Source organism: Pseudomonas sp. GB2N2, assembly GCF_054897705.1.
Genome location: NZ_CM142701.1, coordinates 3,383,508 through 3,497,347, shown reverse-complemented (window position 1 = coordinate 3,497,347; position 113,840 = coordinate 3,383,508). Strand labels below are relative to the sequence as shown.

Below are 113,840 nucleotides of genomic sequence, written 5' to 3'. Positions count from 1 at the left end.
CGCCGACCAGTTCGGTGATGCGCTCCTCGGCGTTGCTTCAGGACATCCCGCAGACCATCAACGTGATCCCGGCGCAGGCCATTCGCGACCAGGCGCCGCGCAACCTCGACGATGCGCTGGCCAACGTCAGCGGCATCACCCAGGGCAACACCCTCGGCAGCACCCAGGATTCGGTGATGACCCGCGGCTTCGGCGACAACCGCAACGGTTCGATCATGCGCGACGGCATGCCGATCGTGCAGGGCCGTGGCCTCAACGCCACCGTCGACCGCATCGAAGTGCTCAAGGGCCCGGCCTCGTTGCTCTATGGCATTCAGGACCCGGGCGGCGTGGTCAACCTGGTCAGCAAGAAACCCGAACTTGAGCAGTACAACGCGTTGACCCTGCGTGGCTCGACCTACGGCGATGGCAAAAACGGCAGCGGCGGCGGCCTCGACAGCACCGGTGCCCTCGGTGATTCCGGGCTGGCGTATCGCATGGTGCTGGACCACGAAGACGAAGATTACTGGCGCAACTTCGGCACCCACCGCGAGACCCTGGTGGCGCCGTCCCTGGCCTGGTACGGCGAACGCACCACGTTGTTGTTCGCCTATGAGCACCGAGAATTCCTGACCCCGTTCGACCGTGGCACGCTGATCGACCCGCGCGACAACCATCCGCTGGACATATCCCGCGAGCGCCGTCTCGACGAGCCGTTCAACAACATGGAAGGGCGCTCGGACCTGTATCACTTCGAGGCCGACCACGAACTCAACGACAACTGGAAAGCGCATTTCGGCTACAGCTGGAACCGTGAAACCTACGACGCCAGCCAGGTTCGCGTTACCGCCATCAACACCAGCAATGGCACGCTGACCCGCAGCATGGACGGCACCCAAAACGCGATCAGCACCGACCGCTTCGCCACCGCCAGCCTCGAAGGCAAGGTCAATGTGCTGGGCATGCAGCATGACCTGGTGTTCGGTGTCGATGACGAGTACCGCAAGATCTACCGCGAAGACCTGATCCGCCAGAAAAGCCTGACCACCTTCAGTTACCTCAACCCGGTCTATGGCCGTGAAGTTGTCGGTAGCACGGTCAGCCCGGCGGACAGTGCGCAGACCGATCTGCTGCGCAGCGATTCGTTGTTTCTGCAGGACTCGGTCCACCTCACCGACCAGTGGATTCTGGTGGCGGGCGGACGTTTCCAGGCGTACGACCAGTACGCCGGCAAAGGCGTGCCGTTCCAGGCCAACACCGACAGCAACGGCCAGAAGTGGGTGCCGCGCGCCGGCCTGGTTTACAAGTACACCGATGCGTTGTCGTTCTACGGCAGCTACACCGAATCGTTCAAACCCAACTCGACCATCGCCCCGTTGAGCGGAAGCAGCACGGTGCTCGACGGCAGCATTGCGCCGGAAGAAGCCAAGTCCTGGGAAGTCGGGGCCAAGCTGGATATTCCGGGCCGTTTGACAGGGAACGTTGCGCTGTTCGACATCAAGAAACGCAACGTGCTGGTGGCCAATGCCGAAGGTCCGGTGACCCTGTACAGCGCGGCCGGCGAAGTCCGTTCCCGTGGTCTGGAAGTGGATTTGACCGGACAGCTCAGCGACCGCTGGAGCATGATCGGCAGCTATGCCTACACCGACGCCGAAGTGACCGAGGACCCGACCTACAAAGGTAAAAAACTGCAAAACGTGGCGAAGAACAGTGGCTCGCTGTCAGCGGTCTACGACTTCGGCACCATCGTTGGTGGCGATCAGTTCAGGGTGGGCGCGGGTGCGCGCTATGTCGGTGAGCGGGCGGGGAATGCGGTGAATGATTTCGACCTGCCGAGCTACACCGTGGCCGATGCTTTCGCGACCTACGACACCAAGGTTGAAGGGCAGAAGGTTAAGTTTCAGTTGAACGTGAAGAACCTGTTCGATCGCACCTACTACACCTCGGCGGCGAGCCGGTTCTTTGTGTCGATGGGGGATTCGCGGCAGGTTTCGCTGTCCAGCACTCTGGAGTTCTGACCACAGACCGCGTTATCGTTCATCGCTGGCAAGCCAGCTCCCACAGGGTTTGCGTCGACACAAAAACCTGTGGGAGCTGGCTTGCCAGCGATGGCGTCCTTTGGGTCAGCGCAAAAATGCCTGCCGATACTCGCCAGGCGTACCGCCCAGAACCTGCCGAAACCGATTGGTAAAGTGACTGGCACTGGCAAACCCGCACGCCAGCGCTATCTCGCCCAACGGCTGCGAGGTCGAACGCAACAAATCCCGCGCCCGGCTCATCCGTCGCGCCAACACATATTGATGCGGCGGCAACCCGAAGCTCTCGCGGAACATCCGCGCAAAGTGATACTCCGACAACGCGCACATACCCGACAATTGCCCCAAGCTGATCGCCTCGGCCAACCGACTGTCGATGAACTCTACCAACTGCCGGCGCTGATGAGCCGCCAATCCGCCCCTGAGCCGCAAGCCCTCGCGCATGCCGACCTGGCTGAGTAACGCGTGGCTGAGCATTTCATGGGCCAGACTGCTGGTCAGCAGCCGTTCGCCGGGTTCTTCCCAATTGAGGCTGAGCATTTGGTGAAAACGCCGGGCTTGCTGCGGGTCGTCGAGAAAAGTCCCTTCGCGCAATTGCAGTTCACGGGGTTCGCGGTCCAGCAGCGTGACGCAGCCGAGGGCAAATTGTTCGGGGCTGAAATACAGATGGGCCAGGCGAATGTCGCCGTTGATCACCCAGCCGGACTGATGGTCGGCGGGCAATACGCACAGTTTATCCGGGCCGCCCTTGGTGCCCGGCTGGTCGCGGCGAAAGGTCCCGGTGCCGCCGGCGATGTAGCACGACAGCGTGTGGTGGCTCGGCGCTTCGTAATCCTGGGCGTCGTGATGGTTGCTCCACAAGGCTGCAGCCATGCCGTCACCGAGCTCGGCGCTGTGCTCGAGGCGAGCATTGGGCGAGCGGTTGAGGGCTTGAAAGACTTGCAGGGTTTCCAGTGCGGGCATGATCGGTTCTCTCCAACGAATGCAATCCTACTCCGTAGACATCGGCGTGCCAGCCCATGAGCCGACAAAAGCGCAAGTTTATGCAAGTGATCGAGAGGACTTCGCAGGACACTGATGACCTATCGAGGAGTCTTTGCCATGAACCTGTCGTTGTACTTGCTGACCGTGCTGATCTGGGGCACCACCTGGATTGCCTTGAAATGGCAACTGGGCGTGGTCGCTATTGCGGTGTCGATCGTCTATCGCTTCGGCCTTGCGGCGCTGGTGCTGTTCGCCATGCTGTTGCTCAGCCGCAAGCTGCAAGTGATGAACCGTCGTGGGCATCTGATCTGCCTGGCGCAGGGCTTGTGCCTGTTTTGCATCAACTTCATGTGCTTCCTGACGGCCAGCCAGTGGATTCCCAGCGGTCTGGTGGCGGTGGTGTTTTCCACCGCGACCTTGTGGAACGCCCTGAATGCGCGGGTGTTCTTCGGTCAGAAAATCGCCCGCAACGTGCTGATGGGCGGCGCGCTTGGCCTGCTTGGGTTGGGCCTGCTGTTCTGGCCTGAACTGGCCGGCCACACTGCCAGCCCGGAAACCTTGCTGGGCCTGGGCCTGGCGCTGCTCGGCACGCTATGTTTCTCGGCGGGCAACATGCTGTCGAGCCTGCAGCAGAAAGCCGGTCTGAGGCCGCTTACCACCAACGCCTGGGGCATGGCCTATGGCGCGGCGATGCTGTCGGTGTGGTGCCTGGTCAAAGGGATTCCGTTCGATATCGAGTGGAATGCGCGCTACATCGGCTCGCTGTTGTACCTGGTGATTCCGGGTTCGGTGATCGGCTTCACCGCCTACCTGACGCTGGTCGGGCGCATGGGGCCCGAACGCGCAGCGTATTGCACGGTGTTGTTCCCGGTGGTGGCGCTGAATGTGTCGGCGTTTGCCGAAGGCTACCAGTGGACTGCACCAGCGCTCGGCGGGCTGGTGCTGGTGATGCTGGGCAACGTGCTGGTGTTCCGTAAACCCAAGGCGCCAATGGTGCAGGGCAACGGCAAACTGGCCTGACGCTGTTGGGTTGATGGGGCGCAACGGGCGGACGTTATAAGCGTCCGCCCGTTTTCGTCAGCCTTTCCAGACGTGCGGGTTCACCAGATCCTGCGGCCGCTCACCCAGCAAGGCGCTGCGCAGGTTGGCCAAGGCACGGTTGGCCATCGCTTCACGGGTTTCGTGGGTGGCCGAGCCGATGTGCGGCAAGGTCACTGCGTTTTTGAGCTGGAACAGCGGCGATTCGGCCAGCGGTTCTTTCTCGTAGACGTCGAGTCCGGCGCCACGGATCTGGTTGTTTTGTAGCGCCTCGATCAGCGCCGGTTCGTCCACCACCGGGCCGCGGGCGATGTTGATCAGAATCGCGCCCGGTTTCATCAGCGCCAATTCCCGGCGGCTGATCAAGTGTTTGGTTTTTTCACTGAGCGGCACCACCAGGCAGACGAAATCGGCTTCGGCCAGCAGCTCATCGAGGCTGCGGAACTGTGCGCCGAGTTCTTGTTCCAGCGCAGTTTTGCGGCTGTTGCCACTGTAGAGAATCGGCATGTTGAAACCGAGCCGACCGCGACGGGCGATGGCCGCGCCGATATTGCCCATGCCGACGATGCCCAGGGTCTTGCCGTAGACATCAGTGCCGAACAACTGAGGGCCCACGGTGGCTTGCCATTGGCCGGCCTTGGTCCAGGCGTCCAGTTCGGCGACGCGGCGGGCGCTGCTCATGATCAGGGAAAAGGCCAGGTCGGCGGTGCTTTCAGTCAGCACGTCGGGGGTGTTGGTCAGCATGATTCCGCGTTCGTTGAAGTAGGCGACGTCGTAGTTGTCATAGCCAACAGACACGCTGGACACCACTTCCAGCTTGCTGGCGTTCTCCAGTTGCGCGCGCCCGAGTTTGCGGCCTACGCCGATCAGACCGTGGGCGTGGGGCAGGGCTTCGTTGAACTGGGCGTTGATGTCGCCATGTTTCGGATCAGGCACGATGACATCGAAGTCCTGCTTGAGGCGTTCGATCATTTCGGGAGTGACGCGACTGAAAGCGAGGACGGTCTTTTTCATGGGAGGAGGGCTCGTCGGGCGTGGAGAATGCCAAGCACGCTAACATTCTTCTCCTCGGTTGTGCGAGTGCCCGGATCAACCGACTGTGTCAGTTGGCCAACCGTGCGCCGCCCAGGCTGCCGCTCAGTTCATACGCCGCCAGTTCCGCCTGATGCGCCGCGAGGATCTCCGGCAACGACCCACGCAGGTACTCAACCCAGGTCTTGATCTTTGCATCCAGGTATTGCCGCGACGGATAGATCGCATACAGGTTCAGTTCCTGCGACCGGTAGTTCGGCATAACTCGCACCAGCGAGCCGTTGCGCAACCCTTCGATCGCTGCATACACCGGCAACACGCCAACCCCCATGCCGCTGGTGATCGCGGTTTTCATCGCGTCGGCGGAGTTCACCAGGAACGGCGAGCTGTTAATGGTGACCATCTCCTGACCTTCCGGACCGTCGAAGGTCCATTTTTCCAGCGGGATCACCGGGCTCACCAGGCGCAGGCAGGCGTGGTTCAACAAATCGCTGGGCTTGTGCGCGCAACCGTTGGCTTTCACATAGGCCGGCGAGGCACAGACAATGCTGTAGGTGATGCCCAGGCGCTGAGACACGAAGCCTGAATCCGGGAGTTCACTGGCGAGGACGATGGACACGTCGTAACCCTCGTCGAGCAGGTCCGGTACGCGGTTGGCCATGGTCAGGTCGAAGGTGACGTCGGGATGGGTCTTGCGATACCGGGCGATCGCATCGATCACGAAGTGCTGGCCGATACCGGTCATGGTGTGCACTTTCAGCTGCCCGGCCGGACGGGCGTGGGCGTCGCTGGCTTCGGCCTCGGCTTCTTCGACGTAGGCGAGGATCTGTTCGCAGCGCAACAGGTAGCGCTTGCCGGCCTCGGTCAGGGCGATGCGACGGGTGGTGCGGTTGAGCAGGCGGGTTTGCAGGTGGGCTTCCAGGTTGGAGACCGCGCGCGAGACGTTGGCCGTGGTGGTGTCCAGTTGCACGGCGGCGGCGGTGAAGCTGCCGGCCTCGGCCACGTAACTGAAGGCGCGCATGTTTTGCAAAGTGTCCATGGGGTGCTCTCTTGTCGAATGACAAATTGTGACACGAAGTTGCCGATTTTTTACAGGCGACTAAAGATGGACCAAGGGATTATCGCGCTAACGGTAACAAAGATTCACAGGATTCCCGGCTTATCGCCATCCAGACCGCCCCCTAGAATTACGCCGATCGTACAACCCCGTCCTCTCAGGAAATCACCGCAGTGCCGCGTCGCATCAACAGAGCGCTTCAGACGCTCAGTGTTTTGGCTTTAACCCTGGCAATCAGCGGCTGCATTGGTACCGCCGGCATTGCCCCGCAGGACAAAGCACTGCAGGCCGATTCACTGGCCACCGACGCCACCATCCAAAGCGCCGCGCAAGACGCTCACTGGCCCACCGCGCAATGGTGGCAGGCTTATGGCGACCCGCAACTGAACCGCTGGATCGACCTTGCGCTGAAAGGCAGCCCGAGCATGGCCATGGCCGCCGCGCGCGTGCGTCAGGCCAGATCGATGGCCGGCATTGCCGAGTCCGCCGAATCGCTGCAGATTAATGGCGAGTCCACCCTGAAGCGCCACAACTGGCCCACCGATCAGTTCTACGGGCCGGGCAAATTGGCCAACACGACGACCTGGGACAACAACGCCGCGCTGGGTTTCAGCTACGCCCTCGACCTCTGGGGCCGCGAAAGCAATGCCAGCGAACGCGCCGTGGACCTGGCGCACATGAGCGCTGCCGAAGCCCGCCAGGCCCAACTCGAATTGCAGAACAACATCGTGCGCGCCTACATCGAACTGTCGCTGCACTACGCGCAGCGTGACATCGTCGTCGCGACGCAAAAACAGCAACAACAGATTCTCGACCTCGCGCAGAAACGTTTGAACGGCGGCCTCGGCACGCATTTCGAAGTCAGCCAGGCCGAAACTCCGCTGCCGGAAACCCACCGCCAGCTCGATGCGCTCGACGAAGAAATCGCCCTGAGCCGCAATCAACTCGCGGCCCTGGCCGGCAAAGGACCGGGCGACGGGGCGCAGTTGCAACGACCGACACTCGCGTTGGGCGCGGCGTTGAAACTGCCCTCGTCGTTGCCGGCGCAGTTGCTCGGCCAGCGCCCGGATGTGGTTGCCAGCCGCTGGCAAGTGGCGGCGCAGGCGCGGGGAATCGATGTCGCGCATGCCGGTTTCTATCCCAACGTCGATCTGGTCGGCAGCCTCGGCTACATGGCCACCGGCGGCGGGGCGCTGGAATTCCTTACTGGCAAGAAGCTCAACTACAGCGTCGGCCCGGCGATCTCGTTGCCGATCTTCGACGGCGGCCGCCTGCGTTCCGAGTTGGGTGAAGCCTCCGCCGGCTATGACATCGCCGTGGGCCGGTACAACCAGACGCTGGTCAATGCGCTGAAGAATATCTCCGACCAGTTGATCCGCCGCGAGTCCATGGACAAGCAGCAAACCTTCGCCGCCGAGTCGGTCGCCACGGCGCAGAAGACCTACGACATCGCGATGATCGCCTGGCAGCGCGGGCTGACCGATTACCTCAACGTGCTCAATGCCCAGACCTTGTTGTTCAAGCAGCAGCAAATCCAGCAGCAGGTTCAGGCCGCGCGCCTGCGCGCCCACGCCGAACTGGTGACGGCGCTTGGTGGCGGGCTGGGTGCCGGCAATGATGTGCCGGACGCCGCCAAGACCGCCGCACCCAAAGCCCCGGCCACTTTGACGAGCCTCCTGAATTGAACACCCATCCTGTGGGAGTGAGCCTGCTCGCGATAGCGGTGGGTCATTCAGCATCTTTATTGCCTGACCCACCGCTATCGCGAGCAGGCTCACTCCTACAGGGGCGGCGGCCGGATTTAATTGTATGAGCACGAATCCATGACGCCATCGCTGCGCTGGCTCTACTCCCTCGAATGGCGCCGAGGCTTCTCCGACTGGGCACGCAGTGATGGCGTGACCTGGGTCTACATCTTCAAGGTGTTGCTCGCCGCGTTCCTGACCCTGTGGCTGGCCATGCGCCTGGAGTTGCCGCAACCGCGCACGGCGATGATCACCGTGTTCATCGTCATGCAGCCGCAAAGCGGCCAGGTGTTCGCCAAAAGCTTCTACCGCTTTCTCGGCACCTTGACCGGCTCGGCAGTGATGGTGGCGCTGATTGCCTTGTTCGCGCAAAACACCGAACTGTTCCTCGGCGCGCTGGCGATCTGGGTCGGCCTCTGTACGGCGGGTGCGGCGCGTTATCGCAACTTCCGCGCCTACGGTTTTGTGCTGGCCGGTTACACCGCGGCGATGGTCGGCCTGCCGGCCCTGGCGCATCCGGACGGCGCGTTCATGGCCGCCGTATGGCGGGTGCTGGAAATCTCCCTGGGGATTATTTGCTCGACGTTGGTCAGCGCCGCGATCCTGCCGCAAACCGCCAGCGCCGCCATGCGCAACGCCTTGTATCAGCGCTTCGGCGTGTTTGCGCTGTTCGTCACCGACGGCTTGCGCGGCCGCAGCAAACGCCTGGCTTTCGAAGCGAGCAACGTGCGCTTCATCGCCGAAGCCGTTGGCCTGGAAGGATTGCGCAGCGTCACCGTGTTTGAAGACCCGCACATGCGTCGGCGCAACGGCCGGTTGAGCCGTCTGAACAGCGAATTCATGGGCGTCACCACCCGCTTCAACGCCTTGCATCAGTTGCTCGAACGCTTGCACAGCAGCGGCGCCGATCAGGTGGTTGCGGCGATCAAACCGGGCTTGCAGGACCTCGCCGAAATGCTCGACGGGTTCAGTGGTCGCGCGATGACCAGCCCTGATGCGGCACGTCTGGTGACCGCGCTCAATATCTATAAGGAAAGGCTGCCGGCGAGGGTTCGCAGCTTGCGGGCAACGTTCCAGGAGAGCGACCCAAGCGACGCCGAGCAGCTGGATTTTCACACCGCCTACGAGCTGCTCTACCGCTTCGTCGACGACCTTCACAGTTATGCGCAGACCCACGCGTCCCTCGCCGATCACCGTCATGAACGCGAGCAATGGAACGAGCCCTTCACCTCGCAAACCAACTGGATGGCATCCGCCGCTTCGGGGATTCGCGCGGCGTTCATTCTCGTCGTATTGGGCAGTTACTGGGTCGCCACCGCGTGGCCGAGCGGCGCGACCATGACGTTGATTGCCGCCGCCACCGTGGGCCTTTCTGCGGCGACACCGAACCCGAAACGCATGGCCTTTCAAATGGCCTGCGGCACGTTCCTCGGTGCACTGATCGGCTTCGTCGAGATGTTTTTCATCTTCCCGTGGATCGACGGTTTCCCGTTGCTATGCGTGATGCTCGCGCCGGTGATCGTGCTCGGCTCGTTCCTGACCTCGCGCCCGCAATACGCCGGGGTCGGCCTTGGTTTGCTGATCTTCTTCAGCACCGGTTCGGTGCCGGACAACCTCACCCTGTACAACCCTTACACCTTCATCAACGACTACATCGCCATGGTCCTCGGCATGCTGGTGTGCGCCGCTGCGGGGGCGATCATTCTGCCGCCCAACAGTCGCTGGTTATGGCGGCGGCTGGAGCAGGATCTGCGCGGGCAAGTGGTGTATGCGATCAGCGGCAAGCTCAAGGGCCTGGCGTCGAGTTTTGAAAGCCGCACGCGGGACTTGCTGCATCAGGCTTACGGGCTGGCCGCCGGTTCGCCGCAGGTGCAACGGGACTTGTTGCGCTGGATGTTGGTGGTGCTGGAAGTCGGTCACGCGATCATCGAATTGCGCAAGGAGCAGGCGATCCTGCCGGTGCACCCGGCGTATGCCGAGTCGCAACCGTGGCGCCAGTCGATCCGCGTGATGGGCCGCTCGCTGGTGCGCCTGTTTCTGCAGCCGAGCCAGAGCAATCTGGAGCGCGGATTGATTGCGGTCGACCATGCGATCAGCCGCGTGCAAGCCACTGACGAACCCTTCGCCCCGCACTTCGACACCTCCGCGTTACGCCGGGTGAAAAGCTACCTGCACTTTATCCGCACCTCGTTGCTCGACCCGCAATCACCGCTCGCCGCTTACGTGAAAGCCCCGTCTGAAGGACTTGAACATGCCTCGTGAAATCGCCTTCCACGGCGTGTACATGCCGACCATGACGCTGATGTTTTTCATCGCCGCGGCGCTGGCCTGGGTGCTGGACCGGTTTCTGTCCGGTTTCGATCTGTACCGCTTCTTCTGGCACCCGGCGCTGCTGCGCCTGAGTCTGTTTACCTGTCTGTTCGGCGCCCTGGCGCTGACTGTCTACCGTTGACTCTCCATCACTAAAGAAGGTTTTGATGAAAAAGCTCTTCAGCCTGCTCGCGACCCTGCTGGTGCTGGCCCTCGCGATCTGGATTGGCCGGACCCTGTGGGTGCATTACATGGACACGCCGTGGACCCGCGACGGTCGGGTGCGTGCCGACATCATCAACGTTGCCGCCGACGTCACCGGGGAAGTGGTGGACGTGCCGGTGCGCGATAACCAGCAGGTGAAGAAGGGCGATCTGCTGATGCGCATCGACCCCGAGCATTACCGAATCGCGGTCAAACAAGCGCAAGCGCTGGTGGCCTCACGCAAGTCGACGTGGGAGATGCGCAAGGTCAACGCCCACCGCCGCGCCGACATGGACGCCTTGGTCATCTCCAGGGAAAACCGCGACGACGCGAGCAACATCGCCGACTCGGCCCTGGCCGATTACCAGCACGCCCAGGCGCAACTGGAAGCCGCCGAACTGAACCTGAAACGCACCGAAGTGCGCGCGGCCGTGGACGGCTACGTGACCAACCTTAACGTCCATCGCGGCGACTATGCACGCATCGGCGAAGCGAAAATGGCCGTGGTCGACATGAATTCGTTCTGGGTGTATGGCTTTTTCGAAGAAACCAAGTTGCCCCACGTGCGGGTGGGCGACAAGGCCGACATGCAGCTGATGAGTGGGGAAGTGTTGAAGGGGCACGTGGAAAGCATTTCGCGCGGGATCTACGACCGCGACAATCCGGAGAGCCGTGAACTGATCGCCGATGTGAACCCGACCTTCAACTGGGTGCGGCTGGCGCAGCGAGTGCCGGTACGGATTCACATTGATGAGGTGCCGGACGGGGTGTTGCTGGCGGCGGGGATCACCTGCACCGTTGTGGTTTATTAGCTTTTAGACCGGGTCGACGCCATCGCGAGCAGGCTCACTCCTACATTTGGAATGCATTTTCCCTGTAGGAGTGAGCCTGCTCGCGATGGCGTCACCTCGGTTTCAGAGCTGCCCACTCAACCCAAACCGCTTCATCAACTCCGACTCCAGCAACCCCTTCGGCAACAACCCCGCCAACAACGGCAACGCCCGGCTGCCGTTGCCCAGGCGAATCAACCGCGGTGGTTTGCCCTGCTGTGCAGCCTTGAGCAAACCAGCGGCAAATTCACTGGCCGGCGTCGGGTTGTCCTGAGACGCCTTGGCTCTGGCCCGAATCCCTTCACGCAACGGAAACCACGGCGACTGCTCGCCGATCAACTGTTCCGCCTGCGCCCCGGCATTCTTGGCAAAACTGGAAGCAATCGCCCCCGGCTGAACTTCCATCACCCGCACACCAAACGGCGCCAGTTCCATGCGCAAGGCGTCGCTCAAGGCATGCACGGCGGCTTTGGATGCGCAGTAAGCACCGGCGAACGGCGTGACCAACACCCCTGACACGCTGCCGATGTTCACCACCAGCCCCTTGGCACGGCGCAGCATCGGGAACAGCGCGCGTGTGACGCCAACGATGGCAAACACATTGGTTTCAAACTGACGCTGCATGGCCGGCACGCCGCCGTCCAGCAGCGGCCCCATCGCGCCATATCCGGCATTATTGATCAGGACATCGAGGCCGCCATGCTGTTGATTGATCTGCTCGCTCAACTGCTCGAGTGCGGCACCATCGTTGACGTCCAGTTGCACGGCGGTGAACCCCGCCGCTTGTAAAACCGCCACGTCTTCAACCTTGCGGGCACTGGCCCAGACCTGATAACCCGCTGCTTTGAAGGCGTCGGCGAGGGCGCGGCCAATGCCGCTGGAACAACCGGTAATCAATGCAACGGGCATGGCGCGGTCCTTGTGCAAAAGAGAGAAGGGAATCAGTCAGAGAAACTACCCTGCAATCGCTCGGCGCGAAACTCCAGGGTTTGCGGGCGGTAACCGGGGCGCAGGGGCGGCAGTGGCAAACAGTCTTCCCAATTCGCACCGGCCTGCAATTCGCCGGGGCCGCGGTAACGTGGTGCGGCATATTGATTGTCGGCGAGGTTGACGGTGTCGCCGGGGGCGTAAGCGGCGATGAGCCAACGCAGTTCGGTCAGCGGCACGTCGTTGCCGTTGTTCATTTTCAGCTGCAACGGACGATCCGCCGGGCATTGTTCCGGGGCGTAGGTAATGCGCAGTTCCAGGCGCGCCAGTTGCTTGACCTCGCGATTGTCCAGCCAGATCACCCAGGTGGCGACCAGGCCCAAGCCGATGGCGGCCGCGACCGAGACGGGCAGGGCCTTGGACGGGTAACGCAGCAGCAGGATCAGCCAGGTGATGACCAGCAGGACGCCGATGAACATGACGCGAAACCTCGGGAGGGGAGACGGTCATCCTACCTAAGCGTGGGTGCGGTTGGCGATGGGCTTGAGGCTTGCTCGCGAAGGGGCCAGAGCAAACAAAAAAGAACCCGGACAAAAAAGCCCCCGCCCAACCCGCTGCGGATGGGGAATCGCAGCGGGTTGGAAGGGGGCTTCTTGTGTTGCCGAACGCTTACTGCGCGATAGTTTTCACCGACACGCCACGCTCGATCGGTGTCGACCGACCATAGATATCTTCAAATCGCTCGATATCGTCTTCACCCAGATAGCTGCCCGATTGCACTTCGATGATCTCGAGTGGAATCTTGCCCGGGTTGCGCAAACGGTGCACCGAAGCGATCGGAATGTAGGTCGACTGGTTTTCACACAGCAGGAACACGTTCTCGTCGCAGGTCACTTCAGCCGTGCCGCTGACCACGATCCAGTGTTCGGCGCGGTGGTGGTGCATTTGCAGCGACAGGCACGCGCCCGGTTTGACCGAGATGTGCTTGACCTGGAAGCGACCGCCCATGTCCACCGAGTCGTAGGAACCCCACGGACGATAGACTTCGCAGTGGTTCTGGGTTTCGCTGCGGCCCTGTTCGTTGAGGGTGTTGACCATCTGTTTCACGCCTTGGACCGAGTCCTTGTGGGCGATCATCATGGCGTCCTTGGTTTCGACGACCACGATGTTTTCCAGGCCGATCACCGACACCAGTTTGCCGTTGCCGTGGATCATGCAGTTCTTGCTGTCCTGAATGACCACGTCGCCCTTGGTGACGTTACCGTTGGCGTCTTTTTCGTTGACTTCCCACAGCGACGACCAGCAACCGACATCGCTCCAGCCGGCGGTCAGCGGTACGACGCAGGCGCGCTGGGTTTTTTCCATGACGGAATAGTCGATGGAATTGTCCGGGCAGCAGGCGAAAGTGGCTTCGTCGATGGTGACGGTGTCGGCGTCCTGCTCGCTGCGCTCAAGGGTCAGCAGGCAGGTGTCGTAGATGTCCGGATCGTGTTTTTTCAGCTCTTCGAGGAAGCGGCTGGCGCGGAACAGGAACATGCCGCTGTTCCAGAAATAGCCGCCGGACTGGACGAACTCGGTGGCGCGTTTCACGTCCGGTTTTTCGACAAAGTGCGAGACGCGGCTGACGCCTTCCGGCAGCAGCGAGTCGTTGGTCGACTTGATGTAGCCGTAGCCGGTCTCCGGTTTGGTCGCCGGGACGCCAAACAGCACCATTTCGCCGTTTTCGGCAGCGACGGTGGCCAGGGCCAGGGCGCGTTGCAGGGCTTTCTGATCTTCCAGCACGTGGTCGGCCGGCAGCACCAACATCAATTCGTCGCGCCCCTCATTGATCAGCATCATCGCAGTCAGGGCCACGGCCGGCGCAGTGTTGCGGCCGAACGGTTCCATCAGGATGCGCTGGGTTTGCAGTTTGCGGGTGCTCAGTTGATCGTTGACGATAAAGCGGTGGTCTTTGTTGCAGACCACGATCGGAGTGTCCATGCCTTCGAACACCAGGCGTTCCAACGTTTGCTGGAACAACGTGTGCTCGCCGGTCAAAGCGAGGAACTGTTTAGGGAATTGCTTACGCGAAAGCGGCCAAAGACGTGAGCCACTACCACCTGACAAGATCACCGGAATCATGTTGTTACTCCTAAAAATGCAGTTGAAAGCTGCAAGCTTCAAGCGGCAAGTTAGATGCGCTTCTCTTGAAGCTTGTGGCTTGTGGCTTGTAGTTAATAGCTCGCGCTTAGCGTGTCGAAACCGGGCGTTTTACCCAGACTGGTGACAGGCTGCTGCCGTTACCGGTGACGTACAGCACCGCGGCCTCACCGCGTTCCAGGGCAACCGGTTTCACGTCGCCGACTTTCGTTGCGCCATCGTATAGCGCCAGGCTGACTTTTACCGGGTTGATTTCACGCTCGCCACGGCCCTTGGCGGCCACGGCCGGCACGACTTCGGTCTTGCCGTCAGCGGTTTTCAGGGTCAGGGCCTTGTCGCTCAGGTTCTGTACGCGAACCAGGGATTTCTGCTTGTTCTTGAACGGCGGCTCTTCGATCAGTTGCGGCGCGCCGCTGGCGTTGTTGACCAGGGTGTAATAGTGATCGCCGGCCAGTTTCACCGGCAGGGACTGGCTGCCGACCTTGGCGCTGTAGTCGCCGCCCGGCATGAAGCTGAAGTCGGTGCTGGACAGCGGCGCGACATCGGCCAGGTTGGTGGTGCCGACGGTGGCGCTGACTTCAGCGTTACCGGCGTTATACACACGCACGAAGCTCGAACCTTTTGGTGCGGTCGGGCCGTAGAGCGCGGCGTCGCCAGCGAAGGCGGACATCGACAACACGCTCATGCCTGCAACGAGTGCAAAGGTCTTGGCGAGACGGCGAGGAGTAGTAGTGAAAGTCATGGTAATACCTCTCTCTTTCAGTTTTGCGCCCGGTCGGGCGTCTCGGATTTAGTGTTTGCGGCTACGTTTTGTTGGCGGGCGCCGGCTTCTTTGAGCGCTGCGACCCACTGCGGGTCGGCGTCGCCGATTTCGTTGTTCACAGGCAGATAACGTTCAGGAAACTCCCAGATCAGCACTTGTGGCGGGCTGTTCTTGAAGGCATCGCTTTTCAGGTAGCTGAGCATTGGCAGAATCGGGCCGTGGCCGTCTTCGGCGTAATTGACCACGTCGCTGTGCAGCGCTTCTTTCAGCGCACCGACGAAGTTCCAGTTCGGATTGGCGCTGTAGCTGGTGCCGATCAGGGCCACCGGCACTTCGGTGTTGGCGAACAAGGCGTCATCACCACCGGCCTGATCGCCCGCCGCCACGGTGTTGCGCTTCTGCAACGGCTCGGCGGGCGGCATCAGGTTTTCGAACAGCGGGTCCAGTGGCAAGAACAGGCGCAAGTCACCCTTGTGAGTCACTTTCTCTGCCGGCTCGGTGACGAAGCGCTGAGGCTCGCCGCTGAGCGGAGTTTTCTCGGCAATGGTCTTGGCCAAGGTTTCGGCGGCGATTTGCGCACCTTCCGGGGTCCAGTGGGTGTCGGTGCGCAGGAACACTTGCTGACCGTTCAACTTGCCCTTTTGCAGCGGGATAAGCAGGTCAGGCGCGATGATCTTGTCGGCCGCCACACGCGCGTGGAAGTCCTCATACAGGTTGGCGTGAATGCTCGAAGGCTTCACGTCGCCCAGGTGTTCCGGGTACAGGCGGGTCTTGGCTGGCACGATCGCCATGACCAGTTTCACGCCTTTGTTTTTCAGTTCCTGGCGTACGCCTTCGACCAGCGCGTAGTTGCCTTGCAGGTTCAATTCTTCGTTGACGATCGGGTTGAATTCTTCATCGCTGTACAACCACTGGTCGCGACCGAGCACGACGCCCGGACGACCTTCGTTGAACAGTTTGAAATCCAGCGCGGCCCAGAGGTTGGTGCCCAGGCGCTTGATCGGGAACTCGTCGTCGTAGTGGGTTTCGACAGCCTTGGTCCAGCGACCGTTGAGCACGGTCGCGTCGGCGTTGGTGCTGAAGCCGAGGAAGCTTCGCGTCGACCACAGCCCCAGGACCAGCAAGGTCACCATAAACAGGCTGATGTAGAAGATGCGTAATGAGCGGGTCATGGTCAGATCCCTCAGAACTGGAAGTAAAGAAACGGCGAGAAGCTTTGCGCCGAGAGTTTGAAAATCGAAGCGATGAACAGCAGCAGTACCAGCGTGCGCATCACGTAGCGCGACCAGTCAGCGGTCCAGTAGGCCGGTTGCACGGTGGCTTCAACGCCCACGGTGTAACCCGGTTGGTGGATGCTGGCCGGGTTGTCACCCGGTACGGCTTTGATCATTCCAGGCGTCGCAGCGGCAGGGCCATCGGCCTCGACGTTAGCGTCTACGTTGATAGCAGGCTTGGTCTTTTCCGGTGGCAGGTTGCTGTAGAAATCACGGATGCCGAAGAACGCCAGGGTTGCGTACGCCACCACCAGGGTTGCCACTTGCAGGCCGGTGAGGCTGGCCTGGTTGAGTTCCGACAGCGACCATTCGCCAAAGCTGAACATCGCGCCGTACATGCGGCCGGCGACGTGCAGGTTTTCCGAACGGAAGATCACCCAGCCCATCACTACCAGCAGGAAGGTCAGCGCCCAGCGGATCGGGTTGATGCTGCGCGGCGAGGTGTTGAGGCCGAGGGCTTTTTCAATCGCCAGCCACATGCCGTGCCACGCACCCCAGACGATGTAGGTGATGTTCGCGCCGTGCCACAGACCACCGAGCAACATGGTCAGGAACAGGTTGCGATAGGTCATCAGCGTGCCTTTGCGGTTACCGCCCAGCGTGATGTACAGGTAGTCACGCAGCCAGGTGGACAGGCTGATGTGCCAGCGCCGCCAGAACTCGGTGATCGACTGGCTGATGTACGGCTGCTTGAAGTTTTCCATGAAGCGGAAACCCATCATCAAGCCCAGGCCGATGGCCATGTCGCTGTAACCGGAGAAGTCGAAATACAGTTGCGCGGTGTACGCCAGCGCACCGAGCCAGGCGTCGCCGGTGGTCGGGTTGTGCAAGGCGAAGCAATGGTCGGCGACCACCGCGAGGGTGTCGGCGATAAAGACCTTCTTGATGAAACCCTGCATGAACCGCGTGGCACCTTCGGAGAACTTGTCGAGGGTGTGGGTGCGGTTGTTGAACTGGTCGGCGAGATCGCGGAAACGCAATACCGGGCCGGCGATCAAGTGCGGGAAAATCGCCACGAACGCCGCGAAGTCGATCAGGTTGCGGGTTGCCGGGGTGTCGCCGCGGTAGACGTCGATGATGTAGCTGATGGACTCGAAGATGTAGAACGAGATTCCGATCGGCAACAGCACGTGGGTCAGGATGAACGGCGACAGGCCAACCGACGTCATCATTGCGTTGATGCTGTCGACGCCAAAGTTGGCGTACTTGAAGTAGCCGAGGATGCACAGGTCGACGCCCACGCCAAGCAGCAGCCAGCGCTGGGCAGGTTTGGTGCGCACACCAGCGGCGCCGACTTTGAGGCCGATCCAGTAGTTCCACAGCGTGACCGCTGCGAACAACGCGAGAAAGTCCACGCGCCACCAGGCATAAAACACATAGCTGGCGATCAGCAGCAGCAAGTTGCGATAGCGTATTCCGCTCAAGTAGTACATGCCGAGAAAGATCGGCAGGAACAAAAACAGGAACACGTTGGATGAAAATACCATCCCGGTCTCTCCATGTTTAACCAACAGTCAAGGGCCGCAGCCCCCCCAAACCCCCCAACCGAAAACCCGGGGGAATATCACTCAACTCAAATCTTGCACTGCCTCTTGTAGGCGTGAGCCTGCTCGCGATGAGGGTGTGTCAGTCGACATCAATGTTCAATGTCAGACCGCAATCGCGAGCAGGCTCACTCCTACAGAGGTTTGTGTTTGGCGCTAAGAACCCTTGTTGCCTTTTTCGTTGGCCGGGTCGTAGACCTTGGTCAGGTCACCCCCGAGGCGGAAGGTCTTGAACGGCTGCATCCCGTGCTTTTTCTCCAGCACATCCGGGGCGCAGGTGTAGAGCGTGCAGAACGGTTCGAGCCAGGCGAATTTCGAGTCGACCTTAAGGTCGGTCATGTCCTGATCCTTGCCGTTTTTCTTCTCGAAGATGTCCGGGTCTTTGACCCCGGCCAACACGCGATCACCCAGGCGTTTCAGCGCACCGTTGTTTTCCTGGCGCAGATCCACACCATTCACCTGAGCAAAACTGGCGATCATCGCCAAGGGCGGCAAGGCGTAGTTGTGATAGGCGAGGGCGCGTTGCTGGCGCTTCAATTCGTTCGGCAGGAAACCGTCGGCGTCGACCTGATTGGCGCCCACCTTGTATTCCTTCACGGCCCAGTCAAACAGGTCGCGGCGGTTGGTCGCGATCGACGTTGCCATCACCGACCAGGCCGCCCAGTACGAATGGTTGTTGGTTTTTTCCAGCGGCAGGTTGTCCCAGTCGCTGACCACCTGATCGGCCATTTTGCTGAACCAGGCTTCAATCAACTGCGACTCTTGCTGATGGTTGGCCAGCGGATGCGAGTCGGAGAACTTCAGGCGAATGTACGAGGACGCCATGCTGCCCAGCGCCCATTTGCGCATGGACTTGCCGGTGTGGTTGAAGTCCTTGGACATCAACGCATCGGCCTTGGCCCACGCGGTCAACCAGCTCAGGGTGCATTCGAGCTGTTCCGGGCGGCCGTCACGCATGAACTGCATCACGCGCTTGCTGGTGCCGCGCTCAATCTTGGTGATGTCAGCCGTGGTGTCGCGGAAGGCTTTTTCCGAGACCTCGTTCAGGGTCGAACGAGCCTTGTCGGAACCTTCGTACTTGCTGCGAAATTGCAGCGAGCCGGTGTAAGGCGTCGGCATCGCATCACAGCCTTCGCTGCTGTCGCCGGTTTTGACTTTTTCGATCGGCGCGAAGTAACCCTGTGGCGGGCGCAGTGGCGCGGCGGCCTGGGTGGCGCCGGCGAACATCGCCAGGGCCAGCAGGGAAGGTGCGAGCAACTTTTTCAAAGTTCGGGTTTGCATGCATGTCATAAGAGATTGCCTCACTGCCCGGCTTGAGCGGTACGTTGCCCAGCGCCAGGGAATACATTGCGTTTGCAGATTTTCGCTTCGACCTTCTGTGGCGCGGCACCTGCTTCAGGGCCCTGGACTTCGACGGCCAGCAGATTCTGCGAGGCCCAGTCTTCGTCCGTGCGCAACTCGAAAGCGAAACGCCCGTCGGTGTCGGAGGTTTCCGGTTTTTCGATTTTGATGTCCTCGTGGCGACCGTTCATGTACCAGAGGGTGGCTTGCAGGATTTTCACCGACGGATCGGCGAAGCGGATGTCGACCTGATGGCTGCTGTTTTGCAGATTCAGGTTGTTGCTGTTGACCATCAATTCGTTCTTGCCCGGCTTCAATGTCTTGCTGCCGGTCATCTGTGCATCTTTGCCTTCGCAACCGTTGTCCAGCAGCGCCATCATCTGGCGGTAGATGGTTTCCTGGTCGAGGCGGTAGAGCGGCGAGAATTCCCAGATCAAAATCTTCGGCGGCTTGGTCTGGAACTCTTCGCTGCCCAGGTACTGCAGCATCGAACCTTCCAGGCCACCGCCGGGGAACGCCACGTTGAGGATGTCGGCGCCGATCGCCTCTTCGAGGAAACCGGCGAAGTTGTAGTTCTTGCCACTGTGGCTGGTGCCGACCAGCGTGATCTCCGGGTTGCCGGAGTCGCTGAACAGATCGCCATCCGCCGCTTCGCCCTTCGGCTCGGTGGTGAATTGATCCATGTACTGGATCGCGTAGCTGGTGCCACAGAGTTGACCGGCCATGTTGTGCAATGTTCCGGTCTTGCCCATGCGACCCGACCTGTGGCTCTCGAATTCGCGTTTTGGAATGTCAGCAAATTCAGGCATTTGCTTGATTTTCTCGCCGACGATTTTTGCGGTGCGCTGGGCGCCATACGGCGTCCAGTGCTGGTCGCCGCGAAAGTAGAAGTCGTGGGCGGGCAGGGTGTCGGGCAGCGACTCGTTGGTCAGTGGCGACAGGTCCGGCACTACATAACCCATGGCGGCAAAACGCCCGAGCATGGTCTTGTAGTTCTTCAGCGCCTTGTCGAAATCGTACTTGGCCTTGTCGTCCGGGTTGAGCTTGTTGCGGTTCACCAGGCCACGGGTGGGCTGGTAAACAACGACGAGTTCCACGCCTTTGCTCTTGAACGCTTCGTGCAGTTCTTTCATGCGTTTGTAGCCGGCGGGCGAAGTGTCGAATTCGGTGCGCAAGTCTTCCTGCGTACGGAACAGCCAGTCGCCCTGGGCCTGCACCAACGTGGTGAAGTTCTGCTGATAACGCGTGGTGTAGTTCTTCGCGTCGTGGGCTTCGGGGCAGAGGTTGCAGCACGGCTCGGCGCTGAACTCGGGAGCCTTGGCTTCATCGGCGCGAACACCGCCGCTGGCCGCGAGAATGCCGGCGGTCAGGGCCGACAGGCTGAGTAATTTGATCAAGTGTGAGTGCATAAAATTATCCTCAGTCCCGCATTTCGGTCTGGCGTTCGACAGGGTCGATCAGCACGGCTTTCTGCTGGCGCACCAGCAGGTCGAGAATTTCATCCTGACGCTCACCTAGAATCCCGTTGAAGCTGATGCCGCTGGATTTGGTCGGGGCGAGCATGGACACGCGATACAGTTCGACGCTCAGCGGCGAGTCGATGGACAGCGGGCCGCTGCCGTTGCCGGCCAGTTCGCCGCCGACAATGATCAACGACACTTCGGCATCGAACGGATCGAGCTTGATGTCGCGGTCGGTGTCGCTCAGGTCCTTGATGTGGCCGTAGACGCCGGTCAGGCCGTTGGCCATCGACAGGTTTTCGTAGAGGCGGATGTTCACGCTGTTACGAATCCGAATGCCATGGCGACGGTTGCTGATCACCTTGTTGCCGTAGATCAGGTTGTCGGCACTCTCGTAAATCGTGATGCCATCGGTGTGGTTCTTGTAGATCTCGTTGTAGGCGACGAGGTTGTTCACGCTGTTTCGGTCGATCACCAGGCCGGACAATTTGTTGTCGAAACTGCGGTTGTTGAAGATGAAGCTGTCGTTGACCTCACGGGAAATAATGATCCCGTGCTTCTTCTTGGTCCCGTAAACCGTGTTGTCGGCGATGATCAGACCGTGGGAACGGTCATGCGGGTCGATGCCGTAAACGATGTTGTCTTTGTAGGTGTTGCCCTTGACCACGAAGTCGCGGGTCTCGTAGCAGTAGAAGCCGTACCACATGTCCGAAAACTCGGAACCGACGATCCAGCCGCTCGGCTCGGGACGCTTGAGCACCTTGGCCATGTTCGGCGTGTATTGGGAAATACTCACGCCGTAGGACTTACTGTTGGCGTAACCGAAACTGGCGATCTTGCTGTTGGCGATGTACGTCTGAGTGCCGCCCCAGGACAGCAGGAACGGACGGAATTCCTTGGGCGACTTGAAGGTCGCCGGGCCGTTGTCCTTCTCGCGCCAGCCAGTGATTTTGGTATCACGCACAAACAGCTGGCCGTCATTGACCAGGAACGAACCGGCCTCTTGGGACAGGCGCAATTCCTGGGTCTGCTTGTCGATTTCGAGGATGCCTTTTTCACCAACGACAATCGGCAACTTCGCCAGGAACACGCCCGGCGAGGTTTCGCTGAAGTACTGCTTGGGCAGCTTCTTCGCCAGGTCCTTGAGGTTCATGTAGCCGTCGTCGATGAAGATCGCCTGCGGGATGCCGTGCTGACGCACCACCCATTCGGCCATCTTGTTGTCACCGCCGATGAAATCCTTCAGCGCGTTTTCCTGCATCATCCGGCGCACGCTGATTTTGCCGGCCTTGGTGCGCACGATTTTCGCAGCGATGGCTTCGGCGGTGTAGCCGGAAGTGTCCGGCACTTTCGGTTTCGCCAGTTCCAGCGGCGCAGTGGGCGCGCTACTGACGGTATAGGTCTTGGCCTGTTGCAGCTCCTTGACCACGGTCACCGGCTTCGGCGCCGGCTCCGCATTGGCGAAGGCGGCGCCGCTTACCAGCAGCATCGCGCCGGCCAGCAAGGTGATCGAACCTCGCTTCGGATTGTTCATGTCGGGCACTCCCTTCGCGGTTCGCATCAGAAGCGCCAGATCACGTCGATGAACGCGCGGTGCATGTACGAATCGACTTCTTTGCCGTAGGCATCGCCCGGCTTGAACACACCGCCACGCAAGCGCACCAGGGCCGACGGTTCGTCGATCGACTGGCTCAGCGCGGCAGGCAACAGGCCTTGCTTGAAGTACTTGGTGACGACGAGGTCCATTTCCTGACCAAGGTCTTTGTTGCCATCTTCCAGCGGCAAGGACGTGCTGGAGAGCACCGCGCCGGTCGGGTCGGTGTCGTTTTCGACCGCGTTGATGCCGTTGCTGCCGACCGGCTTGTTGCCGTCGACGCGCCAGAATTTGTGGTAGATCACACTGGCGTCGTATTCGTCGTTGAGCATCCACGAACCGAACAACGTTGCGGTCTGCATGTTGTTCATTTCGCCACGGAAGGCTTCACCGAAACGGTGCACGCGCGAACGTGTGCCGGTGTAGTTCGAGCGGTTGCTTTCCAGGCCGTTCTGTTCGTAATCGGCGCTGGCGCGGGCATAGGCTGCACCGACTTGCCACTGCGGATCGAGGCGCAGGCGCACACCGACATCGGTGGCCCAGCCGTTGAGGTCTTCACCGCGCTTGGCTTCGGTCGGACGCGTGCCGTCGGCATTAAGCTGATTCACCGTGTCGGTGTCACCGCTCATGCCGGTGAGGCTGCCCCAGTAATTGACGGTGTTGGTGTTGCGGTAGTTGTAGGCGTCGCTGTCGGCGGTGAGGCCAAGCCAGCTGATGTCGCCGTTCTGTTTCTTGTCCAGCGAGTCGCCGGCCACACCCGGTTCCGGGTAGTCGAGCTTGCCGTCATCGTGGGTGTGATGCCCGCGAATGCCCACCCAGTTTCCCGGTGTCCACTGATACGCCGCATCGGCGTAGACGTGCAGGCGATCCTTGTCTTTCGGTGCGAGTTCTTTCAGGTCGGTGCGGTATTCGCTGAAGCGTTCGGCGACGCCGACGTTGGCACGTAACAGCGTGGTGTCGAAGGTCCAGTTCAGGGCTTCGATGTTGGTGTCGCGCCATTGGCCGTCGTCGTTGCGCAGGCGTTGGCGACCGAGCTTCAACTGCTCGCCCGGATACGGCGTGAGGCCGCTGTAGCCGACCCAGAATTCACGCATGCCCAGGTAGTTTTTCTTGGTCTTGCGATCACCGTTGTCGGTGGTCTGGGTGCCGTCGTTGTCGGCCTGCTGCAAGGTGTCGGTTTCGATGATGTCGGTGGACGTCACCGCCTGACCCATGGCGTAGGCGCTCCACGCGCCGCTTTCGCCATAGATCCATGGACGCAGGTCGAGGCCGACACCGTTGACGTCGCCGCCACTGGCGGTGCCGAGGTCACGGTCGTCTTCGGACTGGCCGGTGACTTTCACTTCGAGGCCGAAATTCTTGGCGTCGGTCAATGCCGCCAGGGTCGGGCACGACCACAGCAAGGCGCAGGTCAGGCCAATGCCTGCCTTCACGAATGGATTCAACTTCATAGGGATTCCTCGCCGTCTTCTTCTTGCAGGGCATGCAAATCCAGCGTGTTTGGGCTCAAGGCGCCACGAACGGCTTGTTCTTGTTTCAACAGGCGTTGGGCCTCGGCGAGCTGGGCAGGCGGCAGTTGGGCTTCGAGTGTTTGTGCAAGCTCGGTGGCTTGCGGAGTGTCCTGGGCCTTGGCCAATTGACTGAAGACATAGGCGTTCAGCGGATTGGGTTTGGTGCCCTTGCCTTGGGAAAACAGCTGGGCGATAGCGAAGTCGGCACTGTTCTGGCCGGCGCGCGCGGCGGTCAGCAGGTGATCCAGGGCTTTCTGCGAATAGACTTTGCCCAGGTAGCCACGGCGGTAAATCTGGCCGAGGTAATAATCGGCGGCGACTTCTCGGCCGACGGCTTTCTGGAAATGTTCTTCGGCGACTTTCGCGTCGGCCGGTACCCACTTGCCTTCGTAGTAGAGCTTGCCGAGCAGCAGTTCAGCGCGCGGCTGGTCAGCGGCGCGACCGTTGTCCAGGTACTTCATCATCGTGTCGACGTCACCGAGTTCCGGGAAGTCGTAGAGCAGCTGCGCCAGGCTGACCCAGGAAGCGGGGTAGCCGGGGGCGATGTCTTCGAGCAGCGACTGCGCGGTTTTCTCGTCGGTCTTGCCCAGGGTCGCATCGCCCAATACGCGAGCGACGCTGTCCACGCGCTGAGCGGAAACAGTGCCGCGGGTATGCGCCGCTTGCATCTGCTTGATCAGTTCGGCTTGCAGCTCCGGCTTGGCTTGCTTCTGGTACACCGTGGCCAGCTCGACGTAGCAGATGTCGGTGGTGTTCAACGCGGCTTTGCAGATGGTCGCAACTTCGTCCAGGTGCTGGTCGTAAGTGCCCTGGGTGCGATAGAGCAGCACCTGGGCCAAGCCCGCTTCAGGTTTCCCTTCGGCACGCCATTGGCTGATTTGCTGTTGCGCGTTGACGTTAGGGAAACTGTGCGGGTATTGCAGGTAAAGCATGGCCAACGGGATCAGGGTGTTGCCCTCACCATTGACCGAGGCTTTTTTCAACAGGCCTTCGGCTTCGTGCTGTTCGGCTTCGGTGGAACCGGGTTTGGCCACCAACAAACGCCCGAGGCGCGCCTGAGCCCGCGGCGAAACGTCGGCCGCGGCGCGGTAAGTCGCCTCGGCCTGCTTGATCTGCGCCGGGTCGCGGCTGTCGACCTGAATATCGGCGAGGCCGACTTGCGCTTCGCTGTAGCCGAGGTCGGCCAGTTGCTTGTAGTTCTGCTGCGCCAGCGCGGTGTCGCCGCGCTTCAGGGCTTCATTGGCCAGGCGCTGGTCGGGCAGGCCCGCGCAGCCGGCGAGGCTGACTGCAAGGGCCAGCGCGCAGAACGCATATCCCTTGTAGGAGTGAGCCTGCTCGCGATGCTGGCGGCTCGGTACATCAGACAAACAGCGCCGATCCCATCGCGAGCAGGCTCGCTCCCACAGGGATTGCGGTGTGTTGAAGATAGGAGTCGTCACGGGCATGTCCTCTGCTTAAAGACCGGAAGCCATGGCTTTGTCGATCAGCCAGTTCAGGTTCGGGCCACGGTCGCTGTTCACTTCAACCGGGCGACCGGCGAACTTGCTGTCCAGCGGCTCGTCCGGCTGGATCAGCACGCGGATGTCGGAGGACAGGTCGGCACTTTTCAGGCTGGTGCTGCTGACGATCTTGCCGGTGCGGGAATGGTCATCGCCTGCGATCTGGAAGCGAACCGGGCTGCCGGGCAGCACATCGCCGAACTGGCGATAGGAGAAACGCGCTTCGACATTGGCTTCGCTGTTGCGCGGCACCAGTTGGAAGATCACGTCGCCCTTGCTGGCGTACTGACCGTCGGCCACCAGTTGCTGCGCCACGGTGCAATCGCATGGAGAAGTCAGGGTGCCGGTCATTTGCTTGCCGAACAGTTCTTCAACCTTGGCCGGTTGCAGCTGGTCTTCGTCGAGATGGCCCTTGAGCACGTCGAGCATGCTGGTGCTGAAGGTGGCGAGCGGGGCGCCTTTGGCGGCAACGCCGTCCGCCTTGATCAGGCTTTGTACGGTGCCGTCACGCGGCATGGTGATGTTCATGCCCGGCACGCTGACCAGACCGGCCTGCGCGTGGCTGACAAAGTACATGCCGTACACCGATTTGAAAATGAAGCCGAACGCCGCCAGACCGACGAGGAAAATCGCCAGGCTGAAGGTCACCGCACGCAGTCGACCGAATGCGGTCATGCCGTGGCCGCCATCCTTGACTTTGCGCGCCTTGGTGAAGTTGTCGCGCTGCAGGGTCGCCAGCACTTCGCCCATGCTGACAATGTCGCCGGCCAGGTGCGAGGTGATCAGGTGGCGCAGGGTCGAGATGTCTTGCGGTTCCAGGTTCTGGAACTGGCAGCCGGCACGCCCGGTCTGGCGGTCGAAGGAGCGCACTTGCAGCTCCACGTCCATCGCAAGGCCGAGGTTATCGATGACGAATTGCAGGCGAGCCTTGTGCACATCACCGATCTTCAGCGGCAGCTGACCGGCGTTGAACGCCAGGCCGCCAGCGGAAAGGTCGAGTACCCGGGCTTCAACCGGGGTCCGGTCGGGACCGAAGAAGCGCAGCTTGGCCGGGATTTTCACTCGGGCGTGTTGGCGCTGGGCTTCGGATTCATGCACTACGTTGGCGTTGACGGCGGTGTTCATAGGGGCGATTTCCTGGTTAATTCAATAAGGGGGCGGTCAGACCATCATCAGCAGCACGGCGACAAAAATGCTGCCGGCGGAGAAGGTCATGGTCCGAGACGACCAGGTGTTGAACCAACGTTGAAAGCTGGCGAGATCACGGGTCAATTTGGTGTCCTGGCGAGTCCAGGATTGTTGGTCGAGGCGGAAGAACACGTAGATCTTCACCAGCGCGCCGACGATCTGGTTGTAATAGAGAATCATCGGGTAGGCCGGGCCGATCTTGTGACCGGAGCACGACAGCAGCAGCGTCAGGATCAGGCGGGTGATGCCGATCCACAGCAGGTACACCAGGATGAACGGGGTGCCGTACTTGAAGGATGCGATGATTGCGACGGTCAGGCCCAGCAGCGACGTCCACATCGACACGCGCTGATCGAACAGCACCACGGACGTGAACAGACCGAGGCGTTTGACCCCAAGGCCCAGGGCCCGAGCGTTCTGGCGCAGGTTGTTGCCGTACCAGCGGAACATCAGTTTGCGGCTGGCCTTGATGAAGCTTTTTTCCGGCGGGTGTTCCACGGTGTGGATCGCCGCGTCCGGCACGTAGAACGTGTCGTAGCCGAGGCGCATCAGGCTGAACCAGCTCGATTTGTCATCACCGGTCAAAAACTTGAAGCGACCGAGGCGCCAGTGTTGCAGCGAGTCGCTTTCGACGTCGGCGATGAAGTCCGGGTCGGTGACCACGGTGGCGCGGAATACCGACATGCGCCCGGTCATGGTCAGCACGCGCTTGGACAACGCCATCGAGCACATGTTGATGTGGCGCTGGGCGAAGCGCAGTTTGTGCCACTCGCTCATGATGTAGCCGCCGCGCACTTCGCAGAACTCGTTGGTGGTCAGGCCGCCGACGTTGCTGAACAGCTGGAACCACGGCACGGTCTTGAGCACGACGCCTTCGGCGAGCACGGTGTCGCCATCGACCACGGCGACAACGGCGCGGTCGTCCGGCATGTGCCGGGAGATCGCACGGAAACCGTAAGCCAGGCCGTCTCGCTTGCCGGTGCCGGGAATGCGCACGAAGTCGAGCTTGACCCGCTCCGGTGGATTCATCCGCAACCAGAGGTTTTTCACCAGCAGCTCATCGGACATTTCCACGATCGAGCAGACCACGGTGGTCGGCAGGCCGCAGTCGATCGCTTCGCGAATCACCGAGCTGTAAACCTGCGCGGTGGTCAGCGCATCAATACGGAAACTGGTGACCATCAAAAACACATGTGACGGGTCTGCCGCTTTGCCCAGCTTGCGCACTTTGCGCCGCAGGTGCGGGTAGACCACGTACAGAAACAGCATGCCGCGCAGGAAGTGCGTGGCACCCATCGAGTAGCGCCAGATCCCGATAAAGCCGATCAGGAAGATGAAATCCTTCGACTCGGAATCGAACGTAGTCGCAGGCAACGCCATGGCGATGCCCATCAGAATACTTAAGTAAAACAGCCAACCGGCGGCCTGAAGCAGGCCGTGCTTTAGCCTGTGCATATTTAACATCCTAAAGTCAGTTGCAAGCCCCAAGCTCCAAGCGGCAAGCCAGGAGCGAGGCGCGTTTGAACTTGCGGCTTGGAGCTTGGAGCTTGCGGCTGCTTTACCAGCAAATGCCTTCGGTACGGCCACTGACGCTGGTGGCTTGGGACATGAAGCCGACCAGGTCGATCACTTGCTTGCCGTGCGGAGCGTTCTGCGCCAGGGCGCGGAATTTCTCGTCACGGTTGCCGAGGATGATCACGTCGGAGTTGTTGATCACTTCGTCGAAGTCGGCGTTGAGCAAGGACGAGACGTGAGGAATCTTCGACTCGATGTAATCCTTGTTCGCCCCGTGAACGCGGGCGTATTCGACGTTGGCGTCGTAGATGCTCAGGTCGTAGCCTTTGCCGATCAGCATTTCTGCCAGATCCACCAGCGGGCTTTCGCGCAGGTCATCGGTGCCGGCCTTGAAGCTCAGGCCCAGCAGGGCGACTTTGCGTTTGTCGTGGCTTGAAACGATGTCGAAGGCGTTCTGCACTTGGGATTCGTTGCTGCGCATCAGCGAGTTCAGCAACGGCGATTCCACGTCCAGGGCGCCGGCGCGGTAGGTCAGAGCGCGCACGTCTTTGGGCAGGCACGAGCCGCCGAACGCGAAGCCTGGGCGCATGTAGTACTGGGACAGGTTCAACGTCTTGTCCTGGCAGACCACTTCCATCACTTCGCGACCATCGACGCCGCACGCTTTGGCGATGTTGCCGATCTCGTTGGCGAAGGTCACCTTGGTGGCGTGCCACACGTTGCAGGTGTACTTGATCATTTCGGCAACGGCGATGTCCTTGCGGATAATCGGCGCGTCGAGTTCTTCGTACAGCGATTGCAGAACGTCGCCGGACGCCTTGTCGAATTCGCCGATGACGGTCATCGGTGGCAAGTCGTAGTCGGCGATCGCGGTGCTTTCACGCAGGAACTCAGGGTTGACCGCGACGCCGAAATCAACACCCGCTTTCTTGCCGGAGCAGTCTTCGAGAATCGGGATGACAACGTTTGCGACGGTGCCCGGCAAAACGGTGCTGCGAACCACGATGGTGTGGCGGGTGGTCTTGTCGCGCAGGACAAAACCGATTTCGCGACATACCGCTTCGATGTAGTTCAGTTCGAGGTCGCCGTTCTTCTTGCTCGGCGTGCCGACGCAGATCATCGACAGGTCGGTGTCACGAATCGCTTCGGCGAAGTCGGTCGTTCCACGCAGTTTGCCAGTCTCGATGCCCTTGGCCAGCAGTTCGCCCAGACCCGGCTCAACGATTGGCGATTTGCCGGAATTGATCATGTCGATCTTGTCCTTGGCAACATCGACGCCAACGACGTCATGGCCCCGTGCAGACAGGCAACCGGCGCATACTGCACCGACGTAACCCAAACCAAATATGCTGATGCGCATCGCATTTACCTCTCGTTAATCAAAACTGTATTCAAGCCATTACATGGCCAGAGTTAAGGGTGTTCAGCAGTCATAGTGCATTCGGAAGTGCAGCTGACAGGCGCCACAATGCCGCGTGCAGGCATACTAAGTTCCGAGTGTCTAAATAAGTGCACTCAAGGTGTGCGTAACCAGGCCTTATTATTATGGGGTGCCCTGTTATGCAGCCGAGTCCTCGTGGAAGAGGTTGTTCGTGCAAAGTCTTGCGCGCTCAACTCCAGGCAATAGCCCGTAAATCAAACGGTTGGGTGCTATGGAGAGCACGTTTATAGGGGCGCAGCCTTGGCCATTTAGAGAATAGTATTGAAGCGCTATCTCCTGTCCTTCATCGTGGGTCCACATCAGTGTTCATTAAGAGTGTCCATTAAGCGGAAGTTATTATGACAACTTCGCTACGTGAGTCACTTCTCTGTGTAAGTTATCTCGTACATGTTCAGAGATAATCGGTACCGGTTGTAGGAGCTACGCATTTGGACATAGTTCCGACCCGCCCATCGCGAATTCTGAAATTTCTTGAAATATTGAGAAAGATGGCACTGCTCTCAAATTGATGGCACTTGCTGTTTCACCCTTGTTACACGGGGTGATTAACAACCGGGATAGTTTTATGCCACTACCGAGAAAAATTTTCAGTGCCACTACTGAAAAAAGTGACCGAAGTCGAGTGAAACAAAAGTTAGTCTTTTGACTGGCGGGGTTTTGGCGCCAAAACACTGGCGATTGGGCTGGGAATTGTTCGACGATCAGGCGATGGCACACGACGGGGATTTTGCTGTCGTGCGCCGATCCGGTGCGTTACTCGGGCGCGTGATCGCGAAGAAACACCAGATTGTCCGGTTTGGACTGCTCGGCGCTGTAACGATAACCCTGCACGTCGAACTGCTTGAGGGCTGCCGGGTCGTTGATGCGCTCTTCAATAACGAAACGGCTCATCATGCCCCGGGCTTTTTTTGCGTAGAAGCTGATGATTTTGTACTGGCCGTTTTTCAGGTCCTTGAAATCGGTATTGATGATGCGGGCGTTCAGGGCGTTGCGCTTGACCGCCGAGAAGTACTCGTTGGACGCCAGGTTCAGCAGCACGTCATCGCCTTGATCGGCCAGTGCTTCGTTCAACCATTCGCTGATACGTGTGCCCCAGAACGCGTACAGGTCCTTGCCTCGGGCGTTGGGCCATTTGGTGCCCATTTCCAGACGATACGGTTGCATCAGGTCCAGTGGGCGCAACAGGCCATACAGGCCGGACAACATGCGCAGGTGCTGTTGCGCGTAATCAAAATCGGCTTCGCTGAAGGTCTGAGCGTTGAGTCCGGTGTATACGTCGCCCTTGAACGCCAGCAGCGCTTGCTTGGCATTTTCCGGGGTGAATGCCGGGGTCCAGCTGCCGAAACGCGCGGCGTTGAGCCCGCCGATCTTGTCGGAGACGTGCATCAACTCGCTGATCTGCGCTGGCGTCAGGTCGCGCAACTGCATGATCAACTCCTGGGAATGATCGAGGTACTGCGGCTGGGTAAAACGCTGGGTCGCGGGCGGTGTTTCGTAATCGAGGGTCTTGGCGGGGGAAATCACCATCAGCATGAAGTCGTCTCCTTTAATCGTGGGCGCGATTCTAGGGGGTTGTCGGTGTTGACTCCAGCTATGGACGCGATAGGCGCCAGACGGTGATCGTTACCACGCAGAGCGTGGGAACGATCAAGTGCACTGGATCAGCTATAGTGCCGCGCGGGTTTTGTTATGGAGACATCCCATTGCGTATTGTTCTTTTACTATCAGTCTGGCTATTCAGTGCCGGTGCCATGGCGGCACCGGGCGATGTGGCCACGCTCGATCGCAGCACGTGGCCTGAACAGGTCAGCAACCCGACGCTGTTCGATGTCGCGTCGCGGGCCGAGATCCTGATGTTCGCGCGCGTGCTGATGGCGAGCGAGTCGCTGGATGAGGCGGGCCTGGCCCAGCGCCTGGGCCTGCGCACAATCAATCTCGATTCGGTCAACCGCCTGCGGCAACGTATGTGGCAGCACCTGCTGGCCAACTACAACTTCGCCCAGCAGAGTTGCGACCAGGATGCGTCGTTCTGCTTCCTGGTCGAAGACATGGCGACCTTGCGCGGGCAAGCCGCCAAGTTCCAGGTCAGCGACGACAGCTACTACACCAAGTGGGCCGAACCGAGCCGACTGTTCCACGCGCAGTACCTCGACGAGCTGTTGCGCAAGGCTGCCCTGTTTCCGCAAACCAGCAGCGAAGTCGATCGTTTTGGCGACTACGAGCGCAACGGCGAGCAGATGCATGACCGGCTGTTTCTTCTGACCTTCGACAGTGCCGCCAACACCGCGCCGGACAACACGGCGTGGGTCGCCGAGTACCTGCGCAAGGCCAACCTGACCGGTACGTTCTTTGTGCTGGGTAAAGACATTCAGGCGCGTCTTGGCGAGCGCTCGGTGGCCGGCCTGCAGGCAACTTTCTCAGCGCAGTGCATCGGCGTGCAAGGCTGGGAGTTCCGCTCCCACAGCCACTGGCAGGACTGGCAGGACTCGGTGCGGCGCAGCGCCGAGCTGGTCAAAAGCAAATTGCCGGAGAACTACGTGCCGCTATTCCGCCCCCCCGATGGCCAGCGCCGTTCGGACGCGCAAAGCTTCTTCAGGGCCCAGGGCTTGCAGGTCGCGCTGTGGGACATTGACGCCCAGGACGGCGCCGGCAAGCTCAAGGGCAATCAGAGCGCCCAGCGCGTGCTGACCCTGATGCTGTTATGGCGGCATGGGGTGATCAACTTCAATGTGAAGCAGGACGCAGTGAAAGCGGCGCTGCCCTGGCTCGTGACGCAAACGGCGCCGAGCGGGATCGGTTGGGAAGACTGTCAGGACGCCTTTCGCTGAAAAAGGCAAAAGCCCGAAAACATTGGGGTTGGGGCAAATCTGGACGGAGTTTCAGTGCAGGCGGACTTCCGACTTTAACGGGGTGATGGCAGTCCGCCAAGTGTTATTGGTCACTCTGAAAAATAAACTTCAAAAAAGCGTCAAAGTGCTTTTTTCTGTCACATGTTTTGGAGTATTACGAAGACAGACCGCCGAACCCTGCAACACAGGTGGCGTCTCCCAAGACCCACTTTGTGTGCAGTTCACTTGCTCCCCCAAACAAGAGCTACGCAGGTGAATTCGGTAGTCACTTCGAGGCGCAGCACCGCCGAGGTATTGCGTCTAATGGCTCCCACAAAGGTGACCGAGTATGGATGATCACGGACGTAGTTCTTCCTCCAACCAGCCTATCCTTTATGTACTCGATACCAACGTACTGATTCACGATCCAAACGCACTGCTCAACTTCGAAGAACACCACGTCGCGATCCCGATGACCGTGCTTGAGGAGCTGGACAAGCTCAAGAGCGGGCATCACAGCGTGGCTGCGGAATGCCGCCAGGCCATTCGTCTGATCGACAAGACCCTGGGCGAAGCCAGCCCTGAAGACGTCGAACTGGGCGTGCCGATCCGGCGTGGCAAAAGTGGGCCGAAGGGTTTGCTGTCAATTCTGATGAGCAAGCGTGCCGAGCCGAACATCATTCTTCCCGAACACCTGAACGACAACATCATCATCAACCAGTTAATCGACCTGCATGCGCGCGAGCCCAAGCTGCCTGTCGTACTGGTCACCAAAGACATCAACATGCGCCTCAAGGCCCGGGCGTGCGGGATCGCGGCCGAGGACTACAGCACCGACCAACTGGTCGATGACGTTTCATTGCTGCCTAACGGTTATCACAACATGACCGGGTCTTTCTGGGACCTCGTCAGGAATGTCGAAACCCGTCAGGATCATGGCCGCACCTGGCATCAGGTGAAGATGATCGACAACCTGCCAGCAGTGCACATCAACGAGTTCATCATCGATGAACAGGGTTTCGTCGGCTGGATCAAGGAAATCGACGAAGACAAACTGCTGATTCTCGACCTGCATCAGGAACCCCTGTTGCACCAGGAAGCCTGGGGCCTGAAACCGCGTGACATCTACCAGAGCCTGGCGCTGTACGCCTTGCTCGATCCGGACATTCACCTGGTCAACCTGTCGGGTGCGGCGGGTTCCGGTAAAACCATTCTGGCGCTGGCGGCGGCGATCGAGCAGACCATGGTCAGCAAGCGCTATCGCCGGATCATCGCAACCCGCAGCGTGCAGGGCCTGGACCAGGAGATCGGTTTCCTGCCCGGCACCGAAGCGGAAAAAATGGAGCCTTGGCTGGGCGCCATTACTGACAACCTCGAAGCCTTGCACATGGATGATGAAAACACCCATGGCAGCGTCGATTACATCCTCAGCAAAGTGCCTTTGCAGTTCAAATCCCTCAACTACATCCGGGGTCGCAGCTTCCAGCAGAGCCTGATTCTGATCGACGAATGCCAGAACCTCACGCCGCACCAGATGAAAACCATCATCACCCGTGCCGGCGCCGGTTCCAAAGTGGTGTGCCTGGGCAACCTGGCGCAGATCGACACCCCTTACCTCTCCGCGACCAGCTCCGGGCTGACCTACCTGACCGAACGCTTCAAGGACTTCCCGAACGGTGTACACATCACCCTGCAAGGGGTGCCACGTTCGATCCTGGCCGAATACGCCGAAACGCATCTCTGAGAAAGCTGCAAGCTGCAAGCTGCAAGTTTCAAGCGAATTGAGTGAACTTCACTTACCGCTTGAAGCTTGCGGCTTTCGGCTGCTTAAATACTTCTCATAAATCTACAGCCGGACTGGCTTTTAACTTGCCGCTTGTAGCTTGTCGCTTATAGCTGCCTCAAGGAGGCCCCCGTGCTGACTCATCTCGATTCCCAAGGTCGCGCCAACATGGTCGACGTCACCGAAAAAGCCGTGACGTTCCGTGAGGCGACGGCCCAGGCGCTGGTGCGCATGCAGCCCGAAACCCTGCACATGATCGTCAGCGGCGGCCACCCCAAGGGTGATGTGTTCGCCGTGGCGCGCATTGCCGGCATTCAGGCAGCGAAGAAAACCAGCGATCTGATTCCCCTGTGCCATCCGTTGATGCTCACCGGCGTCAAGGTCGAACTCAGTGCTGAAGGCGACGACTCCGTGCGCATCGTCGCGCGCTGCAAGCTGTCCGGGCAAACCGGCGTCGAGATGGAAGCGCTGACCGCCGCCAGCGTCGCGGCGCTGACTATCTATGACATGTGCAAGGCCGTGGATCGCGGCATGGCCATCGAAAGCGTGCGCCTGCTGGAGAAGGTCGGCGGCAAGAGCGGCCATTTCCAGGCGGATCAACCATGAATCTTACCGTGAAGTTTTTCGCTCGTTATAGAGAAGCACTGGGCGTGGACTCGGTGGAGGTCAAAGGCGACTTCGCCACGGTCGATGACGTTCGCGCGCTGCTGGCCGAGCGGGATGGCGCCGATGTGTTGAGCGAGCAGAACCTGATGTGCGCCCGCAACGAAGACCTTTGCCAGCTGGACGAGCCGGTGACTGACGGTGATGAAGTGGCGTTCTTCCCGACCGTGACCGGGGGCTGAGCCATGGCGATTCGTGTGCAGGCCACGGCGTTCGATCCGGGCGCTGAAGTCAACGCCATGCATGCCGCCGATGTCGGTGTCGGTGCAGTGGTAAGTTTTGTCGGCTACGTGCGCGACTTCAATGAGGGACGCGACGTCGCGGGAATGTTCCTTGAGCATTATCCGGGCATGACCGAAAAAGCCCTCGGCAAGATCGCCGAAGAAGCCGGGCAGCGCTGGCCACTGCTCAAGCTTGAAGTGTTGCATCGCATTGGCGCGCTTGAACCGGGCGAGCCAATCGTGTTCGTCGGCGCCGCCAGCGCGCACCGCCAGGCAGCATTCGACGCTTGCGCCTTTGTCATGGACTACCTGAAAACCCGCGCGCCGTTCTGGAAGAAAGAAAACACCAGCGAGGGTGCTCGTTGGGTGGAAGGGCGGGTCAGTGATCATGCGGCGGCGGATCGCTGGAAGCAGTAGTTCTGCGTTGCCTTCAAAAATGTCATCGCCGGCAAGCCGGTCTCACTCCCACATTGGATCTGGTTGTGCACTTAATTTGTGTGCCACGAAGCTCCACTGTAGGAGTGAGCCTGCTCGCGATAAGGACATCCACAACACCGCAAACCTCCCTGACCCACCGCCCGGCCTATCTTCATGTTCGCCCGATTGACGGCCAATACATAAAAGTCCAGTATGGAATTATAAGTACAAAAGCCCCAGTTTCTGCTCTTCTTCTGTCTTGCCAAACCAACAACAACCCGCGAGAGAACGAACATGAAGAAATTTCCCCTCATCACCGGTCTGGCCCTGAGCCTGTTGGCGTGCAGCACTGTGTTTGCCGCCGAGAAAACCCTGCGCATCGGTATTGAAGCGGCGTATCCGCCGTTCGCCTCCAAAACCGACACAGGCGAAATCGTCGGTTTCGACTACGACATCGGCAATGCCCTGTGTGCGCAGATGCAGGTCAAGTGCGTGTGGGTCGAAGGTGAGTTCGACGGTCTGATTCCTTCCCTCAAGGTGAAGAAAATCGACATGGCGCTGTCGTCCATGACCATCAACGAAGACCGCAAAAAGTCAGTGGATTTCACCCACAAGTACTACTTCACTTCTTCGCGCCTGGTCATGAAGGACGGCGCCACCGTGGATGACCAGTACGCCAGCCTCAAGGGCAAGACCGTTGGTGTGCAGCGTGCCACCACCACCGACCGTTACGCCACCGAGGTGTTTGAGCCAAAAGGCATCAACGTCAAGCGTTATGGCAACAACGAAGAGATCTACATGGACCTGGCGGCCGGCCGCCTCGATGCGATTTTTGCCGACACCATCCCGTTGAATGACTTCCTGTCGATGCCGCGCGGCAAGGGTTATGCCTTCGTCGGGCCTGAGCTCAAGGACCCGAAATACGTGGGCGAGGGCGCCGGTATTGCGGTGCGCAAGGGCAATACCGAGTTGGTCAGCCAGTTAAATACGGCAATCGATGGCATTCGGGCGAATGGCGAGTACCAGAAGATTTCCGATAAGTACTTCAAGTCTGATATCTACGGCGACTGATCCATCGCATTCGCGAGCAGGCTCGCTCCTACATTGGGTCGGCATGGAGCGTTACCCTTTAATCCCTTCTTAACCGCTCTATCGTTTATTCCCCGACATCTATTCAGCACCTCTCGGGCTCTCCAAGCCCCGGGCCAGCGTGTAGACTTCCGGTCAATCGATATCTAGAAGGGAAACGCAATGAGCGAGGAAACGATGCGGTTGGGCCGTGAGCGGCGCTACCTGGTGTTGCTGGGCATCATCTGCCTGGCGCTGATCGGTGGCGCGCTGTACATGCAGATTGTGTTGGAAGAGGCGCCGTGCCCGCTGTGCATCCTGCAACGTTATGCCTTGCTGCTGATCGCGATCTTTGCGTTCATCGGCGCCGCGATGAGCACCCGCCGCAGTATCACAGTGTTTGAAACCCTGGTGGTGATCAGCGCCGTGGCGGGTGTTGCAGTGGCCGGGCATCATGTCTTTACCCAGTTCTATCCAGCCGTAAGCTGCGGCATCGATGTGCTGCAACCGATTGTCGACGGTTTGCCGCTGGCGAAGATCTTCCCGCTGGGTTTCCAGGTCGATGGTTTCTGCTCCACGCCGTATCCGCCGATCCTCGGTCTGTCCCTGGCGCAATGGGCGTTGATCGCGTTTGTGCTGGTGGTGGTGCTGGTGCCGTTGCTCATTTCGCGTAACCGCAAAGCGCTGCGCTGAGGGCGATCGCCGCCTCTTTGCGTAACGCATGAAAACGCCCCGGTCCTCGTTGAGAGGGCCGGGGCGTTTTGCGTTTCAGGGGCCGGGAATAAAAGTTCGTGATGTGCGGCAACCAGGGGGTGGCGCATGTGCGACATGTTGTCACAGCGCGAGTGTCGCAAGGAATTTCAGAGCGTCCAATTGGCGTATGACCGAACATGCAAATTGGCCTTCGAAAACCTCGTCCGCGTTCGAGGCGCAAACCCTGGAACAGGCAGTTTTAACAGGCTGTCGCGAATTGCCAGAGCCCTTGTCACATGGGGGCTTGGGCGCGGTGGCGGGCGAGGGCAGGGGCCTTGACACTGTCTGAACTGCGCGTGGTAGCCCCACGATTTTTGGTGTTTTTGTTGAGACTCAATCTCGCTAACATGGCGCGCTTTTGCATAAAACGTGATGGATTGTTGCTGGAATGGATAAAAATTATTTCGGGATGAGACATGGTTTATGAATCGCTACATATCTACAATCGCCCGCACTGAATACCCGACACGGCTCACCCTGACACAGGTGCATGAGCAGCAACACGGTGTCTAGAAGCATGATGGCTTCACGTGACGTCCAGGTGTCGGTGCCTTCCATCTATCCGCACCAAATGGAATTGGTCTGTAAAAAGGCCTTTGACCACGAATTCGAATAAGAACTCACCGCTGGCCCAGGATTTGTCGAACAGCGTCTGACGCGCGACGGGCAGCCCTTATTCAATCCAAGAAAATGCCAACCCTTGGCAGGGTGAAGTGTTGGCGATCAAAACCCAACTGCATTGCGCAAGCTGCTTTAGAGGTCGTGAGATGAGTAAAAACAGGTACCCCAGACTACTAGGCTTATTGCCGCTGATCGGCACGTTGTTGCTGTCAGGCTGCAACATGACCTTGCTCGATCCCAAGGGCCAGGTTGGCCTGGACGAGAGAAACCTGATCATCACCGCAACGCTGCTGATGCTGTTGGTCGTGGTTCCGGTCATTGTCATGACCTTCCTGTTCGCCTGGAAATACCGCGCGTCCAACACCGACGCCGTCTACACGCCGAAGTGGTCGCATTCCACCAAGATCGAAATCGCGGTGTGGGCTGTTCCCGTGCTGATCATCGCTGCCCTGGGTTACGTCACCTACAAATCGACCCACGCCCTGGACCCGTACAAGCCGCTGGAATCCGACGTCAAGCCGATCACCATTGAAGTGGTCGCCCTGGACTGGAAGTGGCTGTTCATCTACCCGGAACAAGGCATTGCCACGGTCAACAAGATCGTGTTCCCGGCGCACACGCCGATCAACTTCAAGATCACTTCCGACTCGGTGATGAACTCGTTCTTCATCCCTGCGCTGGGCGGTCAGATCTACGCGATGGCGGGCATGCAGACCAAGCTGCACCTGATCGCCAACCAGAATGCTGAAATGGACGGTATCTCCGCCAACTACAGCGGCGCAGGTTTCACCGGCATGAAGTTCAAAGCTATCGCGACCTCTCAGGAAGATTTCGACGCCTGGGTCAGCGAAGTCAAAAAGGCACCTAAACAGCTTGAAAAAGCTGAATACGAAGCCCTTGCCAAGCCAAGCCAGAACAACCCAGTCGCGCTTTACAACTCGTACACGCCAAACCTGTTCCAGACCATCCTCGACAAGTACGAAGGGATGAATCCGGGCAAGCCAATGCACCACGAGAAGAAAGAGCACGAAGTGGCTGCCATGGAAGGGATGGACATGAGTTCGCATTCAGCTGCCGGGGCAGAGGAGTAAACGATGTTTGGTAAATTAAGTTGGGAAGCGGTCCCGTTCCACGAACCGATCGTGATGATTACCATCGCCATGATCGCACTCGGTGGCCTGGCGCTGTTCGCTGCAATCACCTACTTCAAGAAGTGGACCTACCTGTGGTCCGAATGGCTGACGTCGGTCGACCACAAGAAAATCGGCGTGATGTACATCATCGTTGCCATGGTCATGCTGCTGCGTGGTTTTGCCGACGCCATCATGATGCGTACCCAGTTGGCCATGGCCACCGAGGGTTCGCCTGGCTACCTGCCGCCTGAACACTATGACCAGATCTTCACCGCCCACGGTGTGATCATGATCATCTTCATGGCGATGCCATTCTTCACCGGCCTGATGAACCTTGCAGTGCCGCTGCAGATCGGCGCGCGTGACGTTGCCTACCCGTTCCTGAACTCCCTGAGCTTCTGGTTGCTGGTGTCTGGCGTGGTGCTGATCAACCTGTCCCTGGGCGTCGGCGAATTCGCCAAGACCGGCTGGGTTGCCTATCCACCGCTGTCGGGTCTGCAATACAGCCCTGGCGTAGGGATGGACTACTACATCTGGGCGCTACAGCTATCGGGGTTAGGTACGACGCTGACGGGGGTCAACTTCCTCGCCACCGTGCTGAAAATGCGTACCCCTGGCATGAAACTGATGGACATGCCGATCTTCACCTGGACCTGCACCTGGGCCAACGTCCTGATCGTGGCTTCGTTCCCGATCCTGACCGCTACCCTGGCACTGCTGACGCTTGACCGTTACATGGATTTCCACATTTTCACCAATGAACTTGGTGGCAATCCAATGATGTACGTCAACCTGTTCTGGGCCTGGGGTCACCCCGAGGTTTACATCCTGATTCTGCCGGCGTTCGGGATTTTCTCCGAAGTCATCTCGACCTTCTCCGGCAAGCGTCTGTTCGGCCACCACTCGATGATCTATGCCTCGGGCGCGATCTCGATCCTGGGCTTCATGGTCTGGCTGCACCACTTCTTCACCATGGGTTCGGGTGCCAGCGTCAACGCCTTCTTCGGTCTGGCGACGATGCTGATTTCGATCCCGACGGGGGTGAAGCTATTCAACTGGCTGTTCACCATCTATCAAGGTCGTTTGCGTTTCACCAGCCAGGTTCTCTGGACCCTGGGCTTCATGGTGACCTTCGCCATCGGCGGCATGACCGGCGTACTGCTGGCCATTCCGGGTGCTGACTTCGTTCTGCACAACAGCCTGTTCGTGATCGCGCACTTCCACAACGTGATCATCGGCGGCGCGGTATTCGGCTACATCGCAGGCTTCGGCTTCTACTTCCCGAAAGCGTTCGGCTTCAAGCTGCACGAAGGTTGGGGCAAGGCCGCATTCTGGTTCTGGATCACTGGCTTCTTCGTCGCGTTCATGCCGCTTTATGTACTGGGCTTCATGGGCATGACCCGTCGTCTGAACGCCACCACCAACCCTGAGTGGGTGCCATACCTGTACGTGGCCCTGTTCGGCGCGGTGATGATTGCAGTCGGTATCGCCTGCCAGTTGATTCAGCTGTACGTCAGCGTGCGTGATCGCAACCTGCCAGAAAACATGTGCGAACACGGCGACCCGTGGAATGCCCATACCCTGGAATGGTCGACCTCGTCGCCACCACCGTTCTACAACTTTGCCGTCCTGCCAAAAGCAGAAAGCATCGACCCGTTCACCGAAGCCAAGGAAAACGGCACCGCGTACCAGGCTCCGGCCAAGTACGAGCCGATCCACATGCCCAACAACACCGCGACCGGTCTGGTCATGGGTGCTCTGTTGACCGTGTTCGGTTTCGCGATGATCTGGCACATCTGGTGGCTGGCTGCCTTCGGCCTGATCGGCACCGTGGTGTACTTCGTGATCCACGCTGCACGCGATGACCAGGGCTATATGGTGCCGGTCGACGTGATCGAGCGCATCGAAGCCGAGCAGCACAAGCGTCTGGTCGCGGCCGGGAAAGTCCCAGCCTCCGCCACCCGTGTTGAAACCTCGTTGGAACAGGCTTAAACCATGTCGAACTTAGTGACCAATGCTGGACACACCCATGTCGATGAACATGGGCACGATGACCATCACCACGACTCGGGCGAGATGACCGTATTCGGTTTCTGGCTCTACCTGATGACCGACTGCATTCTGTTTGCATCGATCTTCGCGGCGTACGCGGTACTGGTTAACAACGTAGCGGGTGGCCCGTCGGGCCACGACATCTTCGAACTGCCGTACGTACTGGGCGAAACCGCTCTGCTGCTGTTCAGTTCGATCACCTACGGCTTCGCCATGCTGGCGTTCTTCCGGGGTAACAAGAAGCAGGTCCTGGGCTGGCTGGCCATGACCTTCATGTTCGGCGCCGGCTTCATCGGCATGGAAATCAACGAGTTCCACATGTTGATCTCCGAGGGCTTCGGCCCTAGCCGCAGCGGCTTCCTGTCCGGGTTCTTCACCCTCGTCGGCACCCACGGTCTGCACGTGACCAGCGGTCTGATCTGGATGGCAATCATGATGTACCAGGTGCAGAAAAACGGCCTGACGGCGACCAACAAGACCCGTCTGAGCTGCCTTAGCCTGTTCTGGCACTTCCTGGACGTGGTGTGGATCTGCGTATTCACCGTTGTTTATCTGATGGGGACTATGTAAATGGCTAACACTCACTCCCACGGCAGCCACGGCAGCCACGATAGCCACGGCGGCCACGATGCCAGCCACGGCAGCGTCAAGTCCTACGTCATTGGCTTCGTTCTGTCGGTGATCCTGACCCTGATCCCGTTCGGTCTGGTCATGTACCCGTCGCTGCCGAAAGCCCTGACCCTGTGGATCGTACTGGCCTTCGCCGTGATCCAGGTGCTGGTGCACCTGGTGTACTTCCTTCACCTGGACCGTTCGGCCGCGCAACGTAACAACGTGATCGCGTTTGTATTCGCCGCGATCGTGATTGTCCTGCTGGTTGGCCTGTCGCTGTGGATCATGTTCAGCATCCACAACAACATGATGGCGCACTGAGGTAAATCCGGATGTCCTTGAAGCACTTTATCCAAATCACCAAACCGGGGATCATTTTCGGTAACGTGCTTTCAGTGGCAGGCGGATTTTTCCTGGCCTCGAAAGGGCATGTCGATCTGGCCATTTTCCTGGCCGCGATGATCGGCACGTCCCTGGTGGTGGCTTCCGGTTGCGTGTTCAACAACTGCATCGACCGCGACATCGACATCAAGATGGAACGCACCAAGAATCGGGCGCTGGTGCAGGGCTTTGTCTCCCTGAAACTGGCCCTGATCTTCGCGACCGTCCTTGGTGTCGCCGGCGTTGCGCTGTTGTACAAGGTGGCTAACCCGTTGGCCGCGCTGTTTGCGGTGATCGGGTTTGTCATCTACGTCGGCTTCTACAGCCTGTACCTCAAGCGCAAATCGGTGCACGGCACGCTGGTGGGCAGCCTGTCGGGGGCGATGCCGCCGGTGATCGGTTATGTCGCCGTCAGCAACAGCTTCGACATGGCTGCACTGACGCTGCTGGTGATGTTCAGCCTGTGGCAGATGCCGCATTCCTACGCCATCGCAATCTTCCGCTTCAACGATTACCTGGCCGCATCGATTCCGGTGCTGCCGGTGAAGCGCGGGATTCAAGTGGCCAAGAAGCACATCCTGATCTACATCCTGGCCTTCCTCGTGGCGACCTTGATGCTGACCTTCAGCGGCTACGCCGGCATGAGCTACCTCGCCGTCGCCGCGGCCATGGGCATGTACTGGTTGTACATGGCGTGGACCGGCTACAAGGCAGTGGATGACACGGTCTGGGCACGCAAGCTGTTCGTGTTCTCGATCTTCACCATTACCGCGTTGAGCGTGATGATGTCCCTGGACTTCAAAGTGCCGACCGAGCTGCTGCTGACGTACGCGCCTTAAGCGTCGGATGTTGTAAGAAAAAACCCCGCCTTCGAAAGAAGCGCGGGGTTTTTTGTTGGGTGATTTGGTGGACCGGGGTGCCGATTTCGCGAACAAGCTCGCTCCTACAATGAATTGAGGTGTCCTCCATTTTTTGCATCCTGCGCCGTCCCTTTGTAGGAGCGAGCTTGCTCGCGATGACGGTCTGACAGACGACGGTAATCGATCGGCAAATCCGTAGAAACCTCCCACAAAGCTTTCAGGTTGTTGGTCAGACGTCGCCTCTCTAACCTCAGGACGTGAGCGATTCAGCCTCACAACCCAGAGTAAAGACCAGCAAGGCGATGGGGCAGGCGTTGATTGCTATGTTTAGATCTGTCGAAGCGGAGTTAGTGCTTGAGAACGCAGAACCAGGTGCGGTCAAAATTATCGTGTTTGGTGGCTGTGCAGTTCATCTCTATACGAATCACCGTGTTTCCACCGACGTCGATGCTGAGATTTATCAGGCAAATGTCCCTCAAGCGCTTCACCTGCAGACCATGCTTGCGGAGATACCAGAGCAATTTGTCGACGAGCGATCGGGTCGACTGATGGAGCTGAACTATGACCTTCAATACAACACAAGCTTCGGCCCTATCCACGAAGACTACTGGGAGCGGAGCGTTCCTCTGACGGAATTTTCGATTGAATCTCCTCTGCATGTTCACATCGCAGCACCAATCGACATTGCTATCTCTAAATTGGGCAGAGCAACCGAACAGGACATCGGCGATATCATGGCGCTTCTCAGGTGCGGCTTCGTACTCAGCACGGAGTTTCATCGACTGGCGTTGCAAGCAATTGATGTATATGTTGGCAACAAAGAGCTGCCAACCTCGGTTCTAACCCATATTTTGCAAGACTACCTGGAGAGTGCTGATGGCGAAGTCTGTTAATGGCAACGTCCTTTCATCAGCTTTGGACACACTGGTCAGAAGTCCGTTAAATCAAGCCGATAACGCCGCGCTTGTGAGTGCTGCCAAGGCTGTTTGGTACTCTGATTCAAACCTTGAGAGCGAAGTTACCGTTTTTTTGAATTGCCATACTGACGCAGTGGAGGTTCGGCGGGCAGGCTATTTGCTCGAACGCTTCACTCGCTTTGCGTGTGTATCCGATATGCGCGTATCGGAAACCCTCAATGTTCTTGAGCTGTTTGCACATTCCACCTCCCATCAAGAGGCTACGCCACAAGAGGTCACCCCACTTCGTCAACGTCGAGATGAGCTAGCCGCCTCGTGGGGGTTAAGTGAAGGGCTTGGGTTGAAGGCTCAAGCGCTCATGCCTTTTCAGACTCGACACTATGAGGCTGAGCAGCGTGCGACTGCGAGTTGACCCATGAGCGCGCGTGACTTGTTTGCAGAGTTGATGCAGGGATGGGGGCTCAACGGGAGGGCGCGACCATGTTGCACAGTGCGTCCTTCGACGATATCCCCGCACCTGAGTTGGGGGAGCAAGAATTGGCAGATAGTGAGATTGAGCAAGTCAGTGAAGAAAAACACGGAATTGTCTTGGGTTCTCAGGCCCGGACGCTGAAGTGACAGCGACGGTTTGAAATTGGCGTGTGGATACTGCGTCGCACAATTGTAGCGATATGCTGGCCGTGGAGGTCAGTGGTAGGCGTTTAGTACTCGCAATCCCTGTGGGAGCGGGCTTGCTCGCGAAAGCAGCGGGTCAGGCGATAATGATGCTGGATGTGACGGCCCCTTCGCGGGCAAGCCGCTCCCACAGGGTCGGTGGTGGTCAGTTATTTGCTCGGCGTATCGAGCAACCGGAAGAACCGTTCCCGCACCTGGCTGTTATCGCTGTGCCCCACATTGAAACGCAGGAACTGGCTGGCATCCGCTGCCTTGCTGAGCAACGTGCCAGGTGCCAGCACCAGATCAATTTCCAGGCCTTGTCTTGCCAGCGTTTCGGCATGAAATCCTTCGGGCAACCGCGTCCAGAGGAACAACCCTTCATGCGGCAGCGATGACAGCGAGCAACCGGCCTCGATCAGCCAATGGGTCACCCGACTGCTCGACTCGTACAGCCGATCAACCGTGCGCCGGGTGTGTTTGGCGTAGCTGCCGTCGCTGAGCATGGTGCAGATGATCTGCTCCGCCAGCTCCGACGTCATGCCGCCGCAGGCCATTTTCAGCGCGACCATGCGTGCCGCCAGTTGCGCAGAAAGCACCGCGTAGCTGACCCGACTGTTCGCGGTCAGGGTCTTGGAGAATCCGGAGACATAACTGACGTTGTCCAGCCCGCCAGCGGCCAGGCGCGGCGTGCTGCGCTGTTGCAGGTCGCAATACAAATCGTCTTCGAGGATGTGGAAACCGTAGCGGTGACTCAACTCCAGCAGCCGGTAAACCTGCGCCGGAGAGAAGGAGTGCCCGGTAGGGTTGTGCAGGGTGTTGTTGGTCATGTAGAGCACGGGACGGTGGGCGATCAGCAATCGCTCGAACGCCTCCAGGTCCATGCCTTCGGCGCCACGGGGAATGGTGATGACCTTGGCGCCATGCAGGGCCAGGTTAGTGTGCATGGTGAAGTAACACGGATCGTCGAGCAGCACCGTGTCACCGGGTTTGACCAGCAGACGCATCAGCATGTCGATGGCCTGCACCGTGTTGGCGGTGGTGACGATCTGGTCCACCGGCACTTCGATGCCGATGGCCGACAGCTTGACCCGCAGCGCCTCGCGCAGCGGCGGGTAACCGGCGGCGACACCGTATTCACCCATGCGCAGGGAGCTGGCCCGCAGTGTGCCACGCAAGGCTTTGAGCAGCTCTTCAGCCGGCAGCCACGAGGACGGCAGGAATCCGGCACCCGGACGCAGCGCGCCGCTGTCCTGCAGTACTGCGCGGCGAACAACACTCAAGGTGTCCTGAGGTTGCAAATCCGGACCGGCATCGACTTTTAGTGTCGTGCTGGAACGATGTACGTAATGCCCCGAACCCTGGCGTGAAACCACCAGACCCTTGGCCCGCAGCCGGTCCAGCGCATCCACCACCGTGGATTTGCCCACGCTCATCAACTCGGACAGTTCGCGGATCGGCGGCAGCCGTGAGCCGTGAGGCAGCCCGCCTTGGGTGATTGCCACCGACAATTGATCGACGATCTGCTGGACCAGCGGCACACCTGGCTGGAACTCGAAAGCAGCGATCACTGCGCGCTGAACCTGCATTTTACTGGTCTCTCTGGCAGTAAACTTCGTTTGATTGCGGACGAACTTGCTCTGATGAAAACAAGCCGCCCTCTCTACCATCACCTTACAGACTTTCCTGATTGTTGGCGCTGCACGCCTGAACAATCGCAGGTTTCAGAGGTGTTGCATGAGTGTTCAAACAACGGTCGCGGTGGCCAAACCGGTGATCAACATTCGCCTGTTCACGATCCGGATCATCACCGCTGTGTCGCTGTTCGCGGTACTGGGCAAGGCTAACGTCTGGCTCGACACCGCCACCAACAGCATCCTCGCTCTCGGCTATCGGGCCTTGCTCTTGCTGCTGCCACTGACGTTGCTGGTGTTGGGTCGGCGGTCACTGAGCGTAACGCTGATGTGCGCCGCCCTCGGGCTAATGCTGCTGGCGGTCACCAGCAACGAAGGCATGGTGATGTTCGCTGCGGCGCTGTTCGCTTATGGCATTGCGATTGCCGGTTACCTGATCAAAAGCGAAGCCGCCCAGACCAAGGAAGGGGCGGCCTATAACCGCGTCGCCATGAACATGGGCAGTCTGGTGGCGGGGCTGATCCTGCTTTCGCCGCTGCTGACCCCAACCCTGTTTTTCCTAGGCGCCGCAGGTTTTGTCCTGCTGTGCCTGCCCATTGCCATGGGCGCGAACTTCACCACCTTACCGGTGGTGGCCAGCCCGGTCACGCACGATGGCAGCGGCTGGCGCAACAAACTGCCGTGGGTGATCGCCGGCCTGATCATGGGCATCAAGCTGTTCGGGGTGTTCTCGATTCTGCCGCAGGCGATTCTGCTCAAGACCGGTGAGTTGCCCGCCTGGTATGGCCTGATGCTGATCCTCAACAGCGCCGTGGTGGTGTTCGCCCAGGTGCCGATGATGAAGCTGATCGAACGCACCGGGCGCTTCAAGGTGGTCGCGGTCATCGCCATCATCATCGGCGGTTTCGCGGTGCTCTCGTCACCGGCCGCGTTCCATGTCGAAACCCTCGCCGGCGCGCTGGTCTGGGTGGCGCTGCTGTCCCTGGCCGAGTGTGCGTTCAGCTACCTCGACTACTTCTCGGTCAAGCAGAACAACATGTTCGTCAAGGAAGTGTCCTTGGGCGTCGGCGCCGGGCTGACGGTATTGATCATGCGGGTGATGCCACCGCCCTACAACGCACTGGTGCTGGCCGCGATCGGCGCCGGCGGCATCCTGGCCTGGTACTGGCTCAATCGTAAATCCAACGCGTCACTGCACGACTGAGTCACCGCGTTTGCGTTTTTTACTCCACTATTCGGAGGCTTCATGCACACCACGTCATGCGTAGTAGTGGTCGGGTACAACGGCAACCGGGTTCACGATATCCGTAAGCTGCGCGACCTCTGCAGGACACTCTATAACGCCCGGCTGATCCTCGTGGTCGAGCAGATTCAAGCCGATGACGACCAAGTGGCGGACCACGTCTGCACTGCTTCGATGGCACAGCAGGACATCGCCGACTCCGTCGAACTGGTGGCGGGTTGTCTCAGTGTCGATCAGTGGAAACTGATCGGCGTCCTGCCTTTCTCGGACCGTGGCGTCTTACTCGGCGCGGCGCTGGCCACGCATTTCGGTTTGCCCGGCATTACGCCTGGCGAGGCGCGGGCGGGCCTGGACAAACAGATTTTTCGCAAGCTCGAAGTCGCCGCCGATACCGCCCCCGAAGATTACCGTCCGGTGTTTTCCGCACGCGTCGAAAGCCTCGGCGAGCTGCGTCAGCGCGTGGTCGAACTGGGGGGCAAAGCCTTTATCAAACCGGCCTGCGAAGGCGCGAGCAGGGGTTGCCGGGTCATCCATCATCCGTCCGAATGCGACGAGGCCTGGCAGGCGCTCAAGCCGTATCGCGAAGGTGGCATCGTCCTCGAAGAACTGATCCAGAACGCCCGGGAATACAGCTGGGATTACGTCGCGGGCAGCACTTGGGTCACCGAGAAAACCACCACCGAAGGCGCCTATCGCGCGGAAATCCAACAAGTGGTTCCGGCCCCATTGGCGGCTGATGTGCAGGCTCGCCTGTCCGCTGCCGGTCGGCATATGTCCGGGTTGGCATCGCTGGATAACGGTGCCTACCACAACGAGATTTTCCTGCGCCAGGAGGGTTTGACGTCAGCCGTGGAAACCAACATGCGCCCCGGTGGCATGCACATCTGGGACCTGGCTCGCCTGGCGTTCGTCAATTTCAATCCGTGGGAGCGTTGGGTACGGTGGGCAGTGGAAGGCAAGGTCGACCATCACGATCCCGTTGCCAGGGGCTACTGCGGCATCCGTTTGTTGCGGGCGCCAGCCGGTGGACTGTTACGCCACGTGCCGGACATCGCATTACTGGCCCGGGAGCTGAACATTGAGCTGGTTGAAGCGGTTTACGCCAAGCGCCTCAGTGATTCGGTCACCGCACTGGTGAAAGACAACACGTCGTTTATCGGCCACATCGTGTTGTTCAGCGAGGACTACGCGCAGCTCAGCGAAAACCTGCTGCGTCTGGCGGAAGCCATCGAGTCGCGCGTCGAAGTGACCTGTCTGGCGGCACCGGTGAGAGCCGCGGGCTGAGCCTTCAGGGTTTCAAGCATTATTGATTAAGAGGGTGGGTTAAATGATTGAGCAAAAAACGTCGTGTGATGAACGCTTTATCGCCCTGGCGCGAGAGCTGGGTTACGACATCTACGGCGAGAACACCGTGGGCGGGCATTACGCGCCGCTGGTGCGGCATCACGATGAACTTTACGTCAGCGGTCTGGTGCCGCGCATGAGCGGTAAAATCCAGTACCCCGGCCGAGTGGGGCGCGAGCTCAACCTGACGGATGCGCAAGCCGCCGCCAGTATCAGCGCCATGCGCGGACTGGCGTTGATCGTCGATGCGATTGGCTCGCTGGATAAGATCAAATCGCTGATTCGGGTCACGGTCTATGTGAAGTGCACGGAAGACTTCGTTGACCTCAGTGATGTCGCCAACGGTGCGTCGGATGTTTTCAGTCATGTGCTGGGGGACGCTGGGAAACATACTCGAACGACTGTAGGTGTTTATCAGTTGCCAAAAAATGCCGCCGTGGAAGTTGATATGATTGTGGCGTTGCGTCCTTCAGTGTTGTGAGTGTTAGTGGGTTGGGTTTGCAGATGAATAATATTCAAGGCGGGTTTTTTTCATATAAAGACTTTCGCCAGAGTTTGAATCAGCCGTCGCTCAGTGCGCGGGTATGGAGGGGCGGCGAACTGACGGATATGCGTAAAAACCTCGAAGCCAGCGAGATCGACATTGTCGCGCTGGCTCACGACAACACCACCGACGGTTGCAAATTGACGCCAGGGATGGCGGTGTCCATGCAATGGTTGAAACCGGGAACGACTCTCGTTGGCCATGCCCATGCGTGGTGGCACCTGTTCATCATTCAATCCGGCGGCGGGGCGTTGACGCTGGGCGATGCCGATGAAGTGAGCGTTAACCCAGGTGACGTGCTGCTGGTGCCGGCCTGGACCCGACACGGGTTCGTCAATACCAGCGCCACTGAACCGCTGGCCATGCTGAACATGAGCAACATGCCGCAGATGGCGCAGCTCTCCAATGCTGCTGACGTCATGGTCTGACACTTCCCAATTCACCTTCTGCTGCACGCCAGGGAGTCCGCATTCGCCGACTCCCTTTTTCTTTTGTGCAATAAGCACCGCGTATTTTTAAATGTCTGTATCCGTACAAACCCATAATTTCTGTATCTGTTCAGCACTTCTTGAACTAACTACGATCGTCTCCAATGCAACGGATTATTGTGATTAGTGCAAGGGAGCGTTCTATGGAAAGTACGAGGCTGAAACTGTATGTGGGCGCGGATTTTGTCAGTGCTTTTGCAATGTCGGCATTTGTTGCACTCAAAGAAAAGCAACTTTCATTTGAGCTGGTAACGCTGGATTTGAAGGCGCGTGAAAATTATCAGGCCAGTTACCGCGATGTTTCGCTGACCTGCAAAATTCCCACGCTGATTCACGATGGATTCGCCCTGTCGGAGTCATCGGCGATTGCCGAGTACCTGGATGAAACAGCGCCGGGGCATAACAAGCTTTTCCCGCTCGACGTCAGACAACGTGCCCGCGCCCGTCAGCTACAGGCCTGGTTGCGCAGCGATCTGCTGGTGATTCGCAAAGAACGCCCCGCAGATCTCATTTATTTCGGCAGGAAAGACACCCCGCTGTCTGACGACGCGTTGGCCGCCGTCGGCCGGCTTTTCTTCGTGGCTGATCGGCTGCTGGAGGAGGGCTCCGATCACCTGTTCGGTGACTGGAGCATTGCCGACACCGACCTGGCAATCATGCTCAATCGACTGGTGGCCAATGGTGATCAGGTGCCTGCGCGACTGGCGGCGTACGTGCGTCGTCAATGGGATCGCGACAGCGTCCGGGCCTGGATGGACATAGAGCGCGCAGCGCCGGCCATCCAGTAACCGATGCCAGGAAATCACCAGGAGCGCTGCCATGCAGGGACTGTCGGAGCAGGAAAGATACAAACCCTACAATTCACGGACCATTCGCGACACGCCGTACTGGCAAAAACTCACGCCAGCGTTGCAGGAAGCCATGACCGTCGTGGCGCGGGTCATGCCGTTTCGCACAAATGATTATGTGCTGGGCACGTTGATCGACTGGAACAATATTCCGGACGATCCAATGTTTCGTATGACTTTTCCCCACAAGGACATGCTGCTGCCGGACGAGTACGCGTCGCTCAAGCAACTGATCGAGCAGGATGACGCCGCCGCCATCAAGCGGCGGATCGAGGCCATCTGGCTGCGCATGAACCCGCACCCGGCCGGGCAACTGACGCACAACGGCGCGACTCTCGACGGAAAAGTCCTGCCAGGCATTCAGCACAAGTACCGCGAGACCGTGCTGTTTTTCCCCGGCGCCGGTCAGACGTGTCATGCGTACTGCACGTTCTGTTTCCGCTGGGCGCAGTTCATCGGCGAAGAAGAACTCAAGTTCAACGCCCGTGAATCCCAGGAACTGGTGAGTTACCTGCGGGTGCACACCGAAGTGACGGATGTGCTGATCACCGGTGGCGATCCGATGATCATGAACACCCGTTCGCTGGCCGGGTACATCGAGCCGCTGCTGGCACTGCCGCACCTGAAAAGCATCCGCATCGGCACCAAGGCCGTGGCGTATTGGCCGCAGCGATTTGTCAGCGACAAGGATGCGCCGGAGTTGCTGGCGTTGTTTAAACGGATCGTCGCCGCTGGCAAACACCTGTCGATCATGGGCCACTACAACCACCCGGTGGAGCTGCGTCAGGACATCGCCCGCCAGGCCGTCGAGCGCATTCGTTCCAGCGGAGCGACCTTGCGCATGCAGGCGCCGGTGATCCGCCACATCAACGAAAACCCGGCGGATTGGGCTGCGCTCTGGACCGAGGGTGTGCGGTTGGGGGCGGTGCCGTATTACATGTTTGTCGAGCGCGATACCGGCCCGAGCCACTACTTCGCGATGCCGTTGGCGCGGGCCTTCGAGATTTTTCAGGCGGCTTACCGCACGGTGTCCGGGCTTGCGCGCACGGTGCGCGGGCCGTCTATGAGCACCTTTTACGGCAAGGTGTTGATCAACGGCATCGAGACGGTCGCCGGGGAAAAAGTCTTCGTGTTGCAGTTCCTTCAGGCGCGCGATCCGCAGTGGGTGTTGCGCACGTTCTATGCGCGATTCGATCCCCAGGCGACCTGGTTCGATCAACTGCGGCCGGCGTTTGGCGAGCGTGCGTTTTTCTTTCAACCGGAGCCGGTTGCCGTGCCCGAATTGATACCGGTCCTGCTCGAAACGGCGTAGGAACATTCTTCAGGAGATAGGGATATGAGCAGCATTCCGTTTGATCAGCGAGAAGGTTTTATCTGGCTCGATGGCGAGTTCGTCGAGTGGTCAAAGGCGCAACTGCATGTGCTGACCCACGGCCTGCATTATGCAAGCACCGTGTATGAAGGCGAGCGTGTGTACAACGGCAGGATATTCAAACTGCGCGAACACAGCGAACGTCTGTATCGCTCGGCGCAGTTGATGGATTTTGCGATTCCCTATGCGTTGGCCGAACTGGAAGCCGCCAGCCATGAACTGCTGCAACGCAATAACGTGATTGACGGTTACCTGCGGCCGGTGGCGTGGCGCGGCAGTGAAATGATCTCGACGTCGGCCCGCTTCAACCGCGTGCACGTGGCGATTGCCTGCTGGCAATGGCCGAGTTACTTCGACCCGGCGGGGCACATGGGTGGTATCCGCTTGAAGACCGCCGAATGGCGGCGTCCGCCGCCGAGCAGCAGCCCGTTTGAAGCCAAGGCATCCGGGCATTACCAGATTGCCACCCTGAGCAAACACGATGCGGAAAACCACGGCTTTCACGATGCGCTGATGCTCGACTGGCGCGGCCATGTCGCCGAAGCCACCAGCGCCAATGTGTTCTTCGTCAAGGACCGGACGCTGCACACGCCACTGCCCGATTGCTTCCTCAACGGCATCACCCGCCAGACCGTGATCGAACTGGCCGGGGCGCTGGATTACCAGGTGGTCGAGCGCACGGTTCTGCCTACGGAGCTGGGCGACTTCGAGGAGTGTTTTCTGACCGGCACCGCCGCCGAAATCACCCCCGTGCAGAGCATCGATGAACAGCGCTATCGACCGGGCAGCGCCTGCCGCGACTTCATTGCCGCTTACACCTCAACCGTTAACGCCGGATAAACCGCCAGGAACACCACCATGTCAGATCAAGGGATTGTTGCGTCTAAACCCTACGTTTCGCTGGGCCACCGCCATGACGAATTGACGTCCCGTGGCTGGACCGTGCTGACGCCCGCCGAATTTGCCTACGATGTCGTCGGCACACTTCAGGCGTTCGGTCCGATTATTCCGCAGTTCAACGGGCAGACTGCGTTCGCCATCACCCGCAAACCGGGGTACGAAGATTTACCTTATTCCCAGAGCATGAACGGCATCGGCCCGCACACCGAGGCGCCCGTCTATGGGCCGCCGCCGCGTTACCTGGCGCTGCATTGTCATCAGCAAGCTAGGTGCGGCGGCGGGCATACCGGGCTGGTCGACGGTTATGAGTTTTTGGCGTCTCTTGAACGCACCGAGCCCGAATTGCGCGAATGGCTCGACGACACCCCCGTGGAGTTTGTTGCCACCGCCAAACCCGGTGAAGCGGCACAACGCCGGGTCATGGAATACATCCTGACGCCTACAGAGGACGGGGATATTTTCCGCTTCAGCTACAACCAGTTTCACTACGGCGATGTGAATCCTTCAAAGGAAGACCTGCAGCAATCGAACGTGACGAACAACGCGTCGCCGCTGGCCCGGTTCGCGGTGCTCGGTGAGGACTATTTCATCCAGCACAACACGCCAGTGCTGATTCCCGAGGGCTGCCTGCTGATTTGGGACAACTGGCGAATGATCCATGCCCGCAGTCGTTACACTGACCCGGCGCGACACCTGACCCGCTACTGGCTGGCCTGATTCATCCGTCGTCTCTTATTGAATAGGCGTACCCCTCAGAGGTGCGCGTCCTACAGGTATCGCGTCATGCAAACTGCAATCGAGATCGCCAAGGTCGATCATCAACTGGTCATTCGGCTCAATCAGGCCTGGGCCAAACGGGCCACGGTGTGTGCGCCGGACAAGTTCGCGGTCAGCGAAGCGTTCGATCCGGCGCGCCCGGATTACCCGGAGTGTATGGTTCCGTTTTTCCATCACCCGAAATTCCAGGCCTTGAGCGACGAGCTCAAAAGCACCGTGGTGACCTGGGGCTGGATCGGCTACAACCTGCGCACGGTCACGGCCGAAGAGCACGTGGTGAACCCGGCGCTGAGCGTCATCGCCAATCAATACCTGGGCAAGAATGACTGGCATTTTCGCGAGGCCATGCAGCAGACCCTGATCGACGAGCATTACCACACGCTCATGCATCTACGCGCGATTCAACGGACCAAAGAGGACCGCGCGCTTGATCAGGATCTGGACTTGCCGCCGTCGGTGACGTACCTGCGTCTTGCCGCGTTGCGTGAAGAGCTGCCCGAGCAGTGGCAACGGGATTTGGCAGCAATCACCTTCGCGGTGGTGGCCGAGATCAGCGTCAACGCCTATCTGGATTTACTGGCGGACGACCAGAGCATCCAGCCGCAAAACCGCCGCGTGGCCGAACTGCACAACCGTGACGAGTATGCCCACAGCAAGATTCTTGCTGAAGCGGCGAAGGTCATGTACGCCAACATGCAACCGATCCAGCGGGCCTTTTTCGCACGGACGCTGTCGGTGGCGCTGAGTGCTTTTGTCGCTCAGGACTACTCGATGTGGGAGGCGATTCTGACGCAGCTTGGCGTCGAGGATGCGGTGCTGATCATCGCCGATACCCGGGAGAGCAACAAGAACGCCACGATCATGCGTGACTACAGCGGCTTGCATCGTCTGGCGCTGGATCTGGACATCAGCGACCAGATCGATTTCGACTTCCATCCGACCCTCAAATCCGTGGCTGTTGCCTGAGTCAGGAGCTGAAAATGTCCGTTCCTGTGTACGAAGTCTTCGCCATCCGTGTCGGCGCCAATGCCCAACGCACCGCCCGCGAGAATTTTCTCTACGATGCCTGCTGCGGCGATCCGGATGCACCAATGCCGCTGGATTACTACTTCTGGGTCATTCGCAACGGGCACCAGGTGATCGTGGTCGACACGTGTTTCCAACCGGCCACAGCGGATCGGCGCAACCGTCAGATGTATCGCCTGCCGGAAGAATCCCTACGCCAACTGGACATTGATCCGGCGCAGGTCGAGAACCTGATCCTGACCCATTTGCACTGGGATCACGCCGGTAATCTGGGGTTGTTTCCGAAAGCCACGGTGCATTTGCAGGAAGCGGAGTTGCGCTTCTGCACCGGTCCAAAAATGGCCCATCGTACGGTGAATAAAACCTACGAAGTCGAGGACGTGATGTCGGCGCTGCCACCGCTGTTCGAAGGGCGGATGCGCTTGCACAACGGCACGGTCGAGGTAGTTCCCGGTGTGACGCTGCATGCGGTGGGTGGGCATACGCCGGGCAGTCAGGTGGTGCGGGTCAACACCGGGCGCGGGTGGATTGTGCTGGCGTCGGACGCGGCGCATTTGTGGGCGAATATTCGCCAGCGCAGCCCGTTTCCGATTCTGGACGACATGGCGCAGACGCTGGAGGCGTTTATTGAAATCGATCGATTAGCGGATAGCGAAGATCACGTAATCCCTGGCCACGATCCACTAATCGCCGAGCGATTCCCGCACTGGAATGACGACCCGCACATCATCTGCCTGCACCAGCATCCGGTCTGAAGGTTACCGTTAACTTGTGGGAGCGTGGTTTGCCCGCGATGGCGCTGGCACTTCCAACATCACCGTGCCTGACACACCGCCATCGCGGGCAAGCCACGCTCCCACAGGTATGAGTTAACCCTGATTTTTCAGCAGTCGGCCGAGGGTAGCCAGGGCTTCATCGATTTTTGGTGAAAACGGCATCCCACATCCCATCCGCACACAGTGATTGAAGCGCTGGGTATTGGAAAAGATATCCCCAGGTGAAATCTGGATGCCCACTTTCAACGCCTCCCTAAAAAGTGCCATGGACGAATACTGTCGAGGCAACTCCACCCACAACAGCGTCCCGCCCCGAGGCTCCGTCACGCGGGTGCCCGGTGGGAAGTAGCGGACAATCGCCGCACTCATCTGCTGCCGTTGTTGCGTCAGAATTTTCCTCAACCGTCGCAGGTATCGTTCGTAGGACGGCGTTCTCATGAACGCACCCACCGCCAGCTGCGACAACGCTTCACACCCCCGGGACTGGGTGTATTTGAGCATTTCCACGCGATCGTGCCATTTGCCAGCGCTGATCCAGCCCAGGCGTACGCCCGGTGCCAGGGTTTTGTTCAGCGATGCGCAATAAATCACGTTGTCGCTACGGTCCCAGTGTTTGAGCGAGGACAGCGGCTGCTCGGTGTCCACCAGATCACCGTAGGTGTCGTCTTCGATCAGCACGGTGCCGTGCTCGGCGCACAGTTGCACCAGGCGCGCCTTGTTGGCGTCGGGCATGATGCTGCCCAGCGGATTTTGCAGATTGGGCATGACAATCAACGCCTGAACCCGCTCGGGGCCGCGCAACAGTTGTTCCAGTGCAAAAAGATTGATCCCCGCGTGGGCCGTCGCCGGGACTTCCAGCACCCGCAGGTTCAGGCTTTCGAGAATTTGCAGCAGGCCGTAGAAGGTCGGTGACTCCACGGCCACGGTGTCGCCGGGTTGTGTGACTGCGCGCAAAGCGAGGTTGAGCGCTTCGGTGGCGCCGTGAGTGATGACCGTTTTTTCTGCCGTCAGATGAGCGCCGAACGTCAGCGCCCGACGGGCCAGAATGCTGCGCAACGCGAAGTCGCCGCCGGTCGAACCTTGCACGCCGAGCACATTCTGGTCCTGACGAAGTGCTTTGATCATATGGTCCTGCAGGATTTTCAGCGGATAGAGTTGCGGCGCACAGCAGGCGCTGGCGAAATTGACCTTGATCGCCGCGCGCTGGCTGGCCTTTAGCACCGTCGACACCTGCTCGTGAATCCCCTGGTAGACGCTGGTGTCCGGGGGAGGCGAAGGCGCGATCATCGCCAGTTTGGTCACGCTGTCCGGCTGGCGAATGTAATTGCCGGAGCGCGGTCGCGCTTCCAGCACGCCGTAGTCTTCGAGTTCCCGGCAGACCTGCACGGCGGTCGACAGGCTGACGGCGTGTTTTTCCATCATCAGCCGAATGGAGGGGAAGCGTTCACCGGTTTTCAGGGTGCCGCTGCGGATGGCGTCAAGGTAGTGATGGGCTAACTGACGGTATAGGGGCGTCGTGTGCATGATGACCTCAGCAATTGCACCACTGAAGTCTTGGCTGGAAAGTGAGTTGACGTTCCCCGCAGGCGGACCCGTGGTGCTCAAGGGTTAAGGGAAGTGTTTTCTGGCGTCGATACAGAGAGAGTAATCGGGCTTTTGCAGGAATCGCGGGCAATAAAAAGCCCCGCTCTAGGGCGGGGCTTTCAGTGCAGTGGCGCTGGGGGTGTGACTGATCGGGGCAGGGTTACTGGGCGGCGATGGTGTAGCCATCGAACGCGGTTTGCGTTTGAAGCGCGGTGATGATGTTTTTGCGGTTGACCGCCTGTTCCGTCCCGGCGCTGTCGAGGAAGGTCTCGCTTTCCAGCTCGGCCTCATCGCCTTCGCCGACGAAGTTGAAACCGAGGAATTCCAGCGCTTCACGGTCAACGCTCAGGCGCGAACGCGGTGTGCGCAACGGCAGGGTGACGTTCACGCCGTCCTTGCTAATGGTGAACACTTCGGCTTCTTTCTTGGCGCGGACGGTCTTGCTCTTGCCACTGCTTGGGTTGCTAATGGCCTGATGCGTCTGGTTCAGCACTTTCAGGGCCAAGCCGTAGACGATCTCCTGAAACGCCGGGTCGTTCTTGAAGCTGGACAGGATGCGGCCGATCGAAAATTTGCTGCTCAGGTCTTCAAGGGCCGCGATATCGGACGCTTCGGCGTCCTTGAGTTGCTTGAGTTCGCCCATCAGTTCATAGGCCTGGTCGTCGTCGAAGCGGTCATGGGCCTGGCGAATCGCGTTGCGCAGCTCGCGGATCTGGTCGCTTTCACGAGAGGACTGGAAAGCATCCAGGACCATCTCGCTGATGGTCTTGGCCTGCGGCACATGCTGTGAAAGATTGATGGAGTTTTCGTATTCCGCTTTGGACGACAAGGTGACTACGGATTCAGCGGTATTGGAATCGGACATTGAAATTTCACTACTTCTTTGAACTTGGATTGAGGCGAGAACGCACAGGGCCTTTTCAGGCCGCCTAATCTATTGGACCGGGACGACGTTGTCACGGATGTCGGACGAAAGACCTGAACAACCAGGATCTCTGAGCGTTGAAGATTCATTGTAGGAGTCAGCCTGCTCGCGATAGCCGCACCACGGTCTATCAGGCGTGCCCCAACGTATTCAGGTTCATCGAACGCTCCGCCAGAGAGGTCGCTGTCTCTTCATCCACCGGCAACGAAAAGCTGAACGTCGCCCCTTGCCCCGGCACATCCACCAAACGAATCCCCCGGCCATGCAGTTGCAAAATCCGGTGCACGATTCGCAGCCCCAGCCCGCCGTCCCGTCTGGCACCACCGATGTTGAACGGGCGCAGGAACAGGCCTTCGCGCAGTTCGGCAGCAATCCCCGGCCCGCTGTCGCTGATAGTGATCTCGACGAATTTGCCCTGCGGCACCAGACTGATATCGATGGCCCCGCCCTGGGGCGTATGACGCAGAGCGTTGTCAAACAGGTTGGTCAGCACACGCTCGATCAGGCCCAGGTCGGCGTACACCGCATAAACCGACGGCGCGAAGTTGGCCTTGAGTTGCACTTGCTGCGCTTCAGCCGTCAACTCGAATTTCTGGAAGATGTCCTGCACCAGATCGGTCAGCGGGAAGCGCTCCAGCACCGGTTGCACGAAGCCGTGCTCAAGGCGCACCAGTTCCAGCAGCGATTGCGCCAGACCACCGACCTTGCGGCTTTGATCGAGAGCGATGCCCAGATACCGGCGGCGGTCGGCCGGGGACAACGTGGCGTCCTTGAGGGACAGGGTTTCCAGATAACCGTGCAGGGACGCCAGCGGCGTGCGCAGGTCGTGGGAAATATTCGCCACCAGTTCGCGGCGTTCCTGATCCTGGCGGGTCAGTGAGCGCCATTGCTCGCTGAGGCGCGACTGCATCTGCCGGAAGGTGGCGTCGAGGATGGCGATTTCGTCGTGACTGGCGGTCTTTTCGTCTGTGACCGGTGCGGGAGGCGCCACCGGGATGCCATCAATGTCGAAGTGGCTGACAGTGTCGGTCAAACGTCGCAAGGGGCGGGTAATCAGGGCAAACGCGGTGAGACCGGCAATCAGGCAGAGCAGCGCGACCAACCCGATGGACAGCAGGGCGGTATTGAGCGCGGCGCTGGTGGCGCCACGTTCCGCGAGGCGATCATGATCTTCGCCGAGCAACACCACGTAGAGATAACCGGCGGGCTTGCCGTCGACCTTGAGCGGCGCGGCGCTGAATACCTTGCGCGCTTCGAGGCTACGCGGGTCGTCGCCGAGCACGGGCAGGGCATCGCCCCTGAGCAATCGCTGGATCGGCGCGAGGTCGATCTTTTCTCGGCGAATCCGGCCTTCGGGCGCCGCGCTGCCGACAATCTTGCCTTCGGTATCGAGCAGGTAAACCTCGACGCTCGGATTGACCTGCATAAGCTTGCTGAACAGGTCACGCACGGCATTGGGCATCAGGCCCTGGTTGTCCATCAGCACCGTGTCCCGGGCGATGTGCTGAGCCAGGTCCCGCGACAGGCCTTGCACCACTTCCTGCTCATGCATCTGGTTGGAGCGCACCTGCATCCAGGCCGAGGTGCCGCAGCACACCAGCAGCAACACGGCGAACACCAGGGACAATCGTTGCGTCAGGGTCAACCGCATGGCTATTCCTCCCTGGCTGCGAATTTGTAGCCACGGCCCCATACCGTGAGGATGCGCACCGGTTGCGCCGGATCGGCTTCGATCTTGGCGCGCAGGCGGTTGATGTGCGTATTGACCGTGTGCTCATAGCCTTCATGGCTGTAACCCCACACGGCATTGAGCAGGTCCATGCGCGAGAACACTTTGCCGGGCTGGCGGGCGAAGAAATACAACAGGTCGAACTCCCTTGGTGTCAGGTCGAGGCGCTTGCCGTCAAGGGACACCTCGCGAGTGATCGGGTCGATGGAAAGGCCGTCGACGGTCAGGCTGCCGGCGTCCATCTTCAGGTTACGGGCCATTGCGTCGACCCGGCGCAATAGCGCTTTGACCCGGGCCACCAGTTCGAGCATCGAGAAGGGTTTGGCCAGGTAGTCGTCGGCACCCAGTTCGAGCCCCAGAATCCGGTGGACCTCGCTGGAGCGCGCACTGGTAATGATGATCGGTGTGTAGCGGGCCATGGCGCGGGCGCGGCGGCAGATTTCAAGGCCGTCGACACCCGGCAGCATCAGGTCGAGGATCAGCGCATCCCACGTGCCTTGCTGGAGCAAGCGCATGCCTTCATCGCCATCGGCGCAGTGCACCACCTCGAACTGCTCATCACGCAGATGCAGGCAGATAAGGTCGGCGATATGCAGGTCGTCCTCGACCACGAGGACGCGTTTGTTCTGTTCCATCCAGTTCAATCCTTCGACGCAATGAGCGCATTGTGCGGGTTTCCAAGGGCCAGAGTTATCACGAATTGTTTAACTTACCGTGAGGATTTGGCGATCAACCCAAGCCTAGGCTGTGTTCCATGAAAGGCACTTTTGATTTTGGGAGACGGCCATGTTTTCACGGCGACAATTTCTGTTAACAAGCGGCGGGCTGGGGGCTGCAGCCCTGGTGATGGGTGTATTGCCAAAATTTTCCGGCAGTTCTGCGCTGGTCAGCGAGGCCGATGCGGCGGAGGTGTTCGAAGTGACCCACAGCGACAGCGAATGGCATGCCCTGCTCAGTGACGAACAGTACGACATCCTCCGCGAGGAAGGCACCGAACGGGCCTACAGCAGTGCGCTGAACAACGAGCATCGCGACGGCACCTTTGCCTGTGCCGGCTGCGATCTGCCGCTGTTTTCATCTGCCACCAAGTTCGACAGCCGCACCGGTTGGCCGAGTTTCTGGACGCCGCTGGACAAGGCCGTGGCGACCCGCCAGGACCGATCCTTCGGTGTCGTGCGCGAAGAGGTGCACTGCCGGCGTTGCGGCGGACATCTGGGGCATGTCTTCGATGACGGGCCCAAACCCACCGGTTTGCGCTACTGCATGAACGGTCTGGCGATGACCTTCAAGCCCAAGGCGGCTTAACCCACCGTTCTACTTCATGCAGGTCGACACTATGTGGCTTCTGGTCCTCGCTTATCTTGGTGGTGTGCTGACGATTGTCAGCCCGTGCATCCTGCCGGTATTGCCCTTCGTCTTCGCCCGCACCGGGCAGCCGTTCATGAAGAGCGGCTTGCCGCTGTTGGCGGGGATGGCGCTGACGTTCGCGCTGGTCGCCTCGCTCGCGGCGGTGGGCGGTGGTTGGGTGGTGCAGCTCAATCAGTACGGGCGCTGGCTCGCGCTGCTGTTTGTCGCACTGTTCGGGTTGACGTTGTTGCTGCCGCAGTTGGCTGAGCGCCTGACGCGTCCCCTGGTAGCGGCGGGCAGTCGATTGTCGGAAGCGGCGGGTGCCGATTCGCAGCCACGTCCCGGCGCGTCATTTCTGATCGGCGTCGCGACCGGCCTGCTGTGGGCACCGTGTGCCGGGCCGATTCTGGGTTTGGTACTGACTGGCGCCGCACTGCAAGGAGCCAGCGTTGCGACCACTTTGCTGCTGTTGGCTTATGCCGCCGGCGCTGCCACTTCTCTTGCAGTCGCTTTACTGTTGGGCGGCAAGGTGTTCGCCGCAATGAAACGCTCCATCGGTGCCGGCGAGTGGGTCCGCCGAGGCCTGGGCGCGGCAATGCTGGCGGGTGTGGCGGCAATTGCCCTGGGAATGGATACCGGGATTCTGGCGCGGTTTTCGACGGCCTCAACGGGCGGTATCGAACAGGCACTGGTGGGGAAACTCGCCGGCAAGTCGCCGAGCGGAAGCGGGGCGATGATGGCGCAGAATCCGGCCGCCGACGGCGCGATGAAAGTGGCTGACAAAACATCGGGCACGTTGCCAGTAGAAGGCAACCTCCCTCCATTGGATGGCGCCGTGCAATGGCTCAACTCCCCACCACTCGATGCCAAGGCGTTGAAAGGCAAAGTCGTGCTGGTGGATTTTTGGACCTACTCCTGCATCAACTGCCTGCGCACCTTGCCGTACGTGAAAGCCTGGGCTGAAAAATACCGCGATCAAGGCTTGGTGGTGATCGGCGTGCATGCGCCGGAATTCGCCTTCGAACGGGACGTGGGCAATGTCACCAAAGCCATGAAGGATTTGGGCATCAACTACCCCGTCGCTATCGATAACGACTTCAAGATCTGGCGTGCTTTCAACAACGAATACTGGCCCGCTCACTACTTCGCCGACGCACAAGGGCGCATTCGTTATCACCACTTTGGCGAAGGCGATTACGCCGAGTCAGAGCGGGTTATCCAGCAACTGCTGCGTGAGGCGGGTGCCGCCGAAGTCGCCGGTGGCCTGATCAACGCCAGCGCCGAGGGTGTGCAGCTCGCGCCGGACAGAAACGAAGTGCAGTCGCCGGAAACCTATGTCGGCTATCAGCGTTCGGAGCACTTTGTCCCGGAAACCAGCCTGCTTCCCGACAAGTTGAAGGCCTACAACCCACCGTCGCAACTGGCGCTGAACGACTGGAGCCTAAGCGGTCAGTGGACGGTCGGTTCGGATCGGGCGATCTCAAGCGCTCCGGCCAGCCGCATCGTCTACCGCTTCCACGCTCGTGATTTGCATCTGGTGCTGGGGCCTGGCAGCGACGGAAAACCGGTGCGCTTCAAAGTACTGATCGACGGAAAAGTCCCCGGTGATGCGCACGGTACAGACGTCGGACCCGATGGTAGCGGCAGCGTCACCGAACAACGGTTGTATCAGATGGTGCGCCAGTCCGGCGGTGTCACGGATCAGACCTTCAGCATCGAGTTCCTCGATCCGGGTGTGTCCGCGTATGCCTTTACGTTTGGTTGATCACGATCTCAATTTCTCAGGAGTTACCTCATGAAAACCCCATTCACCTGGCGCCGTACCCTGTTGGGCCTTGCCGCTGCCGGCATCATCGGCCAATGTTCGGCGTTCTCGTTCGGCGCCGAGGACGCGGTGGTCATCGCCCCGCCAGCCCTCGACGAAACGTCCCAGGCCCACAGCGAAACCGCAGTCTTTGCCGGTGGTTGTTTCTGGGGCGTGCAGGGCGTTTTCCAGCATGTGAAAGGCGTGACGAAGGCGGTTTCCGGTTATGCCGGTGGTGCGGCCAACACGGCTCGATATGAGACAGTCAGCGGTGGCAATACCGGCCATGCGGAGTCGGTGGAAGTGACCTTTGATCCTGCTCAAGTCAGCTACGGAGCCTTGCTGCAAATCTACTTTTCCGTGGCCCATAACCCGACCGAGCTCAATCGCCAGGGGCCTGACAGCGGGACTCAGTACCGGTCGGCACTCTTCCCTGAAAACAGCGAACAGCAGCGTGTCGCCAAGGCCTACATCGCCCAGCTCGACGCGGCGAAATCGTTCAACAAACCGATCGTCACCCAGCTGGAAACCTATAACGGTTTTTACCCGGCGGAAGAGGAACATCAGGACTTCCTGACCAACCACCCGACGTATCCGTACATCGTGATGAACGACCTGCCGAAAGTGGCGCAGTTGAAGCAGCTGTACCCGCAGCGCTATCAGGAAAAACCAGTGCTGGTGAAGGCGGGGATTTGAGATGAAGGGGTTCACCTGTTGTGGCTCAATGTTTTTGGACCATGATGTAGGAGCATCGATCTAAGGAAGCATCATGGGATATCGCATTGTAAATATCGGGGAAAAAGCGGAGGCCATTCGCTTGGTTGTGGAGATGAATTGCTCCATACCTGAAGCCTGCAAGCTAACGGGAGTTGGACCTACAGCTCTACGCCGATGGGTTCTGCTCTGGCGTCGGGAGCATGCGGGGATTTCACAACCCTCTCGGCCACAGGACCAGGAACTGATCGAGTCGCTACAGGCAAAATTGGCGCTGGTCGAAGCCGAGAACCAAGTATTAAAAAAGCAATTGCCCTCTCATCTGAAGGTTCTGTTCAGTCGAACCAAGTGATTGACGGCGCTAGAGGGGAAGTGTCGATTAGACGCATGTGTCTGGTCTTAGGCTTGGCCCGCAGTAGCTATTACGCGAAACGTAAACCCAAGCCGCCTCGTGTTATCGAGAGTGGCTTGGAGATGAAGATTCGTGCGCTGCATATAGAGCATCGCGAAGCTTTAGGGGCCCGCGGCTTATCCAAGGAGTTGAGAGCGGAAGGCATTTTTATCGGACGCCACCGAATGCGCTCCTTGATCAAGACCCTTGATTTAGCTAGGCGCCGGCCACGTTACGCTCACTATCGTCGCGCCACCAAACCAAGTATCACGGCGCCGAACATACTTGATCGTCGCTTTAATCCGGTCCAGCCAGACACGCTCTGGGCAGGCGATATCACCTACATCAAAGTGAGGGATAGCTGGTTATATCTGGCCGTAGTGATGGATTTATTTTCCCGCCGAATTGTGGGGTGGGCCTGTTCAAGAACTGCTGACACAGACTTGTCGATCAAAGCGCTGAAATTGGCGGTAGCGCTGCGCAGCCCAATGCCTGAGCTGTTATTTCATTCAGATCAGGGCTGCCAGTACACCGCTGAGAGGTTTTCAGCGTGTCTGGCCGAAAGCCGAATCGTCCACAGCGTGAGTCGTCGTGGCAACTGTTGGGACAACGCGGTAGTAGAGCGTTACTTCAGAACGCTGAAGCACGACTGGATGCCAGAAAATGGTTACCAAAGTCACTTTGAGGCGGAAAAGGATGTGATCGACTTTGTGTCGCACTACAACCATCGCCGTTGCCACACCGCATCGAATAACCTGCCGCCTGCGCTCTTTGAGCAGCAGGCGGTCTAAAACTCCTACGGAGTGGTCCAAAAAAACTGGACCCCAACAACCCCGTAATCATGTTCTTGCCCGCTACTTTCGAGCGGTACAGCGCCTGATCGGCCCGGGCCAACAGACCGGTTTGCTGTTCTTCGTCGAAACGCTGGACTACGCCAAAGCTGAGGGTCAGTTGAAAGTCGCCCACCGTAGGCAACTCTGCGAGGCGATGGCGGATGGTATCAGCGAGGTTTCTGGCGTCGGCCAGCGCGGTGTTGGGCAGGATCATGATGAACTCGTCCCCGCCCCAACGCGCCAGCAGATCGCCTTCGCGGACGCAGCGCTTGACGCTTTCCACCACCTGGACCAGCGCGGCATCACCGAGTGCATGACCATAGAGATCGTTGATGTTCTTGAAGTCGTCGATGTCCATGGCAATCAGCGAAAGCGGCTGTCGAAAGCGTTGCGCACGCTCGCATTCCTGAGGCAGGGTTTTACTCAAGCGATGCCGATTGGCGATGGCGGTCAGCGCGTCAGTTTCCGCAAGTTTCTGGTTTTCTTCGAGCTGGATCTGCAACTGTCGATTGACCCGGGAAAGCTCTCGAGTGCGTTCTTCGACGATAACTTCGAGGGATTGATTTCGGCGTTCGAGCGCTTCGACCAGGCGCTTCTTGTCTTCGATACTGCGGTGCGCACCGACCATTCGTGCGACCGAACCGTCGGCATTGCGTGCCAGCACGTAGCCCCGGTCTTCGATCCAGATGTAACTGCCGTCCTGAGTGCGGCAGCGATACTCGGCTTTATAGCCGGGAGCCCGCTGGCTCAGGTAGTCGTCGAACACGGCCATGACCCGCGGGTAGTCTTCGGGATGCATCACGGTTTCCCAGGTCAACACAGTGTTGTCGAGGGAGTGCGGTGGATAGCCGAGCATTTCGTACCAACCGGGGTTGCGGTAGACGAATCCGGTATTGGCATTCCAGTCCCAGATGCCGTCGCTCACCAGTTCCATGATGGTGTGCAGCATGTCTTCGTTCAAATCCGACAGATTGAACTTCACCGCTTCAATATCCGAGGCTCCGCCCATCACCGTTCTCCCTGATCAAAGTGATCCGCCAATCGGGGGAGATTAGTCGATGGCGTGTCCGGCCGGCTAGTGTTTGCCCCACTTCCCCATGGCGAAGTCGACGAAGCGGCGCAGTTTCGGCAAACGGTAGCGATCTTGCGCGTACATCAGGTTCATCGGCCGGCTCGACGGCAGGTAATCGGGCATCACGGCCACCAGTGTGCCGTCCTGGAGGTCTTGTTCTACCAAAGCGTCCGGCAACATTACGATGCCCATGCCCGTGCGTGCTGCCTGGTGCATACCTGCGGAACTGTTGATCAGCAGGGGGCCGCTGACCGCCACCGCGACTTCGCCATCGGCCCCGTTCAGGCGCCACTCCTTTTCCACCCAATGCCAGTCATCGCCGGCCGGGTAGGCGAAGGACAGGCAATCGTGGTGCCGCAGGTCCTCCGGCTGTTGCGGGTTGCCGCGACGCGCCAGGTAGATCGGCGAGGCGCACATGGTGAGGGTGTAATCCACGAGGGGCCGGGCGATCAGGCTGGTCTGTTCCATGTTGCCCAGGCGAAACGCCACGTCGATGCCGTTCTCAAGCAGCTCCGGGCGCCGGTTGGTGAGGACCACGTCCAGTTTGACCTGTGGACACATCAGCGCGAATTCGCTGAGCGCCGGGGCGAGTTTTTCGGTGCCGAAGGTCAGCGGCGCGGTAATGCGCAGGGTGCCACTCGGTTCGTCGTGGGCCTGCTCGGCCAGGCGCTCGGAATCGGCCACCAGCCCCAACACTTCGAGGCAACGTTGATAGTACGCTGTGCCGAATTCCGTCAGCCGTTGGCGCCGCGTCGTGCGGTTAAGCAAGCGCACACCGAGACGTTGCTCCAGTGCGCGCAGATGATTGCCCACCATCGTGGTGGACATTTCGCACTCAAACGCGGCAGCGGTCATGCTGCCGGTTTCCACCACCCGAACGTAAACGGTCATTGCCTGGAACAAATCCATTATCAAGCCCGACTTTAAAATGATTGAAGTAATGCAGCGTTTATCCAGCTCAGGTGGCTAACCATACTGCAAAAACACCGACTATTGATGGAGCTTGATGTCATGACCGCCGCCTGCCTGATGACCACCTACCAACCCCTGGCCTTGAGTTTCAGCCGAGGGTTGGGCACGCGCCTGTGGGATCAGGCTGGTCGTGAATACCTGGATGCGGTGTCAGGGGTGGCGGTAACCAACGTCGGGCACTCCCATCCGAAAATCGTCTCCGCGATCAGCGAGCAGGCCAGTCTGCTGTTGCACACCTCCAACCTCTACAGCATCGACTGGCAACAGCAACTGGCGCAGAAACTCACGCGGTTGGCGGGCATGGACCGGGCGTTCTTCAACAACTCCGGTGCCGAAGCCAACGAGACTGCACTGAAACTGGCGCGGCTGCACGGATGGCACAAAGGCATTGAGCAGCCCTTGGTGGTGGTCATGGAAAATGCCTTCCACGGCCGCACGCTCGGCACGCTGTCCGCCAGCGATGGCCCGGCGGTGCGCCTGGGTTTCAATGATTTGCCGGGTGATTTCGTCAAAGTGCCGTTCGGCGATCTCAAGGCGCTGGACAAGGTGCAACAGGCCCACGGCCCGCGCATCGTGGCGATCCTGATGGAACCGATCCAGGGCGAAAGCGGCGTGCAACTGGCGCCGCCCGGTTACCTCAAAGCCGTGCGCGACCTGTGCAACCGGCGTGGCTGGTTGCTGATGCTCGACGAAATCCAGACCGGCATCGGCCGCACCGGCCAATGGTTCGCGTTCCAGCACGAAGGCATCGTCCCGGACGTCATGACCCTGGCCAAAGGCCTCGGCAACGGCATCCCCATTGGCGCCTGCCTGGCCCGAGGCAAAGCCGCCGACCTGTTCACTCCCGGCAGCCACGGCAGCACCTTCGGCGGTAATCCATTGGCCTGCCGCGTGGGTTGCACCGTGCTGGAGATCATCGAAGAACAGGGATTGCTGGAAAACGCCAAAGTACAGGGCGAACGCCTGCTCGCCAGATTACGCATCGAACTCGCCGATGACCCCAACGTGCTGGAGATTCGCGGCCAGGGTTTGATGATCGGTATCGAACTCAAGCAACCGATCCGCGACCTGACATTGATTGCTGCACGGGATCACGCTTTGCTGATCAACGTGACGCGGGGGAAAACCATTCGTTTGCTGCCGCCGCTGACGATTGATGGGCGGGAGGTGGAGATGATTGTCAGAGGGGTTTGTCGTGCGGTGAGTGCAGCCTGAGGATTGCCCGCTCGCTCCTACAGACTCGCGGACCTCCCATTTACTCAATACCTCGCGCAATAAATCACGACGGAGCTACTGGGTGTTCGTCTTACCTGCCCGCAGGTTGCGGATTGATTTGATCAGGCGTTGAGCATTGGCAGGGGAGCGGAGCAAGTAGGCCGTCTCTTCGAGTGCGTTGTACTCCGCCAGGGACATCACCACCACGGGCTCACCTTTCTGGCGGGTGATTAACAATGGAGCATGGTCTTCATTGACCCGATCCATAATTTCGGCAAGGCGTGTCCGTGCGGTGGTGTAGTTGATGGTTTGCAGGGTGATTTCCTCTGACGGTGCATCTGCGTGCGTCCACCATTATCGCTGAGGCTTTGCCGAGACGTTTCTGTGATCGGCGTAATCCCATTCCGATAAAAGCGCCAGCCCAGAGCCGCGCGAACTGGCCAACTTGCAGAATGCTCTGACGTCTCAGAGGGATTTGTCTGGCGGAAAATCTGTATGACGCACCTTGGCTTTCGCCCGCACATGCCGAATCACTGCGATCACCACGGCCAGGACCAAAACTGCCAGGGCAATCGGCAGACGATAGGGTTTGAGGTTACCCAACAGGCCTTCAAGCGCTTCGCCAGCCCAGTATCCGGCGCTGGCGAACAGCATGGCCCAGACCACCGCGCCCACGGCATTGAGCAAGGTGAAACGTATCGGCGACAGGCCGCTGGCCCCGATCACCACCGGTCCGACCAGGCGCATGCCATACAGGAAGCGCACCGCGAACACCGAGGTCGAGGGGTAGCGGGCTATCAGCCCCGTGACGCGTTCGATGGCGGCTTGTTTTTTCTGCAGGCGCGGGAGCAGGCGTCCGCCGAAATAGCGACCGCTCCAGAACAGCAATTGGTCACCCAGCATCCCGCCCAGGCTGGCCCAGCCGATGACCGGCCACAAGTGCAGCAGGTGCTGGTGAGCCGCCATGCCGCCCAGGATCAGAATGGTTTCGCCTTCCAGCAGGCAGCCGAAAAACACCGCCCAGTAGCCGTAGGTCGCGAGCCAATAATGAAAGTCGATGTGTTCGAACAAGAGCGCCTCCGCAAGCTGAAACAGCGGCCATTCACCTTCGGCCAGGCGCTGGCGGATTGGTTCAAGCGACATCGATTTACTGTAGGAGTGAGCCTGCTCGCGATTGCGGTGTTTCAGTCAAAATTTATGTCGACTGACATACCGTAATCGCGAGCAGGCTCACTCCTACAGGTGATCGGTGATAGGACCCTCAGTCCTCAGGTGCCACCATCCGCGTCTTCGGCGAACCATCCGAATTGTGCTGGTAAATCGCCTGCGGCTGACCTTTCTCATTAAAGAACACCTGCCCGATCCCCGCCGAATTCCACAGCCGCTCACCCGCTTCGGCATGCTCCGGAACATGCGGCACGATGCGCATCCGCCGGCGTTTGGTCAGCCAGTTCAGCGGCGAGCGCGGCGAGTAGAGCCAGCGGTTGAACCGGTCGAACCACTCCAGCAGCCTCGGCGGAAACTCGTTCTTGATGCCGCTGCTGGTGATCTGCCAGATCCTCGGCCCGGCCTTGCGGTGGCGGATCAGCACTTCGTAGACGAAGGAATAATGCACATCGCCCGACAGCACCACATAGTTCCCCGGTGTACGCGAGTGTCGGAAAATGTTCAGGATCACCTGCGCCGCACCGCGATGGGCCATCCAGTTTTCCGCGTCCACCAGCAGCGGATAACCCAGCCAACTGAAAACTTTTTGCACGGTTTCGATCAGCTTCACACCAAACACCGGCGCTGGCGAAACGATGATCGCCGACGGGTGATCGAGCAATTCCTGTTGCAGTTCGCTGAGGGCCTCCCAATCCAGCAGACCCGAGGGCTGCTTGAGCGTCGTTTCACTGCGCCAGCGCCGGGTGCGGGTGTCGAGCACCACCAGCGCCGGGCTGGTCGGGAGAACGTAATACCATTGTTGAAATTTCAGCAGCTCATCAATCAATGCGTCCTGCACAGGGCTGTCGAGGTAGCCATCGTTGCCGGTCGCGCTGAAACCGCCCGTCTTATCGAGCAAGCCACCGAACGCATCCGGATTGTTGCCCCAGCCCTGGCACACCATATAAGCAATCAGCGCGTTGCCGATGATGCGCTTGGAGAACGGATGGCCGTAGGCCGTTTCCTCCCATTGCGCGGAAAGATTCCAGTCATCGGTAATATCGTGATCATCAAAAATCATCAGGCACGGCAAGTGCGCAAAGGCCCGCGCGACACCGCCCAGCCCAGCCTTGAATGCGTCGATGCGGGTCTGTTCCAGTGCATAACGCTCGCGGCGTTCGGGAATCAGTTTTGGCGGTTTGGGAGCAATCAGCGTCCACGGCGTCGGCGACCACACCAACAGATACATCGCCATGACTTCAGCGAAGGTCACCAGATGATTGTCGGCACTGCTGCTGGTGAAAATCGGCTTACGCGCACCGCCGAAAAATCGCTCGCGCAGGGTTTCATTGCTCCGCAACGCCGGGAGCAAATCCGCACGGTGGTAGTAGCTGGCCGCATGTTCATAGAGCTTGGCGCTGTCGCTGACCACCGCGCCTTCGAGGTGCTCGCCGAACAATCCCAGGCGCTCGATCAAGGCATGAATGGCGCGCAACATCGGCCCGGCAACATCGTCGGCGTACACCTGATCGCCGCTCATCATCAACAATGCCGGGCGCTCGGTGGCTGCATGTTCCGTGGCCAATAAACGATCCACACAGAGCAAACCGTCAGCCGCCGGGTGATGCGGTTTGCGGCAGGAGCCATGCAGCAGCTGGTCGATCCGCGAGCGCAAAACGAAGTTCGGGGTGCGTGCCTCGCCATACAACAGATGCGGCGCCCATTCGGCGATGCCCGACCCATCGATCAGCAAGTCGTACTCGATCAACGTGTCGCAGGGCAGGGCGGTGTCCAGCGGCACGTCGATCAGATGAACAAAGGCATGGGTTCCGACCGGGATGATCGTGCATTGCCCGCCATCGAGGCGGATGTCGCCAACGTCCTGCAGGCGCAACGTCAGCGACAATTGGCGGCTGCCCACCAGCCAGAGCACCAGGCGCGCGGGCTCCAGGCGCCGCAGCATTGGGCCGGCGAGGACTGGGGGCAGGGCATCAGGGCCGTCGATCAAGGGAAGAGACATGGGCATGCGCGTTTAACACTTTCGGTGCTCAGAGGCGCGCGATGATAGCGCAGTCGGCACTGGCACCCTGAGGCAGAATCGAATTCAGGCGATAACACCTAAGCCCTGTAGGAGTGAGCCTGCTCGCGATGCGGTGTGTCAGTCACCCTCTTTAATGACTGACACACCGCATCGCGAGCAGGCTCACTCCTACAGGTATTTCACAGTTCCTCAGGCTTATGCCTCCCAACCCGCCCCGCTGACTGCCTCTTGCGCCAGCGGATGCAAATCCGCCCCATGATGCTCCGTCTGCCACGCCAGCAATTCCTTGCGCATGCCCGGCGTCCAGAACATCTGCAAATGATTCCTCACCCCCAGCACTGCCAGTTTCTGGTCCGGCTCGCTGGCGAAGTACTGGGCGATCTGGTTGACCATCTTGATCAGGTTGGCCGTGCTCATCGACGCACCTCCGCTTTCGCTTCACGGGCCTGACGGCGGTCCTTGAGCAAACGGTCCTGTTCGTCGCTGAATGCCTGGTAGCGTTTTTGCCACTCGGAAGGGTGGTAGACGCGGCTGACTTCCACGGCGGTGACTTTGTACTCCGGACAGTTGGTCGCCCAGTCGGAGTTGTCGGTGGTGATCACGTTGGCCCCCGATTCAGGGAAGTGGAACGTGGTGTACACCACGCCCGGTGCCACCCGTTCAGTGACCCGCGCCCGCAACACGGTCTGCCCGGCACGACTGCCGATGCCGACCCAGTCACCTTCGTTGATCCCTCGACCTTCGGCGTCGCTCGGGTGGATTTCCAACCGGTCTTCGTCGTGCCACGCAACGTTTTCCGTACGCCGGGTCTGCGCGCCGACGTTGTACTGGCTGAGGATGCGCCCGGTGGTCAGCAGCAGCGGATAACGGCCGTTGACCTTCTCTTCGGTGGGCACGTAACCGGTGAGCATGAACCGCCCCTTGCCGCGCACGAATTGCTCGATATGCATGGTCGGCGTGCCGTCCGGTGCCGCTGCGTTGCACGGCCATTGCAGGCTGCCGTGACGATCCAGTTCGGCGTAGCTGACGTTGGTGAAGGTCGGCGTCAGGCTGGCGATTTCATCCATGATTTGCGACGGGTGTGTGTAGTTCATCGGGTAACCCAGCGCATTGGCCAGCGCCACGGTGCCTTCCCAATCGGCCTTGCCACCCAAAGGCTCCATCACTTTGCGTACCCGAGAAATGCGTCGTTCGGCGTTGGTGAACGTGCCGTCCTTTTCCAGGAACGAACTGCCGGGCAGGAACACATGGGCGAACCGCGCGGTTTCGTTGAGGAAAATATCCTGCACCACCACGCATTCCATCGCCGACAGTGCCGCCGTTACGTGCTGGGTATTCGGATCGCTCTGGGCGATGTCTTCACCCTGGCAATACAAACCTTTGAACGTGCCGCCCAGTGCTGCTTCGAACATGTTCGGAATACGCAGGCCCGGGTCGGGTTGCAGCGTCACATTCCATGCCTGCTCGAACTGCGCCCGCACCACTTCGTTGGAAATGTGCCGATAGCCTGGCAACTCGTGCGGGAACGAGCCCATGTCGCAGGAGCCTTGCACGTTGTTCTGTCCGCGCAACGGATTCACGCCGACGCCTTCGCGACCGATGTTGCCGGTGGCCATGGCCAGGTTGGCGATGCCCATCACCGCCGTGCTGCCCTGACTGTGCTCGGTGATGCCCAAGCCGTAATAGATCGCCGCGTTGCCGCCCGTGGCAAACGAACGCGCTGCGGCGCGGATGTCGGCAGCGGGCACGCCACAGATCGGACCCAGCACTTCCGGTGAATTGTCCGCACGGCTGACGAATTCGCTCCAGCGGGTGAAATCGCTGCCTTCGCAACGGGCGTCGATAAAGGCCTGGTCTTGCAGGCCTTCGGTGATGATCGTATGGGCCAAAGCGTTGAGCATGGCGACGTTGGTGCCAGGACGCAGGGCCAGGTGCAGCTCGGCGCGAGCATGCACCGAGTCCACCAGATCAATGCGTCGCGGGTCGATAACGATCAGGCGCGCGCCTTCACGCAAGCGGCGTTTGAGTTGCGAAGCGAACACCGGGTGCGCGTCGCTGGGGTTGGCGCCCATCACCAGGATCACGTCGGCCTTCATCACCGAATCGAAACTCTGGGTGCCGGCGGATTCGCCCAGGGTTTGTTTCAAACCATAACCGGTCGGCGAATGGCAAACCCGCGCACAGGTGTCGACGTTGTTGTTGCCGAACGCGGCGCGCACCAGTTTTTGGACGAGATAGGTTTCTTCGTTGGTGCAGCGGCTGGAGGTGATACCGCCAATCGAGTCGCGGCCATATGTCTGCTGCAACCGACGGAATTCGCTGGCGGCATACGTCACCGCTTCGTCCCAGCTGACTTCCTGCCACGGGTCGTTGATGTGGTTGCGGATCATCGGTTTGGTGATGCGATCCGGGTGTGTCGCGTAGCCCCAGGCAAAACGGCCTTTGACGCAGGAATGGCCGTGGTTGGCCTGACCGTTCTTGTCCGGCACCATGCGCACCAGTTTGTCGCCTTTCATCTCGGCGCGGAACGAACAGCCGACCCCACAATAGGCACACGTGGTGATCACGCTGCGTTCCGGCTGGCCCATCTCGACCACGCTTTTTTCCATCAGCGTTGCGGTCGGGCAGGCTTGCACACAGGCGCCGCAGGACACGCATTCCGAGTCGAGGAAGTTATCGCCACCGGCCGCCGCGATCCGCGATTCAAAACCGCGCCCGGTGATGGTCAGGGCAAAGGTGCCCTGGGTTTCTTCGCAGGCGCGTACGCAGCGGTTGCAGACGATGCACTTGCTTGGGTCGTAATCGAAATAGGGATTAGATGTGTCTTTCACATCGGCCAGATGGTTGTCGCCTTCATAGCCGTAACGCACCTCACGCAGGCCGACCTGGCCGGCGACGGTTTGCAGTTCGCAGTTGCCGTTGGCCGAGCAGGTCAGGCAGTCCAGCGGGTGATCGGAAATGTACAACTCCATGACGTTGCGCCGCAGGGTGGCGAGTTTCGGCGTCTGCGTGTGCACGCTCATGCCTTCGCTGACCGGCGTGGTGCAGGACGCGGGATAGCCGCGCATGCCGTCGATTTCCACCAGGCACATACGGCACGAGCCGAAGGCTTCGAGGCTGTCGGTGGCGCACAGTTTCGGAATCGTGGTGCCCATCAGCGCCGCGGCGCGCATCACTGAAGTGCCTTCGGGCACGCTGATGCTGCGGCCATCAATATTCAGGGTGATTTGCACCTGGCTGTCGCGGGCCGGTGTGCCAAGGTCGATGTCGGTGTTCGGGTCGAAGAGCGTGATCATTGTTCGGCCTCCGAGGGCTGCAGACCGAAGTCGGCGGGGAAATACTTGAGGGCGCTGGTGACCGGAAAGGGCGCCATGCCGCCCAAGGCGCACAGCGAGCCGTATTGCATCGTGTCGCACAGATCTTTGAGGATGATCGCTTGCGCATCGCGATCACTCTGCTCCGGCGCGGCCAGCATCCGGTCGATGACCTCCACGCCCCGGGTCGAGCCGATGCGGCACGGCGTGCATTTGCCACAGGATTCCTCGGCGCAGAACTGCATGGCGAAACGTGCCATCTGGGCCATGTCCAAGGTGTCGTCAGCCACGACTACACCGCCGTGGCCAATCATCGCGCCGATGCCGGCGAAGGCTTCGTAATCCAGCGGTGTATCGAATTGCGACGGTGGCACCCAGGTGCCGAGAGGGCCGCCGACCTGCGCGGCTTTCAATGGCCGGCCACTGGCAGTGCCGCCACCGTAGTCTTCCACCAGTTCCCGCAACGTCAGGCCAAACGCCCGTTCCACCAGCCCGCCGTGACGAATATTGCCCGCCAGCTGGAAAGGCATGGTGCCCATTGAACGGCCAACCCCGTAGTCGCGATAAAACTGCGCACCTTTCGCCAGGATCAACGGCACCGAAGCCAAGGTCACCACGTTATGCACCAGCGTCGGCAAGCCGAACAGGCCCTGCAACGCAGGAATCGGCGGCTTGGCGCGGACAATGCCGCGTTTGCCTTCGAGGGAATCCAGCAGCGCGGTTTCCTCACCGCAAATATAGGCGCCGGCACCGACGCGCACTTCCATATCAAACGCCTGACCACTGCCGCCGACATTGGCGCCGAGGTAACCGGCGGCCCGGGCAATGTTCAGCGCCTGACGCAATTTGTCCACGGCGTCCGGGTATTCCGAGCGCACATAGATGTAGCCGAAGTTGGCACCGACCGTGATGCCGGCAATCGCCATGCCTTCAATCAACAGAAACGGGTCGCCTTCCATCAACATGCGATCGGCGAAAGTGCCGGAATCGCCTTCGTCGGCGTTGCACACAATGTATTTCTGCGCCGCCTGAGTGCCGCGCACCGTGCGCCACTTAATGCCGGCCGGGAACGCTGCGCCGCCCCGGCCACGCAGGCCGGAATCGAACACCGCCGTTGCAGTTTGCTCGCCGCCGATCGCGACGGCCCTGGTCAAACCTTCGAAACCGCCGTGAGCCCGGTAATCGTCCAGCGACAACGGCCGGGTAATACCGGCGCGGGCAAACAGCAAACGTTGTTGAGTTTTCAAATAAGGGATTTCTTCCACAAGCCCCAAGGCCAGTGGATGACTTGACGGCTCGCCTTGCAAGGCATCCAGCACCGACGGCACATCGGCCGCCGTCAACGGGCCGAAACCGATTCGGCCTTGCGGTGTGTCCACTTCCAGCAACGGTTCCAGCCAATACAGACCGCGCGAACTGGTGCGCTGCAACTCCAGAGGTTGATTGCGTTGCTGAGCCGCCGTGATCAAGGCCGCCGCCACCTCATCAGCACCCACGGCGCTGGCCAGCGAATCACTGGGCAGATAAAGAGCCGGCATCATGCGTCCTCCCGGCAAGCATCGAGTAGCGCATCCAGCCGCTCAGCACTGAGCCGCGCATGCACCCGGCCATCCAGTTCCAGAGCCGGCGAACAGGCGCAGGCGCCGAGGCAATAAACGGGGCGCAAACTGATGCTGCCATCGGCGCTGCTGCCGTGATCGTCCAGTTGCAAACGCTCGCGCAACTGCGCGGCCAACTGTTCGGCGCCGCGACTCTTGCACGACTCGGAGCGGCACAAACGCAGAATGTGTCGGGCCGGCGGCGCGGTACGGAAGTCATGGTAAAAACTGATCACCCCGCGAATCTCCGCCTGACTCTGATTGAGGGCGTGGGCAATCTCGGGGACAGCGGCATCGGGGATGTAACCGATGCGTTCCTGAATATCATGAAGAATGGGCAACAGCGCACCGGGGGAGCCCTGGTGGCGCTCCAGCAGACTGTTGACCAACGGCAGGTGCAAACTCTCATCAGGCATTCAGCAATCCTCACGGTCACGGACAAACCAGGCGGTTGTCGTTCGTCCGAAAGTGTCGGCTGCGGCACTCACACCACGTCACGGTTTCGTGGCATTTTCAGGCCGTTGGCCAGGGCACCCTGAACGGGCATCTTGTAGTACCCGGCGCGGTCTTCGCCGCACCTCAATAAGGGCATTAAAAGCAGATTGCCACGCGGCTTTTAAATGCCCTGCACCAAAGCGACGTGTTTGGTTCTGTCTACGACCTCTTATTGAGTCTAGAAGAATGTGGCCGGCGTGGAGGTTTCAGGATGTGTCCACTACGGATCGACGCAGGAAACAGTGTCTGTATTCGTTGCTGCCAGTGGACGGCAAGACGGCAAAATAGTAGCGTCGCGCCACTTTTTGCCTCTTTGTAACGGACTACACATGCTAATTGTTGCTCGATCTTCGCGGATGTTCTGCGCAATCACTTTCGCCGTCGTGATGACCCCGGCGCTCGCCGCCGAATGGGATGAATCCCCGGAATACGCCAAAAAGACCTACCTCTCCGATTGCCAGCAAATACTGCGGGCAGTGACCGAGGTGCAGAGCGGGCGCAAGACGCCCAAGGAAGCTTTGCCCACGCTCGACAGTTATTTGCGGACCATTACGGTACATCGCGAGAACCTCGCCCCGGGCAGCCTCGGCTCCCCCGAATTCGCCCGCTGTGAAAGCGTCGTTCCCCAAGCGAACGAGATCGCAATCAAGGGCCGTATTCAAACCGGCGAGGAGGCCGATCAGCATTTCCAGCAAGTCCAGACCGATCACCTGAACTCCTCGGAATACAAGCGTGCTCGCTCTCTGGGCTTCAGCGATGTCGGCGAAATCGGGGCACTCGACCAGCACGCCGAGCTGGATGGCGAAGCGAACCTGAAGACTTTGATGATCAAAGTCGATTCGGGTTGCGGCCGCCATTTCCGCGCCGCGAAATACGTCGAACCGTATGTGATCTATACCGTCGGCCCTTCGGATGGCAGCTGCGCCATTAACCGGAACGTCGCCGTGCTGGGCGGCAAAGCCGTGGAGTGGGGCGACTACATTGATGACGAGGAGGTTTTTCAGTACGTGGGATGGAAGAAACTGCCCGGACAGGATGAATTCCCCATCAACATTCGAGTCGTAAAAGCGCTGAAGTAACCCGCAGGGATTTTCTTCGAACGGAGGATGGACAGATGATCGACTTCAACAACAAAGGCTTCTTCAAACTCAAGCAGAACGAAGAATACGCCGAACGCGTCAGCGCACTGCTGCTGGAAGGCGAGCACGTCATCGACTCGTACAAATCCATGCGCGACGGCGTCGTCTTCACCAACAAACGCATCATCGCCGTCAACGTCCAGGGCATCACCGGCAGCAAAAAAGACTTCACCTCACTGCCCTACAAAAACATCGTCGCGTACTCGGTAGAAACCTCCGGCACCTTCGACCTGGACTCGGAACTGGAGATCTACTTCTCGTCGCTGGGCAAAGTGAAGTTCGAATTCACCGGGCGGACATCGATGGTAGAAATCTCGAAACTGATTTCCCAGCACGTGCTCTGACCCCAGCACCCAAAGGCCCCGAACCCCGGGGCCAACATTGCTCATCAACCCACCGCGACCCCTGTGGGAGCCGGCTTGCCGGCGATAGCGCCAGCCCAACCACCACAAAACCCCGCACCCAATCACAACCCCTGTAGGAGCGAGCCTGCTCGCGAAAAACTCAAACCAAACACCCATCCCGCTGAATGGCCGCTATCTTCGCGAGCAAGCTCGCTCCTACAGGTGCGTCAATGGCCAAACTCGATTCGGGCCTGTCGCCCGCTACCCCTCTGCCTGCCCTTCCGCCCGCTTATTCGCCAACTCATTATCCCGATCCCGCGTCACCGCCTTCGCCACATCATCCACCACCGCCTTACTCATCGCCGTCAAATAATGCGCGGCCCAGGCGTGGTAATCCGAGTCCTTGGCATAAGCCGCCTCCTTGGTCAGCTTCTTCGCTAGAAACAGAAAATCAGAAGCCATGGCCAACGCATTGCCGACGGGCACGTTACGCGAGACATGGAACAGCGCTTGATCGCCGCAGTAGATGGCGGGCGTGAGGCCGATGGTTGTGAGTTCGGGTTGAGTGGTCATTGGCCACTTCCGAGGATGGAGAGGCAATGGGGGAGGGCGTTACGCGATTGGAAAATGCGTAGAGGGGAAAGCCAAATTTTGTACGGATTTATTCTGGTCATGATCAACGTCCTTGATTTGAGGAGCTGTCACGAGCCTTCTCACGGGCTTGGGTGACAGCCGTGCGCGGGGTGAGAAACCGGCAATCAAGGCAACCGGTAGACCCGAAGGTCTCCCACGCACAGCCGCCATAAAGCCTTATCGCAGACGAAAAAAAACGCCACGACAGGTTTTGGGGCGCTTTGCGCCTTGATTGTTTCGGGCTCTCACACCCGGTCGCTGATTTGGCAGCGACGGTGGGAGGGTATCGTGGAGACCTCGTTCCTGCAACCTTCGAAATCGCTTGGTAATAACCTGCCCAATCACCGCGCTGACTCGGTGGATAAAGGCGCAGCGGCTGATCGTGATACCTTCGAGAAATGCACTGAAACAATGTGGCGCCATCCGTCTGGGGTTACATTTTTGCGCTTCGGGTCCTTGCGACTTCACCCCATAATCGCGCCCTGCCACCGGCTCGATCATGTCGGTGGCTCTGCTTCTCTACTAATCTGTAGCCGCTGCCACCAGATTTTTAATCGCCAAGGAGAAAGGCAATGCCAGACAACTGGAGCCCGCACGAGTCGCCTGCATCTGCAAGGGATGCTCACGAACGTTTGCCTACCTTGTCTGAATCGCCTGCGACCCTATGAGCCAAGCTGCCTTAGTCAACCCAAGCCTGCTTACCTGGTCTCGTGAGCGCGCCGGTCTCTCCACTGCGCAGGTTGCTAAAAAGCTGCCGGTAAAACCTGATCGAGTACAGGAATGGGAGGCCGGCGAGGCCAAGCCAACATTCCTTCAGGCGCAAAAGTGGGCGAGTCTCGCTCACATTCCTTTTGGCTTCCTGTTTCTACAGCAGCCTCCCGTCGAACAACTACCTTTACCTGATCTGCGGACTGTCGGCGGAATTGCGCCTCAACGTCCCAGCCTGGAATTGCTCGACACCGTCAGGGACTCCATACGCAAACAGGATTGGTACCTGGAATATCTGCAAAACCAAGAGCATCAGCCGTTGGCATTTGTCGGTCGCTTCAATAGCCGATCTCAAGTCGGCGAGGTCGTGGACGACATCCGCCGAACCCTCGGCGTGAACCCCGACGCTGCTCGATTGGATTACGACAAGTACATCCGATCCTTGATCGAGGCGGCAGAAGCGGCGGGCATTCTGGTCATGCGCAGTGGCATTGCTCTAGGGAACACTCATCGAAAACTCGAAGTCAGCGAGTTTCGGGGTTTTGCCATCAGTAATGCTACGCCCCCGTTGTCTTCGTCAACAGCTCCGACGCCCCCACCGCCCGGCTGTTCACGTTGCTCCACGAACTGGCCCATATCTGGATTGGCAGCAGCGGTGTGTCCGACGGGAACACCGCGAATGGCCGAGACGAGGAACAATTCTGCAATGCAGTTGCAGGCGAGTTTCTGGCTCCCGAAGCCAAACTCCGTGCACTGTGGAACGTCGAAGTTAACTGGGAGGAAAACTTGGCTCCGCTGGCTACTCGATTTCACATCAGTAAATTGGCGATCGGTCACCGCGCATTGGATCTTGGTTATATAAGCCAGTCCCAATACAGCGCTTACTATCGAATGACCCTCAAGGTCTTTCAGGATAAAGAAGGCGGAGCGGGTGACTATTACCGCAACGCCACCGCGAAAAAAAGTCGTCGTCTGAGCAAGGCGGTGCTGACTGAAGCAATGAGTGGCCGGATGCTGCTGCGCGATGCGGGGCATTTGCTCGGCGTGCAACCTGCCAAATTAAGGACCCTCGCCAGCAGGATCACGGGATGAATCATCTGCTCGACGCTAACACGCTGATCGAAGCAAAGAATCGCTATTACGGGATGGCAATCTGTCCTGGCTTTTGGCAGTGGTTGTTGCTGAAAAATGAAGCGTTGGCCTTATCCAGTATCGCCCCCGTAATGGATGAGTTAACCAAAGGGAATGACGAACTGGCTGATTGGGCGAAGCAGAACTCTGGGTTTTTCCACATCACCAACGATGACGCTATGCAAGAAGCATTCGTGCAAATGGCAGGGCTCGTGGCAGATCAGGCGCCGAGAATGAAGACAGGCGCCATGGAAGAGTTTTTAGCAGGTGCAGACCCTTGGTTAATTGCAAAGGCTATGACGACAGGCGCGACTTTAGTGTCTCATGAAGTACTGAATCGCGACGCTAAACGTAAATTCATCATCTCGAATATTTGTGAGCAGCTAAACGTTCCTTTTTTAAATACGTTTGGGTTGCTGCACAGGCTTGAAGCAAGGTTTGTGTTGCTTGCTTAAATCCGGTCTGTCGCTTTTCCTCACTAGCGGGTACGCAGCCAAAGAAGGGTGACAAACTTATTAATAAACCGAAAATAAATCCGTCCCCATTTTTTCGTCCCCATTTTTTGTAGCACCTAACAGTTCTGATAGTGGGCAATGGCAGGAAAGCTGGCTAATCTAGGGTTTTTCCGGTTGCAGGAGAAAGCTAATGCCTTCGCCTTTACGCAAAATCATCCTTTTGGCAGCAGATCAACAGCGCTCAGTCTTGAACGCCCTTGACGCGGATCAGTCAAATTCCATCGCTTACACATCGTATGGCCATCGCTCCTTTGAAAGTGGTTTGCTCGGGTTGGTCGGATTTAGCGGTGAACTGCCGGACCTGCTGACTGGGCATTATCATTTGGGGAATGGCTATCGGCAGTTCAATCCGATACTAATGCGGTTTAACAGTTCGGATAGTTGGAGCCCGTTTGGAAAGGGTGGGTTGAATGCGTACGCTTACTGTGAAGGGGATCCTATTAATAGGAGAGATCCGACGGGGCGCGGATTCATAAAAAATCTCATAGAAACAATGTCGGCGGGCAGAGGAAAACCACTAAGTTATCGTGCGCAGCATGCGCTGTATGTGACTAGAGATCGTTTGGGAGGACGACAGAAAATACAACAACTGGCGAAAGCGCAAAATGTCAGTAGAGAAACTTATTTGTTGGATAGTGCTGTTGAAGGGGCGGCCCTTGCCGCACAGAACGATATGTATGCTTTTAAAAATCCGTCACCCCCATTAAATACCTTGGACCAATCACTGGAGCTTACTGCTAGGTTCAGAAAGTCAGTCCAGAGAAATACCAGTGTATATACTGAGCTTAGATGGAGGGGTAGAAAAATTTTAACTGATCGTCCATTTAGTGAGGTGGAAAGTTTTCTAGAAGCAGTTGATAGATTTCATCATCGCGAAATGCCTTTAATCAGCTCGCAAAGATATCATCTACTCAGCGACCGAAGAGTGAATGACCTCCCGCCTCGATATGAGGACATTTTTTCAGAGGGTTCCGAATTAAGCGCAACCGCTAGTAGTGTCATTCGTAGGTCATGACAGCCATTCACTCAAGATGGATGACGAGAAAGTAGTGTTGTGTATATCCAATCCAAGTTAATTGAAAAGTGGACAGATATGTCTTCGTATCAGCCAAGCCACTAGCCACTAGCCACTAGCCACTAGCTAATAGGTGTAAAGGGTTACTAAACTTTCCCTAACCCGATCATTCACTGAATATCTTTCAGGTAATCCCTGAGCGCAATGAGCGGCCCATCAAGCTGCTCCATCGTCCGTGCACTGCCGAAATCAGCTGACAACCGTTGCAGCTCTCGCCCTAGCGGCGTATCCGCCCCGCCTATAGCGTCCAGCGCCAAACCTACGCAGTGCGCCACTCTAAACTGAATACCCTCGACATCACCCCGGCGCACCAGCAAGCCAAATACCTCCCGCTCGTAATCGCTCATGATCGGATCGTCCCGCAGAATCGGACTTGAATCTTCCTTCTCATAAGCCAGCTTGAGCGCGAAAAGGGCAACGGTTTCCAGAGGCAATTCCATTTTGTGAATCCTTGAATCGTTAGCCGAGCGGTTTCGGGTTGTGGCGTTGGAAAGCAGGATCAAAAGATCGCAGCCTTCGGCAGCTCCTACACAGGTAGGCGGGGTGTCAGGCGCTTTTCTACAGGCGAAAAAAAAGGCCTTGCAAAGCAAGACCTTTCTTAATTTTGGTGCCCCGAGGGAGACTCGAACTCCCACTTCTTGCGAAAACGGATTTTGAATCCGCCGCGTCTACCAATTCCGCCATCAGGGCTCAATGGCGGCGAAGTATAGAGATGAGATAACCGTTGGTCAATCAGGTACATGGAGAATTTTTACTATTTCCGCTAGACTTCCGGGCCCTGCTAGACGAACCCCATCATGCGCGTTGCTGACTTTACTTTCGAACTCCCTGATTCGCTGATTGCTCGCCACCCTCTGGCCGAGCGTCGCAACAGTCGCCTGTTGACCCTTGATGGGGTCAGCGGCGCCCTGGCACACCGTCAATTCACTGATTTGCTCGAGCATTTGCGCCCGGGCGATTTGATGGTGTTCAACAATACCCGGGTGATTCCGGCGCGACTGTTTGGCCAGAAGGCTTCCGGCGGCAAGCTGGAAATCCTGGTGGAGCGGGTACTGGACAGCCATCGCGTGCTGGCCCATGTGCGGTCCAGCAAGTCGCCGAAGCCGGGTTCGAAGATCCTGATCGATGGCGGGGGCGAGGCCGAGATGCTGGCGCGCCACGATGCGTTGTTCGAGCTGGGGTTTGCCGAAGAGGTGTTGCCGCTGCTCGACCGCGTCGGGCACATGCCGTTGCCTCCTTATATAGACCGCCCGGATGAAGGCGCGGACCGCGAGCGTTATCAGACGGTGTACGCCGAGCGCCTGGGCGCGGTGGCGGCGCCGACGGCGGGGCTGCATTTCGATCAGCCGCTGCTGGACGCGATTGCGGCCAAGGGCGTCGAGACCGCGTTCGTGACCTTGCACGTCGGCGCGGGCACGTTCCAGCCGGTGCGGGTCGAGAAGATCGAAGACCATCACATGCACAGCGAATGGCTGGAAGTCGGCCAGGACGTGGTCGATGCCGTGGCCGCGTGCCGCGCTCGCGGTGGGCGCGTGGTGGCGGTGGGGACCACCAGCGTGCGTTCGCTGGAAAGTGCCGCGCGCGATGGCGTGCTCAAGCCGTTCAGTGGCGACACCGACATCTTTATCTACCCGGGCCGGCCGTTTCATGTGGTAGATGCCTTGGTCACCAATTTCCATTTGCCCGAATCCACGCTGTTGATGCTGGTTTCGGCGTTCGCCGGTTATCCCGAAGCCATGGCCGCCTATAAAGCCGCCGTGGAGCATCAATACCGCTTTTTCAGCTACGGTGATGCGATGTTTATCACCCGTAATCCCGCGCCACGTGGCCCTGAGGACAAAGAATGAGTCGCCAAAGTCGTATGTCGTTTGAGTTGCTTGCTACTGACGGCAAGGCTCGTCGCGGTCGTTTGACCTTCCCGCGCGGTACCGTCGAGACCCCGGCTTTCATGCCGGTCGGTACTTACGGCACTGTGAAGGGCATGCTGCCGCGGGACATCACCGCGACCGGCGCAGAAATCATTCTGGGCAACACCTTTCACTTGTGGCTGCGTCCGGGCACGGAAGTGATCAAGAAGCACGGCGACCTGCACGATTTCATGCAGTGGAAAGGCCCGATTCTTACAGACTCCGGCGGTTTTCAGGTGTTCAGCCTGGGCGCGATGCGCAAGATCAAGGAGGAGGGCGTGACCTTCGCTTCTCCGGTCGACGGCGCCAAGGTGTTCATGGGCCCGGAAGAGTCGATGCAGGTCCAGCGTGACCTGGGCTCGGACATCGTGATGATTTTCGACGAATGCACGCCGTACCCGGCGGACGAAGATGTCGCGCGAATTTCCATGGAGCTGTCGCTGCGTTGGGCCAAGCGCTCGAAAGAAGCCCATGGCGACAACACGGCGGCGCTGTTCGGCATCGTGCAGGGCGGTATGCACCAGGATCTGCGCATGCGCTCGCTGGAAGGCCTCGACAACATCGGCTTTGATGGCTTGGCCATTGGCGGTCTGTCGGTGGGCGAGCCGAAGCACGAAATGATCAAGGTGCTGGATTACCTGCCGGGTCAGATGCCGGCGGACAAACCTCGTTACCTTATGGGCGTTGGCAAACCGGAAGATCTGGTTGAGGGTGTGCGCCGCGGTGTGGACATGTTCGATTGCGTGATGCCAACCCGTAATGCCCGCAATGGGCATCTGTTCATCGATACCGGCGTGCTGAAGATCCGAAACGCGTTCCATCGCCATGATGATTCGCCGCTCGATCCGACCTGCGATTGCTATACCTGCCAGAACTTCTCCCGCGCTTATCTGCATCACCTGGACAAGTGCGGCGAAATGCTCGGGAGCATGCTCAATACCATCCATAACTTGCGTCATTATCAAGTGCTTATGGCTGGTTTGCGCGAGGCTATTCAACAGGGTACATTGGCCGCCTTTGTCGATGCCTTCTACGCCAAACGCGGGTTACCTGTTCCGCCTTTGGACTGAGTTTTCTGACCCCAAGATTCAACATTTGCAACTGGAGTGCTAAATGAGCTTTTTTATCTCTAATGCCATGGCTGACGCCGCTGCACCTGCTGCTGCCGGCCCGATGGGCGGTGGTTTTGAGTGGATTTTCCTGGTCGGCTTCCTGGTCATCTTCTACCTGATGATCTGGCGTCCACAGGCCAAGCGCGCCAAAGAGCAGAAAAACCTGCTGGGCAGCCTGGCCAAAGGCGACGAAGTTGTGACCACTGGCGGCATCGCCGGCAAGATCACTAAAGTAGCCGACGATTTCGTGGTTCTGGAAGTTTCCGACACCGTCGAAATGAAGTTCCAGAAGGGCGCCATTGCCGCCACGCTGCCAAAAGGCACGCTGAAAGCGATCTAAGTTTCAACTTCTACTCAATCGACGGGGCGCGCAAGGCGCCCCGCGTCATAAGCGGGCGGCGTGATGCTGAACAAATACCCTCTGTGGAAATACATTCTGATCCTGGCGGTGCTGGCGGTCGGTCTGATTTATTCCGCTCCCAATCTATATCCTGATGACCCGGCCATTCAGGTCAGCGGTGCGAGCACTGCGCTGCTGGTCAATCAGGCTGATCTGGACCGTGTGAGCGTTGCGCTCAAAGAGTCCGGGATCAACGTCAAGGCGGCCACGCTGGCGGCCAACGGCAAGGGCGGCCTGATTCGCCTGACCAAGGCTGAAGACCAGTTGCCGGCCAAAGACGTCGTACGCAAGGCATTGGGTGATGACTACGTCGTTGCACTGAACCTGGCGCAAACCACCCCGCAATGGCTGCGCAGCCTCGGCGCGCACCCGATGAAGCTGGGTCTGGACTTGTCCGGTGGTGTGCACTTCCTGCTCGAAGTGGACATGGACAAAGCCCTCGACGCACGCTTGAAAGTTTACGAAGGCGATGTGAAAAGCCTGTTGCGCAAAGAGAAACTGCGTTATCGCAGCCTGCCGCAACTCAACGGTGCCATTCAGTTGGGCTTCTCTGATGAAGCTTCCCGTGAACAGGCCCGCGCACTGATCCGCAAGAGCTTCAACGATTTCGACATTGTTCCGGCCGACCTCAATGGTCAGGCGGTACTGCGTCTGGCGATGACCCCGGCCAAGCTGGCGGAAATCCGTGAATACTCCATCAAGCAGAACTTGACCACGGTGCGTAACCGCGTCAACGAGCTGGGTGTTGCCGAACCGATCGTCCAGCGTCAGGGCGCCAACCGCATCGTGGTTGAGCTGCCGGGCGTGCAGGACACCGCAGAAGCCAAGCGTATCCTCGGCAAGACGGCCAACCTTGAATTTCGCTTGGCGGCTGAGCCTGGCGCTTCGAAAGCCACTTCCGAATCCTTCGAGTTCCGTGAAGGCAAGCGTCCGCCGGCGCAGATCGAGCGTGGCCTGATCATCACTGGCGACCAGGTGACTGACGCCAAGGCTGGCTTCGGCGAGCACGGCACGCCAGAAGTGAACATCCGTCTGGATGGCCACGGTGGCGAGCTGATGAGCCGTGCGACCCGTTCGAACGTCGGCCGCAGCATGGCGGTGATCTTCATCGAGCAGCGTCCGGTGACCACTTACGTCAAGCAAGTGGTTAACGGCGTCGAGAAAGACGTGCCGATTCAAACCTTCAAAGAAGAGAAGAAGATCATCAGCCTGGCGACCATCCAGTCGCCGCTGGGTGCTCAATTCCGCATCACGGGCCTGAACGGTCAGGGCGAGTCGTCTGAACTGGCGCTGCTGTTGCGTGCCGGTGGTCTGGCTGCGCCGATGTACTTCGCTGAAGAGCGCACTATTGGCCCGAGCCTGGGTGCGGACAACATCACCAAAGGTATCGATGCGTCGCTGTGGGGCATGCTGTTTGTCTCGCTGTTCATCATCGCCATCTATCGCTTCTTCGGCATCATCGCTACCGTCGCGCTGGGCGTGAACATGGTGCTGCTGCTGGCCCTGATGTCGCTGCTGGGTGCAACGCTGACCCTGCCGGGTATCGCCGGTATCGTTTTGACCATGGGTATGGCGGTCGACGCCAACGTGCTGATCTTCTCGCGGATTCGTGAAGAGATCGCGGCGGGCATGACCGTACAACGGGCAATCAACGAAGGCTTCGGCCGGGCATTTACTGCGATTCTCGACGCCAACCTGACCACATTGCTGGTCGGCGGGATTCTCTTTGCGATGGGCACCGGCCCGGTCAAAGGCTTTGCAGTGACCATGTCCCTCGGGATCTTTACCTCGATGTTCACGGCCATCATGGTGACCCGCGCGATGGTCAACCTGATCTTCGGCGGTCGTGACTTCAAGAAGTTGTGGATTTAAGGGGCTGCCATGTTACGTACAATCAACTTCATGGGCGTTCGCAACTTCGCGTTCGGCGTCACATTGTTCCTTACTGCACTGGCACTGTTCAGTGTTGCCACCAAGGGCATGAACTGGGGCCTGGACTTCACCGGCGGTACGCTCATCGAGCTGACCTACGAGCGTCCGGCTGATGTCACCAAGGTGCGTGAGCAACTGGTCGTTTCGGGTTATCACGAAGCCATCGTGCAGAGCTTCGGCGCAACCACCGATTTGCTGGTGCGCATGCCGGGGGAAGACCCGCAGTTGGGGCATCAAGTGGCTGAAGCGCTGCTGAAAGTCGGCGGCGACAACCCGGCGACGGTCAAGCGCGTCGAGTTCGTTGGCCCGCAGGTCGGTGAAGAGCTGCGCGACCAGGGCGGCCTCGGCATGCTGATGGCGCTGGGTGGCATCCTGATCTACCTGGCCTTCCGCTTTCAGTGGAAGTTCGCGGTCGGTGCGATTGTTTCGCTGATCCACGACGTGATCGTGACCATCGGTATCCTGTCGTTCTTCCAGATCACCTTCGACCTGACGGTACTGGCGGCGGTGCTGGCGATCATCGGTTACTCGCTCAACGACACCATCGTGGTATTCGACCGGGTTCGTGAGAACTTCCGTGTGCTGCGCAAGGCCAACCTGATCGAGAACATCAATATCTCGACCACGCAAACCCTGCTGCGGACCATGGCGACTTCGATCTCCACATTGTTGGCGATTGCGGCACTGTTGTTCTTTGGTGGCGACAACCTGTTCGGCTTCTCCATCGCGCTGTTCATCGGTGTTCTGGCGGGTACTTACTCGTCGATCTACATCGCGAACGTGGTGCTGATCTGGCTGAACCTGAACAGCGAGGATCTGATTCCTCCTGCGGCGACCGAGAAGGAAGTCGACGACCGTCCATAACGGCCATCGCTTTCCCGCCTGTCAGCCTAAAAAGGCGCGAGTTGAACTCGCGCCTTTTTTTATGCTCCAAGGCTGGGAGAAGCGCGGGCCTGTCCCGCATGTGAAGGTCAGGAGGTTCATGTGAACAAGTCGTTGCTGGTTGGTGCGGTATTGGGTGCTGTCGGTGTCACTGCCGGGGGTGCTGTTGCCACCTACAGCCTGGTTAAAAGCGGCCCTGAGTATGCGCAAGTGCTAGCCGTTGACCCGGTCAAGACACAAATCAAGACGCCACGTGAAGTGTGCAAGGACGTTGCAGTAACCCGGCAGGCGCCGGTCAAAGATCAACACCAGATCCTCGGCACCGCCATCGGTGCGGTAGCCGGTGGTTTGCTGGGTAACCAGATCGGTGGTGGCACCGGCAAGAAGATTGCCACGGTGGCCGGTGCGGTCGGTGGTGGTTACGCCGGTAACAAGGTTCAGGAAGGCATGCAGAACCGCGACACCTACACCACGACGCAGACTCGCTGTAACACAGTGAATGACATCAGCGACAAGGTTGTAGGGTACGACGTTCGTTATTCGCTGGACGGCAAGGAAGGCAAAGTGCGGATGGATCGTGATCCGGGTAACCAGATTCCGGTCGACAAGGAAGGCAAGCTGGTTCTGTCCCAGGCTCAGCCGGGGCAGTAAGCAGTTCTGGTATAAAAAAAGCACCCCGAAGGGTGCTTTTTTGTGGGCGCTCGCTTAGCGTTTCAGCGACGCCGGCAGGTGCGGCTGGATCGCCGTCAGCACTGCTTTGAAGCACTTTGTGTTACCGGCAACGATGTGGCCTTTCTCAAGGAAATCGTGACCGCCGGTGAAGTCGCTCACCAAGCCGCCCGCTTCCTGGATCAGCAGCGCGCCTGCTGCCATGTCCCACTCGGACAGGCCCGACTCCCAGAAAGCGTCGAAACGGCCGGCAGCCACGTAGGCCAGGTCCAGGCTCGCGGCGCCAGCGCGGCGGATGCCGGCGGTCTGGCCCACCAGGGCGCGGAACATGCCCAGGTAGTTGTCGAGGTTGTCCATCTGGCTGTCACGGAACGGGAAGCCAGTGCCGAGCAGGGCGCCGTCCAGGCTGGTGCGACCGCTGACGCGCAGGCGACGACCGTTCAGTTGAGCGCCACGACCACGGCTGGCGGTGAATTCTTCCTGGCGAACCGGGTCCAGAACAACAGCGTGTTCCAGGCGACCGCGGTATTTGCAAGCGATGCTGACAGCGAAGTGAGGAATGCCGCGCAGGAAGTTGGTGGTGCCGTCCAGCGGATCGATGATCCACAGGTATTCTTCGCCTTCGATCCCGGTGCCGGCGTGCATGCCGGTCTCTTCACCCATGATCGAGTGGTTCGGGTAAGCCTTGCGCAGCGCGTCGATGATTTTCTGTTCAGCGGCGCGGTCCACCTCGGATACGTAATCCTTGGCGTCTTTTTCGTCGACCTTGATGGTATCCAGGCGCTCGATGGAGCGGAAGATCAATTCACTGGCGCTGCGGGCGGCGCGCAGCGCGATATTCAGCATGGGCTGCATGGATGTGTCACCTAAGGTTGTTAAAGAAAGCCGGGCATTCTATCAGAACTTTTCTACAGGTGAAGGACGGTGTTCGCTTTCATGGCTTAACGGTAGGATGCGCTGTAAGATTCGGCTCCCTATTTCTGTGTTCGAGAGCGCCTCCCGTGCTGCATAACATTCGTGTCGTCCTGGTCAATACCAGCCACCCCGGCAATATCGGCGGAGCTGCGCGTGCCATGAAGAACATGGGCCTGACGCGGCTGGTGCTGGTCGAACCACGGTTGTTCCCGCACCACGAGGCCGATGCGCGTGCCTCCGGCGCCGGGGACATCCTTGAAAACGCACAAGTCGTCGCCACCCTGGAAGATGCCTTGGTCGGCTGCAATCTGGTGCTCGGCACCAGCGCCCGTGATCGCCGGATTCCCTGGCCGCTGCTCGATCCCCGCGAATGCGGGACGAAAGTGGTCGAGGAAGCGGGGCAGGGCGCCGAAATCGCTTTGGTCTTTGGTCGTGAAGATTCCGGCCTGACCAATGAAGAGCTGCAGCGATGTCATTATCACGTGCACATCCCATCAGACCCCGAGTTCAGTTCGCTGAACCTCGGGGCGGCGGTGCAGGTGTTGAGCTATGAAGTGCGCATGTCCTGGCTCGCGGCCCAAGGCCAGCCGAGCAAGGTCGAGAAGGAAGAAGTGGCCTCCGTCAAAAGCGCTGAGCTGGCGACCATGGATGAGCTGGAACGATTTTATGAACACCTGGAGCAAACCCTGGTGGCCATCGAATTCCTTGATCCGGAAAAACCACGGCACTTGATGGCGCGCCTGCGTCGGTTGTACGGACGAAGCTCGGTCAGCCGTGCGGAAATGAATATATTGCGTGGCATCCTCACGGAAACCCAGAAAGCGGCCCGTGGCGAGCTTCTTAAGCGGAAGGATTAATGATGTTCGAGCGTTTGCGTGAAGATATCCAGAGTGTTTTCCATCGTGACCCGGCGGCGCGTAACGCTTTTGAAGTCCTGACCTGCTACCCCGGCATGCACGCCATCTGGATCCATCGGCTGTCGGCGGCGTTGTGGCGCTCCGAGCTGAAATGGCTGGCGCGGCTGGTGTCGAATTTCGGTCGCTGGTTGACCGGGATTGAGATTCATCCGGGGGCGAAGGTCGGTCGTCGCTTCTTTATTGATCATGGCATGGGCATCGTCATCGGTGAAACCGCCGAGATTGGCAATGACGTTACCCTGTATCAGGGCGTGACCCTGGGCGGCACCAGCTGGAATAAAGGCAAGCGCCATCCGACGCTGGAAGATGGCGTGGTGGTGGGCGCGGGCGCCAAGGTGCTCGGCCCGTTCACTGTGGGTGCGGGGGCCAAGGTGGGTTCCAATGCCGTGGTGACCAAGGCTGTACCGGCGGGGGCGACGGTTGTCGGGATTCCCGGGCGGATCATCGTCAAGTCGGATGAGGAGCAGGACGCCAAGCGCAAGGCCATGGCCGAGAAAATCGGTTTTGATGCCTATGGTGTTGGCGAAGACATGCCCGACCCGGTGGCGCGCGCCATTAACCAGTTGCTGGATCATTTGCAGGCAGTCGATGGGCGTTTGGAAGGGATGTGCGGGGCATTGACGGAACTGGGCAGTAATTACTGTGCGAAAGATCTGCCTGAGCTGCGTGAAGAAGACTTCGCGTGTGTAAAGGACAAGGATCAGAGTCAGGCCGGCTAGACCGAGTTGGCCCCTTCGCGAGCAGGCTCACTCCTAAAGGGAACGCATTTCAAATGTAGGAGTGAGCCTGCTCGCGATGAACGATAACTCGCTACTGCTGGCTGTACCCGCCCAGCCTTTGCTATGATGCTGCCGCTCTTTTGCAGGTAAACCCGACTAACGTACTAGGTCTTATAGTTGACTTAAATACTCGGGAATTGCATACTCGCCCCATTCCGAACTCCGTGGTAATTGTCCATGCGACTGACTACAAAAGGCCGATACGCCGTGACCGCCATGCTCGACCTGGCGTTGCACGCGCAGCACGGGCCGGTGTCTCTTGCCGATATTTCCGAGCGCCAAGGCATCTCCCTGTCCTACCTCGAACAGCTTTTCGCCAAATTGCGCCGCAGCAATCTGGTGTCCAGCGTCCGTGGTCCCGGCGGCGGCTACCAGCTGTCCCGCGAGATGCAGGGCATTCAGGTCGCCCAGGTGATCGATGCGGTAAACGAATCGGTCGATGCCACCAAGTGCCAGGGCCAGGGCGATTGCCATCAAGGCGACACCTGCCTGACGCACCACTTGTGGTGCGACTTGAGCCTGCAGATCCACGAATTTCTGAGCGGTATCAGCTTGGCTGATCTTGTCACTCGCCGTGAGGTACAAGAAGTAGCCCAGCGTCAGGACCAGCGTCGTTGCAACAGCAAGACGCCGCGCCTGGACAAGATTGAAGCGTCCGCCGTCGAATAACAGCCAAAGAGCTTACGGCGTGCCAGCCAGCCTGATTTAGGAGAGAGTCCATGAAATTGCCGATTTACCTTGATTACTCTGCGACCACCCCGGTTGATCCCCGTGTTGCGCAAAAAATGAGTGAATGCCTGCTGGTCGACGGAAACTTCGGTAACCCGGCGTCCCGTTCCCACGTATTTGGCTGGAAAGCTGAAGAGTCCGTCGAAAACGCTCGCCGTCAGGTCGCTGACCTGGTCAACGCCGACCCGCGTGAAATCGTCTGGACCTCCGGTGCCACCGAATCCGACAACCTGGCAATCAAGGGTGCGGCGCATTTCTACGCGACCAAGGGCAAACACCTGATCACCACCAAGATTGAGCACAAGGCTGTCCTCGACACCATGCGCCAACTGGAGCGTGAAGGCTTTGAAGTGACTTACCTCGAGCCTCAGACCGATGGTCTGGTGACTCCGGCTATGATTGAAGCAGCGCTGCGTGACGACACCATCCTGGTCTCGGTCATGCACGTGAACAACGAAATCGGCACCATCAACGACATCGAAGCCATCGGCGAACTGACCCGTTCCAAAGGGATCCTGTTCCACGTCGACGCCGCTCAGTCCACCGGCAAGGTCGACATCGACCTGTCGAAGCTGAAAGTCGACCTGATGTCGTTCTCCGCCCACAAAACCTACGGCCCTAAAGGCATCGGCGCGCTGTACGTCAGCCGCAAGCCACGCGTGCGCATCGAAGCGACCATGCACGGCGGCGGTCACGAGCGCGGCATGCGTTCCGGCACCCTGGCGACCCACCAGATCGTCGGCATGGGTGAAGCGTTCCGTGTCGCCAAGGAAGACATGACGGCCGAGAACATTCGCATCAAAGCCCTGAGCGACCGCTTCTTCAAACAGGTCGAAGACCTGGAAGAGCTGTACGTCAACGGCAGCTTGACCGCCCGCGTTCCGCACAACCTGAACCTGAGCTTCAACTACGTTGAAGGCGAGTCGCTGATCATGGCGCTCAAGGATCTCGCGGTTTCGTCCGGTTCGGCCTGCACCTCGGCTTCGCTGGAGCCTTCGTACGTACTGCGCGCCCTGGGCCGCAACGACGAACTGGCACACAGCTCGATCCGCTTCACCTTCGGCCGCTTCACCACCGAAGAAGAAATCGACTACGCCGCGCAGAAAGTCTGCGAGGCCGTTACCAAGCTGCGCACTTTGTCGCCGCTGTGGGACATGTACAAAGACGGTGTCGACATTTCGAAAATCGAGTGGGCGGCACACTGATTTCAAGTCGCCGCGAACCGGTCCTGCGAGCCACGGCTTGCAGGGCTTTAAGAGCGACTCTCTGATGAGTGAGGATTAAGCATCATGGCTTACAGCGAAAAGGTCATCGACCACTACGAAAACCCGCGTAACGTCGGCAAGATGGACGCCGAAGACCCGGATGTCGGCACTGGCATGGTCGGCGCCCCGGCGTGCGGCGACGTGATGCGCCTGCAGATCAAGGTCAACGATCAAGGCATCATCGAAGATGCCAAGTTCAAGACCTACGGTTGCGGTTCGGCAATCGCCTCCAGCTCCCTGGCAACCGAGTGGATGAAAGGCAAGACTCTGGATGAAGCAGAGACCATCAAAAACACTCAGCTGGCCGAAGAACTGGCCCTGCCGCCAGTGAAAATTCACTGCTCCGTACTCGCTGAAGACGCTATCAAAGCGGCCGTTCGCGACTACAAGCAGAAGAAAGGCTTGATCTGACTTTCAAGATATTGCGACGAGTAAGGAGTCACCGATGGCTATCAGCATGACAGAAGCGGCTGCTCGACACGTGCGACGCTCCCTTGACGGGCGCGGCAAAGGTGAAGGGATTCGTCTGGGTGTTCGCACCACGGGCTGTTCCGGCCTTGCCTACGTGCTGGAGTTCGTCGACGAGGTGGTTGATGAGGATCAGGTGTTCGAAAGTCACGGCGAGAAAGTGATCATCGACCCGAAAAGCCTTTCCTACCTGGACGGCACCGAGCTCGATTTCGTCAAGGAAGGGTTGAACGAAGGCTTCAAGTTCAATAACCCCAACGTACGCGGTGAATGTGGCTGCGGCGAAAGCTTCAATATCTGAGGCTTCTTGTGGGTACTCCTTGTCATTACGCTTTATTTGAGCTGCAACCGAGTTTCAATCTGGACCTCGACCAGTTGGCTACGCGCTACCGTGAGTTGGCGCGCAGTGTTCACCCGGACCGATTCGCGGACGCTTCCGAGCGCGAGCAACGGCTGGCCCTGGAGCAATCCGCGAGCCTCAACGAGGCCTACCAGACGCTCAAGAGTCCCCCGAAGCGCGCGCGATACCTGCTCGCCATGGGCGGTCGCGAGCTGCCGCTGGAGGTCACGGTGCATGATCCGGAGTTCCTGCTGCAGCAGATGGAGCTGCGTGAAGAGCTCGAAGACTTGCAGGACAGCGCCGACCTCGCCGGTGTTGCGGTCTTCAAGCGTCGCCTGAAAACCGCTCAGGATGAGCTGAACCAAAGCTTCGCAGCCTGCTGGAATGATGCGGCGCAACGTGAACAGGCCGAACGCCTGATGCGGCGCATGCAGTTCCTCGACAAGCTCACCTACGAAGTGCGCCAATTAGAAGAGCGCCTCGACGATTAACCCAGTGCCGCTCCGGTCGCACGCCTGATATACAGATAAGTCCTGATCACGATGGCCCTACTGCAGATCGCCGAACCCGGCCAAAGTCCTCAACCGCACCAGCGTCGTCTGGCTGTGGGGATTGACTTGGGCACAACCAATTCGCTGGTCGCTGCGTTGCGCAGTGGTCTTTCCGAGCCTCTGGCCGACGCTGACGGGCAGGTCATCCTGCCGTCCGCCGTGCGCTATCACGCCGATCGCGTCGAAGTCGGCGAGTCGGCCAAACTGGCCGCCGCTACCGATCCGTTGAACACCGTGCTTTCGGTCAAGCGCTTGATGGGTCGTGGTCTGTCCGACGTCAAGCAATTGGGCGATCAACTGCCGTACCGCTTTGTCGGTGGCGAATCGCACATGCCGTTCATCGACACAATTCAGGGGCCAAAAAGCCCGGTCGAAGTCTCCGCCGATATCCTCAAAGTGCTGCGCCAGCGCGCCGAAGCCACGTTGGGCGGTGAGTTGGTAGGCGCGGTGATCACCGTCCCGGCCTATTTCGACGACGCTCAACGCCAAGCCACCAAAGATGCGGCGAAACTCGCCGGTCTCAACGTGCTGCGTTTGCTCAATGAGCCGACCGCCGCTGCGGTGGCGTACGGTCTGGATCAGCACGCTGAAGGCCTGGTCGCGATTTATGACCTGGGCGGCGGTACGTTCGATATTTCGATTCTGCGCCTGACCGGCGGTGTGTTCGAAGTGCTGGCCACCGGTGGCGACAGCGCCCTGGGCGGCGATGACTTCGATCACGCGATTGCCGGCTGGATCATCGAGAGCGCCGGTTTGTCCGCCGACCTTGATCCGGGTGCGCAACGCCATCTGCTGCAAACTGCTTGTGCGGCCAAGGAAGCGCTGACCACTGTAGCGTCGGTTGAAGTCGCCTATGGCGACTGGAAAGCCGAGCTGACTCGCGAAGCCCTCAATGCACTGATCGAGCCGATGGTTGCTCGCAGCCTCAAGGCCTGCCGCCGCGCCGTACGTGATTCCGGCATCGAGCTGGATGAAGTGCACGCCGTGGTCATGGTCGGCGGTTCGACTCGTGTGCCACGTGTTCGCGAAGCAGTCGCCGAAGCCTTCGGTCGCCAGCCGTTGACTGAAATCGATCCGGATCAAGTGGTGGCCATCGGTGCCGCGATCCAGGCCGATACGCTGGCCGGCAACAAGCGCGATGGCGATGAATTGCTGCTGCTCGATGTGATTCCGTTGTCCCTGGGGTTGGAAACCATGGGCGGCCTGATGGAGAAGGTGATTCCGCGTAACACCACCATTCCCGTCGCCCGCGCCCAGGACTTCACCACTTACAAAGATGGCCAATCGGCCATGGCAATTCACGTGTTGCAGGGCGAGCGCGAGCTGATCAGCGATTGCCGTTCCCTGGCTCGCTTCGAATTGCGCGGCATTCCGGCGATGGTCGCCGGTGCAGCGAAGATTCGCGTGACCTTCCAGGTCGACGCCGACGGTTTGCTCAGCGTGGCGGCCCGCGAACTCGGTTCGGGCGTCGAAGCCAGCATCCAGGTCAAGCCGTCCTACGGCCTGACCGACGGCGAAATCGCCAAGATGCTCAAGGATTCGTTCCAGCATGCCAACGACGACAAGGTTGCCCGCGTTCTGCGTGAACAGCAGGTCGATGCCCAACGCTTGATCGAAGCGGTGCAAGCCGCCCTCGATGCCGACGGCGAGCGCCTGCTCGACGCTGAAGAGCGCATGGTCATCGAATTGCAGTTGCAGGAACTGACTGAACTGATGAAAGGTACCGATGGTTACGCCATCGAGCAGCAGACCAAACGTCTGTCGCAAGTCACCGACGCTTTTGCCGCCCGCCGCCTGGACTCGACGGTGAAAGCCGCGCTGGCGGGGCGCAACCTGAATGAGATTGAGGAATAACGATGCCGCAGGTCATTTTTCTGCCACACGATAAGTTTTGCCCGGACGGCATGGTTGTGGAAGCAGCGCCCGGTACTTCGATTCTCGAACTGGCTCACGAGCACCACATCGAGATGGAAAGTGCCTGCGGCGGCGTCTGCGCTTGCACCACCTGTCACTGCATCGTTCGCGAAGGGTTTGATTCGCTGGAAGAAGCGGACGAACTGGAAGAGGATTTCCTCGATCGCGCCTGGGGTTTGGAAGCGCAATCGCGTCTGGCCTGCCAGGCCATCGTCGGTAATGAAGACCTGACGGTCGAAATTCCGAAATACTCGCTTAACCACGCTGCCGAAGCGCCGCACTGATTCAAGGAATTGTCATGAGTCTCAAGTGGACTGATGTGCTGGAAATTGCTATCCAGCTGGCTGAACGCAAGCCCGATGTTGACCCAATGGCGGTCAACTTCGTCGATCTGCGCAAATGGGTGATGGAATTGCCCGAGTTCGACGACAAGCCTGAGCATTGTGGCGAAAAGGTCCTCGAAGCCATTCAGGCCAACTGGATCGAAGAACGCGACTGAGCCACGCTGCAGGTTAGGCAATACCCAAGAACCCGCGTATAATTCGCGGGTTTAATTTTTCACAAATTACCGTTTCTGGAGTTACACCATGGCTGTTCAACGTACTTTCTCCATCATCAAGCCTGACGCTGTTGCAAAAAACGTCATCGGTGAGATCACCACTCGTTTCGAAAAAGCAGGCCTGCGCGTTGTAGCTTCGAAACTGAAGCAACTGTCCAAAGCTGAAGCTGAAGGCTTCTACGCTGAGCACAGCGCTCGTGGTTTCTTCGGCGACCTGGTTGCTTTCATGATCTCCGGTCCTGTTGTTGTTCAGGTTCTGGAAGGCGAAAACGCTATCGCTCTGAACCGTGAGCTGATGGGCGCTACCAACCCTAAAGAAGCGGCTGCCGGCACCATCCGTGCTGACTTCGCTGATTCGATCGATGCCAACGCTGTACACGGTTCGGACTCCGAAGCCGCTGCTGCTCGCGAAATCTCGTACTTCTTCGCCGCTACTGAAGTAACCACTCGCTAAGCATTGGCTTATGAGTGAAGGTGAATCCATGACTACATCGACTGTAAAAACCAACCTGCTGGGTCTGACTCAACAGGAAATGGAAAAATTCTTCGACTCAATCGGGGAGAAGCGTTTCCGTGCCGGTCAGGTAATGAAATGGATTCACCACCTTGGCGTCGATGATTTCGACGCCATGACGAACGTCAGCAAAGCCTTGCGCGATAAGCTCAAGGTGATTGCTGAAGTTCGCGGTCCTGAAGTCGTCAGCGAGGACATTTCCACCGACGGCACCCGTAAATGGGTGGTGCGCGTGGCGTCCGGCAGCTGCGTCGAGACCGTTTACATTCCCCAGGGCAAGCGCGGCACTCTGTGCGTCTCGTCCCAGGCAGGCTGTGCCCTGGATTGCAGTTTCTGCTCCACCGGCAAGCAAGGTTTCAACAGCAACCTCACCGCCGCCGAAGTCATCGGCCAGGTGTGGATTGCCAACAAATCGTTCGGCAGCATCCCGGCGACCGCCGACCGTGCCATCACCAACGTGGTGATGATGGGCATGGGCGAGCCGCTGCTGAACTTCGACAACGTCGTCGCGGCCATGCACTTGATGATGGACGACTTGGGTTACGGCATTTCCAAGCGCCGTGTGACCCTGTCGACCTCCGGCGTAGTGCCGATGATTGATGAGCTGTCCAAGCACATCGACGTCTCCCTGGCGTTGTCCCTGCACGCACCAAACGACGCATTGCGTAACCAATTGGTGCCGATCAACAAGAAATATCCGCTTAAGATGCTGCTCGAGTCGTGCCAGCGCTACATGTCGACCCTGGGCGAAAAACGTGTGCTGACCGTCGAGTACACCTTGCTCAAGGACATCAACGACAAGGTCGAACACGCCGTCGAGATGATCGAGCTGCTGAAGAACGTGCCGTGCAAGATCAACCTGATTCCGTTCAACCCGTTCCCGCATTCCGGTTACGAGCGCCCGAGCAACAACGCGATTCGCCGGTTCCAGGATCAGCTTCACCATGCGGGCTTCAATGTCACCGTGCGCACCACTCGCGGTGAAGACATCGATGCCGCGTGTGGCCAATTGGTAGGGCAGGTGCTGGATCGCACCCGTCGCAGCGAACGTTATATCGCCGTGCGCGAGTTGAGCGCCGACAGCGATATGGCGACTAACGCCGCGAAATAATTCAAGAGAGGATCTCTATGTCCCTGCGCTTCGCGCTGCTTGTGCTGTTGGCCAGTCTTTGTACTGGCTGCGTCCTGTCGGGCGATTTCAACCCGATGAAGACCAGTAAGGGCCGCGATGAAGCACGTGTTGCCTACGTCCAATTGGGCTTGGGCTACTTGCAGCAGGGCATGACCGAACGCGCCAAGGTGCCGCTGAAAAAGGCCCTGGAGCTGGACAGCTCGGACCCGGACGCCAACGCGGCGCTGGGGCTGGTGTTCCAGGCGGAAATGGAACCGGAACTGGCAGACGAGCACTTTCGCAAGGCACTGTCTTCCCGGCCCGGCGATGCGCGCATTCTGAACAACTACGGCAGTTTTCTTTTCGAGCAAAAACGCTACAAAGAGGCTTACGAACGCTTCGAACAGGCCGCCGCCGATACCCTGTATCCTGAGCGTTCGCGAGTGTTCGAGAACCTGGGCATGACCGCTTCGAAGCTTGGTCAACGTGATCTGGCCCAGCAGCAACTGGAAAAAGCCCTGCGTTTGAACCGTCAGCAACCCCGTGCCTTGCTTGAAATGGCTGAGTTGTCTTACGAAGACAGGCATTATGTGCCCGCGCGTGACTATTACGACCGTTTTAGCCTGCTCACCGAGCAAAATGCACGTAGTCTATTGCTCGGCGTTCGACTGGCAAAAGTGTTTGAAGATCGCGACAAGGCCGCCAGTTTTGGCCTGCAACTAAAACGACTCTATCCCGGTACGCCGGAATATCAGCAATACCTGTCGGAGCAATGATGAAAGCGGCGCATCCCGAAGTTGTAGCAGCGAATCGCGTTAACCCCGGTGAGACTTTGCGCCAGGCCCGCGAAAGCAATGGCTGGTCGCTGGCCGAAGTGGCCCTAAAGCTCAACCTCACCGTGAATTCCCTGGGCAATCTTGAAGCCGGCGCTTTCGACAAACTGCCAGGGCATACCTTTGCTCGGGGTTATATTCGTGCGTACGCCAAATTGCTCGGCATGGACCAGACCGTTCTAGTCCAGCAGTTCGACCAGAGCACTGGCACCGACTCCCAGGGCAGCAACGTTCACAGCCTGGGTCGTATCGAAGAGCCGGTGCGGGTTTCCCACACTATTTTGCGCATCGTCAGCCTCCTGTTGCTGCTGGCCGTCATCGGCGGTGGCTTTGTCTGGTGGCAGGATCAAACCTCGCAGCGCGCCAAGGACCAGGTCAGCCTGAGCCCGGAACACGTTGAAGTCGAAGGCGCCGACGGCACCACCCAGATCCATCCGCTGGACGAGCCGGAAGACCAGGCTGTCGCGGAAGGCCAGACTGAGGGCGCGACCGCACTCGCCTTGCCGCAAGCGGAGAACTCCACCGAAGCAGCCGCCGAGCCTCAATCCATTGCGCCTGCTGCTGCCCCGGCCGCACCTGCGCCCGCCGCTCCGACTCACAGCGCCGCGCCGGTTGTCGCTGCTCCGGCCCCGACGGCTCCGGCTGTATCGACCCTGCCTGCGACTGCTTCGGTCACACCGACCATTCCTGCTCCGGCAGCGGTTGCCCCAGTGGCCGGTCAAGGCCAGGTCCAACTGCAATTCACCGCTGATTGCTGGACGCAAGTCACCGATGGCGCCGGCAAAGTGCTGTTGAGTGGTCTGAAGCGTAAAGGCGAAAACGTTTCCGTCAGCGGCAAGCCGCCGATTTCCGTGCGTCTGGGCTTCGCCCGCGGCGCTCAGGTCAGCTACAACGGTCAGGTGGTTGATATCGCTCCGTTCACCAGTGGCGAGACTGCTCGCCTGAAGTTGGGTCAATAAGTCATGCACGGCGAATCTCCAATCAAGCGTCGCGAATCCCGCAAAATCTGGGTCGGTAACGTCCCCGTTGGCGGCGATGCGCCCATCGCTGTGCAGAGCATGACCAACAGCGACACGAATGATGTCGCCGCCACCGTGGCCCAGATCAACCGTCTGGAAGCCGCCGGCGTCGATATCGTGCGGATTTCCGTGCCGGACATGGACGCCGCTGAAGCCTTCGGCAAGATCAAGAAACTGGTCAAAGTGCCGTTGGTTGCCGACATCCATTTCGATTACAAGATCGCCCTGCGCGTCGCGGAATTGGGTGTGGATTGCCTGCGCATCAACCCGGGCAACATTGGGCGTGAAGACCGCGTGCGTGCGGTGGTCAATGCCGCCCGTGATCGCGGGATTCCGATCCGCATCGGCGTCAACGCCGGTTCGCTGGAAAAAGACCTGCAAAAGAAATACGGCGAGCCGACTCCGGCCGCGCTGGTCGAATCTGCACTGCGTCACGTCGAACACCTCGAACGCCTGAATTTCCAGGACTTCAAGGTCAGCGTGAAAGCCTCCGACGTGTTCATGGCCGTCGCCGCTTACCGCTTGCTGGCCAAGGAAATCGTCCAGCCGCTGCACCTGGGCATCACCGAAGCCGGTGGTTTGCGTTCAGGTACAGTGAAATCCGCCGTGGGCCTCGGTATGCTGCTCGCCGAAGGGATTGGCGATACTATCCGCATCTCGTTGGCGGCTGACCCGGTCGAGGAAGTGAAAGTCGGCTACGACATTCTCAAATCCCTGCACCTGCGTTCCCGTGGCATCAACTTCATCGCCTGCCCGAGCTGCTCTCGGCAGAACTTCGATGTGGTCAAGACCATGAACGAGCTGGAAGGGCGCCTCGAAGATTTGCTGGTGCCGCTGGATGTCGCGGTCATCGGTTGCGTGGTCAATGGGCCGGGCGAAGCCAAGGAAGCCCATATCGGCTTGACCGGCGGCACGCCCAACCTGATTTATATCGACGGCAAACCGTCGCAGAAACTGACGAATGACAATCTGGTGGATGAGCTTGAACGCTTGATCCGCCAGAAAGCGGCCGAAAAGGTCGAAGCTGACGCTGCTGTAATCGCTCGCGGCTAAGCCCGACTGAAGAGCCGAACGAATTTAAGGATTTATAGTGAGCAAGTCTCTGCAAGCCATTCGTGGCATGAACGACATCCTGCCCGAGCAGACGCCCCTGTGGCGTCATTTCGAAGGCACCGTTTCGCGTCTGCTGGATAACTACGGTTACAAGCAGATCCGCATGCCGATCGTCGAGTTCACCGAGCTGTTCAAGCGCTCGATCGGCGAAGTGACCGACATCGTCGAAAAAGAGATGTACACCTTCGAGGACCGCAACGGCGATTCGCTGACCTTGCGTCCCGAAGGCACGGCGGCGTGCGTGCGTGCAGTGCTCGAACACGGCATCACCGGGGGAGGCCAGGTGCAGAAACTCTGGTACATCGGCCCGATGTTCCGCCACGAGCGTCCGCAGAAAGGCCGTTATCGCCAGTTCCATCAGATCGGTGTCGAAGTGTTCAACCTCGACGGTCCGGACATCGACGCCGAGCTGATCGTGCTGACCTGGCGCCTGTGGGGCGAACTGGGTATCCGCGATGCGGTCAAGCTCGAGCTCAACAGCCTGGGCACCAGCGAATCCCGTGGTCGTTATCGCGTAGCGCTTGTCGAGTTCCTGTCCGGTCATCTGGACAAGCTCGACGAAGACAGCCAGCGTCGTTTAAAGACCAACCCTTTGCGGGTTCTGGACACCAAGAACGCCGACACGCAAGCGATCCTGGTCGACGCGCCGAAAATGGCCGACTACCTCGACGACGAGTCCCGCGTGCACTTCGAGGGCCTAAAGGCTCGCCTGGACGCCGCCGGCATTCCTTACGTGATCAACCCGAAGCTGGTGCGCGGGCTGGATTACTACAGCAAAACCGTTTTCGAATGGGTCACCGACAAATTGGGCGCCCAAGGCACTGTGTGTGCTGGCGGTCGTTACGACGGTCTGGTGGAGCAGATGGGCGGCAAGCCGACCCCGGGCGTTGGGTTCGCCATGGGCATCGAGCGTCTGGTGTTGCTGCTGGAAACCTTGGAACAAATTCCTGAAGAGATTTCCCGTCAGGTCGACGTTTATCTTTGCGCGTTCGGCGAGGCTGCCGAACTGGCTGCCCTGACGTTGAGCGAGAAGGTTCGTGATCAATTACCCAACCTGCGCCTGCAGATCAATGCCGGCGCCGGCAGCTTCAAAAGTCAGTTCAAGAAGGCCGACAAGAGCGGTGCGCTGTACGCACTGATCCTCGGTGACGACGAAATGGCCCAGCAAGTGGTAGGTTTCAAACCCCTGCGTGGCCAGGGCGAACAACAAAGCATTGCCTGGGATGCGCTTGCTGCACACCTGGCCACCTGCGTCGTGCAGGGTTGAAGCTGTCTTAAACAGCCGATTTAGCGATTAAGGAGTATTGGGGTGTCGAGTACCGAAGACGAAAACCTGGCGGATTTGAAGGACTGGTGGACACGCAACGGCAAGCCCCTGGTCACTGGCGGCCTGTTGGCGCTGGTCATCGTGTTCGGCTGGCAGGCCTTTCACAAGTATCAGAACAATCAGGCGCAAGGCGCCTCGATTCTCTATCAGCAATTGCTCGAAACCACGCTGACGCCTGACGGCAAGCCTGACGCAGCCCGTGTTTCGGATCTGGCCGGCAAGCTCAACAGCGAGTTCGGCGGCACCGCCTACGCGCAGTACGGCAGCCTGTTCGTGGCGAAAGTCGCGGTCGACAGCGGCAAGCTCGACGACGCCACCAGCGAGCTGAAAGCGATCATCGCCAAACCGGCCAACCCGGCCCTGGGCGAAATCGCCCGTCAGCGCCTGGCGCAGGTATTGGCCGCGCAGAACAAGGCCGATGAAGCCCTGAAACTGCTCGACGGCGATGCCGATAAGGCCTTCCTGGCCACCCGCGAAGAACTCAAAGGCGACCTGCTGGTGCAGTTGGGTCGTACCGACGAAGCGAACACGGCGTATCAAAAAGCCAAGGCGGCACTGTCGGATGAAGCGGCAGTCGGTGGCCTACAAATCAAGCTGGACGATCTGGCCAAAGGGGATGCGTGACGTGATCCGTTGGAAACATGCAGCATTGCTGGCTCTGGCCGTATTGGCCGCGGGTTGCAGCAGCAACAGCAAAAAAGAATTGCCGCCTGCCGAGCTGGTCGACTTCAAAGAAGAAGTGGTCCTGCACAAGCAGTGGAGTCGTTCGATCGGTGACGGTCAGGGCGAAACTTACAACATGCTGGTTCCGGCGATCGATGGCGATACCATTTATGCCGCCGACGTCACTGGCGTGGTCATGGCGATGGATCGCAGCAATGGCGACGTCAAATGGAAGAAAGATCTCGACCTGCCTGTTTCCGGCGCCGTTGGCGTCGGTTATGGCCTGCTCGTGATCGGTACGACCAAAGGCGAAATCGTTGCGATGGACGCCACCAGCGGTGAAGAGAAATGGCGCGCTCGCGTGTCCAGCGAAGTCCTCGCACCGCCGGCCAACAACGGTGACGTCGTAGTGGTTCAGACTCAGGACGACCGTCTGATCGGTCTGGATGCTGCTAGCGGCAGCCAGCGCTGGTTGTATGACAGCACGCCTGCGGTCCTCACTCTGCGTGGCACCAGTGCGCCGATCGTGACCAACCGCCTTGCGGTGGCGGGTCTGTCGACCGGTAAAGTGGTCGCTCTCGATATCACCAACGGCGTTCCGGTGTGGGAACAGCGGGTCGCGATTCCACAGGGTCGTTCGGAGCTGGAGCGCGTTGTCGACATCGACGGCGGTCTGCTGCTGTCCGGCGGTACCGTGTACGTTGCCAGTTATCAGGGGCGCGTTGCGGCACTGGACCTGGAAAGCGGTCGTCAGCTCTGGCAGCGTGATGCGTCCAGTTACGCTGGCCTTGCCCAGGGTTTCGGCAGTGTTTACGTGAGCCTGTCCTCGGGCACGGTTGAAGGCGTCGACGAGCGTTCCACCACAGCGTTGTGGAGCAACGATTCGCTGGCTCGCCGTCAACTCTCTGCTCCGGAAGTGTTCTCCAGTTACGTTGCAGTCGGTGACATGGAAGGCTACCTGCACCTGCTGAGCCAGGTGGACGGTCGCTTTGTCGGCCGCGAACGCATCGACAGCGACGGCCTGCGTGCCCGTCCGCTGGTGGTGGGTGACACGATTTATCTGTATGGCAACAGCGGCAAACTGGAAGCCCTGTCCATCAAGTAACGACTATGCTTGGGGTTTAACCCCCAAGCGGCCCCGTTCTGCGGGGCTCGCAGCGCTTACAGGCGTTGCCCCGAGCACCAGCCGCTGCCTCGCAGCGGCTTTTGTATTTTCTGAAATAACGAAGTGGAGAGCCGCATGGTTCCCGTAATCGCCCTGGTGGGCCGACCGAACGTCGGCAAGTCCACCTTGTTCAACCGCCTGACCAGGACTCGCGACGCCATCGTCGGCGACTTGTCCGGTCTGACCCGTGATCGCCAATACGGTGAGGCCAAGTGGCAAGGGCGTTCCTACATTCTGGTCGACACCGGCGGTATCTCCGGTGACGAGCACGGTATGGACGAAAAAATGGCCGAGCAGTCGCTGCTGGCCATTGAAGAAGCTGATGTCGTGCTGTTCCTGGTAGATGCCAAGGCCGGTTTCACCGCCGCCGACCAGATGATCGCCGAGCATTTGCGCAAACGTAACAAGCGTTCTTACGTGGTTGCCAACAAGGTCGACAACATCGACCCGGAAATGGCCCGCGCCGAATTTGCCCCGTTGGGCATGGGCCACGCGATCCCGATCGCCGGTGCCCACGGTCGTGGCATCACCCAGATGCTGGAAATTGCCCTCAGCACGTTCCCGAAAGACGAAGAAGAACCGGAAGACGGCGAAGAAGAGATCGTTGCTGAAGGCGAGGAAGCCAAGCGCATTCCTGGCCCAAGCGAAAAAGACGGGATCAAGATCGCCATCATCGGCCGTCCGAACGTTGGCAAGTCGACCCTGGTCAACCGTATGCTCGGTGAAGACCGGGTGATCGTGTATGACGAGCCGGGCACCACCCGCGACAGCATCTACATCCCGTTCGAGCGTAACGACGAGAAGTACACGCTGATCGACACCGCCGGTGTGCGCAAGCGCGGCAAGATCCACGAGGAAGTCGAAAAATTCTCCGTGGTCAAAACCCTGCAGGCGATCAAAGACGCCAACGTCGTGATCTTCGTGATGGACGCCCGCGAAGGCGTGGTCGACCACGACCTCAACCTGCTGGGCTTTGCCATTGAAGCGGGTCGTGCGCTGGTGATCGCGATCAACAAGTGGGACGGCATGACGCCGGGCGAGCGCGACTTCGTCAAGGTCGAGCTGCAACGTCGACTGTTCTTCGTTGACTACGCCGACATTCACTTCATCTCGGCCCTGCACGGCACGGGCGTGGGCAACCTCTACGCCTCCGTACAGAACTCGTTCAAGTCTGCGGTCACCCGCTGGCCGACCAACCGCCTGACCACGATTCTGGAAGATGCGGTTGGCGAGCACGCGCCGCCTATGGTCAACAACCGCCGGATCAAGCTGCGTTACGCCCACTTGGGTGGCGCGAACCCGCCGATCATCGTGATTCACGGTAATCAGATCGAGAAAGTGCCGAAGTCGTACGTCCGTTACCTGGAAAACACTTACCGCCGTGTTCTGAAGCTGGTCGGCACGCCGATCCGCATCGAGTTCAAGGGTGGCGAGAACCCGTACGAAGGCAACAAGAACTCGCTCACCGACCGTCAGGTCAACAAGAAGCGCCGCATGATGTCGCACCACAAAAAGGCCGACAAGAAGCGCCGCGATAAGCGTTAGGGGCAGTTTTAAGCTGCAAGCCGCAAGCTACAAGTCAAAGCTCATCTGTCTCTAGCTTGTAGCTTGCAGCTTGAACCGCCACAGCAAAAAGGGTCCTGAATGGACCCTTTTTGCTGTTCGGCGGTTTGCCGCTTGACCGCTTGCAGCTTGCAGCTTGAAACTTGCAGCTCACCTGCAGGGGCCCACCGATGATCACCAGTAAGCTGCCGAATGTCGGCATCACTATCTTCACTCAGATGTCTCAGCTCGCGGCGCAAACCGGGGCGATCAACCTGTCCCAGGGTTTCCCCGATTTCGATGCCCCGCAGGCGCTGTGCGATGCGGTCGGCCGGCACATTGCCAGTGGCCACAACCAGTACTCGCCGATGACCGGCCTGCCGGCTTTGCGTCAGCAAGTGGCGGCGAAAATCGCCCGCAGTTATGGCGTCAACGTCGATGCCGATAACGAAGTGACCATCACGCCCGGCGCCACCCAGGCGATCTTCTGCGCGATTCAGGCGGTTATCCACAGCGGCGACGAAGTGATCGTGTTCGATCCGTGCTACGACAGTTATGAACCGGCCACGCAACTGGCCGGCGGTCGTTGCGTGCATGTGCAACTGGGGCTGGATGATTTCTCCATCGACTTCCAGAAACTGGCCCAGGCTATTACCCCGCGCACGCGGATGATTGTGCTGAACTCACCGCACAACCCGAGTGGCGCGCTGATCAGCCGTGCCGAGCTGGATCAATTGGCGGATCTGATTCGTGATCGCGATATCTATCTGGTCAGTGACGAAGTCTACGAACACCTGATATTTGATGGCGTGCCGCACGTCAGTGTGCTCAATCACGAAGAGCTGTATCAGCGCGCTTTCGTGATCAGCTCGTTCGGCAAGACCTATCACGTCACCGGTTGGAAAACCGGCTACGTGGTCGCGCCACCTGCCCTGACGGCCGAGCTGCGCAAGGTCCATCAATACGTGAGCTTCTGCGGCGTGACCCCGCTGCAATATGCCTTGGCCGACTTCATGGCCGAGCAGCCCGCACACGTGGAAGAGCTGCCGGCGTTCTATCAGAAAAAGCGCGATTTGTTCTGCGATTTGCTCGCGCCTTCGCGTTTCAGTTTCACCCGCGTGGCGGGTACTTATTTCCAGTTGGTCGATTACTCGCAGATCCGCCCGGACCTCAACGATGTCGAGATGGCCCTGTGGATGACCCGCGAGCACGGCGTGGCGAGTATCCCGATTTCGGTGTTCTACCAGACGCCGCCTGAAGGCCAGCGCCTGGTGCGCCTGTGTTTTGCCAAGCGTGAGGAGACCCTGCGTGAAGCTGCGGAAAAACTATGCGTGATCTGAGTGCATTGCCGGACCTGAACATCGCGTTGATCCAGACCAGCCTTGCCTGGCACGACCGCCAGGCCAATCTGGAGCACTTCGAGTTGCTGCTGGAGCAGGCTCGCGGCGCGGACCTGATCATCCTGCCGGAAATGTTCACCACCGGGTTCTCCATGGAGTCCGAGACACTCGCCGAGTCGGAAGACGGCCCGACCAGCAAATGGCTGCGCGCCCAGGCTGCGCAACTCAATGCGGTGATCACCGGCAGCATCATCGTTCAGGCCGCCGACGGCAGTCACCGCAATCGCCTGTTGTGGGCGCGACCGGACGGCGAAGTCTGGCATTACGACAAGCGTCACCTGTTTCGCATGGCCGGCGAGCAAAACCACTACACTCCTGGCGAGCGCCAGGTGCAGTTTGAACTCAAAGGCTGGCGCGTGCGGCCGCTGATTTGCTACGACTTGCGTTTCCCGGTGTGGAGCCGTGATCCGCATGACACCGACTTGTTGCTGTACACCGCCAACTGGCCGGGCGCGCGGCGTCAGCACTGGAACCGCTTGCTGCCGGCCCGGGCCATCGAAAACCTGTGCTACGTGGCGGCAGTCAACCGCATCGGCACTGACGGCAAGGGCTTTGCGTACACCGGTGACAGCCAGGTCCTGGATTTCCAGGGCGAAACGTTGTTCAGTGCCGGGGAAGCCGATGGTGTGTTTCAGGTGATTTTGAATGCTGCCGATCTTCAGGCCTATCGCACGCGTTTTCCGGCGAATCTGGATGCAGATACGTTTGAGTTCACCTGACCGACGGTTGTTTTGACGACTCAAAGGTGCAGATTTCTCCTGGCTTGCCGATAGCAAGGCAACCCAGGAGAAGTTAGCCATGATCAACGTGAGCACCATCACCATCAATTCCTACACCGTGTCGTCGCCCAATGTCGTTACCGGCAAGGCTGACGAAAGCACGCTGGTGCCGGCAGATGACACGGCTGGCAAGGACGGCAATAAACTGCGCGTCAACAGCGCCGGGGCGAACATCGACTCGGTGGGCGGCGCCAGTGACCCGATTACAGCGTTGAAAAAACAGATCGAAGAAGCCAAGAAACTGCTCGCTGAACAACAGGCTCAACTGGCAAGTGTGCAGAGAGGCCAGGACAACGAGCAGAAGGCGCAGAAGGTGATGGCAATCCAGGCCCAGATCGCCGTGACCAGCAGCAACCTGCAGGTACTGCAATCGGCGTTGTTGCAGGCGATGTTCAGCGTTGATACCCACGCCTGACAATCTCGTCGCCTGAGCGGGCCTTATCGCGGGCAGGCAACATAGAAACGGCAAACAAAAAGGCCCCAAGGTGCGAACCTTGGGGCCTTTTGCTTTGCAGCGAAGGCTTACGCCGCTTTCGCTTCCGGCTGGCTCAGCGAGCGGTTAAGCGCGCTGAACAGGGCCTTGAAGCTGGCGGTGGTGATGTTTTCATCGATACCGACGCCGTGCACCGCACGCTGACCGTCCACCCGCAGTTCAATATACGCCGCAGCCTTGGCATTGGTTCCCGCGCCGATTGCGTGTTCGTTATAGTCCATGATCTCCACCGGAATCGGCAGACCGGCCACCAGTGCTTCCAGCGCGCCGTTGCCACGACCGCGCCAGTGCAGGTTGGTCTCGCCCTGGCCTTTGCCGGAGACTTCCACTTCAACGGCGCTGTTACCGTTTTCCTCCTGCAGGCGATGGCTGACCAGCGCGTACGGAGTGTTGGCCTGCAGGTACTCACTGTGCAGCAAGGCGTGGATTTGCTGGGCGGTCATTTCCAGGCCCAGGCGATCGGTTTCACGCTGCACGACCTGGCTGAATTCGATCTGCATGCGGCGCGGCAAGCTGATGCCGTATTCCTGTTCCAGCAGGTAAGCGATACCGCCCTTGCCCGACTGGCTGTTGACGCGAATGACTGCCTCGTAGCTGCGGCCGATGTCGGCCGGGTCGATCGGCAAGTACGGCACTTCCCACAGGGTGTCCGGTTTCTGCTGGGAGAAGCCCTTGCGGATCGCATCCTGGTGCGAGCCGGAAAACGCGGTGTGAACCAGGTCGCCGACGTACGGGTGACGCGGGTGAACCTGGATCTGGTTGCATTCTTCGACGACTTTGCGCACGCCGTCGATGTCGGAGAAGTCCAGCTCAGGGTGAATGCCTTGGGTGTAGAGGTTCAGCGCCACGGTCACCAGGTCGACGTTACCGGTACGTTCGCCGTTACCAAACAGGCAGCCTTCGACACGGTCCGCGCCGGCCATCAGGCCCAGCTCGGTGGCGGCCACGCCAGTGCCACGGTCGTTGTGGGTGTGCAGGCTGATGATCACGCTGTCACGACGATTGATGTGACGGCCGAACCATTCGATCTGGTCGGCGTAGATGTTCGGGGTCGCGCATTCGACGGTGGCAGGCAGGTTGAGGATCACCTTATGCTCAGGCGTCGGGTTCCACACTTCAATGACCGCGTCGCAGACTTCCTTGGCGAATTCCAGCTCGGTGGCGCTGAAGGTTTCCGGCGAGTATTCGAAGGTCCACTGGGTGTCCGGCTGCTGGGCAGCGTATTTGACGAACAACTTGGCTGCGTTGACCGCGATGGCCTTGATCCCGTCCTTGTCCTGGTTGAAGACAATGCGGCGGAAGGAAGGGGAGGTCGCGTTGTACAGGTGAACGATGGCTTTCTTCGCCCCGCGCAGGGATTCGAAGGTGCGCTCGATAAGGTCTTCACGGCCCTGGGTCAACACCTGAATGGTGGTGTCGTCCGGGATGTGGTTGCCTTCGATCAGGGTGCGCACGAAGTCGAAGTCGGTTTGCGAAGCGGCCGGGAACGAGGCTTCGATTTCCTTCACGCCGACCTGCACCAGGGTTTTCCAGAAGCGCAGTTTCTTGACCGCGTCCATCGGCTCGATCAGCGACTGGTTGCCGTCGCGCAGGTCGGAACTGCACCAGATCGGCGCCGCAGTGATGGTCTTCGACGGCCAGGTACGGTCCGGAATGTCGATGGTCGGGAACGCGCGGTATTTCGAAGACGGGTCTTTGAGCATGCTCATCGGGAAATCCTTATTGTGAGGGCCGAAAAAAGGCGGCCTGCCGGTGGATCAAAAGTTCTTGGGGAAAAGCGTAAGACGAGGCGCCGCGATTCAGCCTGGCAGTCGTGCGCTGACGAGGCACAGGCTGCGGTGCTGGCGAAGCTGAATGAGGGTGTGAGAGGTTTTCATGCCCTCAACCCTAACCGCGGGGGTGGAGGTTGGCAAGCAGTCGAAAAAAATTGAGAGAAGTTCTGTTTTTGGCGGATTTCACGAGATTTAATCGCGCTGTAGCCCCCGTGATCCAGAACTGATTGCGGTGATAGTTGAAGGTTGGCAATTGAGGGGCGGTGGTGAAGCGACCATCGTTATCGTGAGCAGGCTCACTCCTACAGTGGATTTGCGGCGTGTCACAGATCCCTTGCAGGAGCGAGCCTGCTCGCGAAGAGGCCATTCGCTTCAGCGAAGATTCAAGGTTGGAAAGCGCCAATAAAAATCGCCGGATCAACCCGCGCATCATTCAGGCTGATGTTCCAGTGCATATGCGGCCCGGTCGCGCGTCCCGTCGAGCCAACCTTGCCCACCACACCCCCACGCGCCATCTGCTGCCCAACCTTCACGTCAATCTTCGACATGTGACAGAACATGCTGATGAACCCCTGCCCATGGTCGACAAACACCGTGTTGCCATTAAAGAAGTAGTTACCGATCAGAATCACCTTGCCCGCCGCCGGCGTCTTGATCGGCGTCCCGGCGCCCACCGCGAAATCCAGGCCTGAGTGAGGATTGCGCTCTTCACCGTTGAAGAAACGGCGCACGCCAAACTTGCTCGACAGCGGCCCGTTGACCGGCTTGTCCAGCAGCAGGTTGCTCGGGGCATTTGGGCTGAACGTGCGGTACGCGGCGATCTGCTCGGCCAGTTCGCGCTCGATCCGTTTGAGGTTTTCCGGGTCAGGATTGACCTGCTGCGTGTTCTTCAACGTGATGCGTTGTTCCGGATATTTCTTGTTGCCGACTGTGAAACTCAGGTTACGACCGCCACTGCTGATCGACTGCGCGCCCGGCTTGACCGTCAACGGCACGCCGACAATCGCCAGCCAGTTGTTTTGTTCCTTGACCACCAACACCGGTTTGCCTTGATAACTGGCTCTCGGCGCCTGAGCAGATTCGCCCAGATTCACAACCGCCACGCCGCCCGGCACCGGTTTGTTCAGCAGGCGAGTGATGTAACTGTCGGCGTGGGCGTTGAAGGTCAGGCACAGCAACAGCAGCGGAGCTAAGAAACGCGGCATGGATCAATCCAGTAAAGAGAGGGTGACGGGCGTCAGGTGATTGTCTTCGACCCGCACTTGCAGTTCGCCTTCGCCCAGTCTGGCGTTCAGACGTTGGCCAGGACGGGTTTGTGCGGCGTTGCGGATCGCATTGCCGCGCTCGTCCAGCAAAATGCTGTAGCCACGGGCCAGGGTCGCCAGCGGGCTGACCACTTGCAACGTCTGCACCTGGCTTTGCAGTTGCAGGCGACGGGATTTGAGCCCTTCGCGAATGGCCCGTGGCAGGCGTTCGGCGAGGCTGTCGAGGCGCTGACGGAGCATCGCCAGTTGCCGCCCCGGATGTTGCCCGGCGAAGCGGGTTTCCAGGCGGATCAGCCGTTCGCGACGGGTATTGAGGCTGCGTTCGAAGGCGCGGCGCAGGCGCATGTCCAGATCGTCCAGGCGTTGCGCTTGTTGGCGCAGGCGTTCGCCGGGATGGCGCAAGCGTCGGGATATGCCTTCCAGGCGCAGGCGATCGCGCATCAAGCGGTCACGCATGCGCATCACCAGTCGCCGATGCAGGCTTTCCACTCGACGCACCAGATCGCTGGAATCCGGCGCCAGCAGTTCAGCAGCGGCGGAGGGCGTCGGGGCGCGAACGTCGGCCACGAAATCGCTGATCGACACGTCGGTTTCATGGCCGACAGCGCTGACAATCGGCGTCACGCAGGCGTCCACGGCGCGGGCCACGGCTTCTTCGTTGAAACACCAGAGGTCTTCCAGCGAGCCGCCGCCACGGGCGAGGATCAACGCGTCGAAACCACGGGCGTCCGCCCGTTTCAGCGCGCGGACAATCTGCGCGGTGGCTTCGCGGCCTTGCACGGCGGTGGGGATCAGCGTCAATTGCACCTGCGGGGCGCGACGGCGGAACACGCTGATGATGTCGCGGATCACCGCGCCGGTCGGAGAGCTGATAATGCCGATGCGCTGCGGATGCGCCGGTAGCGGCACTTTGCGTTCTGCGCTGAACAGGCCTTCGGCGCTGAGTTTTTCCTTCAGCGCATCGAAGGCCAAGCGCAAGGCACCTTCGCCGGCGGGTTCGACGGTATCGAGAATCAGCTGATAGTCGCCACGGCCCTCGAACAGCGAAACCTTGCCGCGCACCTTGACCGCCAGCCCGTCCTTCAACGCCTGACGAACTCGCGCGGCGTTCTGCCGGAACAATGCGCAGCGCACCTGGGCGCCGCTGTCCTTGAGGGTGAAATACACATGGCCGGACGCCGGGCGGGCGAGGTTGGAGATTTCGCCTTCCACCCAGATATTGCTGAATACGTCTTCGAGCAACACCCGCGCGCGGCCGTTGAGCTGGCTGACAGTCAGGACTTCACGGTCCAGGCCGAGTCTTGCAAAGGGATCTTTAATCATGGGGCGCAGTTTAAAGGCATTCTCCAGCCGAATGCACGATCCCCTGTCGGAGTGAGCCTGCTCGCGATGGTGTGTCAGCTACATGGGTGTCGACTGACACACCATCGCGAGCAGGCTCGCTTCTACAAGGG

Annotated in this window: 105 protein-coding genes, 1 tRNA gene and 2 pseudogenes (1 of these 108 only partly in view); 69 read left to right on the top strand and 39 right to left on the bottom strand. The window is 59.4% G+C overall.

Annotated elements, in window-relative coordinates; genetic code table 11:
• Positions 1–1,997: the 3' portion of a TonB-dependent siderophore receptor gene (locus ACYZT4_RS16225; protein WP_461981261.1), read on the top strand. Its footprint begins 427 nt before the window's first position; 1,997 of the gene's 2,424 nt are visible here — the last part of the coding sequence; its start codon lies off the left edge, out of view; its stop codon occupies positions 1,995–1,997.
• Positions 1,998–2,102: 105 nt separating this feature from the next.
• Here ACYZT4_RS16225 and ACYZT4_RS16220 read toward each other — a convergent pair whose 3' ends face one another.
• A complete protein-coding gene (locus ACYZT4_RS16220; RefSeq protein ID WP_461981259.1) occupies positions 2,103–2,978 on the bottom strand; it encodes a helix-turn-helix domain-containing protein in 876 nt (291 codons plus the stop codon).
• 138 nt (positions 2,979–3,116) lie between these two features.
• Between ACYZT4_RS16220 and ACYZT4_RS16215 the strand changes: the two genes are divergently transcribed.
• Positions 3,117–4,019 carry a DMT family transporter gene (locus tag ACYZT4_RS16215; protein WP_461981257.1) on the top strand — a complete coding sequence of 301 codons (903 nt, stop codon included), beginning with the start codon at positions 3,117–3,119 and terminating at the stop codon, positions 4,017–4,019.
• Positions 4,020–4,076: 57 nt separating this feature from the next.
• Here the strand turns inward: ACYZT4_RS16215 and ACYZT4_RS16210 are convergent, their stop codons facing one another.
• Both ACYZT4_RS16210 and ACYZT4_RS16205 read right to left on the bottom strand, forming a co-directional pair.
• A complete protein-coding gene (locus ACYZT4_RS16210) occupies positions 4,077–5,051 on the bottom strand; it encodes a 2-hydroxyacid dehydrogenase (RefSeq protein WP_461981255.1) in 975 nt (324 codons plus the stop codon).
• An 88-nt stretch (positions 5,052–5,139) separates the two neighbouring features.
• Positions 5,140–6,108: a LysR family transcriptional regulator gene (locus tag ACYZT4_RS16205; RefSeq protein WP_461981253.1), complete on the bottom strand. Its 969-nt coding sequence runs from the start codon at positions 6,106–6,108 to the stop codon at positions 5,140–5,142.
• A 191-nt stretch (positions 6,109–6,299) separates the two neighbouring features.
• Here ACYZT4_RS16205 and ACYZT4_RS16200 point away from each other — a divergent pair, with 191 nt between their 5' ends.
• The 4 genes from ACYZT4_RS16200 to ACYZT4_RS16185 all read left to right on the top strand — a co-directional run bounded on the left by ACYZT4_RS16200 (position 6,300) and on the right by ACYZT4_RS16185 (position 11,197).
• Positions 6,300–7,811, top strand: a complete 1,512-nt coding sequence (locus ACYZT4_RS16200; protein ID WP_461981251.1) for an efflux transporter outer membrane subunit — start codon at positions 6,300–6,302, stop codon at positions 7,809–7,811.
• Between the two features lie 138 nt (positions 7,812–7,949).
• The gene (locus ACYZT4_RS16195; protein ID WP_461981249.1) at positions 7,950–10,133 is read left to right on the top strand and encodes an FUSC family protein; all 2,184 of its coding nucleotides are present in this window, start codon (positions 7,950–7,952) and stop codon (positions 10,131–10,133) included.
• Positions 10,123–10,323: a DUF1656 domain-containing protein gene (locus ACYZT4_RS16190; protein WP_131063469.1), complete on the top strand. Its 201-nt coding sequence runs from the start codon at positions 10,123–10,125 to the stop codon at positions 10,321–10,323. The genes ACYZT4_RS16195 and ACYZT4_RS16190 overlap by 11 nt, the downstream gene beginning before the upstream one ends.
• 25 nt (positions 10,324–10,348) lie before the next feature.
• Positions 10,349–11,197, top strand: a complete 849-nt coding sequence (locus ACYZT4_RS16185) for an efflux RND transporter periplasmic adaptor subunit (RefSeq protein WP_461981247.1) — start codon at positions 10,349–10,351, stop codon at positions 11,195–11,197.
• Between the two features lie 102 nt (positions 11,198–11,299).
• Here the strand turns inward: ACYZT4_RS16185 and ACYZT4_RS16180 are convergent, their stop codons facing one another.
• From ACYZT4_RS16180 to yaaA, 15 genes are all read right to left on the bottom strand, one after another.
• Positions 11,300–12,124 (bottom strand): SDR family oxidoreductase, encoded by an 825-nt coding sequence (locus ACYZT4_RS16180; protein ID WP_461981245.1) that lies wholly within the window; start codon positions 12,122–12,124, stop codon positions 11,300–11,302.
• Positions 12,125–12,156: 32 nt separating this feature from the next.
• A complete protein-coding gene (locus ACYZT4_RS16175) occupies positions 12,157–12,621 on the bottom strand; it encodes a multidrug transporter (protein WP_461981243.1) in 465 nt (154 codons plus the stop codon).
• Between the two features lie 190 nt (positions 12,622–12,811).
• A complete protein-coding gene (locus ACYZT4_RS16170; protein ID WP_461981241.1) occupies positions 12,812–14,263 on the bottom strand; it encodes a mannose-1-phosphate guanylyltransferase/mannose-6-phosphate isomerase in 1,452 nt (483 codons plus the stop codon).
• Positions 14,264–14,369: 106 nt separating this feature from the next.
• On the bottom strand, positions 14,370–15,023 hold the full coding sequence (locus ACYZT4_RS16165; RefSeq protein ID WP_461981239.1) for an alginate O-acetyltransferase AlgF: 654 nt from the start codon (positions 15,021–15,023) through the stop codon (positions 14,370–14,372).
• 17 nt (positions 15,024–15,040) lie between these two features.
• A complete protein-coding gene (locus tag ACYZT4_RS16160) occupies positions 15,041–16,216 on the bottom strand; it encodes an alginate O-acetyltransferase (RefSeq protein ID WP_461981237.1) in 1,176 nt (391 codons plus the stop codon).
• Positions 16,217–16,227: 11 nt separating this feature from the next.
• Positions 16,228–17,805, bottom strand: coding sequence for an MBOAT family O-acyltransferase (locus ACYZT4_RS16155; protein WP_461981235.1), 1,578 nt, complete (start codon positions 17,803–17,805; stop codon positions 16,228–16,230).
• Positions 17,806–18,018: 213 nt separating this feature from the next.
• Positions 18,019–19,143, bottom strand: coding sequence for a mannuronate-specific alginate lyase (locus ACYZT4_RS16150; protein WP_461981233.1), 1,125 nt, complete (start codon positions 19,141–19,143; stop codon positions 18,019–18,021).
• A gap of 20 nt (positions 19,144–19,163) precedes the next feature.
• Positions 19,164–20,612: an alginate O-acetyltransferase gene (locus ACYZT4_RS16145; protein WP_461981231.1), complete on the bottom strand. Its 1,449-nt coding sequence runs from the start codon at positions 20,610–20,612 to the stop codon at positions 19,164–19,166.
• Between the two features lie 10 nt (positions 20,613–20,622).
• The gene (algG, locus tag ACYZT4_RS16140; protein WP_461981229.1) at positions 20,623–22,197 is read right to left on the bottom strand and encodes a mannuronan 5-epimerase AlgG; all 1,575 of its coding nucleotides are present in this window, start codon (positions 22,195–22,197) and stop codon (positions 20,623–20,625) included.
• Between the two features lie 26 nt (positions 22,198–22,223).
• Complete coding sequence (locus tag ACYZT4_RS16135; RefSeq protein ID WP_461981227.1) at positions 22,224–23,708, bottom strand: alginate export family protein; 1,485 nt, start codon at positions 23,706–23,708, stop codon at positions 22,224–22,226.
• Positions 23,705–25,207 (bottom strand): alginate biosynthesis TPR repeat lipoprotein AlgK, encoded by a 1,503-nt coding sequence (gene algK / locus ACYZT4_RS16130; protein WP_461981225.1) that lies wholly within the window; start codon positions 25,205–25,207, stop codon positions 23,705–23,707. Before algK ends, ACYZT4_RS16135 begins: the two co-directional genes overlap by 4 nt.
• Positions 25,208–25,222: 15 nt before the next feature.
• Positions 25,223–26,392, bottom strand: coding sequence for a PilZ domain-containing protein (locus tag ACYZT4_RS16125; protein WP_461981223.1), 1,170 nt, complete (start codon positions 26,390–26,392; stop codon positions 25,223–25,225).
• 36 nt (positions 26,393–26,428) lie between these two features.
• Entirely contained in the window at positions 26,429–27,910 is a 1,482-nt protein-coding gene (alg8, locus tag ACYZT4_RS16120; RefSeq protein ID WP_461981221.1) for a mannuronan synthase, read from the bottom strand.
• Between the two features lie 103 nt (positions 27,911–28,013).
• Positions 28,014–29,330: a nucleotide sugar dehydrogenase gene (locus ACYZT4_RS16115; protein ID WP_461981219.1), complete on the bottom strand. Its 1,317-nt coding sequence runs from the start codon at positions 29,328–29,330 to the stop codon at positions 28,014–28,016.
• An 834-nt stretch (positions 29,331–30,164) separates the two neighbouring features.
• Positions 30,165–30,944, bottom strand: a complete 780-nt coding sequence (yaaA, locus tag ACYZT4_RS16110; protein WP_461981217.1) for a peroxide stress protein YaaA — start codon at positions 30,942–30,944, stop codon at positions 30,165–30,167.
• Positions 30,945–31,114: 170 nt separating this feature from the next.
• On the opposite strand from yaaA, the gene ACYZT4_RS16105 reads away from it, so the two are divergent.
• From ACYZT4_RS16105 to ACYZT4_RS16040, 14 genes are all read left to right on the top strand, one after another.
• Complete coding sequence (locus ACYZT4_RS16105; protein WP_461981215.1) at positions 31,115–32,239, top strand: polysaccharide deacetylase family protein; 1,125 nt, start codon at positions 31,115–31,117, stop codon at positions 32,237–32,239.
• 349 nt (positions 32,240–32,588) lie between these two features.
• Entirely contained in the window at positions 32,589–33,983 is a 1,395-nt protein-coding gene (locus tag ACYZT4_RS16100; protein ID WP_461981213.1) for a PhoH family protein, read from the top strand.
• Positions 33,984–34,154: 171 nt separating this feature from the next.
• Positions 34,155–34,628 carry a cyclic pyranopterin monophosphate synthase MoaC gene (gene moaC, locus ACYZT4_RS16095; RefSeq protein WP_461981211.1) on the top strand — a complete coding sequence of 158 codons (474 nt, stop codon included), beginning with the start codon at positions 34,155–34,157 and terminating at the stop codon, positions 34,626–34,628.
• Entirely contained in the window at positions 34,625–34,867 is a 243-nt protein-coding gene (locus ACYZT4_RS16090; RefSeq protein WP_461981209.1) for a MoaD/ThiS family protein, read from the top strand. The genes moaC and ACYZT4_RS16090 overlap by 4 nt, the downstream gene beginning before the upstream one ends.
• 3 nt (positions 34,868–34,870) lie before the next feature.
• Positions 34,871–35,323: a molybdopterin synthase catalytic subunit MoaE gene (gene moaE / locus ACYZT4_RS16085; RefSeq protein WP_461981207.1), complete on the top strand. Its 453-nt coding sequence runs from the start codon at positions 34,871–34,873 to the stop codon at positions 35,321–35,323.
• A gap of 294 nt (positions 35,324–35,617) precedes the next feature.
• Complete coding sequence (locus ACYZT4_RS16080) at positions 35,618–36,394, top strand: ABC transporter substrate-binding protein (protein ID WP_461981205.1); 777 nt, start codon at positions 35,618–35,620, stop codon at positions 36,392–36,394.
• Between the two features lie 180 nt (positions 36,395–36,574).
• Complete coding sequence (locus ACYZT4_RS16075) at positions 36,575–37,084, top strand: disulfide bond formation protein B (RefSeq protein WP_461981203.1); 510 nt, start codon at positions 36,575–36,577, stop codon at positions 37,082–37,084.
• An 827-nt stretch (positions 37,085–37,911) separates the two neighbouring features.
• Positions 37,912–38,856, top strand: coding sequence for a ubiquinol oxidase subunit II (gene cyoA, locus ACYZT4_RS16070; RefSeq protein ID WP_461981201.1), 945 nt, complete (start codon positions 37,912–37,914; stop codon positions 38,854–38,856).
• Positions 38,857–38,859: 3 nt separating this feature from the next.
• On the top strand, positions 38,860–40,890 hold the full coding sequence (gene cyoB, locus ACYZT4_RS16065; RefSeq protein ID WP_461981199.1) for a cytochrome o ubiquinol oxidase subunit I: 2,031 nt from the start codon (positions 38,860–38,862) through the stop codon (positions 40,888–40,890).
• Between the two features lie 3 nt (positions 40,891–40,893).
• Positions 40,894–41,520, top strand: a complete 627-nt coding sequence (locus ACYZT4_RS16060) for a cytochrome o ubiquinol oxidase subunit III (RefSeq protein WP_461981197.1) — start codon at positions 40,894–40,896, stop codon at positions 41,518–41,520.
• Positions 41,521–41,883, top strand: a complete 363-nt coding sequence (cyoD, locus tag ACYZT4_RS16055; RefSeq protein ID WP_461981195.1) for a cytochrome o ubiquinol oxidase subunit IV — start codon at positions 41,521–41,523, stop codon at positions 41,881–41,883.
• Between the two features lie 11 nt (positions 41,884–41,894).
• The gene (cyoE, locus tag ACYZT4_RS16050) at positions 41,895–42,782 is read left to right on the top strand and encodes a heme o synthase (RefSeq protein ID WP_461981193.1); all 888 of its coding nucleotides are present in this window, start codon (positions 41,895–41,897) and stop codon (positions 42,780–42,782) included.
• A gap of 278 nt (positions 42,783–43,060) precedes the next feature.
• Positions 43,061–43,696 (top strand): DUF6036 family nucleotidyltransferase, encoded by a 636-nt coding sequence (locus ACYZT4_RS16045; RefSeq protein WP_461981191.1) that lies wholly within the window; start codon positions 43,061–43,063, stop codon positions 43,694–43,696.
• A complete protein-coding gene (locus ACYZT4_RS16040; protein WP_461981189.1) occupies positions 43,680–44,132 on the top strand; it encodes a hypothetical protein in 453 nt (150 codons plus the stop codon). Before ACYZT4_RS16045 ends, ACYZT4_RS16040 begins: the two co-directional genes overlap by 17 nt.
• 412 nt (positions 44,133–44,544) lie before the next feature.
• On the opposite strand, the gene ACYZT4_RS16035 is transcribed toward ACYZT4_RS16040, so the two are convergent.
• Positions 44,545–45,963: an aminotransferase-like domain-containing protein gene (locus ACYZT4_RS16035; protein ID WP_461981187.1), complete on the bottom strand. Its 1,419-nt coding sequence runs from the start codon at positions 45,961–45,963 to the stop codon at positions 44,545–44,547.
• Between the two features lie 148 nt (positions 45,964–46,111).
• Between ACYZT4_RS16035 and ACYZT4_RS16030 the strand changes: the two genes are divergently transcribed.
• The 10 genes from ACYZT4_RS16030 to ACYZT4_RS15985 all read left to right on the top strand — a co-directional run bounded on the left by ACYZT4_RS16030 (position 46,112) and on the right by ACYZT4_RS15985 (position 55,305).
• Positions 46,112–47,212: a hypothetical protein gene (locus tag ACYZT4_RS16030; protein WP_461981185.1), complete on the top strand. Its 1,101-nt coding sequence runs from the start codon at positions 46,112–46,114 to the stop codon at positions 47,210–47,212.
• A gap of 42 nt (positions 47,213–47,254) precedes the next feature.
• Positions 47,255–48,535 (top strand): biotin carboxylase, encoded by a 1,281-nt coding sequence (locus ACYZT4_RS16025; RefSeq protein WP_461981183.1) that lies wholly within the window; start codon positions 47,255–47,257, stop codon positions 48,533–48,535.
• 43 nt (positions 48,536–48,578) lie between these two features.
• Complete coding sequence (locus tag ACYZT4_RS16020) at positions 48,579–49,076, top strand: RidA family protein (RefSeq protein WP_461981182.1); 498 nt, start codon at positions 48,579–48,581, stop codon at positions 49,074–49,076.
• A 23-nt stretch (positions 49,077–49,099) separates the two neighbouring features.
• A complete protein-coding gene (locus ACYZT4_RS16015; protein ID WP_461981180.1) occupies positions 49,100–49,567 on the top strand; it encodes a cupin domain-containing protein in 468 nt (155 codons plus the stop codon).
• A gap of 203 nt (positions 49,568–49,770) precedes the next feature.
• A complete protein-coding gene (gene yfcF / locus ACYZT4_RS16010; RefSeq protein WP_461988704.1) occupies positions 49,771–50,415 on the top strand; it encodes a glutathione transferase in 645 nt (214 codons plus the stop codon).
• A gap of 31 nt (positions 50,416–50,446) precedes the next feature.
• A complete protein-coding gene (locus tag ACYZT4_RS16005; RefSeq protein ID WP_461981178.1) occupies positions 50,447–51,787 on the top strand; it encodes a KamA family radical SAM protein in 1,341 nt (446 codons plus the stop codon).
• A 24-nt stretch (positions 51,788–51,811) separates the two neighbouring features.
• Complete coding sequence (locus ACYZT4_RS16000; RefSeq protein ID WP_461981176.1) at positions 51,812–52,687, top strand: branched-chain amino acid aminotransferase; 876 nt, start codon at positions 51,812–51,814, stop codon at positions 52,685–52,687.
• Between the two features lie 18 nt (positions 52,688–52,705).
• Complete coding sequence (locus tag ACYZT4_RS15995; protein ID WP_461981174.1) at positions 52,706–53,464, top strand: TauD/TfdA family dioxygenase; 759 nt, start codon at positions 52,706–52,708, stop codon at positions 53,462–53,464.
• A 66-nt stretch (positions 53,465–53,530) separates the two neighbouring features.
• Positions 53,531–54,490 (top strand): diiron oxygenase, encoded by a 960-nt coding sequence (locus ACYZT4_RS15990; RefSeq protein WP_461981172.1) that lies wholly within the window; start codon positions 53,531–53,533, stop codon positions 54,488–54,490.
• 14 nt (positions 54,491–54,504) lie between these two features.
• Positions 54,505–55,305, top strand: a complete 801-nt coding sequence (locus ACYZT4_RS15985) for an N-acyl homoserine lactonase family protein (RefSeq protein WP_461981170.1) — start codon at positions 54,505–54,507, stop codon at positions 55,303–55,305.
• A gap of 114 nt (positions 55,306–55,419) precedes the next feature.
• Here the strand turns inward: ACYZT4_RS15985 and ACYZT4_RS15980 are convergent, their stop codons facing one another.
• The 4 genes from ACYZT4_RS15980 to ACYZT4_RS15965 all read right to left on the bottom strand — a co-directional run bounded on the left by ACYZT4_RS15980 (position 55,420) and on the right by ACYZT4_RS15965 (position 60,199).
• Positions 55,420–56,850 carry an aminotransferase-like domain-containing protein gene (locus tag ACYZT4_RS15980; protein WP_461981168.1) on the bottom strand — a complete coding sequence of 477 codons (1,431 nt, stop codon included), beginning with the start codon at positions 56,848–56,850 and terminating at the stop codon, positions 55,420–55,422.
• A 220-nt stretch (positions 56,851–57,070) separates the two neighbouring features.
• Positions 57,071–57,775: a hypothetical protein gene (locus tag ACYZT4_RS15975; protein WP_461981166.1), complete on the bottom strand. Its 705-nt coding sequence runs from the start codon at positions 57,773–57,775 to the stop codon at positions 57,071–57,073.
• Between the two features lie 190 nt (positions 57,776–57,965).
• Positions 57,966–59,486 (bottom strand): sensor histidine kinase, encoded by a 1,521-nt coding sequence (locus tag ACYZT4_RS15970; RefSeq protein ID WP_461981164.1) that lies wholly within the window; start codon positions 59,484–59,486, stop codon positions 57,966–57,968.
• A 2-nt stretch (positions 59,487–59,488) separates the two neighbouring features.
• Positions 59,489–60,199 (bottom strand): response regulator transcription factor, encoded by a 711-nt coding sequence (locus tag ACYZT4_RS15965; RefSeq protein ID WP_461981162.1) that lies wholly within the window; start codon positions 60,197–60,199, stop codon positions 59,489–59,491.
• Between the two features lie 151 nt (positions 60,200–60,350).
• Between ACYZT4_RS15965 and msrB the strand changes: the two genes are divergently transcribed.
• The 5 genes from msrB (at position 60,351) to ACYZT4_RS15940 (ending at position 64,611) form a co-directional block, all read left to right on the top strand.
• The gene (gene msrB, locus ACYZT4_RS15960; protein WP_461981160.1) at positions 60,351–60,869 is read left to right on the top strand and encodes a peptide-methionine (R)-S-oxide reductase MsrB; all 519 of its coding nucleotides are present in this window, start codon (positions 60,351–60,353) and stop codon (positions 60,867–60,869) included.
• Between the two features lie 31 nt (positions 60,870–60,900).
• On the top strand, positions 60,901–62,676 hold the full coding sequence (locus ACYZT4_RS15955; RefSeq protein WP_461981158.1) for a cytochrome c biogenesis protein DipZ: 1,776 nt from the start codon (positions 60,901–60,903) through the stop codon (positions 62,674–62,676).
• A 30-nt stretch (positions 62,677–62,706) separates the two neighbouring features.
• Entirely contained in the window at positions 62,707–63,411 is a 705-nt protein-coding gene (gene msrA / locus ACYZT4_RS15950) for a peptide-methionine (S)-S-oxide reductase MsrA (protein WP_461981156.1), read from the top strand.
• A 73-nt stretch (positions 63,412–63,484) separates the two neighbouring features.
• Positions 63,485–63,781, top strand: coding sequence for a transposase (locus ACYZT4_RS15945; RefSeq protein WP_461981154.1), 297 nt, complete (start codon positions 63,485–63,487; stop codon positions 63,779–63,781).
• A 35-nt stretch (positions 63,782–63,816) separates the two neighbouring features.
• On the top strand, positions 63,817–64,611 hold the full coding sequence (locus ACYZT4_RS15940; protein ID WP_461981152.1) for an IS3 family transposase: 795 nt from the start codon (positions 63,817–63,819) through the stop codon (positions 64,609–64,611).
• Positions 64,612–64,651: 40 nt separating this feature from the next.
• On the opposite strand, the pseudogene ACYZT4_RS15935 reads toward ACYZT4_RS15940, so the two are convergent.
• Positions 64,652–65,662 (bottom strand): annotated as a pseudogene (locus ACYZT4_RS15935) (GGDEF domain-containing protein); the annotation flags it as partial.
• A gap of 66 nt (positions 65,663–65,728) precedes the next feature.
• A complete protein-coding gene (locus tag ACYZT4_RS15930) occupies positions 65,729–66,634 on the bottom strand; it encodes a LysR family transcriptional regulator (RefSeq protein ID WP_461981151.1) in 906 nt (301 codons plus the stop codon).
• A gap of 102 nt (positions 66,635–66,736) precedes the next feature.
• On the opposite strand from ACYZT4_RS15930, the gene ACYZT4_RS15925 reads away from it, so the two are divergent.
• Entirely contained in the window at positions 66,737–67,912 is a 1,176-nt protein-coding gene (locus tag ACYZT4_RS15925) for an acetylornithine/succinylornithine family transaminase (RefSeq protein ID WP_461981149.1), read from the top strand.
• A 75-nt stretch (positions 67,913–67,987) separates the two neighbouring features.
• Here the strand turns inward: ACYZT4_RS15925 and ACYZT4_RS15920 are convergent, their stop codons facing one another.
• The 7 genes from ACYZT4_RS15920 to ACYZT4_RS15890 all read right to left on the bottom strand — a co-directional run bounded on the left by ACYZT4_RS15920 (position 67,988) and on the right by ACYZT4_RS15890 (position 76,427).
• Entirely contained in the window at positions 67,988–68,227 is a 240-nt protein-coding gene (locus tag ACYZT4_RS15920) for a type II toxin-antitoxin system Phd/YefM family antitoxin (protein ID WP_461988702.1), read from the bottom strand.
• A 150-nt stretch (positions 68,228–68,377) separates the two neighbouring features.
• Positions 68,378–68,983 carry a DedA family protein gene (locus tag ACYZT4_RS15915; RefSeq protein WP_461988700.1) on the bottom strand — a complete coding sequence of 202 codons (606 nt, stop codon included), beginning with the start codon at positions 68,981–68,983 and terminating at the stop codon, positions 68,378–68,380.
• A gap of 190 nt (positions 68,984–69,173) precedes the next feature.
• On the bottom strand, positions 69,174–71,084 hold the full coding sequence (locus ACYZT4_RS15910; RefSeq protein WP_461981147.1) for an alkaline phosphatase D family protein: 1,911 nt from the start codon (positions 71,082–71,084) through the stop codon (positions 69,174–69,176).
• Positions 71,085–71,294: 210 nt separating this feature from the next.
• Positions 71,295–71,516 (bottom strand): formate dehydrogenase subunit delta, encoded by a 222-nt coding sequence (locus ACYZT4_RS15905; RefSeq protein WP_461981145.1) that lies wholly within the window; start codon positions 71,514–71,516, stop codon positions 71,295–71,297.
• A complete protein-coding gene (gene fdhF, locus ACYZT4_RS15900; RefSeq protein WP_461981143.1) occupies positions 71,513–74,395 on the bottom strand; it encodes a formate dehydrogenase subunit alpha in 2,883 nt (960 codons plus the stop codon). The genes ACYZT4_RS15905 and fdhF overlap by 4 nt, the downstream gene beginning before the upstream one ends.
• Entirely contained in the window at positions 74,392–75,954 is a 1,563-nt protein-coding gene (locus ACYZT4_RS15895; RefSeq protein WP_461981141.1) for a formate dehydrogenase beta subunit, read from the bottom strand. The genes fdhF and ACYZT4_RS15895 overlap by 4 nt, the downstream gene beginning before the upstream one ends.
• Positions 75,951–76,427, bottom strand: coding sequence for a formate dehydrogenase subunit gamma (locus ACYZT4_RS15890; RefSeq protein WP_461981139.1), 477 nt, complete (start codon positions 76,425–76,427; stop codon positions 75,951–75,953). The genes ACYZT4_RS15895 and ACYZT4_RS15890 overlap by 4 nt, the downstream gene beginning before the upstream one ends.
• A 408-nt stretch (positions 76,428–76,835) precedes the next feature.
• Between ACYZT4_RS15890 and ACYZT4_RS15885 the strand changes: the two genes are divergently transcribed.
• Positions 76,836–77,585: a hypothetical protein gene (locus tag ACYZT4_RS15885; RefSeq protein ID WP_461981138.1), complete on the top strand. Its 750-nt coding sequence runs from the start codon at positions 76,836–76,838 to the stop codon at positions 77,583–77,585.
• Positions 77,586–77,620: 35 nt separating this feature from the next.
• Positions 77,621–77,989, top strand: a complete 369-nt coding sequence (locus tag ACYZT4_RS15880) for a PH domain-containing protein (protein ID WP_461981136.1) — start codon at positions 77,621–77,623, stop codon at positions 77,987–77,989.
• Between the two features lie 261 nt (positions 77,990–78,250).
• Here ACYZT4_RS15880 and ACYZT4_RS15875 read toward each other — a convergent pair whose 3' ends face one another.
• Positions 78,251–78,562, bottom strand: coding sequence for a DUF3077 domain-containing protein (locus tag ACYZT4_RS15875; protein ID WP_461981134.1), 312 nt, complete (start codon positions 78,560–78,562; stop codon positions 78,251–78,253).
• A 724-nt stretch (positions 78,563–79,286) separates the two neighbouring features.
• Between ACYZT4_RS15875 and ACYZT4_RS15870 the strand changes: the two are divergent.
• The 3 genes and pseudogenes from ACYZT4_RS15870 to ACYZT4_RS15860 all read left to right on the top strand — a co-directional run bounded on the left by ACYZT4_RS15870 (position 79,287) and on the right by ACYZT4_RS15860 (position 81,991).
• A pseudogene (locus ACYZT4_RS15870) lies at positions 79,287–80,422 on the top strand (ImmA/IrrE family metallo-endopeptidase).
• Positions 80,419–80,916 carry a DUF4411 family protein gene (locus tag ACYZT4_RS15865; RefSeq protein ID WP_461981132.1) on the top strand — a complete coding sequence of 166 codons (498 nt, stop codon included), beginning with the start codon at positions 80,419–80,421 and terminating at the stop codon, positions 80,914–80,916. The pseudogene ACYZT4_RS15870 and the gene ACYZT4_RS15865 overlap by 4 nt, the downstream one beginning before the upstream one ends.
• Before the next feature lie 190 nt (positions 80,917–81,106).
• Complete coding sequence (locus ACYZT4_RS15860) at positions 81,107–81,991, top strand: RHS repeat-associated core domain-containing protein (protein ID WP_461981130.1); 885 nt, start codon at positions 81,107–81,109, stop codon at positions 81,989–81,991.
• A gap of 170 nt (positions 81,992–82,161) precedes the next feature.
• Here ACYZT4_RS15860 and ACYZT4_RS15855 read toward each other — a convergent pair whose 3' ends face one another.
• Positions 82,162–82,491 (bottom strand): hypothetical protein, encoded by a 330-nt coding sequence (locus ACYZT4_RS15855; protein WP_461981128.1) that lies wholly within the window; start codon positions 82,489–82,491, stop codon positions 82,162–82,164.
• A 165-nt stretch (positions 82,492–82,656) separates the two neighbouring features.
• Positions 82,657–82,741: transfer RNA gene (locus ACYZT4_RS15850), tRNA-Leu, on the bottom strand.
• A gap of 107 nt (positions 82,742–82,848) precedes the next feature.
• Here ACYZT4_RS15850 and queA point away from each other — a divergent pair.
• From queA to ACYZT4_RS15820, 6 genes are all read left to right on the top strand, one after another.
• Positions 82,849–83,898: a tRNA preQ1(34) S-adenosylmethionine ribosyltransferase-isomerase QueA gene (gene queA, locus ACYZT4_RS15845; RefSeq protein WP_461981126.1), complete on the top strand. Its 1,050-nt coding sequence runs from the start codon at positions 82,849–82,851 to the stop codon at positions 83,896–83,898.
• A 14-nt stretch (positions 83,899–83,912) separates the two neighbouring features.
• A complete protein-coding gene (gene tgt / locus ACYZT4_RS15840; RefSeq protein ID WP_283184523.1) occupies positions 83,913–85,028 on the top strand; it encodes a tRNA guanosine(34) transglycosylase Tgt in 1,116 nt (371 codons plus the stop codon).
• Positions 85,029–85,071: 43 nt separating this feature from the next.
• Positions 85,072–85,410 (top strand): preprotein translocase subunit YajC, encoded by a 339-nt coding sequence (gene yajC, locus ACYZT4_RS15835; RefSeq protein ID WP_461981124.1) that lies wholly within the window; start codon positions 85,072–85,074, stop codon positions 85,408–85,410.
• A gap of 63 nt (positions 85,411–85,473) precedes the next feature.
• On the top strand, positions 85,474–87,342 hold the full coding sequence (gene secD / locus ACYZT4_RS15830; RefSeq protein ID WP_461981122.1) for a protein translocase subunit SecD: 1,869 nt from the start codon (positions 85,474–85,476) through the stop codon (positions 87,340–87,342).
• A 9-nt stretch (positions 87,343–87,351) separates the two neighbouring features.
• Positions 87,352–88,266 carry a protein translocase subunit SecF gene (gene secF / locus ACYZT4_RS15825; RefSeq protein ID WP_461981120.1) on the top strand — a complete coding sequence of 305 codons (915 nt, stop codon included), beginning with the start codon at positions 87,352–87,354 and terminating at the stop codon, positions 88,264–88,266.
• 120 nt (positions 88,267–88,386) lie between these two features.
• Positions 88,387–88,935, top strand: coding sequence for a glycine zipper 2TM domain-containing protein (locus ACYZT4_RS15820; protein WP_461981118.1), 549 nt, complete (start codon positions 88,387–88,389; stop codon positions 88,933–88,935).
• Positions 88,936–88,989: 54 nt separating this feature from the next.
• On the opposite strand, the gene suhB is transcribed toward ACYZT4_RS15820, so the two are convergent.
• On the bottom strand, positions 88,990–89,808 hold the full coding sequence (gene suhB / locus ACYZT4_RS15815; protein ID WP_461981116.1) for a type III secretion system regulator SuhB: 819 nt from the start codon (positions 89,806–89,808) through the stop codon (positions 88,990–88,992).
• A gap of 146 nt (positions 89,809–89,954) precedes the next feature.
• Here suhB and trmJ point away from each other — a divergent pair, with 146 nt between their 5' ends.
• From trmJ to ACYZT4_RS15705, 22 genes are all read left to right on the top strand, one after another.
• Complete coding sequence (gene trmJ / locus ACYZT4_RS15810; RefSeq protein ID WP_461981114.1) at positions 89,955–90,725, top strand: tRNA (cytosine(32)/uridine(32)-2'-O)-methyltransferase TrmJ; 771 nt, start codon at positions 89,955–89,957, stop codon at positions 90,723–90,725.
• Positions 90,726–90,727: 2 nt separating this feature from the next.
• On the top strand, positions 90,728–91,504 hold the full coding sequence (gene cysE / locus ACYZT4_RS15805; RefSeq protein ID WP_461988699.1) for a serine O-acetyltransferase: 777 nt from the start codon (positions 90,728–90,730) through the stop codon (positions 91,502–91,504).
• Between the two features lie 237 nt (positions 91,505–91,741).
• Complete coding sequence (iscR, locus tag ACYZT4_RS15800; RefSeq protein WP_461981112.1) at positions 91,742–92,233, top strand: Fe-S cluster assembly transcriptional regulator IscR; 492 nt, start codon at positions 91,742–91,744, stop codon at positions 92,231–92,233.
• A 50-nt stretch (positions 92,234–92,283) separates the two neighbouring features.
• Positions 92,284–93,498, top strand: coding sequence for an IscS subfamily cysteine desulfurase (locus ACYZT4_RS15795; RefSeq protein ID WP_461981110.1), 1,215 nt, complete (start codon positions 92,284–92,286; stop codon positions 93,496–93,498).
• Between the two features lie 84 nt (positions 93,499–93,582).
• A complete protein-coding gene (gene iscU / locus ACYZT4_RS15790) occupies positions 93,583–93,969 on the top strand; it encodes a Fe-S cluster assembly scaffold IscU (protein WP_261741057.1) in 387 nt (128 codons plus the stop codon).
• Between the two features lie 34 nt (positions 93,970–94,003).
• Positions 94,004–94,327 carry an iron-sulfur cluster assembly protein IscA gene (gene iscA, locus ACYZT4_RS15785; RefSeq protein WP_461981108.1) on the top strand — a complete coding sequence of 108 codons (324 nt, stop codon included), beginning with the start codon at positions 94,004–94,006 and terminating at the stop codon, positions 94,325–94,327.
• Positions 94,328–94,335: 8 nt separating this feature from the next.
• Positions 94,336–94,857 (top strand): co-chaperone HscB, encoded by a 522-nt coding sequence (hscB, locus tag ACYZT4_RS15780; RefSeq protein WP_461981106.1) that lies wholly within the window; start codon positions 94,336–94,338, stop codon positions 94,855–94,857.
• Between the two features lie 51 nt (positions 94,858–94,908).
• Entirely contained in the window at positions 94,909–96,771 is a 1,863-nt protein-coding gene (gene hscA / locus ACYZT4_RS15775; RefSeq protein WP_461981104.1) for a Fe-S protein assembly chaperone HscA, read from the top strand.
• Positions 96,772–96,773: 2 nt separating this feature from the next.
• Positions 96,774–97,115, top strand: coding sequence for an ISC system 2Fe-2S type ferredoxin (gene fdx / locus ACYZT4_RS15770; protein ID WP_461981102.1), 342 nt, complete (start codon positions 96,774–96,776; stop codon positions 97,113–97,115).
• Between the two features lie 14 nt (positions 97,116–97,129).
• Positions 97,130–97,330, top strand: a complete 201-nt coding sequence (gene iscX, locus ACYZT4_RS15765; protein ID WP_461981100.1) for a Fe-S cluster assembly protein IscX — start codon at positions 97,130–97,132, stop codon at positions 97,328–97,330.
• Between the two features lie 88 nt (positions 97,331–97,418).
• A complete protein-coding gene (gene ndk / locus ACYZT4_RS15760; RefSeq protein ID WP_007916882.1) occupies positions 97,419–97,844 on the top strand; it encodes a nucleoside-diphosphate kinase in 426 nt (141 codons plus the stop codon).
• A gap of 28 nt (positions 97,845–97,872) precedes the next feature.
• A complete protein-coding gene (rlmN, locus tag ACYZT4_RS15755; RefSeq protein WP_461981098.1) occupies positions 97,873–99,015 on the top strand; it encodes a dual-specificity RNA methyltransferase RlmN in 1,143 nt (380 codons plus the stop codon).
• A gap of 17 nt (positions 99,016–99,032) precedes the next feature.
• Complete coding sequence (gene pilW, locus ACYZT4_RS15750; protein ID WP_461981096.1) at positions 99,033–99,791, top strand: type IV pilus biogenesis/stability protein PilW; 759 nt, start codon at positions 99,033–99,035, stop codon at positions 99,789–99,791.
• Entirely contained in the window at positions 99,791–100,807 is a 1,017-nt protein-coding gene (locus ACYZT4_RS15745; RefSeq protein ID WP_461981094.1) for a RodZ domain-containing protein, read from the top strand. The genes pilW and ACYZT4_RS15745 overlap by 1 nt, the downstream gene beginning before the upstream one ends.
• Positions 100,808–100,810: 3 nt before the next feature.
• A complete protein-coding gene (gene ispG / locus ACYZT4_RS15740) occupies positions 100,811–101,920 on the top strand; it encodes a flavodoxin-dependent (E)-4-hydroxy-3-methylbut-2-enyl-diphosphate synthase (protein WP_461981092.1) in 1,110 nt (369 codons plus the stop codon).
• A 37-nt stretch (positions 101,921–101,957) separates the two neighbouring features.
• On the top strand, positions 101,958–103,247 hold the full coding sequence (gene hisS, locus ACYZT4_RS15735) for a histidine--tRNA ligase (protein WP_461981090.1): 1,290 nt from the start codon (positions 101,958–101,960) through the stop codon (positions 103,245–103,247).
• Positions 103,248–103,289: 42 nt separating this feature from the next.
• Entirely contained in the window at positions 103,290–103,931 is a 642-nt protein-coding gene (locus tag ACYZT4_RS15730) for a tetratricopeptide repeat protein (protein WP_461981088.1), read from the top strand.
• The gene (gene bamB, locus ACYZT4_RS15725; RefSeq protein ID WP_461981086.1) at positions 103,924–105,075 is read left to right on the top strand and encodes an outer membrane protein assembly factor BamB; all 1,152 of its coding nucleotides are present in this window, start codon (positions 103,924–103,926) and stop codon (positions 105,073–105,075) included. The genes ACYZT4_RS15730 and bamB overlap by 8 nt, the downstream gene beginning before the upstream one ends.
• A gap of 135 nt (positions 105,076–105,210) precedes the next feature.
• Entirely contained in the window at positions 105,211–106,680 is a 1,470-nt protein-coding gene (der, locus tag ACYZT4_RS15720) for a ribosome biogenesis GTPase Der (protein ID WP_028620135.1), read from the top strand.
• Positions 106,681–106,868: 188 nt separating this feature from the next.
• A complete protein-coding gene (locus tag ACYZT4_RS15715; protein WP_461981084.1) occupies positions 106,869–108,017 on the top strand; it encodes a pyridoxal phosphate-dependent aminotransferase in 1,149 nt (382 codons plus the stop codon).
• A complete protein-coding gene (locus ACYZT4_RS15710) occupies positions 108,005–108,796 on the top strand; it encodes an amidohydrolase (protein WP_461981082.1) in 792 nt (263 codons plus the stop codon). Before ACYZT4_RS15715 ends, ACYZT4_RS15710 begins: the two co-directional genes overlap by 13 nt.
• 79 nt (positions 108,797–108,875) lie before the next feature.
• Entirely contained in the window at positions 108,876–109,271 is a 396-nt protein-coding gene (locus ACYZT4_RS15705; RefSeq protein WP_461981081.1) for a hypothetical protein, read from the top strand.
• A gap of 107 nt (positions 109,272–109,378) precedes the next feature.
• Here the strand turns inward: ACYZT4_RS15705 and leuA are convergent, their stop codons facing one another.
• From leuA to xseA, 3 genes are all read right to left on the bottom strand, one after another.
• Complete coding sequence (gene leuA / locus ACYZT4_RS15700) at positions 109,379–111,058, bottom strand: 2-isopropylmalate synthase (RefSeq protein WP_461981079.1); 1,680 nt, start codon at positions 111,056–111,058, stop codon at positions 109,379–109,381.
• A 446-nt stretch (positions 111,059–111,504) separates the two neighbouring features.
• Positions 111,505–112,326 (bottom strand): peptidoglycan DD-metalloendopeptidase family protein, encoded by an 822-nt coding sequence (locus tag ACYZT4_RS15695; protein ID WP_461981078.1) that lies wholly within the window; start codon positions 112,324–112,326, stop codon positions 111,505–111,507.
• A 3-nt stretch (positions 112,327–112,329) separates the two neighbouring features.
• Positions 112,330–113,709, bottom strand: coding sequence for an exodeoxyribonuclease VII large subunit (gene xseA, locus ACYZT4_RS15690; protein ID WP_461981076.1), 1,380 nt, complete (start codon positions 113,707–113,709; stop codon positions 112,330–112,332).
• Positions 113,710–113,840 lie beyond the last annotated feature (131 nt).

What these genes read in the sequence shown, in the direction of transcription:
- ACYZT4_RS16220 (WP_461981259.1), bottom strand. Translation starts at nt 2,978, where the DNA reads ATGCCCGCACTGGAAACCCTGCAAGTCTTTCAAGCCCTCAACCGCTCG.
- ACYZT4_RS16215 (WP_461981257.1), top strand. Translation starts at nt 3,117, where the DNA reads ATGAACCTGTCGTTGTACTTGCTGACCGTGCTGATCTGGGGCACCACC.
- ACYZT4_RS16210 (WP_461981255.1), bottom strand. Translation starts at nt 5,051, where the DNA reads ATGAAAAAGACCGTCCTCGCTTTCAGTCGCGTCACTCCCGAAATGATC.
- ACYZT4_RS16205 (WP_461981253.1), bottom strand. Translation starts at nt 6,108, where the DNA reads ATGGACACTTTGCAAAACATGCGCGCCTTCAGTTACGTGGCCGAGGCC.
- ACYZT4_RS16195 (WP_461981249.1), top strand. Translation starts at nt 7,950, where the DNA reads ATGACGCCATCGCTGCGCTGGCTCTACTCCCTCGAATGGCGCCGAGGC.
- ACYZT4_RS16190 (WP_131063469.1), top strand. Translation starts at nt 10,123, where the DNA reads ATGCCTCGTGAAATCGCCTTCCACGGCGTGTACATGCCGACCATGACG.
- ACYZT4_RS16185 (WP_461981247.1), top strand. Translation starts at nt 10,349, where the DNA reads ATGAAAAAGCTCTTCAGCCTGCTCGCGACCCTGCTGGTGCTGGCCCTC.
- ACYZT4_RS16180 (WP_461981245.1), bottom strand. Translation starts at nt 12,124, where the DNA reads ATGCCCGTTGCATTGATTACCGGTTGTTCCAGCGGCATTGGCCGCGCC.
- ACYZT4_RS16175 (WP_461981243.1), bottom strand. Translation starts at nt 12,621, where the DNA reads ATGTTCATCGGCGTCCTGCTGGTCATCACCTGGCTGATCCTGCTGCTG.
- ACYZT4_RS16170 (WP_461981241.1), bottom strand. Translation starts at nt 14,263, where the DNA reads ATGATTCCGGTGATCTTGTCAGGTGGTAGTGGCTCACGTCTTTGGCCG.
- ACYZT4_RS16165 (WP_461981239.1), bottom strand. Translation starts at nt 15,023, where the DNA reads ATGACTTTCACTACTACTCCTCGCCGTCTCGCCAAGACCTTTGCACTC.
- ACYZT4_RS16160 (WP_461981237.1), bottom strand. Translation starts at nt 16,216, where the DNA reads ATGACCCGCTCATTACGCATCTTCTACATCAGCCTGTTTATGGTGACC.
- ACYZT4_RS16155 (WP_461981235.1), bottom strand. Translation starts at nt 17,805, where the DNA reads ATGGTATTTTCATCCAACGTGTTCCTGTTTTTGTTCCTGCCGATCTTT.
- ACYZT4_RS16150 (WP_461981233.1), bottom strand. Translation starts at nt 19,143, where the DNA reads ATGCAAACCCGAACTTTGAAAAAGTTGCTCGCACCTTCCCTGCTGGCC.
- ACYZT4_RS16145 (WP_461981231.1), bottom strand. Translation starts at nt 20,612, where the DNA reads ATGCACTCACACTTGATCAAATTACTCAGCCTGTCGGCCCTGACCGCC.
- algG (WP_461981229.1), bottom strand. Translation starts at nt 22,197, where the DNA reads ATGAACAATCCGAAGCGAGGTTCGATCACCTTGCTGGCCGGCGCGATG.
- ACYZT4_RS16135 (WP_461981227.1), bottom strand. Translation starts at nt 23,708, where the DNA reads ATGAAGTTGAATCCATTCGTGAAGGCAGGCATTGGCCTGACCTGCGCC.
- ACYZT4_RS16125 (WP_461981223.1), bottom strand. Translation starts at nt 26,392, where the DNA reads ATGAACACCGCCGTCAACGCCAACGTAGTGCATGAATCCGAAGCCCAG.
- alg8 (WP_461981221.1), bottom strand. Translation starts at nt 27,910, where the DNA reads ATGCACAGGCTAAAGCACGGCCTGCTTCAGGCCGCCGGTTGGCTGTTT.
- ACYZT4_RS16115 (WP_461981219.1), bottom strand. Translation starts at nt 29,330, where the DNA reads ATGCGCATCAGCATATTTGGTTTGGGTTACGTCGGTGCAGTATGCGCC.
- yaaA (WP_461981217.1), bottom strand. Translation starts at nt 30,944, where the DNA reads ATGCTGATGGTGATTTCCCCCGCCAAGACCCTCGATTACGAAACACCG.
- ACYZT4_RS16100 (WP_461981213.1), top strand. Translation starts at nt 32,589, where the DNA reads ATGGATGATCACGGACGTAGTTCTTCCTCCAACCAGCCTATCCTTTAT.
- ACYZT4_RS16090 (WP_461981209.1), top strand. Translation starts at nt 34,625, where the DNA reads ATGAATCTTACCGTGAAGTTTTTCGCTCGTTATAGAGAAGCACTGGGC.
- moaE (WP_461981207.1), top strand. Translation starts at nt 34,871, where the DNA reads ATGGCGATTCGTGTGCAGGCCACGGCGTTCGATCCGGGCGCTGAAGTC.
- ACYZT4_RS16080 (WP_461981205.1), top strand. Translation starts at nt 35,618, where the DNA reads ATGAAGAAATTTCCCCTCATCACCGGTCTGGCCCTGAGCCTGTTGGCG.
- ACYZT4_RS16075 (WP_461981203.1), top strand. Translation starts at nt 36,575, where the DNA reads ATGAGCGAGGAAACGATGCGGTTGGGCCGTGAGCGGCGCTACCTGGTG.
- cyoA (WP_461981201.1), top strand. Translation starts at nt 37,912, where the DNA reads ATGAGTAAAAACAGGTACCCCAGACTACTAGGCTTATTGCCGCTGATC.
- cyoB (WP_461981199.1), top strand. Translation starts at nt 38,860, where the DNA reads ATGTTTGGTAAATTAAGTTGGGAAGCGGTCCCGTTCCACGAACCGATC.
- ACYZT4_RS16060 (WP_461981197.1), top strand. Translation starts at nt 40,894, where the DNA reads ATGTCGAACTTAGTGACCAATGCTGGACACACCCATGTCGATGAACAT.
- cyoD (WP_461981195.1), top strand. Translation starts at nt 41,521, where the DNA reads ATGGCTAACACTCACTCCCACGGCAGCCACGGCAGCCACGATAGCCAC.
- cyoE (WP_461981193.1), top strand. Translation starts at nt 41,895, where the DNA reads ATGTCCTTGAAGCACTTTATCCAAATCACCAAACCGGGGATCATTTTC.
- ACYZT4_RS16040 (WP_461981189.1), top strand. Translation starts at nt 43,680, where the DNA reads ATGGCGAAGTCTGTTAATGGCAACGTCCTTTCATCAGCTTTGGACACA.
- ACYZT4_RS16035 (WP_461981187.1), bottom strand. Translation starts at nt 45,963, where the DNA reads ATGCAGGTTCAGCGCGCAGTGATCGCTGCTTTCGAGTTCCAGCCAGGT.
- ACYZT4_RS16030 (WP_461981185.1), top strand. Translation starts at nt 46,112, where the DNA reads ATGAGTGTTCAAACAACGGTCGCGGTGGCCAAACCGGTGATCAACATT.
- ACYZT4_RS16025 (WP_461981183.1), top strand. Translation starts at nt 47,255, where the DNA reads ATGCACACCACGTCATGCGTAGTAGTGGTCGGGTACAACGGCAACCGG.
- ACYZT4_RS16020 (WP_461981182.1), top strand. Translation starts at nt 48,579, where the DNA reads ATGATTGAGCAAAAAACGTCGTGTGATGAACGCTTTATCGCCCTGGCG.
- ACYZT4_RS16015 (WP_461981180.1), top strand. Translation starts at nt 49,100, where the DNA reads ATGAATAATATTCAAGGCGGGTTTTTTTCATATAAAGACTTTCGCCAG.
- yfcF (WP_461988704.1), top strand. Translation starts at nt 49,771, where the DNA reads ATGGAAAGTACGAGGCTGAAACTGTATGTGGGCGCGGATTTTGTCAGT.
- ACYZT4_RS16005 (WP_461981178.1), top strand. Translation starts at nt 50,447, where the DNA reads ATGCAGGGACTGTCGGAGCAGGAAAGATACAAACCCTACAATTCACGG.
- ACYZT4_RS16000 (WP_461981176.1), top strand. Translation starts at nt 51,812, where the DNA reads ATGAGCAGCATTCCGTTTGATCAGCGAGAAGGTTTTATCTGGCTCGAT.
- ACYZT4_RS15995 (WP_461981174.1), top strand. Translation starts at nt 52,706, where the DNA reads ATGTCAGATCAAGGGATTGTTGCGTCTAAACCCTACGTTTCGCTGGGC.
- ACYZT4_RS15990 (WP_461981172.1), top strand. Translation starts at nt 53,531, where the DNA reads ATGCAAACTGCAATCGAGATCGCCAAGGTCGATCATCAACTGGTCATT.
- ACYZT4_RS15985 (WP_461981170.1), top strand. Translation starts at nt 54,505, where the DNA reads ATGTCCGTTCCTGTGTACGAAGTCTTCGCCATCCGTGTCGGCGCCAAT.
- ACYZT4_RS15980 (WP_461981168.1), bottom strand. Translation starts at nt 56,850, where the DNA reads ATGCACACGACGCCCCTATACCGTCAGTTAGCCCATCACTACCTTGAC.
- ACYZT4_RS15975 (WP_461981166.1), bottom strand. Translation starts at nt 57,775, where the DNA reads ATGTCCGATTCCAATACCGCTGAATCCGTAGTCACCTTGTCGTCCAAA.
- ACYZT4_RS15970 (WP_461981164.1), bottom strand. Translation starts at nt 59,486, where the DNA reads ATGCGGTTGACCCTGACGCAACGATTGTCCCTGGTGTTCGCCGTGTTG.
- ACYZT4_RS15965 (WP_461981162.1), bottom strand. Translation starts at nt 60,199, where the DNA reads ATGGAACAGAACAAACGCGTCCTCGTGGTCGAGGACGACCTGCATATC.
- msrB (WP_461981160.1), top strand. Translation starts at nt 60,351, where the DNA reads ATGTTTTCACGGCGACAATTTCTGTTAACAAGCGGCGGGCTGGGGGCT.
- ACYZT4_RS15955 (WP_461981158.1), top strand. Translation starts at nt 60,901, where the DNA reads ATGTGGCTTCTGGTCCTCGCTTATCTTGGTGGTGTGCTGACGATTGTC.
- msrA (WP_461981156.1), top strand. Translation starts at nt 62,707, where the DNA reads ATGAAAACCCCATTCACCTGGCGCCGTACCCTGTTGGGCCTTGCCGCT.
- ACYZT4_RS15945 (WP_461981154.1), top strand. Translation starts at nt 63,485, where the DNA reads ATGGGATATCGCATTGTAAATATCGGGGAAAAAGCGGAGGCCATTCGC.
- ACYZT4_RS15940 (WP_461981152.1), top strand. Translation starts at nt 63,817, where the DNA reads ATGTGTCTGGTCTTAGGCTTGGCCCGCAGTAGCTATTACGCGAAACGT.
- ACYZT4_RS15930 (WP_461981151.1), bottom strand. Translation starts at nt 66,634, where the DNA reads ATGGATTTGTTCCAGGCAATGACCGTTTACGTTCGGGTGGTGGAAACC.
- ACYZT4_RS15925 (WP_461981149.1), top strand. Translation starts at nt 66,737, where the DNA reads ATGACCGCCGCCTGCCTGATGACCACCTACCAACCCCTGGCCTTGAGT.
- ACYZT4_RS15910 (WP_461981147.1), bottom strand. Translation starts at nt 71,084, where the DNA reads ATGCCCATGTCTCTTCCCTTGATCGACGGCCCTGATGCCCTGCCCCCA.
- ACYZT4_RS15905 (WP_461981145.1), bottom strand. Translation starts at nt 71,516, where the DNA reads ATGAGCACGGCCAACCTGATCAAGATGGTCAACCAGATCGCCCAGTAC.
- fdhF (WP_461981143.1), bottom strand. Translation starts at nt 74,395, where the DNA reads ATGATCACGCTCTTCGACCCGAACACCGACATCGACCTTGGCACACCG.
- ACYZT4_RS15895 (WP_461981141.1), bottom strand. Translation starts at nt 75,954, where the DNA reads ATGATGCCGGCTCTTTATCTGCCCAGTGATTCGCTGGCCAGCGCCGTG.
- ACYZT4_RS15890 (WP_461981139.1), bottom strand. Translation starts at nt 76,427, where the DNA reads ATGCCTGATGAGAGTTTGCACCTGCCGTTGGTCAACAGTCTGCTGGAG.
- ACYZT4_RS15885 (WP_461981138.1), top strand. Translation starts at nt 76,836, where the DNA reads ATGCTAATTGTTGCTCGATCTTCGCGGATGTTCTGCGCAATCACTTTC.
- ACYZT4_RS15880 (WP_461981136.1), top strand. Translation starts at nt 77,621, where the DNA reads ATGATCGACTTCAACAACAAAGGCTTCTTCAAACTCAAGCAGAACGAA.
- ACYZT4_RS15875 (WP_461981134.1), bottom strand. Translation starts at nt 78,562, where the DNA reads ATGACCACTCAACCCGAACTCACAACCATCGGCCTCACGCCCGCCATC.
- ACYZT4_RS15865 (WP_461981132.1), top strand. Translation starts at nt 80,419, where the DNA reads ATGAATCATCTGCTCGACGCTAACACGCTGATCGAAGCAAAGAATCGC.
- ACYZT4_RS15860 (WP_461981130.1), top strand. Translation starts at nt 81,107, where the DNA reads ATGCCTTCGCCTTTACGCAAAATCATCCTTTTGGCAGCAGATCAACAG.
- ACYZT4_RS15855 (WP_461981128.1), bottom strand. Translation starts at nt 82,491, where the DNA reads ATGGAATTGCCTCTGGAAACCGTTGCCCTTTTCGCGCTCAAGCTGGCT.
- queA (WP_461981126.1), top strand. Translation starts at nt 82,849, where the DNA reads ATGCGCGTTGCTGACTTTACTTTCGAACTCCCTGATTCGCTGATTGCT.
- tgt (WP_283184523.1), top strand. Translation starts at nt 83,913, where the DNA reads ATGTCGTTTGAGTTGCTTGCTACTGACGGCAAGGCTCGTCGCGGTCGT.
- yajC (WP_461981124.1), top strand. Translation starts at nt 85,072, where the DNA reads ATGAGCTTTTTTATCTCTAATGCCATGGCTGACGCCGCTGCACCTGCT.
- secD (WP_461981122.1), top strand. Translation starts at nt 85,474, where the DNA reads ATGCTGAACAAATACCCTCTGTGGAAATACATTCTGATCCTGGCGGTG.
- secF (WP_461981120.1), top strand. Translation starts at nt 87,352, where the DNA reads ATGTTACGTACAATCAACTTCATGGGCGTTCGCAACTTCGCGTTCGGC.
- suhB (WP_461981116.1), bottom strand. Translation starts at nt 89,808, where the DNA reads ATGCAGCCCATGCTGAATATCGCGCTGCGCGCCGCCCGCAGCGCCAGT.
- cysE (WP_461988699.1), top strand. Translation starts at nt 90,728, where the DNA reads ATGTTCGAGCGTTTGCGTGAAGATATCCAGAGTGTTTTCCATCGTGAC.
- iscR (WP_461981112.1), top strand. Translation starts at nt 91,742, where the DNA reads ATGCGACTGACTACAAAAGGCCGATACGCCGTGACCGCCATGCTCGAC.
- ACYZT4_RS15795 (WP_461981110.1), top strand. Translation starts at nt 92,284, where the DNA reads ATGAAATTGCCGATTTACCTTGATTACTCTGCGACCACCCCGGTTGAT.
- iscU (WP_261741057.1), top strand. Translation starts at nt 93,583, where the DNA reads ATGGCTTACAGCGAAAAGGTCATCGACCACTACGAAAACCCGCGTAAC.
- iscA (WP_461981108.1), top strand. Translation starts at nt 94,004, where the DNA reads ATGGCTATCAGCATGACAGAAGCGGCTGCTCGACACGTGCGACGCTCC.
- hscA (WP_461981104.1), top strand. Translation starts at nt 94,909, where the DNA reads ATGGCCCTACTGCAGATCGCCGAACCCGGCCAAAGTCCTCAACCGCAC.
- fdx (WP_461981102.1), top strand. Translation starts at nt 96,774, where the DNA reads ATGCCGCAGGTCATTTTTCTGCCACACGATAAGTTTTGCCCGGACGGC.
- iscX (WP_461981100.1), top strand. Translation starts at nt 97,130, where the DNA reads ATGAGTCTCAAGTGGACTGATGTGCTGGAAATTGCTATCCAGCTGGCT.
- ndk (WP_007916882.1), top strand. Translation starts at nt 97,419, where the DNA reads ATGGCTGTTCAACGTACTTTCTCCATCATCAAGCCTGACGCTGTTGCA.
- rlmN (WP_461981098.1), top strand. Translation starts at nt 97,873, where the DNA reads ATGACTACATCGACTGTAAAAACCAACCTGCTGGGTCTGACTCAACAG.
- pilW (WP_461981096.1), top strand. Translation starts at nt 99,033, where the DNA reads ATGTCCCTGCGCTTCGCGCTGCTTGTGCTGTTGGCCAGTCTTTGTACT.
- ACYZT4_RS15745 (WP_461981094.1), top strand. Translation starts at nt 99,791, where the DNA reads ATGAAAGCGGCGCATCCCGAAGTTGTAGCAGCGAATCGCGTTAACCCC.
- ispG (WP_461981092.1), top strand. Translation starts at nt 100,811, where the DNA reads ATGCACGGCGAATCTCCAATCAAGCGTCGCGAATCCCGCAAAATCTGG.
- bamB (WP_461981086.1), top strand. Translation starts at nt 103,924, where the DNA reads ATGCGTGACGTGATCCGTTGGAAACATGCAGCATTGCTGGCTCTGGCC.
- der (WP_028620135.1), top strand. Translation starts at nt 105,211, where the DNA reads ATGGTTCCCGTAATCGCCCTGGTGGGCCGACCGAACGTCGGCAAGTCC.
- ACYZT4_RS15715 (WP_461981084.1), top strand. Translation starts at nt 106,869, where the DNA reads ATGATCACCAGTAAGCTGCCGAATGTCGGCATCACTATCTTCACTCAG.
- ACYZT4_RS15710 (WP_461981082.1), top strand. Translation starts at nt 108,005, where the DNA reads ATGCGTGATCTGAGTGCATTGCCGGACCTGAACATCGCGTTGATCCAG.
- ACYZT4_RS15705 (WP_461981081.1), top strand. Translation starts at nt 108,876, where the DNA reads ATGATCAACGTGAGCACCATCACCATCAATTCCTACACCGTGTCGTCG.
- leuA (WP_461981079.1), bottom strand. Translation starts at nt 111,058, where the DNA reads ATGAGCATGCTCAAAGACCCGTCTTCGAAATACCGCGCGTTCCCGACC.
- ACYZT4_RS15695 (WP_461981078.1), bottom strand. Translation starts at nt 112,326, where the DNA reads ATGCCGCGTTTCTTAGCTCCGCTGCTGTTGCTGTGCCTGACCTTCAAC.
- xseA (WP_461981076.1), bottom strand. Translation starts at nt 113,709, where the DNA reads ATGATTAAAGATCCCTTTGCAAGACTCGGCCTGGACCGTGAAGTCCTG.